This window comes from Kribbella sp. NPDC023972 (genome assembly GCF_040639075.1).
In the GTDB taxonomy this organism is placed as follows: domain Bacteria; phylum Actinomycetota; class Actinomycetes; order Propionibacteriales; family Kribbellaceae; genus Kribbella.
Window position 1 is genome coordinate 1 of record NZ_JBEZZH010000013.1, and the last position, 112,113, is coordinate 112,113.

General features: G+C 68.8%; 108 protein-coding genes (1 of these 108 only partly in view). 69 read left to right on the top strand and 39 right to left on the bottom strand.

Translation table 11 applies throughout. The features are described 5' to 3' along the window. Positions 1 to 689: 689 nt before the first annotated feature. Both AB0F43_RS34345 and serC read left to right on the top strand, forming a co-directional pair. Positions 690 to 1,553, top strand: a complete 864-nt coding sequence (locus AB0F43_RS34345; RefSeq protein ID WP_360486673.1) for a phytanoyl-CoA dioxygenase family protein — start codon at positions 690 to 692, stop codon at positions 1,551 to 1,553. Between the two features lie 529 nt (positions 1,554 to 2,082). Beyond that, positions 2,083 to 3,210: a phosphoserine transaminase gene (gene serC, locus AB0F43_RS34350; protein ID WP_360487196.1), complete on the top strand. Its 1,128-nt coding sequence runs from the start codon at positions 2,083 to 2,085 to the stop codon at positions 3,208 to 3,210. A gap of 421 nt (positions 3,211 to 3,631) precedes the next feature. Here the strand turns inward: serC and AB0F43_RS34355 are convergent, their stop codons facing one another. The 6 genes from AB0F43_RS34355 to AB0F43_RS34380 all read right to left on the bottom strand — a co-directional run bounded on the left by AB0F43_RS34355 (position 3,632) and on the right by AB0F43_RS34380 (position 9,964). Further along, on the bottom strand, positions 3,632 to 4,807 hold the full coding sequence (locus AB0F43_RS34355; RefSeq protein WP_360486676.1) for a hypothetical protein: 1,176 nt from the start codon (positions 4,805 to 4,807) through the stop codon (positions 3,632 to 3,634). Next, positions 4,807 to 6,066 carry an SAM-dependent methyltransferase gene (locus AB0F43_RS34360; protein WP_360486678.1) on the bottom strand — a complete coding sequence of 420 codons (1,260 nt, stop codon included), beginning with the start codon at positions 6,064 to 6,066 and terminating at the stop codon, positions 4,807 to 4,809. Before AB0F43_RS34360 ends, AB0F43_RS34355 begins: the two co-directional genes overlap by 1 nt. A 157-nt stretch (positions 6,067 to 6,223) precedes the next feature. Next, on the bottom strand, positions 6,224 to 6,589 hold the full coding sequence (locus AB0F43_RS34365; protein WP_360486680.1) for a hypothetical protein: 366 nt from the start codon (positions 6,587 to 6,589) through the stop codon (positions 6,224 to 6,226). A 114-nt stretch (positions 6,590 to 6,703) separates the two neighbouring features. Beyond that, positions 6,704 to 7,276: a hypothetical protein gene (locus AB0F43_RS34370; RefSeq protein WP_360486683.1), complete on the bottom strand. Its 573-nt coding sequence runs from the start codon at positions 7,274 to 7,276 to the stop codon at positions 6,704 to 6,706. Between the two features lie 27 nt (positions 7,277 to 7,303). Then, entirely contained in the window at positions 7,304 to 7,813 is a 510-nt protein-coding gene (locus tag AB0F43_RS34375) for a hypothetical protein (protein WP_360486686.1), read from the bottom strand. A 405-nt stretch (positions 7,814 to 8,218) separates the two neighbouring features. Then, complete coding sequence (locus tag AB0F43_RS34380) at positions 8,219 to 9,964, bottom strand: DapH/DapD/GlmU-related protein (RefSeq protein ID WP_360486689.1); 1,746 nt, start codon at positions 9,962 to 9,964, stop codon at positions 8,219 to 8,221. 86 nt (positions 9,965 to 10,050) lie between these two features. On the opposite strand from AB0F43_RS34380, the gene AB0F43_RS34385 reads away from it, so the two are divergent. The 6 genes from AB0F43_RS34385 (at position 10,051) to AB0F43_RS34410 (ending at position 15,999) form a co-directional block, all read left to right on the top strand. Then, entirely contained in the window at positions 10,051 to 11,127 is a 1,077-nt protein-coding gene (locus AB0F43_RS34385; protein ID WP_360486692.1) for a LacI family DNA-binding transcriptional regulator, read from the top strand. Between the two features lie 310 nt (positions 11,128 to 11,437). Further along, complete coding sequence (locus AB0F43_RS34390; protein ID WP_360486695.1) at positions 11,438 to 12,760, top strand: sugar ABC transporter substrate-binding protein; 1,323 nt, start codon at positions 11,438 to 11,440, stop codon at positions 12,758 to 12,760. 131 nt (positions 12,761 to 12,891) lie between these two features. Next, positions 12,892 to 13,860 carry a sugar ABC transporter permease gene (locus AB0F43_RS34395; protein WP_360486698.1) on the top strand — a complete coding sequence of 323 codons (969 nt, stop codon included), beginning with the start codon at positions 12,892 to 12,894 and terminating at the stop codon, positions 13,858 to 13,860. After that, positions 13,853 to 14,692 (top strand): carbohydrate ABC transporter permease, encoded by an 840-nt coding sequence (locus tag AB0F43_RS34400; protein WP_360486701.1) that lies wholly within the window; start codon positions 13,853 to 13,855, stop codon positions 14,690 to 14,692. The genes AB0F43_RS34395 and AB0F43_RS34400 overlap by 8 nt, the downstream gene beginning before the upstream one ends. Before the next feature lie 120 nt (positions 14,693 to 14,812). Then, positions 14,813 to 15,409, top strand: a complete 597-nt coding sequence (locus AB0F43_RS34405; RefSeq protein ID WP_360486704.1) for a TetR/AcrR family transcriptional regulator — start codon at positions 14,813 to 14,815, stop codon at positions 15,407 to 15,409. Continuing rightward, positions 15,406 to 15,999, top strand: coding sequence for a DUF2867 domain-containing protein (locus AB0F43_RS34410; RefSeq protein ID WP_360486707.1), 594 nt, complete (start codon positions 15,406 to 15,408; stop codon positions 15,997 to 15,999). The genes AB0F43_RS34405 and AB0F43_RS34410 overlap by 4 nt, the downstream gene beginning before the upstream one ends. Here the strand turns inward: AB0F43_RS34410 and thpR are convergent. Continuing rightward, on the bottom strand, positions 15,996 to 16,559 hold the full coding sequence (thpR, locus tag AB0F43_RS34415; RefSeq protein WP_360486710.1) for an RNA 2',3'-cyclic phosphodiesterase: 564 nt from the start codon (positions 16,557 to 16,559) through the stop codon (positions 15,996 to 15,998). The genes AB0F43_RS34410 and thpR overlap by 4 nt on opposite strands. 33 nt (positions 16,560 to 16,592) lie before the next feature. On the opposite strand from thpR, the gene AB0F43_RS34420 reads away from it, so the two are divergent. Beyond that, on the top strand, positions 16,593 to 18,047 hold the full coding sequence (locus tag AB0F43_RS34420; RefSeq protein ID WP_360486713.1) for an LLM class flavin-dependent oxidoreductase: 1,455 nt from the start codon (positions 16,593 to 16,595) through the stop codon (positions 18,045 to 18,047). On the opposite strand, the gene AB0F43_RS34425 is transcribed toward AB0F43_RS34420, so the two are convergent. Then, positions 18,030 to 19,433, bottom strand: a complete 1,404-nt coding sequence (locus tag AB0F43_RS34425; protein WP_360486716.1) for a mycothione reductase — start codon at positions 19,431 to 19,433, stop codon at positions 18,030 to 18,032. The two genes, AB0F43_RS34420 and AB0F43_RS34425, sit on opposite strands and share 18 nt — an antisense overlap. Before the next feature lie 80 nt (positions 19,434 to 19,513). On the opposite strand from AB0F43_RS34425, the gene AB0F43_RS34430 reads away from it, so the two are divergent. Then, complete coding sequence (locus AB0F43_RS34430; RefSeq protein WP_360486719.1) at positions 19,514 to 19,693, top strand: hypothetical protein; 180 nt, start codon at positions 19,514 to 19,516, stop codon at positions 19,691 to 19,693. A gap of 7 nt (positions 19,694 to 19,700) precedes the next feature. Here AB0F43_RS34430 and AB0F43_RS34435 read toward each other — a convergent pair whose 3' ends face one another. Continuing rightward, a complete protein-coding gene (locus AB0F43_RS34435; RefSeq protein ID WP_360486722.1) occupies positions 19,701 to 21,077 on the bottom strand; it encodes an MFS transporter in 1,377 nt (458 codons plus the stop codon). Then, positions 21,074 to 21,523, bottom strand: a complete 450-nt coding sequence (locus AB0F43_RS34440) for a MarR family transcriptional regulator (RefSeq protein WP_360486725.1) — start codon at positions 21,521 to 21,523, stop codon at positions 21,074 to 21,076. Before AB0F43_RS34440 ends, AB0F43_RS34435 begins: the two co-directional genes overlap by 4 nt. Positions 21,524 to 21,722: 199 nt before the next feature. On the opposite strand from AB0F43_RS34440, the gene AB0F43_RS34445 reads away from it, so the two are divergent. Beyond that, entirely contained in the window at positions 21,723 to 22,835 is a 1,113-nt protein-coding gene (locus AB0F43_RS34445; protein ID WP_360486728.1) for a hypothetical protein, read from the top strand. On the opposite strand, the gene AB0F43_RS34450 is transcribed toward AB0F43_RS34445, so the two are convergent. Further along, the gene (locus AB0F43_RS34450; RefSeq protein WP_360486730.1) at positions 22,796 to 24,268 is read right to left on the bottom strand and encodes an NCS2 family permease; all 1,473 of its coding nucleotides are present in this window, start codon (positions 24,266 to 24,268) and stop codon (positions 22,796 to 22,798) included. The two genes, AB0F43_RS34445 and AB0F43_RS34450, sit on opposite strands and share 40 nt — an antisense overlap. An 80-nt stretch (positions 24,269 to 24,348) precedes the next feature. Between AB0F43_RS34450 and AB0F43_RS34455 the strand changes: the two genes are divergently transcribed. After that, the gene (locus AB0F43_RS34455; RefSeq protein ID WP_360486733.1) at positions 24,349 to 24,660 is read left to right on the top strand and encodes a DUF2530 domain-containing protein; all 312 of its coding nucleotides are present in this window, start codon (positions 24,349 to 24,351) and stop codon (positions 24,658 to 24,660) included. A gap of 92 nt (positions 24,661 to 24,752) precedes the next feature. On the opposite strand, the gene AB0F43_RS34460 is transcribed toward AB0F43_RS34455, so the two are convergent. Both AB0F43_RS34460 and AB0F43_RS34465 read right to left on the bottom strand, forming a co-directional pair. Continuing rightward, positions 24,753 to 26,675, bottom strand: coding sequence for a hypothetical protein (locus tag AB0F43_RS34460; RefSeq protein ID WP_360486736.1), 1,923 nt, complete (start codon positions 26,673 to 26,675; stop codon positions 24,753 to 24,755). A gap of 119 nt (positions 26,676 to 26,794) precedes the next feature. Next, positions 26,795 to 27,637, bottom strand: coding sequence for a DUF3027 domain-containing protein (locus tag AB0F43_RS34465; protein ID WP_360486739.1), 843 nt, complete (start codon positions 27,635 to 27,637; stop codon positions 26,795 to 26,797). A gap of 84 nt (positions 27,638 to 27,721) precedes the next feature. Between AB0F43_RS34465 and AB0F43_RS34470 the strand changes: the two genes are divergently transcribed. Next, positions 27,722 to 29,551 (top strand): MFS transporter, encoded by a 1,830-nt coding sequence (locus tag AB0F43_RS34470; RefSeq protein WP_360486742.1) that lies wholly within the window; start codon positions 27,722 to 27,724, stop codon positions 29,549 to 29,551. A gap of 50 nt (positions 29,552 to 29,601) precedes the next feature. Here AB0F43_RS34470 and AB0F43_RS34475 read toward each other — a convergent pair whose 3' ends face one another. Beyond that, positions 29,602 to 31,143, bottom strand: coding sequence for an MFS transporter (locus AB0F43_RS34475; protein ID WP_360486745.1), 1,542 nt, complete (start codon positions 31,141 to 31,143; stop codon positions 29,602 to 29,604). A 98-nt stretch (positions 31,144 to 31,241) separates the two neighbouring features. Between AB0F43_RS34475 and AB0F43_RS34480 the strand changes: the two genes are divergently transcribed. After that, entirely contained in the window at positions 31,242 to 31,976 is a 735-nt protein-coding gene (locus AB0F43_RS34480) for a TetR/AcrR family transcriptional regulator (protein WP_360486748.1), read from the top strand. 18 nt (positions 31,977 to 31,994) lie between these two features. Here the strand turns inward: AB0F43_RS34480 and AB0F43_RS34485 are convergent, their stop codons facing one another. Both AB0F43_RS34485 and larE read right to left on the bottom strand, forming a co-directional pair. Beyond that, a complete protein-coding gene (locus tag AB0F43_RS34485) occupies positions 31,995 to 32,378 on the bottom strand; it encodes a cold-shock protein (RefSeq protein WP_360486751.1) in 384 nt (127 codons plus the stop codon). A 141-nt stretch (positions 32,379 to 32,519) separates the two neighbouring features. Beyond that, the gene (larE, locus tag AB0F43_RS34490) at positions 32,520 to 33,989 is read right to left on the bottom strand and encodes an ATP-dependent sacrificial sulfur transferase LarE (protein WP_360486754.1); all 1,470 of its coding nucleotides are present in this window, start codon (positions 33,987 to 33,989) and stop codon (positions 32,520 to 32,522) included. A gap of 113 nt (positions 33,990 to 34,102) precedes the next feature. Between larE and AB0F43_RS34495 the strand changes: the two genes are divergently transcribed. The 3 genes from AB0F43_RS34495 to AB0F43_RS34505 all read left to right on the top strand — a co-directional run bounded on the left by AB0F43_RS34495 (position 34,103) and on the right by AB0F43_RS34505 (position 36,761). Continuing rightward, positions 34,103 to 35,032, top strand: a complete 930-nt coding sequence (locus AB0F43_RS34495) for a TauD/TfdA family dioxygenase (protein ID WP_360486757.1) — start codon at positions 34,103 to 34,105, stop codon at positions 35,030 to 35,032. A 54-nt stretch (positions 35,033 to 35,086) separates the two neighbouring features. Continuing rightward, the gene (locus AB0F43_RS34500; protein ID WP_360486760.1) at positions 35,087 to 35,677 is read left to right on the top strand and encodes a TetR family transcriptional regulator; all 591 of its coding nucleotides are present in this window, start codon (positions 35,087 to 35,089) and stop codon (positions 35,675 to 35,677) included. A 118-nt stretch (positions 35,678 to 35,795) separates the two neighbouring features. After that, on the top strand, positions 35,796 to 36,761 hold the full coding sequence (locus AB0F43_RS34505; RefSeq protein WP_360486763.1) for a R2-like ligand-binding oxidase: 966 nt from the start codon (positions 35,796 to 35,798) through the stop codon (positions 36,759 to 36,761). A 2-nt stretch (positions 36,762 to 36,763) separates the two neighbouring features. Here the strand turns inward: AB0F43_RS34505 and AB0F43_RS34510 are convergent, their stop codons facing one another. Further along, a complete protein-coding gene (locus AB0F43_RS34510) occupies positions 36,764 to 38,395 on the bottom strand; it encodes an AMP-binding protein (protein ID WP_360486766.1) in 1,632 nt (543 codons plus the stop codon). 117 nt (positions 38,396 to 38,512) lie between these two features. On the opposite strand from AB0F43_RS34510, the gene AB0F43_RS34515 reads away from it, so the two are divergent. The 7 genes from AB0F43_RS34515 to AB0F43_RS34545 all read left to right on the top strand — a co-directional run bounded on the left by AB0F43_RS34515 (position 38,513) and on the right by AB0F43_RS34545 (position 43,548). Next, the gene (locus AB0F43_RS34515; RefSeq protein WP_360486769.1) at positions 38,513 to 39,142 is read left to right on the top strand and encodes a nucleotidyltransferase domain-containing protein; all 630 of its coding nucleotides are present in this window, start codon (positions 38,513 to 38,515) and stop codon (positions 39,140 to 39,142) included. After that, on the top strand, positions 39,142 to 39,519 hold the full coding sequence (locus AB0F43_RS34520; RefSeq protein ID WP_360486772.1) for a hypothetical protein: 378 nt from the start codon (positions 39,142 to 39,144) through the stop codon (positions 39,517 to 39,519). Before AB0F43_RS34515 ends, AB0F43_RS34520 begins: the two co-directional genes overlap by 1 nt. 60 nt (positions 39,520 to 39,579) lie before the next feature. Beyond that, positions 39,580 to 40,200: an SIMPL domain-containing protein gene (locus AB0F43_RS34525; RefSeq protein WP_360486775.1), complete on the top strand. Its 621-nt coding sequence runs from the start codon at positions 39,580 to 39,582 to the stop codon at positions 40,198 to 40,200. A 76-nt stretch (positions 40,201 to 40,276) separates the two neighbouring features. Then, positions 40,277 to 41,050, top strand: coding sequence for a hypothetical protein (locus AB0F43_RS34530; protein WP_360486778.1), 774 nt, complete (start codon positions 40,277 to 40,279; stop codon positions 41,048 to 41,050). Positions 41,051 to 41,084: 34 nt separating this feature from the next. Beyond that, positions 41,085 to 42,320 (top strand): Nramp family divalent metal transporter, encoded by a 1,236-nt coding sequence (locus AB0F43_RS34535; RefSeq protein WP_360486781.1) that lies wholly within the window; start codon positions 41,085 to 41,087, stop codon positions 42,318 to 42,320. A gap of 1 nt (position 42,321) precedes the next feature. Next, positions 42,322 to 43,107 (top strand): metallophosphoesterase, encoded by a 786-nt coding sequence (locus tag AB0F43_RS34540; RefSeq protein WP_360486784.1) that lies wholly within the window; start codon positions 42,322 to 42,324, stop codon positions 43,105 to 43,107. A gap of 69 nt (positions 43,108 to 43,176) precedes the next feature. Further along, positions 43,177 to 43,548: a DUF427 domain-containing protein gene (locus AB0F43_RS34545; RefSeq protein WP_360486787.1), complete on the top strand. Its 372-nt coding sequence runs from the start codon at positions 43,177 to 43,179 to the stop codon at positions 43,546 to 43,548. Here the strand turns inward: AB0F43_RS34545 and AB0F43_RS34550 are convergent. Next, positions 43,535 to 44,308: an alpha/beta hydrolase gene (locus AB0F43_RS34550; protein ID WP_360486789.1), complete on the bottom strand. Its 774-nt coding sequence runs from the start codon at positions 44,306 to 44,308 to the stop codon at positions 43,535 to 43,537. The two genes, AB0F43_RS34545 and AB0F43_RS34550, sit on opposite strands and share 14 nt — an antisense overlap. Positions 44,309 to 44,417: 109 nt before the next feature. Here AB0F43_RS34550 and AB0F43_RS34555 point away from each other — a divergent pair, with 109 nt between their 5' ends. Genes AB0F43_RS34555 through AB0F43_RS34565 form a run of 3 tightly spaced genes read left to right on the top strand, consistent with a single transcriptional unit; the run spans position 44,418 to position 49,210 of the window. After that, positions 44,418 to 45,200, top strand: a complete 783-nt coding sequence (locus tag AB0F43_RS34555) for a GNAT family N-acetyltransferase (RefSeq protein WP_360486792.1) — start codon at positions 44,418 to 44,420, stop codon at positions 45,198 to 45,200. A 38-nt stretch (positions 45,201 to 45,238) separates the two neighbouring features. Continuing rightward, the gene (locus tag AB0F43_RS34560; protein WP_360486795.1) at positions 45,239 to 47,524 is read left to right on the top strand and encodes a helicase C-terminal domain-containing protein; all 2,286 of its coding nucleotides are present in this window, start codon (positions 45,239 to 45,241) and stop codon (positions 47,522 to 47,524) included. Positions 47,525 to 47,569: 45 nt separating this feature from the next. Next, positions 47,570 to 49,210, top strand: a complete 1,641-nt coding sequence (locus AB0F43_RS34565) for a DNA repair helicase XPB (protein ID WP_360486798.1) — start codon at positions 47,570 to 47,572, stop codon at positions 49,208 to 49,210. A 55-nt stretch (positions 49,211 to 49,265) separates the two neighbouring features. Here the strand turns inward: AB0F43_RS34565 and AB0F43_RS34570 are convergent, their stop codons facing one another. From AB0F43_RS34570 to AB0F43_RS34580, 3 genes are read right to left on the bottom strand one after another with little or no spacing between them, the layout of a single operon-like run. After that, positions 49,266 to 49,979, bottom strand: a complete 714-nt coding sequence (locus AB0F43_RS34570) for a FadR/GntR family transcriptional regulator (RefSeq protein ID WP_360486801.1) — start codon at positions 49,977 to 49,979, stop codon at positions 49,266 to 49,268. 28 nt (positions 49,980 to 50,007) lie between these two features. Next, on the bottom strand, positions 50,008 to 50,946 hold the full coding sequence (locus AB0F43_RS34575) for a dihydrodipicolinate synthase family protein (protein WP_360486804.1): 939 nt from the start codon (positions 50,944 to 50,946) through the stop codon (positions 50,008 to 50,010). 14 nt (positions 50,947 to 50,960) lie between these two features. Continuing rightward, positions 50,961 to 52,034: a sialidase family protein gene (locus AB0F43_RS34580; protein ID WP_360486807.1), complete on the bottom strand. Its 1,074-nt coding sequence runs from the start codon at positions 52,032 to 52,034 to the stop codon at positions 50,961 to 50,963. Positions 52,035 to 52,081: 47 nt separating this feature from the next. Here AB0F43_RS34580 and AB0F43_RS34585 point away from each other — a divergent pair, with 47 nt between their 5' ends. The 5 genes from AB0F43_RS34585 to AB0F43_RS34605 all read left to right on the top strand — a co-directional run bounded on the left by AB0F43_RS34585 (position 52,082) and on the right by AB0F43_RS34605 (position 58,500). Then, on the top strand, positions 52,082 to 53,704 hold the full coding sequence (locus AB0F43_RS34585) for an ABC transporter substrate-binding protein (RefSeq protein WP_360486810.1): 1,623 nt from the start codon (positions 52,082 to 52,084) through the stop codon (positions 53,702 to 53,704). Continuing rightward, positions 53,705 to 54,646: an ABC transporter permease subunit gene (locus tag AB0F43_RS34590; RefSeq protein ID WP_360486813.1), complete on the top strand. Its 942-nt coding sequence runs from the start codon at positions 53,705 to 53,707 to the stop codon at positions 54,644 to 54,646. Continuing rightward, the gene (locus AB0F43_RS34595; RefSeq protein WP_360486816.1) at positions 54,643 to 55,530 is read left to right on the top strand and encodes a carbohydrate ABC transporter permease; all 888 of its coding nucleotides are present in this window, start codon (positions 54,643 to 54,645) and stop codon (positions 55,528 to 55,530) included. Before AB0F43_RS34590 ends, AB0F43_RS34595 begins: the two co-directional genes overlap by 4 nt. Before the next feature lie 123 nt (positions 55,531 to 55,653). Then, positions 55,654 to 56,448 (top strand): phosphatase PAP2 family protein, encoded by a 795-nt coding sequence (locus AB0F43_RS34600; RefSeq protein WP_360486819.1) that lies wholly within the window; start codon positions 55,654 to 55,656, stop codon positions 56,446 to 56,448. A 39-nt stretch (positions 56,449 to 56,487) separates the two neighbouring features. After that, the gene (locus AB0F43_RS34605) at positions 56,488 to 58,500 is read left to right on the top strand and encodes an AAA family ATPase (RefSeq protein ID WP_360486822.1); all 2,013 of its coding nucleotides are present in this window, start codon (positions 56,488 to 56,490) and stop codon (positions 58,498 to 58,500) included. Here AB0F43_RS34605 and AB0F43_RS34610 read toward each other — a convergent pair. Genes AB0F43_RS34610 through AB0F43_RS34620 form a run of 3 tightly spaced genes read right to left on the bottom strand, consistent with a single transcriptional unit; the run spans position 58,489 to position 62,965 of the window. After that, complete coding sequence (locus tag AB0F43_RS34610) at positions 58,489 to 59,400, bottom strand: hypothetical protein (RefSeq protein ID WP_360486825.1); 912 nt, start codon at positions 59,398 to 59,400, stop codon at positions 58,489 to 58,491. The two genes, AB0F43_RS34605 and AB0F43_RS34610, sit on opposite strands and share 12 nt — an antisense overlap. A 31-nt stretch (positions 59,401 to 59,431) precedes the next feature. After that, positions 59,432 to 61,720 carry an alpha-L-fucosidase gene (locus AB0F43_RS34615; RefSeq protein ID WP_360486828.1) on the bottom strand — a complete coding sequence of 763 codons (2,289 nt, stop codon included), beginning with the start codon at positions 61,718 to 61,720 and terminating at the stop codon, positions 59,432 to 59,434. A gap of 57 nt (positions 61,721 to 61,777) precedes the next feature. After that, positions 61,778 to 62,965 carry an MFS transporter gene (locus AB0F43_RS34620; RefSeq protein WP_360486831.1) on the bottom strand — a complete coding sequence of 396 codons (1,188 nt, stop codon included), beginning with the start codon at positions 62,963 to 62,965 and terminating at the stop codon, positions 61,778 to 61,780. Positions 62,966 to 63,053: 88 nt separating this feature from the next. Here AB0F43_RS34620 and AB0F43_RS34625 point away from each other — a divergent pair, with 88 nt between their 5' ends. After that, complete coding sequence (locus AB0F43_RS34625; protein ID WP_360486834.1) at positions 63,054 to 63,365, top strand: helix-turn-helix domain-containing protein; 312 nt, start codon at positions 63,054 to 63,056, stop codon at positions 63,363 to 63,365. Between the two features lie 135 nt (positions 63,366 to 63,500). Further along, positions 63,501 to 65,762 (top strand): PQQ-binding-like beta-propeller repeat protein, encoded by a 2,262-nt coding sequence (locus tag AB0F43_RS34630; RefSeq protein ID WP_360486837.1) that lies wholly within the window; start codon positions 63,501 to 63,503, stop codon positions 65,760 to 65,762. Here AB0F43_RS34630 and AB0F43_RS34635 read toward each other — a convergent pair. Further along, positions 65,746 to 66,630 (bottom strand): Gfo/Idh/MocA family oxidoreductase, encoded by an 885-nt coding sequence (locus AB0F43_RS34635; protein ID WP_360486840.1) that lies wholly within the window; start codon positions 66,628 to 66,630, stop codon positions 65,746 to 65,748. The genes AB0F43_RS34630 and AB0F43_RS34635 overlap by 17 nt on opposite strands. A gap of 224 nt (positions 66,631 to 66,854) precedes the next feature. On the opposite strand from AB0F43_RS34635, the gene AB0F43_RS34640 reads away from it, so the two are divergent. Together AB0F43_RS34640 and tuf are read left to right on the top strand one after the other, a co-directional pair. Further along, positions 66,855 to 69,236, top strand: a complete 2,382-nt coding sequence (locus AB0F43_RS34640) for a hypothetical protein (protein ID WP_360486843.1) — start codon at positions 66,855 to 66,857, stop codon at positions 69,234 to 69,236. Between the two features lie 342 nt (positions 69,237 to 69,578). Further along, on the top strand, positions 69,579 to 70,766 hold the full coding sequence (tuf, locus tag AB0F43_RS34645; RefSeq protein ID WP_360486846.1) for an elongation factor Tu: 1,188 nt from the start codon (positions 69,579 to 69,581) through the stop codon (positions 70,764 to 70,766). A gap of 39 nt (positions 70,767 to 70,805) precedes the next feature. On the opposite strand, the gene AB0F43_RS34650 is transcribed toward tuf, so the two are convergent. Then, complete coding sequence (locus AB0F43_RS34650; protein ID WP_360486849.1) at positions 70,806 to 71,063, bottom strand: DUF4031 domain-containing protein; 258 nt, start codon at positions 71,061 to 71,063, stop codon at positions 70,806 to 70,808. Beyond that, positions 71,060 to 71,773: a copper homeostasis protein CutC gene (locus AB0F43_RS34655; protein WP_360486852.1), complete on the bottom strand. Its 714-nt coding sequence runs from the start codon at positions 71,771 to 71,773 to the stop codon at positions 71,060 to 71,062. Before AB0F43_RS34655 ends, AB0F43_RS34650 begins: the two co-directional genes overlap by 4 nt. 226 nt (positions 71,774 to 71,999) lie before the next feature. Between AB0F43_RS34655 and AB0F43_RS34660 the strand changes: the two genes are divergently transcribed. The 6 genes from AB0F43_RS34660 (at position 72,000) to AB0F43_RS34685 (ending at position 76,569) form a co-directional block, all read left to right on the top strand. Further along, positions 72,000 to 73,034 (top strand): LacI family DNA-binding transcriptional regulator, encoded by a 1,035-nt coding sequence (locus AB0F43_RS34660; RefSeq protein WP_360486855.1) that lies wholly within the window; start codon positions 72,000 to 72,002, stop codon positions 73,032 to 73,034. Positions 73,035 to 73,148: 114 nt separating this feature from the next. Then, positions 73,149 to 73,373, top strand: coding sequence for a hypothetical protein (locus AB0F43_RS34665; protein WP_360486858.1), 225 nt, complete (start codon positions 73,149 to 73,151; stop codon positions 73,371 to 73,373). A gap of 268 nt (positions 73,374 to 73,641) precedes the next feature. Continuing rightward, entirely contained in the window at positions 73,642 to 73,986 is a 345-nt protein-coding gene (locus AB0F43_RS34670; RefSeq protein WP_360486861.1) for a hypothetical protein, read from the top strand. A 239-nt stretch (positions 73,987 to 74,225) separates the two neighbouring features. Beyond that, complete coding sequence (locus tag AB0F43_RS34675; RefSeq protein WP_360486864.1) at positions 74,226 to 74,594, top strand: hypothetical protein; 369 nt, start codon at positions 74,226 to 74,228, stop codon at positions 74,592 to 74,594. After that, on the top strand, positions 74,591 to 75,019 hold the full coding sequence (locus AB0F43_RS34680) for a hypothetical protein (protein WP_360486867.1): 429 nt from the start codon (positions 74,591 to 74,593) through the stop codon (positions 75,017 to 75,019). Before AB0F43_RS34675 ends, AB0F43_RS34680 begins: the two co-directional genes overlap by 4 nt. Continuing rightward, complete coding sequence (locus AB0F43_RS34685; RefSeq protein ID WP_360486870.1) at positions 75,016 to 76,569, top strand: multicopper oxidase domain-containing protein; 1,554 nt, start codon at positions 75,016 to 75,018, stop codon at positions 76,567 to 76,569. Before AB0F43_RS34680 ends, AB0F43_RS34685 begins: the two co-directional genes overlap by 4 nt. Here AB0F43_RS34685 and AB0F43_RS34690 read toward each other — a convergent pair. The 3 genes from AB0F43_RS34690 to AB0F43_RS34700 are packed head-to-tail and all read right to left on the bottom strand — an operon-like array spanning position 76,566 to position 77,660. Then, the gene (locus AB0F43_RS34690) at positions 76,566 to 76,898 is read right to left on the bottom strand and encodes a DUF998 domain-containing protein (RefSeq protein ID WP_360486873.1); all 333 of its coding nucleotides are present in this window, start codon (positions 76,896 to 76,898) and stop codon (positions 76,566 to 76,568) included. The two genes, AB0F43_RS34685 and AB0F43_RS34690, sit on opposite strands and share 4 nt — an antisense overlap. Positions 76,899 to 76,944: 46 nt before the next feature. After that, complete coding sequence (locus AB0F43_RS34695; RefSeq protein WP_360486879.1) at positions 76,945 to 77,436, bottom strand: Clp protease N-terminal domain-containing protein; 492 nt, start codon at positions 77,434 to 77,436, stop codon at positions 76,945 to 76,947. Beyond that, a complete protein-coding gene (locus AB0F43_RS34700; protein ID WP_360486882.1) occupies positions 77,436 to 77,660 on the bottom strand; it encodes a hypothetical protein in 225 nt (74 codons plus the stop codon). Before AB0F43_RS34700 ends, AB0F43_RS34695 begins: the two co-directional genes overlap by 1 nt. A 123-nt stretch (positions 77,661 to 77,783) precedes the next feature. Here AB0F43_RS34700 and AB0F43_RS34705 point away from each other — a divergent pair, with 123 nt between their 5' ends. Genes AB0F43_RS34705 through AB0F43_RS34725 form a run of 5 tightly spaced genes read left to right on the top strand, consistent with a single transcriptional unit; the run spans position 77,784 to position 79,819 of the window. Beyond that, positions 77,784 to 78,122 carry a metalloregulator ArsR/SmtB family transcription factor gene (locus AB0F43_RS34705; protein WP_360486885.1) on the top strand — a complete coding sequence of 113 codons (339 nt, stop codon included), beginning with the start codon at positions 77,784 to 77,786 and terminating at the stop codon, positions 78,120 to 78,122. A 22-nt stretch (positions 78,123 to 78,144) separates the two neighbouring features. Then, positions 78,145 to 78,615: an SRPBCC domain-containing protein gene (locus AB0F43_RS34710; protein WP_360486889.1), complete on the top strand. Its 471-nt coding sequence runs from the start codon at positions 78,145 to 78,147 to the stop codon at positions 78,613 to 78,615. A gap of 3 nt (positions 78,616 to 78,618) precedes the next feature. Continuing rightward, positions 78,619 to 79,245 (top strand): dihydrofolate reductase family protein, encoded by a 627-nt coding sequence (locus tag AB0F43_RS34715; protein ID WP_360486892.1) that lies wholly within the window; start codon positions 78,619 to 78,621, stop codon positions 79,243 to 79,245. Next, entirely contained in the window at positions 79,230 to 79,622 is a 393-nt protein-coding gene (locus AB0F43_RS34720; RefSeq protein WP_360486895.1) for a hypothetical protein, read from the top strand. Before AB0F43_RS34715 ends, AB0F43_RS34720 begins: the two co-directional genes overlap by 16 nt. Beyond that, entirely contained in the window at positions 79,619 to 79,819 is a 201-nt protein-coding gene (locus AB0F43_RS34725) for a dihydrofolate reductase family protein (protein ID WP_360486898.1), read from the top strand. The genes AB0F43_RS34720 and AB0F43_RS34725 overlap by 4 nt, the downstream gene beginning before the upstream one ends. Here AB0F43_RS34725 and AB0F43_RS34730 read toward each other — a convergent pair. After that, entirely contained in the window at positions 79,798 to 80,448 is a 651-nt protein-coding gene (locus AB0F43_RS34730) for a peptidyl-tRNA hydrolase (RefSeq protein ID WP_360486901.1), read from the bottom strand. The genes AB0F43_RS34725 and AB0F43_RS34730 overlap by 22 nt on opposite strands. Before the next feature lie 143 nt (positions 80,449 to 80,591). On the opposite strand from AB0F43_RS34730, the gene AB0F43_RS34735 reads away from it, so the two are divergent. From AB0F43_RS34735 to AB0F43_RS34795, 13 genes are all read left to right on the top strand, one after another. After that, entirely contained in the window at positions 80,592 to 81,383 is a 792-nt protein-coding gene (locus tag AB0F43_RS34735; RefSeq protein WP_360486904.1) for a thymidylate synthase, read from the top strand. 76 nt (positions 81,384 to 81,459) lie between these two features. Further along, the gene (locus tag AB0F43_RS34740) at positions 81,460 to 81,915 is read left to right on the top strand and encodes a dihydrofolate reductase (protein ID WP_360486907.1); all 456 of its coding nucleotides are present in this window, start codon (positions 81,460 to 81,462) and stop codon (positions 81,913 to 81,915) included. Between the two features lie 110 nt (positions 81,916 to 82,025). Continuing rightward, positions 82,026 to 83,312, top strand: coding sequence for a toxic anion resistance protein (locus AB0F43_RS34745; protein ID WP_360486910.1), 1,287 nt, complete (start codon positions 82,026 to 82,028; stop codon positions 83,310 to 83,312). A gap of 30 nt (positions 83,313 to 83,342) precedes the next feature. Further along, positions 83,343 to 83,924, top strand: a complete 582-nt coding sequence (locus AB0F43_RS34750; protein ID WP_360486913.1) for a hypothetical protein — start codon at positions 83,343 to 83,345, stop codon at positions 83,922 to 83,924. After that, on the top strand, positions 83,921 to 85,405 hold the full coding sequence (locus AB0F43_RS34755) for an AAA family ATPase (protein WP_360486916.1): 1,485 nt from the start codon (positions 83,921 to 83,923) through the stop codon (positions 85,403 to 85,405). The genes AB0F43_RS34750 and AB0F43_RS34755 overlap by 4 nt, the downstream gene beginning before the upstream one ends. Continuing rightward, complete coding sequence (locus AB0F43_RS34760; protein WP_360486918.1) at positions 85,402 to 86,724, top strand: hypothetical protein; 1,323 nt, start codon at positions 85,402 to 85,404, stop codon at positions 86,722 to 86,724. Before AB0F43_RS34755 ends, AB0F43_RS34760 begins: the two co-directional genes overlap by 4 nt. Next, positions 86,721 to 87,710: a glutamate ABC transporter substrate-binding protein gene (locus AB0F43_RS34765; protein WP_360486921.1), complete on the top strand. Its 990-nt coding sequence runs from the start codon at positions 86,721 to 86,723 to the stop codon at positions 87,708 to 87,710. The genes AB0F43_RS34760 and AB0F43_RS34765 overlap by 4 nt, the downstream gene beginning before the upstream one ends. 44 nt (positions 87,711 to 87,754) lie before the next feature. Continuing rightward, a complete protein-coding gene (locus AB0F43_RS34770; RefSeq protein WP_360486924.1) occupies positions 87,755 to 88,831 on the top strand; it encodes a hypothetical protein in 1,077 nt (358 codons plus the stop codon). Beyond that, positions 88,828 to 91,212 carry a tetratricopeptide repeat protein gene (locus AB0F43_RS34775; protein ID WP_360486927.1) on the top strand — a complete coding sequence of 795 codons (2,385 nt, stop codon included), beginning with the start codon at positions 88,828 to 88,830 and terminating at the stop codon, positions 91,210 to 91,212. Before AB0F43_RS34770 ends, AB0F43_RS34775 begins: the two co-directional genes overlap by 4 nt. Next, positions 91,209 to 92,249 carry a PP2C family serine/threonine-protein phosphatase gene (locus AB0F43_RS34780; RefSeq protein WP_360486930.1) on the top strand — a complete coding sequence of 347 codons (1,041 nt, stop codon included), beginning with the start codon at positions 91,209 to 91,211 and terminating at the stop codon, positions 92,247 to 92,249. The genes AB0F43_RS34775 and AB0F43_RS34780 overlap by 4 nt, the downstream gene beginning before the upstream one ends. Before the next feature lie 18 nt (positions 92,250 to 92,267). Next, entirely contained in the window at positions 92,268 to 93,545 is a 1,278-nt protein-coding gene (locus tag AB0F43_RS34785) for a VWA domain-containing protein (protein WP_360486933.1), read from the top strand. Beyond that, a complete protein-coding gene (locus tag AB0F43_RS34790) occupies positions 93,542 to 94,261 on the top strand; it encodes an FHA domain-containing protein (RefSeq protein WP_360486936.1) in 720 nt (239 codons plus the stop codon). Before AB0F43_RS34785 ends, AB0F43_RS34790 begins: the two co-directional genes overlap by 4 nt. A 46-nt stretch (positions 94,262 to 94,307) precedes the next feature. After that, positions 94,308 to 95,498, top strand: a complete 1,191-nt coding sequence (locus AB0F43_RS34795; RefSeq protein WP_360486939.1) for an epoxide hydrolase family protein — start codon at positions 94,308 to 94,310, stop codon at positions 95,496 to 95,498. On the opposite strand, the gene AB0F43_RS34800 is transcribed toward AB0F43_RS34795, so the two are convergent. Further along, positions 95,499 to 95,951 carry a hypothetical protein gene (locus AB0F43_RS34800; RefSeq protein WP_360486942.1) on the bottom strand — a complete coding sequence of 151 codons (453 nt, stop codon included), beginning with the start codon at positions 95,949 to 95,951 and terminating at the stop codon, positions 95,499 to 95,501. A gap of 123 nt (positions 95,952 to 96,074) precedes the next feature. After that, positions 96,075 to 97,013: a GNAT family N-acetyltransferase gene (locus AB0F43_RS34805; RefSeq protein ID WP_360486945.1), complete on the bottom strand. Its 939-nt coding sequence runs from the start codon at positions 97,011 to 97,013 to the stop codon at positions 96,075 to 96,077. Between the two features lie 388 nt (positions 97,014 to 97,401). Here AB0F43_RS34805 and AB0F43_RS34810 point away from each other — a divergent pair, with 388 nt between their 5' ends. Both AB0F43_RS34810 and AB0F43_RS34815 read left to right on the top strand, forming a co-directional pair. Beyond that, positions 97,402 to 98,388, top strand: coding sequence for a glycoside hydrolase family 6 protein (locus AB0F43_RS34810; RefSeq protein ID WP_360486948.1), 987 nt, complete (start codon positions 97,402 to 97,404; stop codon positions 98,386 to 98,388). Between the two features lie 83 nt (positions 98,389 to 98,471). Further along, positions 98,472 to 98,981: a putative immunity protein gene (locus AB0F43_RS34815; protein ID WP_360486951.1), complete on the top strand. Its 510-nt coding sequence runs from the start codon at positions 98,472 to 98,474 to the stop codon at positions 98,979 to 98,981. 1,103 nt (positions 98,982 to 100,084) lie between these two features. Here the strand turns inward: AB0F43_RS34815 and groL are convergent. Beyond that, on the bottom strand, positions 100,085 to 101,710 hold the full coding sequence (groL, locus tag AB0F43_RS34820; protein WP_360486954.1) for a chaperonin GroEL: 1,626 nt from the start codon (positions 101,708 to 101,710) through the stop codon (positions 100,085 to 100,087). Positions 101,711 to 101,943: 233 nt separating this feature from the next. Here groL and AB0F43_RS34825 point away from each other — a divergent pair, with 233 nt between their 5' ends. Beyond that, on the top strand, positions 101,944 to 102,507 hold the full coding sequence (locus AB0F43_RS34825; protein ID WP_360486957.1) for a GNAT family N-acetyltransferase: 564 nt from the start codon (positions 101,944 to 101,946) through the stop codon (positions 102,505 to 102,507). Between the two features lie 41 nt (positions 102,508 to 102,548). On the opposite strand, the gene AB0F43_RS34830 is transcribed toward AB0F43_RS34825, so the two are convergent. After that, entirely contained in the window at positions 102,549 to 102,884 is a 336-nt protein-coding gene (locus tag AB0F43_RS34830; protein ID WP_360486960.1) for an MmcQ/YjbR family DNA-binding protein, read from the bottom strand. 162 nt (positions 102,885 to 103,046) lie between these two features. Between AB0F43_RS34830 and AB0F43_RS34835 the strand changes: the two genes are divergently transcribed. Continuing rightward, positions 103,047 to 103,379 carry a PspC domain-containing protein gene (locus AB0F43_RS34835; RefSeq protein ID WP_360486963.1) on the top strand — a complete coding sequence of 111 codons (333 nt, stop codon included), beginning with the start codon at positions 103,047 to 103,049 and terminating at the stop codon, positions 103,377 to 103,379. Positions 103,380 to 103,395: 16 nt separating this feature from the next. Further along, a complete protein-coding gene (locus AB0F43_RS34840; RefSeq protein WP_360486966.1) occupies positions 103,396 to 104,115 on the top strand; it encodes a M48 family metallopeptidase in 720 nt (239 codons plus the stop codon). Here the strand turns inward: AB0F43_RS34840 and AB0F43_RS34845 are convergent. Beyond that, positions 104,057 to 105,022: a glycerophosphodiester phosphodiesterase gene (locus tag AB0F43_RS34845; protein ID WP_360486969.1), complete on the bottom strand. Its 966-nt coding sequence runs from the start codon at positions 105,020 to 105,022 to the stop codon at positions 104,057 to 104,059. The genes AB0F43_RS34840 and AB0F43_RS34845 overlap by 59 nt on opposite strands. A gap of 178 nt (positions 105,023 to 105,200) precedes the next feature. Here AB0F43_RS34845 and AB0F43_RS34850 point away from each other — a divergent pair, with 178 nt between their 5' ends. Together AB0F43_RS34850 and AB0F43_RS34855 are read left to right on the top strand one after the other, a co-directional pair. After that, complete coding sequence (locus AB0F43_RS34850) at positions 105,201 to 106,922, top strand: ABC transporter ATP-binding protein (protein ID WP_360486972.1); 1,722 nt, start codon at positions 105,201 to 105,203, stop codon at positions 106,920 to 106,922. Then, a complete protein-coding gene (locus AB0F43_RS34855) occupies positions 106,919 to 108,655 on the top strand; it encodes an ABC transporter ATP-binding protein (protein ID WP_360486975.1) in 1,737 nt (578 codons plus the stop codon). The genes AB0F43_RS34850 and AB0F43_RS34855 overlap by 4 nt, the downstream gene beginning before the upstream one ends. A gap of 155 nt (positions 108,656 to 108,810) precedes the next feature. Here the strand turns inward: AB0F43_RS34855 and AB0F43_RS34860 are convergent, their stop codons facing one another. The 3 genes from AB0F43_RS34860 to AB0F43_RS34870 form a co-directional block, all read right to left on the bottom strand. Further along, positions 108,811 to 109,365, bottom strand: a complete 555-nt coding sequence (locus AB0F43_RS34860) for an rRNA adenine N(6)-methyltransferase family protein (protein ID WP_360486977.1) — start codon at positions 109,363 to 109,365, stop codon at positions 108,811 to 108,813. A gap of 61 nt (positions 109,366 to 109,426) precedes the next feature. Next, the gene (locus AB0F43_RS34865; protein WP_360486980.1) at positions 109,427 to 110,605 is read right to left on the bottom strand and encodes a CapA family protein; all 1,179 of its coding nucleotides are present in this window, start codon (positions 110,603 to 110,605) and stop codon (positions 109,427 to 109,429) included. Between the two features lie 56 nt (positions 110,606 to 110,661). Further along, positions 110,662 to 110,940: a helix-turn-helix transcriptional regulator gene (locus AB0F43_RS34870; protein WP_360486982.1), complete on the bottom strand. Its 279-nt coding sequence runs from the start codon at positions 110,938 to 110,940 to the stop codon at positions 110,662 to 110,664. Positions 110,941 to 111,005: 65 nt separating this feature from the next. Between AB0F43_RS34870 and map the strand changes: the two genes are divergently transcribed. Together map and AB0F43_RS34880 are read left to right on the top strand one after the other, a co-directional pair. Then, positions 111,006 to 111,773 carry a type I methionyl aminopeptidase gene (map, locus tag AB0F43_RS34875; protein WP_360486985.1) on the top strand — a complete coding sequence of 256 codons (768 nt, stop codon included), beginning with the start codon at positions 111,006 to 111,008 and terminating at the stop codon, positions 111,771 to 111,773. A gap of 68 nt (positions 111,774 to 111,841) precedes the next feature. Next, positions 111,842 to 112,113, top strand: partial view of a hypothetical protein gene (locus AB0F43_RS34880; protein ID WP_360486988.1) — the 5' portion only. It continues 142 nt past the right edge of the window; the window shows 272 of its 414 coding nt (coding positions 1-272); its start codon is at positions 111,842 to 111,844; its stop codon lies beyond the right edge, outside the window.

A 112,113-nucleotide genomic window follows, 5' to 3' on the forward strand; every position in this document is an offset into this window, starting at 1 on the left:
GCCGTAATACACCTCGAGCTCCGCGGGCCTGGTGTCCTGGAGGGTGAGAGCCGGCTCCACCCCACCCACCTCAGCCCTGCCCCGCTCCACCCCACCCACCTCAGCCCTGCCCCGCTCCACCCCACCCACCTCAGCCCTGCCCCGCTCCACCCGGCGCTGCTCACCCCCAGTCCTCTCAGCGCCAGGACGTTCGGCGCCTGACTTTCCGCTGTCGGACCTTTTGACATCAGATCCTTCGACGCCAAACCTTTGGTCCCCCGAACCATCGTCTCCTTCGGCGTCTGAAGTTTCGACGTCGAAATGCATGCCGAAGACCAGCAGGCGGCGGCGTGGGTCGTGGGTGGCGCTGGGCGCATCGCCCGGAGCGAAGACTGCGCACACACCCGGGTGCAGCTCTCGGTCGTTGCCGTTGAGCTCCAGTCGTCCCCGCCCGTCGAGTACGCACCAAAGCAGGTAGTCCGGCAGCGGGCGCGACCTCCACGACCAGCTCGGTTCACACCGCCAGAACGTGGGGGCAGACAGCAGTCGCAGCGTCAGCGGTTCGCCGGCGGCGAGTCCATGCGTCAATAGTTCAACTCCTTGCGCCGATCTTCCGTGGCCCGATGGCAGCGACCGCTCGGAGAATGCGGTATCAGGAAACAGAGTAGAGCTATCCGGGAGTTGTGACCGGACTACCGCGGGAGTGGTGGATGAGCGTTTCGTACAAGGTCCAAGAGCAGTCGGCCGCGACGTACAAGGATGAGTTCGACAGCAACGGCTACACGCTGGTCCGCGGACTGTTCGGCACGGACGAGGCCGAGCGACTGCGGGACCACTACATGGAACTCCGGAAGCGTGGATCCAATCCCCACGACTTCGCCGGCCACACGAGCAACAGCCGGGATCCGTTGCGCAGGTACCCGCGGATGGCGCAGATGCACCGCTGGGACGACGTCTCGCTGCGCTGGTTGATCGACGCGCGCCTCGATGAGGTGATGACTGTGCTACTGGGCAGGTCGCCGTACGCGGTCCAGACGATGATCTACTTCAAGCCGCCGGGCTCCCGCGGGCAGGCGCTGCACCAGGACAACTTCTATCTGAAGGCCGAGCCCGGGACTTGCATCGCCGCCTGGATGGCACTCGACCGGGTGGACCGGGCGAACGGCTGCCTCGAGGTCGTCCCGGGGAGCCACCGCTGGCCGATCCTTTGCACCGAGAAGGCCGACACCAAGGTCAGCTTCACCGACATCACGGTCCCACTGCCGGAACCCGACGCCGCCGTACCGGTCGAGATGGAGCCTGGCGACGTGCTGTTCTTCCACGGCGCCCTAGTCCACGGCAGCGCGCCGAACGTCACCACCGACCGCTTCCGTCGCGCACTCATCGGCCACTACATCGAGGGCGAGGCCGAGCGCGTCGCCCAGTACTATCACCCCGCCCTCCGGATGGACGGCAGCCCGCTCGAACTGGAGGTCGCCGAAGGCGGCGGCGCCTGCGGCGAATGGGCCGACGGCCCCGACGGCCCAGTAGTACGAATGACCGGCACCGAGACTGTCACCCGCAAACACGAGTAACACCTCGCGACAACCTGCAGCACGAGCGCCCTGCAGACACCGGCGCGACCTCGTGCGCCCGGCCGCAGCTAATAGGTCGGCGGTGGTCCGCATACAGAAGCTATAGCTGGTGCCCGGCTTGCTGGGCGTACAGCGCGCTGTGGTGGGTGCGACATACAGCGCGCGGTGATGGGGGCGGCGTACGGTGCACCGCCGTCGTACGGTGCACCCGGGATTACGTACAGCGCGTACGGCTGGCGACGGGGACCGTGATCGGCATACGGCGGCAGTCGGAGGGGTGGTCGCGAAGTCCGCGTGGGCGGGGTGAGCGGGCATCCTCTGAGGCGACAGCATGGTCGGCGGCGTACACCCTCCGCGGCGGGCGGCGAGCGGCGACCTGGTGGGCGGGTGCGTCCGTCTGGTGCGCGGAGTGCGTGGGTGGGGTGGGGGTTGGGTGAGACCCGTGGGGGTGGGTTGTGGGGGGTGTGGGAGGATAGGGGGGCTGACAGCGTCGTCGGCGTAGGGAAGGCCAGACGACGAAGGGAAACCGCTGGTGACCAGCGACATTCAGATTCCTGCAGAGCTCAAGCCCGCCGACGGTCGCTTCGGGGCCGGTCCGTCGAAGGTGCGTCCGGAAGCTGTCGCCGCTCTCGCCACCGAGGGCGCCAAGCTGCTCGGTACGTCGCACCGCCAGGCGCCGGTCAAGAACCTCGTGGCACGGGTGCAGCAGGGCGTGGCTGACCTGTTCCAGCTGCCTGATGGATACCAGGTGGTGCTTGGCAACGGCGGTTCGACCGCGTTCTGGGACATCGCGACGTTTGGTCTGATCCGGGAGAAGAGCCAGCACCTGAGCTTCGGCGAGTTCTCCTCGAAGTTCGCCAAAGCCGCGCAACTGGCGCCGCATCTCGGCGAGCCGAGCATCGTCAAGTCCGACCCGGGCACGCGGCCGGTCGCGGTGGCCGAGGCCGGCGTGGATCTGTACGCCTGGCCGCACAACGAGACCTCGACCGGCGTGATGGCTCCGGTGAAGCGGGTCGAGGGTGCCGACGAGGGCGCACTGGTCGCGATCGACGCCACCTCGGGTGCGGGCGGCCTGCCGGTCGACATCAACGAGGTCGACGTGTACTACTTCGCGCCACAGAAGTGCTTCGCCTCCGACGGCGGCCTGTGGATCGCGGTGATGAGCCCGGCCGCGCTGGCTCGAGTCGAGGAGATCACCGCGAGCGGCCGGTGGATTCCGGCGTTCCTGGACCTGGCCACCGCGATCGACAACTCGAGCAAGCACCAGACGTACAACACGCCGTCGCTGGCGACGTTGTTCCTGATGGCGGAGCAGACCGACTGGATCAACAACCAGGGCGGCCTGGAGTGGAGCGTCGCGCGGACGACCGACTCGAGCACCCGGCTGTACACGTGGGCCGAGAAGTCCGAGTACGCCACGCCGTACGTCGAAGACCCGGACGCCCGCTCGCTCGTCATCGGAACCATCGACCTGGACGACTCGATCGACGCCGCGGCGGTCGCGAAGACGCTGCGGGCCAACGGGATCGTCGACACCGAGCCGTACCGCAAGCTGGGACGCAACCAGCTTCGCGTTGCCATGTTCCCCGCGGTCGACCCCGACGACGTCGAGAAGCTCACCCAAGCCATCGACTACGTCGTCGAGCGCCAGAAGTAGGTCTCTAACAATCCGTTAGTCCGAAGCAGCCGCTGGTCCCACCCGGGACCGGCGGCTGTTCGCGTTGGCCAACCGATTAGGTCCACTGGAGCAACTGCTGGGCGTGGTTAAGGCGGGGACGCCGTGGGCGAGTGACTGGGGGTTGGCCGTGCCGCGATCGACGTACGCGCCGGGTGGTAAGCGGGGACGGCGAGGCGCCGGGAAGGCGTGGCACAGGTCGCGGGGCGCGGGGTCAGCGGATCGGGTTGGGGCGATGCGCGGCAGGGGTGAGCCGAGCGACTGGGCTGGCCGCGGGGCGATCGGCGTACGCACTTGGGGTACGTCGGGACGGCGGAGTGTCGGCTGGGGAGCGGGGGGCGGGACGGGGAGGTGCTGGAGGTTGGTGGTTCTGGAGGTTGGGGTGTGGCGGCGGGGGACGGGGCTAGGTGCGGCGGTGGGGGGTCGGTGGGGATTGGCCGGTTAGGCGGGCGTTTTCGGCCATGCGGTCCAGGCGTTCGCGGCGGCCTGGGGGGAAGGTGATGATGGTGATGATCAGGGCGAAGGCGGCGGCGCCGATGAGGATCCAGCGGAGGTTGTGACTCTTCGCCGGTTCGTCGCTCGACTCGCTGGCTGTGCCGGGCTTGGGGGTTGCGGCGGCGGGTGGGGTCGCTCCGGCTTGCTTGGACGGGACCGGGACCTGGTAGACGACAGAGTCCGCACCCTCGATGCCGGCCAGGACCGTGTCACTCGTCTGGCCGACAGCGACCGACTCACCCTGAGCCGCGGAGACGGTGGCGCTCGCGAGCAGGGTCGGCGTTTCGCCCCAGGCGATGGTTGAGACGCCGGTGTTCGTCCGCAGTACCACTCGCTGTCCATCCGGGAGGAACGTGCCGTCGGTGAAGACGCCGGCCGGGGCGGGTGCGAGTTTGGTCAGCTTGTTCGTGCCCTGGCGGGAGGGGGACGGCGGTGCCGCATAGATCGCGCCGCCCTTCGTGGACTTCGTGACGATGAAGAGCTGGTTCGTACCGGGCTCTACCAGCAGAGTCTCGGCGTCGTGGGCGCCGTCCGGGTAGGTGAAGTCGTACCGGTGGTACGGCACATTGCCGGCGTCGCCCAGCTTGTCGGGCTCCGGGATCGTGTAGATCTCGATCATGTCCCGGGTGGCCTTGTTGTCGCCGATGTCGGCGATGTAGATCGTTCCATCGCGATCCACCCCCACCGCCTCGACGTCGCGGACCTCCGCCTTGAAGGTGAGCACCATCTGGACCTTGCCGGTGGTGTCGACGCCGAACACGCGAGCTCTGTCGCCGGAGTCGTTCACGGTCCAGTAGATGCCCTCGTACTTCTGGCTCTTCGCCAGGCCCGACGACTCGGCGATCCGCTCGTCGCGGATCGTGAACAGCTTCTTCACCCCTGGGGTCGGATCCGCGGCCGGCAGCAGCACTCCGGACTGCGACGACGATGCCGACCTGGCAGCGCGCGGGGCGGCGAGGGCGGCGGACGCCGACTGCGGCGACGCGGACTGGGGCGATGCGGCTGATGCTCCGGCCGGGACCGCCGTACCGGCCAGGCTGAAGAAGCCGGCCGCCAGCAGAGCGAGACCAGTCCGAACCCGCATCACGACACCACCTCATGGCTGTCCGTCAGGAGTAGCTCGGCCAGGCGGGGGGTCACTTGCCAGGCGGTGGTCAGGGATTTGTACTCGGCTTGGAGGTCGGGGGTGGGCTGGGCGCCGGTCCGGGCGGCGCGGAGGAGGAGGTTGCGGGGGGTGTGCTGACTGTCCACGAACTGCACGACCTCCACCCGGTATCCGACCTGTCGAAGTACCGCCGCCCGCAGGGTATCCGTCAGGACGTCGGCAAACCGCTCACGAACGATGCCATATCGCGTCATCAGCGCGTAAGGCGCCGGTGGTGTGACGCTCTTGAGCTGCTTTTGGATGTCGTGATGACAGCACGGAGCTGCGAGGACGAGCGGCGCCTCCCAGCCGACCGCCCGGGCGAGGGCGTCGTCGGTCGCGGTGTCGCAGGCGTGCAGCGCGAGTACGACGTCCGGGCGTACGTCGAGCTCCGCCGCCTGGATGGTCGCGTCGACGAAGCGCAGGTGGTCCTGCCAGCCGAGCGCCGTCACGACCCTGGTGTTGCGCTTGCGCGCCGCTGGGTTGTGGTCGATGCCGGTCATGCGTACGTCGTGCCCGGCCGCGGTCAGGAGGTGGTAGGCGGCCAGGGTGAGGTAGGCGTTGCCGCAGCCGAGGTCGACCACCTGGATCGGTCCGTCGGCCGCGATCCGGCCGGCGGCGATCGCCTCGTCCAGGGCCGGGGCGAGCAGCTTGCAGAACTCCTCGATCTGCTTGTACTTCGCCTGCCGGGACGGCTTCACCCGGCCGTGGTGATCGCTGATCCCGAGCTCGACCAGGAACGGCGCGGCTGGGTCGAGGACCCGCTGTTTCACGCGGTCGTGGCTGGTCTCCTGCTCTCGGGTGTCCGCCTCGCGGTGGAGTAGCTCCTTGCCCTTCTTGGTGTACCGCAGCCGCAGGGTCTCGGTCGTCGTCTCGACGTGCCACGTCCCGTACGGCAGCTCGAGTAGCTCGTCGACGGCCTTCTCCGCATCCGGTCCGGCGACGTTGCGGGTGTGGGCCTGGCGTTCGTCGTACTCGGTGATCTGGAGGTGGCGGAGGTTCTTGAGGTCGACGTACCGAAGCTCGATGCGTTGGTAGTGCGGTGGTTCCAGACCGCGGCGGCGGCCTGAGGCGACCGCACGGACAAGGCCGGTCGGGTCCAGCAGGGCGGCACGGATCACGTCGCGCACGCCGGACTCCGCTCCGGAACCGGCACCCGGTTCGCCGGAGCTCCGATCCGGATCCACGTCTGACTGCATCGCGCCATTGTCTCCGACCCCTCATCACGATCACAAAACGGTCTCGCCCAACCCCGCGGAGGGACCCACCCAACCGCCTCCCATGAGCTCCCGGCAGAAGTTGTCCGGGACCTGCCGCCCCAGCACTCTGAGTATCCGTCGGCGCCTGGTGGGGTGGTCATTCGAGGCGTTCGTCTTCTTTGAGGAGGCCTAGGGAGCGGAGGCGGGTGGCTATGCCGCCTGGTTGGCGGCCGAGGGTTTCCACCAGTTCGTCTTTGGTGGCTCCGTTGCGGTAGAGGTCGGTGAGGGTTTGCTCCTCCTCGGCGGACCAGACGCGGAAGGCGTTGGGGTGGTTCTTGCGGGCGGCCTTGATCTTGCGGGTCATGGAGCGGGTGTCCAGGAGCTCCAGCGATCGGATCCGCGCCTGGCGGTGGCGGCCGACCTCCTCGCCGTCGCGCCAGAACACCACTGCCCCGTCGTCGAAGGTCATCAGCTCGGCCGGTACGTCGCAGTAGTCGTCGTCCTCGAGCATCACTCGCAGCATGGGTCGTCCTCTCCGTTCGTCATACGAACCCGGCGCTTCCGGTCCGTTCTCGACAGAGAAGATGCCGCGATCCACGCTCTCCGCGACGACAAATTCGCAGGCTGTGGACAACCGCTAGACGGGATCCGACGGGTCCTCGGGGAACGGCGGACGGCTCGGATCCGGCGGCAGGCCCCACGTCTTGGCCTTCGCGGCCTCGGTTTCCTTGCGGCGCATCCGGTCGCGCTCGGCGCTCAGCAAGCCCAGCAGGACCAGGTCGAGCAGCATCCCGCCCACCGCCGCGAACTGCGTACCCGCGAACTGGAACACCTGCGTGACCAGCAACGACACCAGCACCGCCAGCTCGAACAACCGCACCGCACGAGCCCGGTTCCTCTTCCGCAGCTGCAGCCAACCACGCAGGGTGAAGGACGCCGACAGCAAGCTCCCCGCGGCCACACCGAGCACAGGGAAGTCCGTGAACAACCCGTCGTCGAACCGGATCGCGGCCGCGATGGCGGGCGCACCGATCGCTTGGACGACCAGTACGGCGACCGCGACCCGAGGCGCGAGTGGATGGGTCGCCAGCCGGTCGAACCCACGCCGCAGCGCCCGCCACGCGGCATCCACCGGAGCGGCGAGTTCCACCTCGTCAGCCGGGCAGGCGGCCAGTAGCTCACGGGCCTCATGCCGGCCAGGAACCTCCACGCTGACCTGGCGAAGCTGCTCCGAGGCCTACGCCAGCCGACGGCGGGAGAGCCCACCGGCGACACCTTCGACGGCATGGTCGACCACGTTGGCCAGCTGCTCGCGCTGATCGATCGGCCGGCGGGTGGTGAGGAACCGGGTGCCGAGCACGATCAGCACGAAGATGACGTACACGATCGCCGCGGCCGGTTGGTAGAAGTAGTTGTTGTCCGAGGTGACGAACTTCCCGACCTCGTCGATGAACAGCCCGAAGCCGACGCCACCGATCAGTGCTGCCGCGGGCCGTACGACGGGACCGACGTACGCGAGGAGCAGGGAGATCGCGACCAGCATCAGCAGGCCACCGGGCAGGACGTGGGCGATGTGCAGGCCTTTGCCGCCGATCTGCGGATAGCCGCTCAGCCCGAGGAACAGGCGGGTGATCAGGACCGTCGCCACACCGGACACCACGAAGGTGGTCAGGTGTTCGGCGGACCGTACGTTGCGGACCAGCCCCGCTCGCATCAGGTACGGCGACCGTGCTCCCGTGGTGCTCATGGGGCCTCCCGGCCCGGACTGAGGAGTGGAGGGAGCGAAGCGACTGGAGCGACGAGGGAAGGGCGGGAGCCAAAGCCCCATGACCGAGCCGGCGCCGGAGGCCCGGCCAAGAGCACTGTCATGCCGCAGAACGTTAGTCGCCGAAGTGTCAGCGGACGAGAGCGGCGACGACGACCATGGCGACCAGTGCGGCCAGTACGAGGGAGGTCACCAGTCGGCGGGTGCGGGGATCCACGTCGCCAGGCTAGTAGACCCCTCCTTCTCCCGAAGCACCCGAGTGGGTAGTTGTCTACCAGGAACGCCTGGGGTCGATCCGCCGTTGATGTCGAGTAACTGGGGCAATGGGCGGCGGCGCGAGAGCGAACGCAGCAGGTGATGGGTGGCGCGGGGGCGCTGACGGGTGGTTTAGCGAGGGCTGAGCAGGGGCTCGGGGCGGTGGACGCCGCGAGGGCGGTAGGCGAGGGCGTCGGACAGGTTCAGGTAGTCCGAGAGGAGCCAGATGATGGACAGCCACATCTCGGTGCCCTGCAGGCCGGGGATGGAGCGGTCGTCGGTGCCGTCCGGTGCGAAGGCGAAGCCCTGACCGTCGACCCAGCGATCCAGGATCCGGGTGAGCTGGTCCTCGGCCCACCGAACGCCGTCGGCACGGCGTACGTCGGTCTGCTTGCCGGCCAGCCAGAGCGGGTGGATCACGTCCAGGACGTTGCACGCGTTGTAGCCGTCACCGCTGAACGTCCGGCGGTCGTTGCTGTGGGCAAGCACTGTCTTGACCGCCTGTTCGGGGTACGGCAGCGGCAAGCCGAACTGTGCATACGTGCCGCGGGTCAGCCGATAGAAACCATTGACGACCTGCAACCATCCGTCGTCCGGATGCGGTCGACCCCACATCCCTGAAGCAGGATCAGCACGGGTGATGAGCCAGCCCATCAGCGTCTCCATCGGCCCGGATTCCCCGTGGTCCTTGAGGTTTCGGGCCAGAGCGGTGCCAAGGGCATCGATTCCCGAACCGGACGACCAGGCGCGCCTCGCCCAAGGCAAGTTGTCGAGCCGGCGCTCGAGCTCACCGGGTGCGAAGTCGATCCGAATCGGATGCTCGAAGCAACTGTCCAGCAGCTGCAACGCATACCCGGCACAGAGAACGTGGTAGCTGGCCGGCCCCTCGAGCACCGACAACTTCTCATCAGCAGCCGCGTCGAGGCCGGCGTCGGCGAGGTCGCCTGGTGAGACCAGACCGGTCTCCGGGTCCTGGCGAGCGCGGAGGCGCCGGACGAGGTCGTCGCGAGTATGCCCTTCAGGGGTACGACGAAGCAGCACGTCGGCGATCTCCACCGCGTCGCACCACGGCCGGATCGCAGGCTCGTGACCGAGTCCGGGCCGGTCGACGAACCGCTCGCCGTCCCAGCACCGCTGGAGTACGTCGTCAGCCTGCTCGCGAGCCTTGGCGGCAAAGGAGGCGAGACGATCGGCCAGATCGGTGGCGGGATCAGGCCGGCGCCTGGCATCAGCCGAGCTGACCGGATCAGGCCGGCGCGGGCCATCAGCCGAGCTGACCGGATCAGGCCGGCGCGGGCCATCACCGGAGCTGACCGGCTCCGGCTCGCGTGAGCGCAGTACGCGGGCCGGGTTGCCGGCGGCAATGGTGTTGGCGGGGACGTCCCTGGTGACCACGGCACCGGCGCCGATGATCGAGTGCGGGCCGATGGTGACGCCGTCCAGGACCGTGACGTTCGAGCCGATCCAGACGTCGTCACCGACGGTGATGCCGAGCGAGGTGTGCGGCTGGCGGAAGATCGGCTCGCCCGGCTCGGTCCCGTGGTTGAACGCGAGCAACGACGTGTGCGCGCCGATCCGGACCCCGTCGCCGATGGTGACGTTGCCGCGGACGGCCGAGAACGGGTTGATCGTGGTGTCCGATCCGAGTGTGACGCGCCCGGTCAGGTAGGCGTGCGCCGCGATGTACGACCGCTCCCCCATCCGGAGCTCGTCGCAGTACACCGCCGCCGACTCCGCGACGTACGCGTCGTCGGCCAGTGACAGCGAACCGCCGAGCCGCTGCTGCCGTTCGGCCTGGCGCCGGCGCTCCTCGTCGGAGGCGACGCGGGTGTACTCCCAGGGCAGGAAATCCAGGCGCAAAGGTTCGGCAGAGGTCATGGGAAAACGCTATCCAAACCTCGAGACCGCCGCTACCCCGAGAAACTCGCTGCTACCCTCTCGGCTGTGCGGGGTACCAGGCAGACATGACGACACCCGGATCCTTGGTCGGCGGAGACAGCGCCGATGACGGTCCGGCGAGCGGTGGCGGGCGCCGGCGAGTCACGATCAGCGATCTCGCACGCCACCTGCACATCTCCAAGGCCTCGGTCTCGTACGCGCTGAACGGCCGGGCCGGCGTCAGCGAGGAGACCCGGCAGCGGGTGCTCGACCTGGCAGAGGAGCTCGGCTTCCACCCGAACTCGGCCGCCGTCGCACTCTCGGCCAGCCGGACCCGGACCATCGGCATCGTGATCGCCCGCGATCCCGCGCTGATCTCGACCGAGGCGTTCTACATGCGCACGCTTGTCGGCATCGAGCAGTACCTGAACGAGGTCGACTCGTCACTGCTCCTTCGGCTGACCGGTGAGCATGGCGAGGATCTCGACGTACTGCGGCGATGGTCGCGGCAGGGGCGGGTCGACGGGTTCATCCTGTTCGACGAGCACGACGACGATCCGCGGATCACGCTGCTCCGGGAGCTCGGGATGCCGTGCGTGGTGGTCAGCTCCAATGACCCCGACGACGAGGTCGGGCGGCTGATCAGCTCGCCGGTCGAGACGGTCACGCTGCTGCTCGACCACCTGGCCGGGCTCGGGCACCGTGACGTCGCGCACATCAGCGGCCCGTTCACCTTCGTGCACGAGCAGCTGCGGGTGCGGATGCTGCGCGAGGAGGCCGAGCGGCGCGGGATGACGATCCGGCACGTCGAGGGCAGTTACCGGTACGACGACGGCGCCGAGCTGACCCGCCAGTTGCTGACCGGCCCGAAGCGGCCGACCGCGATCGTGCTCGGCAACGACCTGATGGCGGTGGCCGCGCTCCGGGTGGCGATGGACCTCGGCACCGACGTACCCGGTGAGGTGTCGATTCTCGCCTGGGACGACTCGCCGCTGTGCGAGCTGGCCCGGCCGGGCATCACCGCGGTCGACCAGAAGACGATGGAACGCGGCCGCGCCGCCGCCGACCTCCTGCTCCGGGTGGCGGCGGGTGAGACCGAGCTGCACGAAGAGGCGCCGGCCGGGGACCTGCGGGTCCGGGAGTCGTCCGGCCCGGCCCGCTGAGGCTGGCGGGGATATCCCCTCGACCGCAGGGTTCTCCGCGACGTACACGAGGGAAGCAGGCGCAAACCCAGGGGTTACCCCTCGAAGGCCGGACTGCGTCGCACGTTAGAACTCTATGAAGTCGAGTGGTTTCGGAGCGTGTCGGATTGCGCTTGCCCAGCAACCGGTGAAGGTTGGGGACGTCACGAGGTAGTAACGAAGCACTACCTACTGAACCGGTTAGGGTTTCGAAACTTAACCGGTTAGGCCACTATGGGGCCGATCCGCCTCCGCATGTCCGCGGGGGCTCGACGGGACGAGGGAGTCCGACGTGAGACTGCGTTCGCTTGTAGCCGCAGTAGCGGCGACCGCCCTGGGAATCAGCCTGGCCGCCTGCGGTGGCAGCGACTCGGGCGATTCCTCCGGCGGCAACTCGGGTGGAGACACCACGCTGACCTACTGGGCCAGCAACCAGGGCACCAGCCTGGACAACGACAAGGAGGTGCTGACCCCGGTCCTGCAGAAGTTCACCCAGGAGACCGGGATCAAGGTCAACCTCGAGGTGATCGGCTGGAACGATCTGCAGACCCGGATCCAGACCGCGATCACCTCCGGCCAGGCGCCGGACGTGGTCAACATCGGCAACACCTGGGCCGCGTCGCTGCAGGCGACCGACGCGTTCCTGCCGTTCGACAACGACGCGATGACCGCGATCGGCGGGAAGGACAAGTTCGTGCCGACGGCTCTGGCGACCGGCGGCAAGGAAGGCACCGACCCGACCTCGGTTCCGCTCTACGGTCTGGCCTACGGCCTGTACTACAACAAGGCGATGTTCGCCGCTGCCGGGCTGCAGCCGCCGAAGACCTGGGAAGAGATGGTCGCCGCGGCCAAGAAGCTGACCAACCCGGCGAAGAAGCAGTACGGGATGGCGCTGGCGGCCGGCAGCTACACCGAGAACGTGCACTTCGCCTTCATCAACGCCGCCCAGAACGGCGCCGACTGGTTCGACAAGGACGGGAAGCCGACCTTCACCGGTGACGGCCAGGTACAGGGCGTCCTGCGGTACCTCGACCTGATGCAGAAGGACAAGGTCGCCAACCCGTCGAACGCGCAGTACGACAACGGCACCAAGTCGGTGAACGACTTCGCCACCAAGAAGGTCGCGATGATCATCAACCAGAACAACGCCGACTCCTCGATCGCCGCCAACGGCATGAAGAGCAGCGAGTACGGCGTGGTCGCCTTCCCGGCGCCGCAGGCCGCGCCGAACCAGACCGCGAGCCACGTGGCCGGGATCAACCTGTCGATCTTCAAGAACACCAAGAACAAGGACGCGGCGCTGAAGTTCGTCAAGTACATGACCGACGCGCCGACCCAGACCGCGCTGGGCAAGCCGTTCGCCTCGCTGCCGGTGCTGAAGGACGCGAAGCCGGTCTTCACCGACAACGCCGAGGAGGCCGCGACGTTCCAGGACATCTACAACACCAAGTCCAAGCCGCTGCCGCTGGTGCCGGCCGAGGACCAGTACGAGAGCACCGTCGGCAAGGCGATGAACACGATGTTCGCCAAGATCGCCACCGGCGGGACGGTGACCGCCGACGAGGTGAAGGCGGCGCTGAAGACCGCCGAGGATCAAGTGGCCGCCAGCAGCTGACCGTACGCCGCTTGCGTCCGAAGAACTGGTGAGACGTCTCGCCAGTTCTTCGGACGCAACGTCCGTGTCAGGACGCAACGCGTCCGTGTCAGCCGACCCATCGCGATCCGAAGGACAGGAGGCGACAGAGGATGGCCGTCGCCACGACGGAAGCCCCGGCGAAAGCCGCCAAGACCATGCGGGGGCCGGAGCGCCGGCCCGGTCTGAGCCGGTGGCTCCCCTACCTGCTGCTGGCTCCGGCAGTGCTGCTGGAACTGCTCATCCACATCATCCCGATGCTGGTCGGGATCTGGATGAGCTTCGTCAAACTGACCAAGTTCTACATCGCGAACTGGTCCGCCGCGCCCTGGGCCGGGCTCGGCAACTACAAGGTTGTGGTGGACTTCGACAACGCCGTCGGTCAGGGGCTGCTGAAGTCCTTCGGCATCACCGTCGTCTTCTCGCTCGTCACGGTCGCGCTCTCCTGGGCGCTCGGGATGGCCGCGGCGGTCGCGCTGCAGCCGCCGTTCCGCGGCCGCAGCTGGGTCCGCACCCTGTTCCTGGTGCCTTACGCGTTACCGGCGTACGCCGGGATCCTGACCTGGAACTTCATGCTGCAGCGCGACACCGGCATCGTGAACCACATCCTGGTCGACAACCTCGGGCTCGCCTCGGACCGGCCGTTCTGGTTGATCGGCGGGAACGCGTTGGTAGCGCTGATCACGGTTGCGGTGTGGAAGCTGTGGACATTCGCGTTCCTCACCCTGATGGCCGGGTTGCAGAGCATCCCGCGCGACGTCTACGAGGCGGCGTCGGTGGACGGGGCCGGCAACCTGCGGCAGTGGCGCAACATCACGCTGCCGTCGCTGCGGCCGGTCAACCTGGTGCTCGTGCTGGTGCTGTTCCTGTGGACGTTCAGCGACTTCAACACCCCGTACGTGCTGTTCGGTACGGCGCAGCCGCCGGCGGGTGACCTGATCACGTTCCACATCTACAACGCGTCGTTCCTGACCTGGAACTTCGGCACCGGTGCGGCGATGTCCGTGCTGCTGCTGATCTTCCTGATGATCGTCACCGGCGCCTATCTGATCGTCACCGGAAGGAGGTCGCGTCGTGCGTGAGACCAGGGGCTTCAAGATCTACCGGGGTGTGGTCCTGGCCGTACTCGGCCTGTTTGTCCTGATCCCGCTGTACGTGATGATCACGTCGTCGCTGAAACCGCTGAAGGACGTGCAGGGTGCCTTCACCTGGTGGCCGTCGAGCCTGACCCTGGCGCCGTTCGTCGACATGTGGAAGACGGTGCCGCTGGCCCGGTACTTCGTGAACAGCACGATCGTCTCGGTGGTCGCGACGGTGTTCTCGGTCGCGATCGCGATCCTGGCCGCGTTCGCGGTGTCGCGGTTCCGGTTCCGCGGCCGGACCGTGTTCACCACCACGGTGCTGTCGACCCAGATGTTCCCCGGTGTGCTGTTCCTGCTGCCGCTGTTCCTGATCTTCGTGAACATCAACAACCAGTTCGGCCTGCAACTGGTCGGGACCCGGCTGGGCCTGATCATCACCTACCTGACGTTCAGCCTGCCGTTCTCGATCTGGATGCTGGCCGGGTACTTCGACAGCATCCCGCGGGAGCTGGACGAGGCCGCGCTGGTGGACGGGTGCGGACCGATGGGCGCACTCGCCCGGGTGGTGCTGCCCGCGGCCCGGCCGGGTGTCATCGCGGTCGCGATCTACTCGTTCATGACCGCGTGGGGTGAGGTGCTGTTCGCCTCGGTGATGACGACGGAGGCGAACCGGACGTTGTCGGTGGGTCTGCGCCAGTACTCCACCCAGACCAACATCTACTGGAACCAGATCATGGCCGCGGCGCTGGTCGTCAGCATCCCGGTCGTCATCGGCTTCCTGCTCGCTCAACGCCACTTCGTCGCCGGCGTCACCGCGGGCGCCGTCAAGTAGCCGACTCCATCGAAGGGGCCTCCCAGCCGGGAGGCCCCTTTGTGTTGCCGTCATCACGTTGCGCCCGGCCGGGCAACTTACATACATTCATGTACGTAGGTTTCAGCAGCAGGAGGAAGCATGCGTACGACGCAAGCCGAAAGACGAGCCCGGACCCGGGCGGCGATCCTCGAGTCGGCCGCCCGGGGACTGTCCCGGTACGGCTACGGCAACCTCAAGCTCGAACAGGTGGCAGCGGACGCCGGCTACACCCGCGGCGCTCTCTACCACCTGTTCAAGAACAAGGAGGACCTCACGCTCGCGGTTCGCGAATGGGTCATCGAGACCTGGGACCAGGAGGTCGGTGAGGCTGTGCGCGCGGAGTCCGACCCGGTGCCGGCTCTGCTGACGCTGGCGCGCCGGCATGCGGTGTTCTGCCGTCGTGACATCGCGCGGGTGGCGGTGGCGTTGCGGTTGGAGTTCTCCGGTCAGGACCATCCGGTCGGCAACCAGATCGAGGAGAACTACGAGCAGTTGGTGGCTTTGGTCGCCGGACTGGTCAAGGCTGGTCGCCGGACCGGGGCACTCCGGTCAGGGGCACCGGCCGGAGTTGTTGCGGGCGCATTCGTCGGTGCGCTCGAAGGCACAGTGATCGCGCTTGCCGGGCTGGTGCCGCATGACGAGCGGTATGCCGTTCGGGCGGTTGCTGGTGTGCTCGGGCTGGAAGGAGAACGATGAAACTTCCGAAGTCGGCGTACACCGATCCGCCGTGGCGGATGCACGAGATCGCCCCTGACTTCACCGTCGAGGACGTCTGGGCGCTGCCGACTCCCGGCGGGCCGGACGACTTTCCCAAGCTCCTGCGGTTGATGTCGGGTGGCGACACCAGCGACAACCCGTCATGGATCGCCCGGACGCTGTTCGCGATCCGGTGGAAGCTCGGTGAGTGGTTCGGCTGGGACGACCCCGACGCGAAGGTGGGAAAGCGGGTAGCTACCCTGCGCGACCGGCTTCCCGCCGATCTGCGGGAAGGCCCGGCCGGGCCGGAGTTCGAGCGGCTTCCGTTCAGCTCGGTCTTCCTGACCAAGGACGAGTTCGCCGCCGAGATGTCGAACAAGACCTGCCATGCCGTCATGCACCTGACCTGGGTGCCCGACGGCACCGGCGGCTATCGCGGCCAGATGGCCGTCCTGGTCAAACCGAACGGCCGCCTCGGCCGTCTCTACATGGCTGCGATCCTGCCGTTCCGGTATCTCTTCGTCTATCCGCCCCTGCTCAAGGGGATCGCCAAGGAGTGGGAAGCTCAGCCAGTTTCCGGAGGTGACTAGCCTAAGAAGTCCCATTCGCCCACTGTGGCGTAGGCGGAACTTCGGCCGGGGCCCTCGCCGAGGCGGGACTCGATCAGTCGCACGGTGGCCGCGGTCCAGGGCGGGCCGTCGTACGTGTCGAAGATCCGCACCCACTTGGTCACGTCCATCGGACGGCGCAGCCGGGCCAGGGTCACGTGCGGGGTGAACTTCCTGCCTTCCACGGTGACGCCGGCGCGGTTCGCCGCTGCCCGGGTCGTCATCGCCAGGTGCTTGAGCGACTCGGTCTCGTCGCGCACCCCGGCGTACAGCACCCGCGCGTCGGGGACGCCCGGGAAGGCTCCTGCTCCGGTGAGTTGCAGCTCGAACGGCTGCTGCCGCTTCGCGGCCCGCTCCAGCCGCTCGCCCAACTCTTCCGTCTTCCAGTCCGGCACTTCACCCAGGAAGGCCAGCGTGATGTGCCAGTGCTCGTCCGTGGCCCATCGGATGTCGTCATCCGGATGGTCCCGCCGCGGCTCCACGAACTCGCTCAGATCCTCCACTACTTCTACTGGTGGCACCACGGCCACGAACAATCGCATCCAGAAAGCGTAACTGTGCGCGAAACTGCTTTTGTGGATGAGCTGAAGTTGCCGTCGCCGTGTGTGGTGATCCTGGCCGGGCCGGGCGCCTCGGGGAAGTCGACGTGGGCAGCGGAGCGGTTCGCGGCGGACCTGATCGTGTCGAGTGACCGGCTGCGGGCGCTGGTGGGGGCCGGGGAGGACGACATCGCGGCCAGTGCGGACGCGTTCGCGTTGCTGGAAGAGGTCGTCCGGCAACGGATCGGGCGGCGATTGACGACGGTGATCGACACGCTCGGGCTCGATCGGGAGCGCCGGCTGCGCTGGCTGGCGTTGGCCCGGGACGCCGGAATGCCTTGTGTTGCGGTGGCTTTCGACACCCCGGCCGCCGAGTGCCGGCGACGGAACCGCTCGAGGCCGAAAAGTATTCCCGCGGACGCGCTGAGCAGTCAGCTCAAGTCCTGGACTGCGGTGAAGAAGGAGCTACCGACCGAGGGGTACGACGACGTGCTCGAGCCGGCGGTGGTTCGCGTCGTACCGTCGGCGTTCGTGGATGCCGGAGCGGCGGCGCTGCGGCAGGAGGAGGCGCCGGCGCGGTTGCGGTTCGGGCTGCAGTTGAGCAGCTACACGCACAAGGAAGGGCGGGCAGGGACTGCTGCCTGGGTCCGCGAGGTGGCCGGACGGGTTGAGGCGGCCGGTTTCGACGCGATCTACGTGATGGACCACTTCCGGCAGATTCCGCAGGTGGGGCGGGCCTGGGAGGACTTCCTGGAGAGCTGGACCACGCTGGGGTACCTGGCCGCGTGTACGTCGCGAGTGCGGCTGGGGACACTGGTCTCCGGGATCACGTACCGCAACGTCGCGCATCTCGGGAAGATCGCCGCGACTCTCGACGTACTGAGTGGAGGGCGTGCGGTCTGCGGGGTCGGGCTGGCGTGGTTCGAGCAGGAGCACAAGGCTTACGGGTGGACGTTCCCGCCGGTCGCCGAGCGGTACGCGCTGCTCGAGGACGCGCTGCAGCTCCTGCCAGTTTTATGGGGACCAGGCAACAAACCGTTCCACGGCGCGGTGCTCGACGTACCGGACACGACGTGTTACCCGCGACCGCTGCAGGAGCGTTTGCCCTTGCTGGTCGGCGGAAGCGGTCGCCGGACACTGCGTTTGGCCGCGAGGTACGCCGACGCCGTGAACGTCTTCGGTGATGTCGGGACCGTGCGCAAACATGCGGACTTTGTCCGCGAGCTGGGTCGCCCGGTCGAGCTCACGCATCTGTCCACAACCCTTGTGGGTAAGGATCATCGGGCTGTGGACGAACTGGTGTCTCGTCTGCGCCCGCGCAACCAGGATCCGGCCCGCTACGCCGCCTCCGTCAACGCCGGCACCGTCGCCGACCAGATCGGCCGCTTCCGCGAACTGTCCGAAGCCGGGGTCGCCGAGGTGATGATCAGCCTGCCCTCGCTCGACACAGTCGAGACTGTCGCCGAGGTGATCTCAGCTTTTCGCCGGTAGGTCCAGCTTGAGCAGGGCGTTCTCGATCAGCTCGGACATGGCGGGGTGGATCCAGTACTGGTCGCGGGCCATCAAGTAGGCGTCCAGGCCGAAGCTCATCGCCTGGATCACCGGCTGGATCACCGAGGAGGCCTGCGGGCCGATGATGTGGCAGCCGATGATCCGACCGGTCTCCGGATCGGCGAGGATCTTGGCGAAGCCGGTGGTGTCCTCCATCGCCCAGCCGTAGGCGATGTCGGCGTACTGCTGACGCCCCACGACATAAGGGATTCCGCGGTCCCGGGCCTGCTCCTCGGTGAGGCCGACGGCGGCGACCTGCGGTGAGCTGAAGACGGCGTGCGGGACGAAGCGGTGGTCGGACGTGATCCGGTCGGTGCCGTTGAGCAGGTTGTGCTTCACCACGCGTGCCTCATGGTTCGCGACATGCTTCAACTGGTGTGGTGAGGTGACGTCACCCAACGCGTAGATGCCGTCGACAGTGGTCTGCTGGTACTCGTCCACGACCACGCGTCCTTCGGCGTCCACCTCGACACCGGTGGCCTCCAGGTTCAGCGTGTCCGAGTTCGGCGTACGGCCGACCGCGACCAGGACCTCGTCGACCACGAGCTCGTCGACACCCTGCGGGCTGAGCATCTCGAGCGCGATCGAGCCGTCCTCGCGCCGCTTCGCACTGACGGTGTCGTGGTGCAGGCGTACGTCGTACTTCGCCTGGGCGATCTCGGTGAAGCGCTCGGCGATCTCGGTGTCCTCGTGCCGCATCAGCAGCCCCGACCGGGCGATCAGCGTGACCTCGACCCCGTACGACGAGAACACGTGCGCGAACTCGGCAGCGACGAACCCGCTGCCGATGATGCCGAGCCGGCGCGGCAGCTCATCGATCCGCATGATCGTGTTCGAGGTGTGGTATCCGACCTCATCCAGACCGGGGACGAACGGCACGATCGGCCGGCTGCCGGTCGCGAGCACGAACTGATCGGCGGTGAGCACACTGGTGCTGCCGTCCTTGCTGTCCACGGTCAGCTCCTTGACGCCGGTGAAGCGGCCGGTGCCGTCGTACACGGTGAGGTTGGCGTTGTCGGCGTGGTGATGCCGGTACTCCGAACCACCTGCGGCAATCGGGTCGATCCGGCCGAAGATCCGGTCCCGGACGGCCCGCCAGCGGACCCCGGTCAGCTCGGTGTCGACGCCGTACCGGGAGCTCACCGAGGGCACGGCGGCCAGGTCGGCGGTGTGCACGAACATCTTGGTCGGGATGCAACCCACGTTCAGGCAGGTCCCGCCGAAGGTGCCGCGCTCGACGATCGCCACCTTCCAGTCCGCGAACCGCCGGTTCACGATCGTGTTTCCCGAGCCGGTCCCGATGATCACCAAGTCGTAATGAGTCACACCCCATTCTGGACCCGTCGGTCCGGGATCATGGGGACGATGTCAGGCAGTGAGTTGGTGAGCAGCAACGGGACGCTCACGTGGGACGGTTTCGGGACGCTGCGGATTCGGTACGACGCCTCCGAAGCCGGACTGCGAAACTCACCAGATCGCTGCGCACGAGGCTGAGTGAGCGCACTGTTCCGGTCGAGGCCTCGCAGCGGATAGACGTCGACGTACTGTTCTTCGCCGCCCGGCTGCTGACCCGGATCCGCCCCTAGCCTCGGCCTAGGCGACTCTGGGTCCGCGGTCCTTTGAGGGCTCGACCGTCACGACGTCAGCGTTCCGTGGCTCGATCGTCACGGCTTCAGGCCGTGGAGCCGCGTCCACAGCGGCCTTCTCGCCGAGAAGCTCGGTCTGCGGGAGCACCTCGAGCCGTGGGCGCGGGAGCAGCCGGGGCCGGATGGACAAGCCGCGGCGGCGCGAGAAGTACAGCACCGAGCCGACCGTGCCGAGGACGGTCAGCCCACCGCCGACGATCAGCGACCAGCGGGGGCCGAAGGTCTGGCCGACCCAGCCGATCAGCGGCGACCCGATCGGCGTACCGCCCATCAGGACGGTCATGTAGAGCGCCATCACCCGGCCGCGCATGGTCGGCTCGATGCTCAGCTGCATGGTCGCGTTCGCCGCGGTGAGCATGGTCAGCGAGGTCAGGCCGACCAGCGGCAGCACCAGCGCATAGGTCAGGTACGTCGGCATCAGGCCGCTGACCAGTGCCATCACCCCGAAGGCCAGGGCCGCGCCGATCACCAGGCGCGCGCGGATCCGGACCCGGCGGGCGGCCAGCAGGGCGCCGGACAGCGAGCCGATCGCCAGAATCGAGCCGAGGATGCCGTACTCCCCCGCGCCCTTGTGGAACACCTGGGTCGCCATCAGCGCCGACGTCAGCTGGAAGTTCAGCCCGAACGTGCCGGCGAAGAACACGGTGACCAGCACCATCATCAGATCCGGCCGACGCCACAGGTAGCGCATCCCGTCGCGGATCATGCCCTTGTCCCGGGCCGCGACCTTCGGCGTGTGCAACTCGCCGACCCGCATCAACCGCAGCGACAGGATCACCGCGGCGTAGCTGAGGCCGTTGATCATGATCACCGGGCCGGTGCCGATCCAGTGGATCAGCAGACCGGCCAGCGCCGGGCCGAGCAGCCGCGCGGCGTTGAAGGAGGCGGAGTTCAGCCCGACCGCGTTGGCCAGCTCGTCCCGGCCGACCATCTCGACCACGAACGCCTGCCGGGCCGGGGCGTCGAACGCCGTACCGACACCGAACAGCAGGGCCAGCAGGTACACGTGCCAGGGCTCGACCAGGCCGGAGACGGTCAGCCCACCGAGCAGCAGGGCCACCGTGCCCATCGCGATCTGGGTGCAGGTCAGCACCCGGCGCTTCGGGAACCGGTCGGCGACCAGTCCGGCGTACGGACCGAGCAGAAGGGCGGGCAGGAACTGCAGTCCGGTCACGATGCCGAGCGCCGTACCGGAGTGGGTCAGCTCCAGGACCAGCCAGTCCTGGGCGACGCGCTGCATCCAGGTGCCGACGTTCGAGACGATCGCGCCGGAGGCGTAGAGACGGAAGTTACGGACTTTGAACGCGCGGAAGGTCGGACTCATGTGGCCGCCAGGCGTTCGAGAACAGGGGCTGCCTTGCGCAGGATGTCGCGCTCCTCGGGGGTCAGTTGCTTCAGTTTGGTCTGCAGCCACTCGTCGCGGCGCCGGCGGTTGGCCAAGATCAGGTCGTCCGCGGCGGCGGTCAGCTCGACCACGATCTGGCGCCGGTCGGTCGGATGGGGCCGGCGGGCGACCAGGCCCGCCTCCTCCATGTTCGACACGATCCGCGTCATCGACGGCGGCTTGACCTGCTCGTGCGCGGCCAGCTCGCCGATCGTCATCGCGTCGTGCTTGGCCAGCGCGCCGAGCACGCTGAGCTGGTTGGCGGTGAGGTCGTGACCGGGCTCACGCTGCCGCCGGAGCTGCCGGGACAGCCGGAGCGTTGACGACCTCAGGGCACTCGCCAGCCCGACGTCACTCTTCACCTGCTGGGCTACGACTTCGGGCATGTTCGTTAGCTTAACTCATTACCTTTGCTAAAGAAAACGCCTACCGCTCCGCCGGTATTCCCCCGATGAACGCCCGCCCCGGGCTCGAGGTTGCCCATTGAGCTGGGAGGTTGCCCACTCGGATTCTGAGTGGGCAACCCCCCATCCGAGGGGATGACCACCGCGGTTGGGGGTTGGCGACGTACTAGGGTTCGCCCCCATGGGGACACCTGCTGAGCTGGAGCGGTACGAACAGCGGTTCCGGCGGGCCGGGCTGCCGCTGCTGATCGAGGACCTTTCGCCGACGCACGACATCTTCACCCGGGCCACCCCGCTGCTGGTGCTGGTGTTCCTGGCCGAGATTCTCGGCGCCACCTCGCTGAACTGGCCGACCTGGAAGAACGTGCTGGCCGCGTTCATCGCGCTGGCGGTCCTGGTCGGCGGCTTCGGCGTACTCAACGGGCTCCGCGGCCGCCGGTTCTGGTCGCTGCCGACCCGCTTCGGCATCCCGGAACTGGCCGTGTTCGTACTGCTACCGGCCCTGCTTCCGGTGGTCAGCCAGGGCCAGTTCCGGCAGTTCTTCGGCGTTGCCTTCGGCAACCTGCTGCTCGTCGGCGTGGTGTACGTCGTGGTCGGCTACGGCTTGATCGCGACGATGTACTGGAGCCTGCGCCGGCTCGCGGGGGACCTGGCCGACTCGATCGCCAGCATGGTCCGGGCGCTGCCGCTGCTGCTGGTGTTCTCGCTGGTCCTGTTCATCAACACCGAGATGTGGCAGGTGTTCACCGGGATGCCGGTCGAGTTCATCCTGTTCTCGGTGGCCGCCTTCACCCTGCTCAGCACACTGTTCCTGATGGTGCGGCTGCCGAAGGAGCTGGACGCGATCGAGCGGGACGCCGACTCGGGCCCGCCGCTGCGCCGGCTGCAGCGGCTGAACCTCAGCGTCAGTCTGGTGATCCGGCAATGGGTGCAGACCCTGGTGGTCAGCAGCGGCGTCGGCCTGTTCTTCGTCGCCTTCGGCATGCTCGCGATCAACCGGCACATCTACGAGACCTGGGACATCGACCCGGGCGGCTGGGCGTACGACGTACAACTGCTCGGCCACCCGATGGTGATCAGCGCCGGCCTGGTGAAGGTCGCCGTCGGCATCGCGAACTTCACCGGCCTGTACTACTCGATCGCGCTGCTGACCGACTCGTCGTACCGCGAGGAGTTCCTCGACACCATCACCGCCGAGCTCCGCGACCTGTTCACCGCCCGCGCCGAGTACCTCCAGTTGCGCGCGGCCACGGCCTATGTGAGCCAGTCGCCGAGTGGGCCGATGGCGAAGTAGATGACGAACAGCAGCGAGACGACCCACATCAGCGGGTGGACCTGGCGGGCCTTGCCGCGGACGAGTTTGAGCACGACGTAGGAGACGAAGCCGGCGCCGATACCGGCCGTGATCGAGTACGTGAACGGCATCAGGATGATGGTCAGGAAGGCCGGGAACGCGACCTCGAGATCATCGAAGTCGATCCCCTTCACCTGCGTCATCATCAGGAACCCGACCAGGATCAGCGCGGGCGTGGCCGCCTCGTACGGCACCAGCGTGACCAGCGGCGCGACCACCATCGAGATCAGGAAGCAGATCCCGGTCACCACACTGGCCAGCCCGGTCCGGGCCCCCTCACCGACACCCGACGCGGATTCGATGTACGACGTGTTGCTCGACACCGACGCGGCGCCACCGGCGGCGGCCGCGAGTGAGTCGACGATCAGGATGCGCTGCGCGTTCGGCGGGTTGCCGTCGGCGTCGAGCAGCCCCGCCTCGGCGCCGATCGCGGTCATCGTGCCCATCGTGTCGAAGAAGTCGGCCAGCATCAGCGTGAAGATCAGCAGCAGCGCGGACACCACGCCGATCTTCTCGAACGACCCGAACAGGCTGAACTCACCGAGGGTGTCCAGGTTCGGCTTGTTGAACCAGTCGTCCGGCAGCTTCGGCACGCTCAGGCCCCAGCCGCCCGGGTTCTCGGTGGTCCGGGCGCCGATGTTCGCGATCGACTCGACCACGATCGCCAGGATGGTGGCGACCAGGATGCCGATCAGGATGGCGCCCTTCACCCGGAGCGCGTACAGCGTGATGATCAGGATCAGGCCGATCACGAACACCAGCACCGGCCAGCCGCGCAGGTTGCCGCCGACACCGAGCTCGACCGGCGGGCCTGTCAGCGCGGACGGACGCCGGACGAACCCCGCGTCGATCACCCCGATGAACGCGATGAACAGGCCGATCCCGACACTGATCGCCACCTTCAGCTGGACCGGGACCGCCTCGAAGACCGCTCTGCGGAACCCGGTCAGCACCAGGATCAAGATGATGAGGCCCTCCAGCACCACCAGGCCCATCGCGTCCGCCCAGGTCATCTTGGTCGCGATCGAGAACGCGACGAACGCGTTCAGGCCGAGACCGGTCGCCAGTGCGAGCGGGAAGTTCGCCACCAGGCCCATCAGGATGGTGACCACGCCGGCCACCAGTGCGGTGGCGACGGCGATCTTGGCGATCGACGCGGCCGGATCGGTCCCGCCGCCGACGAACTGGCCGGTGCTGTCCTTGACGGTGCCGATGATGAGCGGGTTCAGCACCACGATGTAGGCCATCGTGAAGAACGTGACCACACCGCCGCGGATCTCCCGGCTGACGGTGGAACCACGCTGGCTGATCTTGAAGAACGAGTCCATGAAGTTGGACCGGTCCCTGGCGGTGTCGGCTTGGGGCGAGCTCATGGCGGAATCGTGCCAGGTCTCACCCACAGGTTGCGAGCACTGACGAAAACCTGTGGAAAGTCGGGGACTAAGGTGGGGGCGTGGCAGACGAGCAGCCCGCGCAAAAGAAGCGCAACGACCCGACCAGCCAGCTGGCCCGCGGCGAGCTGGTGCACGCCGAGGTCAAGCCACTCGACCTGTCCGGCATCCCCAGCGTGATCACCGGGATCATCGCCTGGGCGGTCGCGTTCGTCGTCGTCCTGATCTTCCGCGGCGAGCTGAAGAAGGAAGGCCTCGAGTGGTGGCTGTGGGTCACCGTCGCCGGTGTCGGCCTCGGCCTGATCGGCCTCTGGTACTGCCGCCGCCGCTGGGCCGCCATCCAGGCCGGCCACCGCAGCGAAGTCGAAGACTAGGCGGTGTCTCAGCCGCGCCCGCCGCGCCCGACGCTGACCTGACCGTGGAGTCTCCGGGCGCGGTGGTTTACCGCGCCCGGTGAGCTGAGTGATCAGGGCTGGGAGCGCGGGCCATGCTCGGTGTCGACGTACAGGCCGTTCGGGTGGGCGGGGGTTGCGGCCCGGGTTGCGCGGGACCTCTCCCGAGCCTCGGTCTCGGCTTTGGTGACGTCCACGCCGGCGTCGCGGGCTCCCTTGGCGACGGCGTCGTACGCCTTGGCCGCCCAGGTGCGGGCCGCGTCGTACTGGTGGTTGCGCAGATTGGTCGCGGCCAGACCGAGGTAGACGTCGGCCAGGGTCAGGTCGTCGTACGCGCGGACCGCTCCAGGGGCGGCGAGTGCTTGGGCGGCGAGGTCGTTCGCGGCCTGGTTCAGTGCGGCGGTCCGGAACCGGTCCAGGTTGTCGTGGTCGAACTGGCTGAAGTCCCAGTTGAGGTCGATGTAGCTCATCATCGTGTTCGACTGGTCGCCGAGCCAGGCGAAGTACGTCGATCCGGTCGGGGCGAAGAGCTCACCGGTCGCGCCGTCGTAGCCGTCGTGCGGGTGCGCCAGGCCGATGTGGTGCCCGACCTCGTGGATGATCGTGGTGCTGAGCCCGTAGCCGGACTCGACCACGTCAGGTGAGGCGAAGTTGAACACGAAGCTCTGGGTGCCGTCGACGTAGTTGCTGTCGGCGAAGCCCAGTGCCGGGACGTCGACGCCCGGGCCGACCGCGTAGTTGAAGATCGGCAGCTCGTAGTCGACCTTGCCCTGGTCGTCCTGGGTCCGGGCGAGTTCGCGCTTGTTCTGCAGGTAGAAGTTCGCGAACGGCTCCAGCCCGGTCTCCGGGTAGCAGGACTTGTTGTTCAGGAACTCGTCGTAGCAGCGCTTGGCCTCACCGTCGAACGGCAGGTCCTGGTCGTCGTACGTCAGCTTGGTCTGCTTCAGCAGCTCACCCAGCTCGGCCTTGACCAGCGGCGGCTTGATGTACTCGCTGTTGGCATCGGTACCCGGCCAGCCCTCGTACGTGTTGCTGTCCAGGTCGATGGACTTGGCGGGACCGTCCACCGGCAGGTCCGCCGGGTACAGCGGCGAACTGGTGAAGAGGAGCTGCAGGGCGACGTAGCGGATCAGCTTGGCCAGGTCGCCGGGCAGCGCCGACGGTGCCCGGTACCCGCCGGCGGCGTACTCCCAGGCGGGTGGGATGCGATAGTCCGGTACGTCGTCGCCGTCGAGGTCCGCGTCGTCGACGTTCCAGCTGCCGGTCGACGCGTCGGGTCCGGCGGACAGGTCGTGGAACCAGATCCGGTGGGTGCTGCCGAGGCCGCTCTCCTCGTCCTTCGCGGTCGTGCCACCCCACGCGACGATCTTGCGGCTCTGCCGTTCGGTGCCGAAGTTGTAGCCGGTGTCCGGGTCCGGTTCGTCGGTCTTGGTGTAGACGTGGAACTTGAAGTCGGCGCGGTCGTGCCAGTTGATCAGGAAGACCGTGTTCCGGCGGGTGTCCACTCCGGCCGGCGGGTTCTTCGCCAGCCACTTCTCGACGCTCGGCGCGTCGATGTGGTGGTTGGCGGTGACGTCCAGCCGGTTCTTCTGCTGGTCGTTGTAGTCGGCCTGGAACGAACTGACCTGCGCCGGCTTGGCGAGCTTGGCCAGTTGACCGAAGAACCGGTCCTGGTACCGGCGGTCGGCGAACCGGATCCGGTAGTCGTAGCTGTAGCTGATCCCGATCCGCTCGTCGATCCCGGCCATCAGCCGGGTCATCACCTTCGGCTGGTAGCTCGTCGGCAGCCCCTGCCGGAACGCGGACACGTCGACGCGCTTCGGGTCGTAGCCCAGGAACACCACGTTGACCGGGACCCGCTCGGCCAGAGCCGGCCGGCCACCCGGATTCAGGTGCCGGAGCGGTGGCGGCGGGGCGCTACTGGCCGGCGTCGCCGCGACCAGTCCCCCCGCGATCACACTCACTATAACCGCACCGACCGCAACCAGCCGTCGCATCGACCCTCCAGGCCTCTCGAGCAGAGCGGCCTAGTGTCCCATTACTCGCTGCGAAAGGCGGTGCACTGACAGCAACCTGCCAGCGGCGGCAAGATCACCCGGCCGGCTGGTGGAAGAGGTCAGGCTTCGACTTCGTCGTCGGACTCGGGCTCGGCGGCGGCTTCCACCTCGGTCTGTACGGCGTCTGCTTCGGCGGCAGCCAGTTGCAGGTCGTCGTACCCGGTGGTGTCGAAGGCGTGTTCCGTGGAGGGCTGATCGGGGAGGTCGATGATGGCGTCGGAATGGGCGCCGCAGCCGTAGTCGTAGGCGACGACCCGGCCCTCGCCGGGAGCCATCTCGTTGGTGCAGACGCCGAACGCTTGGCCGAGGCTGTCGGCCAGGCGGATCCAGTAACCGCAGGCGTTGCACTTGTACGGGACGGCCTGGGCGATCGGCGCCGACGGACCGAAGTCACCGGCGTACCAGCGCTCGGCTGCTTCGCCCCGCCCGAACTGCGACAGCACGCGCTCGCGGCCGAGGCCGAGCTCCTCCACGACCGCCAGGACCTCGTCGTCCGCGCCGGTGTCGGTGAACCCGGGCTCGAGCCGCGGGTCGCCCGGGTGGGTCGGGAACAGGTCGCCGGGACGCAGGTCGCCCGGCTGGACCCGGTCGGACCACGGCACCCACTCCGGTGCGACGATCGCCTCGTCGCCGGGCAGCATGACCACCTCGTTGACGGTGACCGTCTTCGCGCGGGAGGCGCGGGTGAGCGTGACCGCCCAGCGCCAGCCGCGGTACCCGGGGTGGGTGGAGGCGAAGTAGTGCGTGACGAGGCGCTCGCCCTCGACCAGGTGACCGAGGTGCTCCCCGACCTGCGCGGCGCCGGCCTCGGCGATCGCGGCCTCGCGGGCGGGTTCGACCGCCGCGACACAGATGGCGTCGGCCTTGGCGCGAACCGGTTCCGGAGCTCTGACGGGAGTCACAATCGCCCATTCTCGCACGCCCGCGGGGATGTTCGGAACGCGCCGTGACTACGGTCTGTCCCCCGCAGCAGGCAGGATGGTTCCATGCACAGCCCAGACCCCGCGGACCAGAAGGCGACACCTGGTTCACCCGGCGCGCAACCGGCCGGCGGGACGCCTGGAAACAAGCACAGTGACAAGCGCGGCGACAAGTCGGCCGGGAAGAGCGCCGGCGAGCGGCTCAGCGGCGCCCGGGAGAGGTTCGGGACCGCGAGCAAGAAGGTCGGCCAGGCGTCGAAGGTGGGCGCCGGCGGGGTTGCGGCGGCTTCGCGGAGGACGGCCGTGGTCGGCGGGAAGGTGGGCCGGGCGACCGGCCGGCGGATCCGTGGGCTGACCAGCGCCCAGGGCGCCGGCGAGTCGGGGCTGTCCCGGCTGATCGAGCTGGGCGCGGTGAACGCGGCCGGTGACACCGCGTTCGCCGTGTCGCTGGCCGGGACGGTGTTCTTCGCCGTACCGACTGAACAGGCCCGGGACCGGGTCGCCCTGTTCCTGCTGCTGACGATGGCGCCGTTCGCGCTGATGGCGCCGCTGATCGGCCCGATCCTGGACCGGTTCCGGCACGGCCGCCGGTGGGCGATCGGTGCGACGCTCGGCCTGCGCGGCTTCCTCGTCTGGAGCCTGGCCGCCTCGATGACCGGCAGCGGTTCACCCTGGCTGTATCCCGCCGCACTGGGATGCCTGGTCGCGTCCAAGGCGTACGGCGTGACCCGGGCCTCCGCGGTACCGCGGCTGCTGCCGAAGGAGATCTCCCTCGTCACCGCGAACTCGCGGATCTCGCTGGCCGGGGTCGCGGGTGCGACCATCGGCGCGGGGATCGCGGGAGCGTTCGCGGCGATCGGGCCGGAGTGGTCGCTGCGCTGGGCCGCGCTCGTCTACACGGTCGGCCTGGTGCTGGCGATCCGGCTGCCCAGCAAGGTGGATTCGCCGGCCGGTGCGGAGATGACCGGTACGGCGGGCCGCGACGTGCGACGGCGGTCGATCACGGCGGCGGTGGCGCGCGGGATCCGGTGCAACCTCGGGCTGCGGTTCGTGTCCGGGTTCCTGACCATGTACCTGGCGTTCCTGTTGCGGGACAAACCGGTCAGCGGGATCGACGGCGCGCTCGCGGCGGGTGCGGTGATCGCGGCGGCCGGTCTCGGCAACAGCCTCGGCACCCTGGTCGGATCGTTGCTCAAGGCCCGTAAACCCGAGGCCGTGGTGCTGGTCGTGCTGCTCGCCGACGCCACGATCGCGATCCTGGTGGCGGTGTTCTACGGCTTCCCGATCCTGATCGCACTCGGCCTGATCGCCGGGTTGTGCAGCTCACTCGGGAAGCTGTCGCTGGACGCGATGATCCAGCGTGACGTGCCGGAGACCGTGCGTACGTCGGTGTTCGCCCGCTCGGAGACGGTGCTGCAACTGTCCTGGGTGATCGGCGGCGGCTGCGGGATCGTGCTGCCGCTGATCCCCCGCCTCGGCTTCGGGTTCCTGGCGGCGGTATTGCTGGTCGTCGTGTTCCTCGTCGTACGGATGAAGCCGTCCAGCCGGCCACCCGCGGGCCCACTCAAGCCGAAACCCAGTGGCGGCTCCCCCGCTCCTGAACCCGAACGCCCCGCGAGCACCAGCCGGACGATCCTGGCCACCAGCGTGGCCGAGCAACGCGCCAACCGCGAGCGCACCGGGCGCCGGTACGACGAGCCGACCGTAGAGCTGAAGTTCGACGACCAGCCCAAGGCCCAGCGCCCGGAGCAGCCGGCCGGCCGGTGGTGGAGCGGCCAGCCGGAGGACGACGAGGAGACCCGCCAGGAACAGGCCCCCTGGGCCGAGGAGCCGACCGTCGAACGCGACCGCGGCCTCTTCAACCGCCGCCGGGGCGGCGGCCGTCCACCTCGGTAGGTCGCTGGCGGGTTGTTTTACCCGGCAACGGCTCCACAGCCAGCCGGCGACTAAGCGACGGGCTGAGGGTCGGCGGTTTCGACTGGGGCTTCGGCAGGCGTGGTGCGGCGGAGGGTGAAGGTGGCTGCGACGGCTGTGGTCAGGAGCAGGAGGGCGCCGACGAGGGCCACGACGTTCATGCTGTGGGTGAAGGCGTGGCGGGCGGTGGCCAGCACGGTCGCGGCCACTTCGGCCGGTAGGTGGGCAGCCGCGGCGGTGGCGGCGGGGAGGCCTTCGCGGATGGGGGCCGCGGCGTCTGACGGGAGGTCGGCGCGATAGGCCGCCGTACCGATGGAGCCGAGGACGGCGATGCCGAGAGCGCCGCCGAACTCGCTGCAGGTCTCCATCACGGCGGAGGCCGAGCCGGCGCGTTCGGGGGCTACTGAGCCGACGACGGCCTCGGTGACCAGGGACATCACCATGACGAGACCGGCCGCGAGCAGTCCGGAGCCGACCAGGACGACCGCGAGCGGCGAGTCCGGATGCGCCTGGGTCAGAACGCCGTACCCGGAAGCCGCCAGGACAAAGGCGCCGCCGATCACGTACGCCCGGTCGACCTGCCGCGCCAGACTCGTGGCGAGCGGCGCGGCGCCGCCGACGAAGACCGTCGGAGCGAGTGCCCACAGGGCCGCCTTGAACGGGCTCAGGCCGAGCACGAGTTGCAGGTACTGCGTCATGAAGACGGCGTTCCCGACCAGTGCCAGCATGCCGATCGTGTTGGCCGCGAGCGAGCCGCTGAACGCCCGGCTGCGGAACATCCCGACCTCGATCATCGGGTACGCCGCTGTCCGCTGCCGCTGCACGAACAGCATCCCGAGCACCACCCCGGCCGCGATCGCCACCACCGGTAGCGCGGACAGCCCGTGCGCCGCGAGTTCCTTGATCCCCCAGATCACCGGCAGTACGGCGGCCAGCGACAACACCGAGCCGATCAGGTCGAACCGGCCCGCGTCTGGTGCCTTGAACTCCGGCAGCAGCATCGGCGCGAGCACGAGCAGCAGGACCATCGCGGGTGTGTTGATCAGGAACACCGAGCCCCACCAGAAGTGCTCCAGCAGGAACCCGCCGAGCACCGGGCCGAGCGAGATCCCACCCATCATCACCGCGCTCCAGAACGCGATCGCCTTGGACCGCTGGGCCGGGTCGTGGAACAGGTTCCGGATCAGCGCCAGCGTCGACGGCATCAGCGTCGCACCGCCGATGCCGAGGACCGCGCGGGCGGCGATGAGCTGCTCCGGGTTCTGCGCGTACGCCGCCGCGACCGACGCCAGCCCGAACGCGAACGCACCGAACAGCAGCAGCCGGCGCCGCCCGATCCGGTCGCCGAGTGAGCCCATCGTGATCAGCAACCCGGCCAGCACGAACCCGTAGATGTCGAAGATCCACAGCTGCTCGGTCGCCGACACGCCCAGGTCCGCGCTGATGAACGGGACCGCGAAGTAGAGCACCGAGACGTCCATCGAGACCAGCAGCAGCGGCAGCGCGAGCACGCCGAGCGCGATCCATTCCTTCCGGCCCGCTCGGTCCGCCGTACTCGTCACAACTGGTCTCATGACAACCTCTCGGATGATTGTGTGCGACGCACACTGTGTGCGCCGTACACAGACCATAGCCGACGACTGTCTATGCTGTAAACAGATAGACTGCGGCCATGGACGAGACGGACCTGCCCCGGGTGCTGCAGCGACTCTGGGGGATCGAGGGACCAGCCCGGCCGGGGCCGAAGCCCGCGTTCCACCTCAGCGACATCGGCCGCGCCGCGATCAAGCTGGCCGACACCGGCGGGCTGGCCGCGGTCTCGATGAGCAAAGTGGCGGCCGAGCTCGGCTTCACCACGATGTCGCTCTACCGGTACGTCGACGCCAAGGACGACCTGTACGTCGTCATGCTCGACTACGCGTTCGGCGAGCCGCCGGCACCGGATCCCGAGCAGGGCTGGCGGGAGCGCATCACCGCCTGGGCGGAGGCCTTCCGGGACGGCCTGCGCAAGCACCCGTGGATCCTGCAGATCCCGCTCACCGAGCCGCCGTTGTCACCCCACCAGCTGGCCTGGATGGAGTCGGCGTTGCAGGCGTTCGACGGTACGCCGCTCACGCCGCAGGACCGGCTCTCGTCGATGATCCTGGTGAACATCTACGTCCGGGGCACGGTCCAGCTGACCTCGAACCAGCTGGCCGGCGGGGACGAGGCCAAGGCGGCGGACCGGCTCTACAACCAGCGGCTGCGGATGCTCGCGACCCCGGACCGCTTCCCCACCATCGCGGCCGGGGTGAACCAGCCGGACGCGGTGGAGGATCTCGACGTGGACTTCGACGCCGGCGGATTCCACGACGGCCTGGACACCGTGCTCGACGGCATCCAGGCCCGGATCGATCGTAAGAGCTGACTGGCCGGCCGGATTGAGTCAGATGTCGAGCTTGTCGGCGACTCCGCGCAGAACCGTGGCGACCTGGCGGGCGGCCTTGTTGTCGGGGTGGCGGCCGCGGCGGTAGCCCTCGCCGAGGTTGTCCAGCAGCTTGATCAGGTCCTCGATGACGAGCTGCATCTCCTCCGGCTTCGGCCGCATCGCCTTCGCCACGGACGGCGGCGGGTCGATCAGCCGGACCTGCAGCGCCTGCTCACCGCGGCGTCCCTCGACGACACCGAACTCGACCTTCTGGCCTGGCTTGAGGTTGGTCACACCCGCGGGCAGCGCGTCGGAGCGGACGTAGACGTCCCCGCCCTCCTCCTTGCTGAGGAAGCCGAACCCCTTCTCGGAGTCATACCACTTGACCTTGCCAACGGGCACGGGAACCCCTCTATGTCATCAAGACAGTGCTGTCAATCATCGGAACAGGATGGGCGGGCAGCCCGATCGGCTACCCAGCGTACGTGAACCAGCGCCTCGGCGCCTCCGGGAATTACCTGCTCGTGCAGTGGCTGCGCATCATCATCGATACTTCTCCGGGTCCTTCAATCGTTCGTTCATCGACCCCGACCGGAAGCCGCGCGGATCGACCTGGGCCGCCGGGAATCCCTCGGCCACGACCGCGTCGACGAGCGCTTGCCCGTCGACCTGGTCCAGCAGCCGCTTGTCGATCTCGATACTCGCGGTCTCACCCAGGTCGCGGACCCGGACGTTCTGGACGCCGTACGCCGTGAGCCGTGAGCGGACCGCTTGCTCGGCCCGGTCGACCCGGGCCAGCAGGTTCGGCGTGATCCGGATGCCGTAGGCGATCCGGCTCGACAGGCAGGCGGCCGCGGGTTTGTCCGAGGTCTGCAGCCCCCAGCTCCTGGACGCCTCGCGGATCTGCGCCTTGGTCAGCCGCGCGTCCTTCAGCGGCGTGATCGCACCCCGCTCGAACGCGGCCCGGATCCCCGGCCGGAAACCGGCGATCGCGTCGTCGGCGTTCGTCCCGGTCGCGATCGCGGTGATGCCGAACTCGTCCGCGATCGGCTGCAACGTCTCGACCAGCTCGGCCTTGCAGAAGTAGCACCGGTCCCCCGCGTTGGCCTGGTACCCCTCCCGGTCCATCTCGTGCGTTGGCGGCGTGACGTGCCGGACGCCGATGCTGTCCGCGAAACGAGCCGCCGGCTCCAGCTCGGCCGCCGGCAGACTCGGCGACACCGCGGTCGCCGCGACCACGTTGGCCGGCCCGATCGCCCGCGCCGCGGCCGCCAGCAGGAACGCCGAGTCGGCCCCGCCGCTGAACGCGACGACCAGGCTCGGGTAGCCCGACAAACGTCGCATCAACGCTTCCAGCCGCTGCTCGAGCACGTACGCGTCCAGCCAGGCCGGGAACTCGGTCAGATCGTTCAGTACGACGTCAGCGCCGTACGCGCGCAGCTCGTCGGCGGTGAACGGACCGGTCGCCACGCTCACCGCGACCGCCCCGGCAGCACGCGCACCGTCGATGTCCGCGGTGTGGTCGCCGACGTAGATCGTCGCCTTGTGCTCCCGCAACGCGATGCCCTTCTCGGCACCGTGCAGATCGCCGACCGGCTCGTCCACGTCCAGCCCGAGGTGCTCAAGGTGCAGCACAACCGAGGGCGCGTACTTCGCCGAGACCACCATCGTCCGGCCGCGCAACGCTCGTACGGCGGCCAGGGACTCGGCCACACCGGGGAGCGGCAGGCTGCCCGTGATCGCGTGCGACGGGTAGTGCTCGCGGTACCGGGCGACCATCGCGTCGACCTGCTCCGGCGGGAACCAGTTCGCCATCTCCCAGGTCAGCGGCGGCCCGAGCCGGCTCACCACCAGGTCGGTGTCGATCGGTACGCCGGTCTCCGCGGCGAGCAGGTCCCAGACCGCCTGGATCCCCGGCCGGGAGTCGATCAGCGTCATGTCCAGGTCGAATCCGACCACGAGTTCCGGCACGTCGAAGGTGGCGGCGGAGGGCTGGATCTCGGCGGTTGACACGTCCCCAACCCTACGTGCTCCGCTCCGGCGCCGGGTCTCGCATCCCGAAACAGCCCATATGTCTACTAAATCAGTAGGAATATAGCTATTACCGACTACCCCAGGGAGCTCGAATGACCACTCAGCTGGAAGCACCCGAGATCACCGTCACCAAGGCCGGCGGCGCGATCGGCGCCGTGATCGGCAACGTCCGCCTCGGGGGCGACCTGCCGGAGCAGACCGTCGCCGCGATCCGGCGGGCACTGCTGGAACACAAGGTGATCTTCTTCCGCGAGCAGCACCACCTCGACGACGCCGGACAGCTCGCCTTCGCCAAGCTTCTCGGGACGCCGACTCTGGCGCACCCGACCTCGAAGAGCATCGAGGGGCAGGACCACGTGCTGCCGATCGACTCCGACTACGGCAGAGCGAACAGCTGGCACACCGACGTCACGTTCGTCGACCGGATCCCCGCGATCAGCCTGCTCCGCGCGGTCACGCTGCCGGCGTACGGCGGCGCGACCACGTGGGCCAACACCGCGACGGCGTACGCGAAGCTGCCCGTCGCACTGCAGGCCCTGGTGGACCGGCTGTGGGCCGTGCACAGCAACGTCTACGACTACGCCGGCCGGGTGGACGAGACCCGGATCGGGGGCGTGGACGTGAAGGTCGAGGAGCACCGCAAGCAGTTCGTCTCGAAGCTGTTCGAGACCGAGCACCCGGTGGTCCGCGTCCACCCCGAGACCGGCGAACGCTCGCTGGTCCTCGGTCATTTCGTCCGCCGTTTCGTCGGCTTCACCAGCGCCGAGACGACCGCGTTGTTCCAGTTGCTGCAGAACCGGATCACGAATCTCGACAACACCGTCCGCTGGCAGTGGCAGCCCGGCGACCTGGCGATCTGGGACAACCGGGCGACCCAGCACTACGGCGTCGCGGACTACGACGACCAGCCGCGCCGGCTGCACCGGATCACCCTGGCCGGCGACATCCCGGTCAGCGTCGACGGCGTCCGCAGCACACCCCGGACCGGCGACGCCGAGCACTTCTCCGCACTTGACAACTGAAGTCGCTGTGTTCGAGTCGTTGACATTTCGGATGCTTTTGTAAACCCTCGTCTCATGGACTCGTTCGCCGACCGGACCAAGCGCCGATTGCGTGACGAGCTGCTGGACGCGGCGTACGACGCGATGGTGGCGGGCGGGTACGACGGGCTGCGGATGAACGACGTGGCCCGTCGTACCGGCGTTTCCCGGCAGACCGTCTACAACGAGTTCGGTGACAAGTGGGGCGTGCTGCAGGCGGTCGCGGCACGCGAGACCGAGCGATTCCTGCTGGACGTGAACGCCGCGCTCGCCGAGCACTCCGACCCGATCGACGGCCTGCGGGCCGCGGTCGAGCGGGCGCTCACACTGGCCGGGGATAACCCGCTGGTGAAGGCGGCGCTGGGCCAGCCGGGATCCCACCAAGCCAGCCAACTGCTGACCACCCGGGGGCAGCAGGTGCTGGAGGTGGCCCACCTACGGCTGGGTGAGCACGTCAGGGAGCACTGGCCGGAGGTACCACCCGAGGACGCGACCAGCTGCGTCGACGTCGCCTTGCGCGTCGTCCTCAGCCACATCGTCACGCCAGGCCCTCCCCCGGCGGCGGTGGCGGCGCAGCTGGCCCGCGTCCTCAGCCCCTTTCTGTCCCAAGCCAGGAGGAACGCATGACGGTGCTCATGGCCGGGCCTCCGGCGCCGGCAGGGTCATGGGGCCCTGACTCCCGGCCTTCCCTCGTCACTCCAGTCGCTCCGCTCCCTCCGCTCCTCAGTCCAGGCCGGGAGGCCCCATGACCACGACGAATCCTCTTCATCGACAGGGTTTCAGCTCATTGCGGTCCGGCGGGCTCAACTGGGAGGCGCTGCCGTTGCGGCTGTTCGACAAGGGCAACCGGAAGTTCTGGAACCCGCGGGACATCGACTTCAGCCAGGACGCGAAGGACTGGCAGGAGCTCAGCGACAACGACAAGGACAACGCGTTGATGCTGTGCTCGCAGTTCATCGCCGGCGAGGAGGCGGTGACCGAGGACCTGCAGCCGTTCCTGCAGGCGATGGCGGCCGAGGGGCGGTTCGGCGACGAGATGTACCTGACCCAGTTCTGCTTCGAGGAGGCCAAGCACACCGCGGTCTTCCGGCTCTGGCTGGACGCGGTCGGCATCACCGAGGACCTGCACCACTACGTCGAGAACAACCCCGGCTACCGGGCGATCTTCTACGAAGCCCTGCCGGTCGCGCTCAAGTCACTCGCCGACGACCCGTCCCCGGCCAACCAGGTCCGCGCGAGTGTCACCTACAACCACGTGGTGGAAGGGACGCTGGCACTCACCGGCTACCACGCCTGGAACCTGCTCTGCACGTCCCGCGGCGTCCTGCCCGGCATGCAGGAGCTGATCCGCCGCATCGGTGACGACGAACGCCGGCACATGGCCTGGGGCACCTTCACCTGCCGCCGCCACGTCGCCGCGGACGCGTCGAACTGGAAGGTCGTCACCGACACGATGGAGGAGCTCCTCCCGCACGCGCTGACCCAGATCCAGTGGGCTCTCGACAACTCCCCGGAGATTCCACCGGAGATCAACCCGACCGCCTTGATGACGTACGCCGGCGACCGCGCGACCCGTCGGCTCGGCGCCATCGAGTCGGCGGTCGGCGCGGACGTCGCCGGGATCGACCTCGACTACTCACCCGAGAAACTCGAGGACGACTTCGGCGACGAGGACTCAGCCGCGCTGGCGGCGGTTCGCCAGTACGGCTGAGGTCAGGACAACCCCAATAGCTCGACCGACTTCTCCCGCATCTCGACCTTGCGGATCTTGCCGGTGACCGTCATCGGGAAGTCGTCGACGAGCAGGACGTAGCGCGGGATCTTGAAATGGGCCAGCTTGCCGGTGGCGAACTCCTTGATCGCGGCTGCGTCCACGGGGTCGGCGCCGGGTTTGAGCTTGATCCAGGCGCACAGCTCCTCGCCGTACCTGGCATCCGGTACGCCGACCACCTGGACGTCGGCGATGGACGGGTGGGTGTAGAGGAACTCCTCGATCTCACGCGGGTACACGTTCTCGCCGCCGCGGATCACCATGTCCTTGATCCGGCCGACGATGTTCACGTACCCGTCGTCGCGCATCACCGCCAGGTCGCCGGTGTGCATCCACCGCGCCTGGTCGATCGCCGCCGCGGTCTTCTCCGGCTCGTCCCAGTAGCCGAGCATCACGGAGTACCCACGGGTGCACAGCTCGCCGGGCTCACCCCTGGGTACGACGAGACCGGTCGCCGGATCGACAAGCTTCACCTCGACGTGTGGCATCACCCGGCCGACCGTCGACGTACGGCGGTCCAGGTCGTCGTCGCGACGGGTCTGCGTCGACACCGGCGACGTCTCGGTCATGCCGTAGCAGATCGCCACCTCGGCCATGTGCATGTCCGCGACGCACCGCTTCATCACCTCGATCGGGCACGGCGATCCCGCCATCACGCCCGTCCGCAGGCTGGTCAGGTCGTAGTCGGCGAAGTCCGGCAGCCCTAGCTCGGCGATGAACATGGTCGGTACGCCGTACAGCGCGGTGCAGCGCTCGTCCTGGACCGCCTTCAGGGTCGCGGCCGGCTCGAACGCCGGCCCGGGAATCACCATGCAGGCGCCGTGCGTCGTACAGCCGAGGTTGCCCATCACCATGCCGAAGCAGTGGTAGAACGGCACCGGGATGCAGAGCCGGTCGGCCTCGGTGAACGCGATCGTCTCGGTGACGAAGAAGCCGTTGTTGAGGATGTTGTGGTGGCTGAGGGTGGCGCCCTTGGGGAAGCCGGTGGTGCCGCTGGTGTACTGGATGTTGATCGGGTCGTCGAAGGCGAGCTCGGCCTCCCGGGCGTGCAACTCGTCCGTCGTGACGAGATCCGCGGCCGATCTGAGCTCGTCCCAGTCGCTGGTGGCGATGTAGACGGTCTCCTCCAGGGCCGGGCAGTCCTTGCGTACCTCGTCGACCATCGCGCGGTAGTCGCTGGTCTTGAACTCGGTCGCCGAGATCAGCAGGCGGACGCCGGACTGGTCCAGCGCGTAGGCCAGTTCGTGGGTCCGGTACGCCGGGTTGATATTCACCAGGATCGCGCCGATCAGAGCGGTCGCGTACTGCGTGATCGTCCACTCGGCGCAGTTCGGGGCCCAGATGCCGACCCGGTCCCCCTTCGCGATCCCGCGCCCCATCAGTCCGCGGGCGACGTGGTCGACCTCCTCGCCGAACCCGCCGTACGTCCAGCGCCTTCCGGTCTGCACCTCCACCATCGCCTCGCGATCGCGGTACTGCGCGACCGTGCGTCTGAGGTTCGCCCCGATCGTCTCCCCCAGCAACGGAACCTCAGACACCCCAGACGCATACGAAGGCACCCTCATGAGCCTCATCGTCACGCGCGCCCCCCACACGAGCAAGTGCACGCACGGCAGTAGGAAGGCGTGCGGGAGCTTTGTTCTGAAAAGTAGGCATATGGCTGTTATAGTGGACAAGCGGAGGTGGTCGGCATGCAGTTTCCCGAGCCGGTGTCGAGTGTGGTTCCAGGACTGCACGGCCGGGTGCTCGGTGTGCTTGCACGGACCGACAAGCCACTGACCGGGCGCGGGGTCACAAGTCTGCTCCGGACCTCGGCAAGTCCCAGTGGGGTCCAGAAGGTGCTCGACGACCTGGTCCGGAACGGCGTTGTCCACTCCGAGCCGGCCGGACGCGCGCGGCTCTACACGCTGAACCGAGAACACGTCGCCTATTCAGCCATCGAGACTCTGGCCCGGCTCAGGGAGTTGCTCCTCGAACGTCTCACAGCCGAGGCAGAGTCGTGGGAACTGCCGGCCAAGGCCGTGTGGTTGTTCGGTTCGACCGCTCGCGGCCAGGGCGGCAGCGACAGCGACCTGGACCTCCTGATCGTGCGTCCCGATGACGTCGACGAGTCCGATCCTCGCTGGCTCCAGCAGATCGACACCCTCACCCAACGCGCCACCCTCTGGTCCGGGAACGCTTGTCAGGTCGTCGAGTACAGCGCGCAGGAAGTCCGCGACCTCATCGACCGTGGCGAGCGCCTGGTCACCGAACTCCGCCGCGACGCCGTCCCGGTAGCCGGCACCTCACCCCACGACACCCTCACCCGAAAGGCCGGTTAGTGGCTGCCCTCGACGAAGCTCGAGCCCACCTGGCGAAGGCCCGCGAGTTCCTCGAAGCCGCCGAGCTGACCAACGACCTCGCCCTGTTCAACGCCGCCGCCTCGAACGCCGTGACCTCCGGTATCAACTCGAAGGACGCGATCTGCCTGGCGCTCACCGGGCGCACCAGGAAGTCCGACAACCACGCGGAAGCTGTTGCGGAGTTGAAGAACGCGGGCGCCGCTGGCAGGGACAGCAGTACGACGCTGTCCCGATTGCTGAAGCTGAAGTCGAAGTCGCAGTACCAGGCAGCTCCTGTCTCGCCGGCGGATGCCGCGAAGAGCATCGACTGGGCGACGCGGTTGCTGCAGTCCGCGCAGTCGGTCGCACCCGGCTAACCCGGGGACTGGTCGACGAGGTCACCACCGCGAACGCCTGCAACCTGTCAGACTGCGGGGATGGAGACCGGGGTGAGTGTGGTGGGGTTGGGGCAGGTTAGTGCGGCGCCGGATGTGTTGCGGGTGGCGTTCAGTGTTGAGCATGTGGCGCCGGATGTGGCTGCGGCTGTGGCGCAGGTGGGTGAACGGACGGACGCGGTCATCGCCGCGTTGCGCGCCCAGGGGATCGAGGCCGCCGACATCGCGACCTCCACCGTGAACGTGTACCAGGAGTACCGGGAGCACGGGAGGTCTCCGGGGTACCGCGGATCGCATCAGCTGACCGCGACGACGAAGGACCTGACCGGGTTCGGCCGGCTGCTCAACGCGGCGGTGGATGCCGGTGGCAACAGTCTCGGCCTGCAGGCGCTGGAGTTCGACATCGAGGACAAGACCGAGCTGCAGACCCGCGCCCGCGAGCTCGCGTTCCGCCAGGCCCGGGCCAAGGCCGAGGAGCTCGCCACCCTGGCCGGCTACTCGCTGGGGTCCGTCACGTCGATCGCCGAGAGCCACGGCCACGTCCCGTTCCGCGGCGAGGCCGCCGTCCCCCTCGCCAAGGGGGCCTTCGACTCCCAGGTCAACATCACCCCCGGCGACCAGAGCGTCCACGTGGCCCTCGAGGTGCATTTCTCCTGGGCCTGAATGTGGTCTAGTGCTGTATTCTGCCCGGAATGCGCCGGGAGGGTGAACGGCGCTTCGTTCCCGGGGAGGACCTCCGATGTCGTCGCAGCGACCCTTTGTCTCGGCCGTACTCACGGCCGGCCTCACGCTGATCCTGGTCGCCTGCGGCGGCGACGCCACACCCGAGAGCGCCTCGAGCCCGAGCAGCACACCATCGGCGTCACCGACACCGACGCCCACGCCGACCGCGAGCACCTCGACGCCCACCGCCGTACCCCCGGCGTCGAAGGCTCCGGCGCCGCGGACGAAGGCGACGCTGACCAAGGCGCTGCTGGCGCTGCAGGATCTGCCGGCCGGGTTCGCCATCGATCCCGATGCCGAGGGTGACGACGGCACCAAGCTGTCGTCGACGAACTCCAAGTGCGCCAAGCTGATCCAGTTGTTCAACGCGGACGCGTCCGCCGGAGCGAAGGTCGGCGTGAGCCGGGACTTCTCCGGCGGTCAGAGCGGTCCGTTCGTCGGCGAGACACTGGAGGCGATGCCGTCGGCCAAGGCGGCCACGGCGTACCTCGCCACAGTCAAGACGGCGGTCAAGCCCTGCCCCAAGGCCAGGCTCAGCATCGAGGGCGCCGGCAGCTCGACGGTTGCGATCACCGAGGTGGCCGCTCCCAAGGCCGGCACGAGCCCGGTCGCGGTCCGGTTCGCCGCGGCCAGTGGCCCGTTGGCGGGTCTCGAGGTGACGTTCGCCTTCACCGCTCTGGACGACGTGCTGCTGAGCATGGACTTCGACAGCTCCGACATCGAGGAGCCGATGCTGGCGGCGGCGGAGAAGGCGCAGAAGGTCCTCGGCACCTCCACTACTGGTACCTGACCTCCAGGGTTGCGCTGTCAGGGAGACTTCTCCCATGTACGCGCCGGCGCCGTTGAAGCGGCAGCTGAACCGGTCCGGGCTGATGCTGCTCGGACCGGCGTTCGTTGCGGCGGTGGCGTATGTGGATCCGGGCAACTTCGCGACCAACATCGCGGCCGGGGCGACGTACGGCTATCTGCTCTGCTGGGTGGTGGTCGGGGCGAACCTGATGGCCGTCCTGGTGCAGTATCTGGCCGCCAAGGCGAGTATCGCGACCGGCCGGACACTCCCTCAGCTCTGCCGGGACCACTTCAAGCGGTCCACATCGACCGGGTTGTGGGCCCAGGCCGAGCTGGTGGCGATCGCGACCGATCTGGCCGAGGTGGTCGGCGGTGCCATCGCGCTGAACCTGCTGTTCGGGATCCCGCTGCTGCTCGGCGGTCTGATCACCGGTGCGGTGTCGTTCGGGTTGCTGATCTACCAGTCGAGGCGCGGGCAGCGGCCGTTCGAGGCGGCGATCATCGGGCTGCTCGCGGTGGTGCTGGCCGGTTTCGTGGTGTCGACCGTGCAGGCGCAGCCGTCCGCGGCCGAGGTGGCGGGCGGCCTGGTGCCGCGGCTGGACGGGACGGCGTCGCTGGTGCTGGCGGCCGGCATGCTCGGCGCGACCGTGATGCCGCACGCGATCTGGCTGCACGGGGCACTGGTCACCGACCGGCACTGGAAGAGTCTGGGCTCTGCCGAAGGCAAGACGCGGGTACTACGGGCCACCAGGCTGGATGTGGCCGTCGCGATGGCGCTGGCCGGCGCGGTGAACCTCGCGATGGTGGTCGTCGCCGCGGCCGCGCTGAACGGCACTGGCGCCGACTCGCTCGACGCGGCGCACGAAGCGATCGGCGTTCGGCTCGGCGAGATGCCGGCCCTGCTGTTCGCGCTCGCCCTGCTGGCCAGTGGGTTCGCGTCCTCGTCGGTCGGTACGTACGCCGGTTCGGTGATCCTGGACGGCTTCTGGCGTCGGCACGTCCCGCTGGCGGTCCGACGGCTGATCACGTTGCTGCCGGCGCTGCTGATCCTTGCGATCGGCCTCGATCCGAGCCGGGCGCTGGTGGTTTCGCAGGTGGTACTGAGCTTCGGCATCCCGTGCGCGCTCTGGCCGCTGGTTCGATTGACCGCGTCCCGGCGCGTCATGGGTGACTTCGTCAACCGGTGGGCGACTACTCTCGCCGCATGCCTGGTAGCGACCGCCGTCTCGGTGCTGAACGTCGTACTGATCGTCCTCACCGTCCGGGGATGACATGACGCCTGTCTATGCGGTGAGCGATGTGCACGGCCATCCGGAGAAGTTGCAGGCATCACTCCAGGCGGCCGGGCTGACCGATGCCGATGGCAACTGGTCCGGCCAGGGCGCCCGGCTGTGGTTCCTCGGCGACTTCTTCGACCGCGGCCCGGACGGGATCGGCGTACTGCGCTTCGTCCGCAAGCTGATCGGCCAGGCGCCGGACGGGGACATCCAGGTGCTGCTCGGCAATCATGAGATCCTCGCGCTCGGGATGCGCAAGTTCTGTGACACCTTCGTCCCGCACGACGGCATCACCAGCCGCAGCTTCGAGCGGTCCTGGACGCTGAACGGCGGCCGGGACCGGGACCAGGAGCTGCTCACCGACGAGGAGGTCGAGTGGCTGCTCGACCGGCCGATGCTCGGGCTGGACGCGGGTCACCTGCTGATGCACTCCGACACGGCGGAGTACGTCGAATGGGGTGACACGATCGACCAGATCAACGCCGCGGCGAGCGCCGACCTGCACAGTGACGACATCGTGGTCTGGTGGGAGGTCTGGCGCCGGATGACGTCGCGGTACGCCTTCCGCGGTCCGAGCGGGTCGCGCGTCGCGTCCATCATGCTGGAACACCTCGGCGGTCAGCGCATCGTGCACGGCCACAGCATCATCGCCGACCAGCTCGGCATCGACCCGGCGTACCTCACCGACCCTCTCCTCTACGCCGACGGCCTCGTCCTCGGCATCGACGGCGGCGCCTTCGACGGCGGTCCTTGCCTGGTCGTGCAACTCGAACAGCTCTAGCGGGAATGCCGCCGCACCGTCTTCGGTTGTTGAAAAGTTGACGGTGAATCACGCCCCTTGGAGATGTTGATGGCGGAGAAGAAGCTTCCTGGTCCGGACCACCCGATCACGGTCGGGAAGAACCCGGACCGGGTGGTGGTGAAGGCCGGCGACCAGGTGATCGCGGACACGCGGGACGCGTTGTCACTGCAGGAGGCGAGCTATCCCGCGGTGCAGTACATCCCGCGCGCCGACGTCGACCTGACGCTGCTCGAGCGCACCGACCACCACACCTACTGCCCGTTCAAGGGCGACGCGTCGTACTACAGCGTCCTGCCCGCCGGGCCGGCCGGCGTGAACGCGGTGTGGACGTACGAGCAGCCGTACGACGCGGTCGCCGACATCCGCGACCACGTCGCCTTCTACCCGGACAAGGTCTCGATCGAGATCATCGCCGACTGAGAAACTCTCGTACCCTCGGCGCGAGGATCTCAGGCGGTACGACGTGATCGGCGCCGGCCAGCTCGCACAGTGACGCCGCCGGCAACTCCTTCACGATCCGGTGCGCCGCGTCGACCATGAACGGCGGGGACGCGGTCCCGGCGACGACGAGCGTCGGCTGCGTGATCTTGGCGAGCAGATCGACCGGCACTCGCCCACCGGGTGAGGCGTGGTCCATCACGGCGAAGTCGTACGCGAGAGTGTGTGCGAGCTCCGTCATACCCGGTGCGGCCGCCGTCTCCAGCGCGGCCTCGCGCGGCATGCCCGCGAGCATCAGGAACAACTCGACCGCCTCGCGCCGGCGGCCGGCAGCGAGCAGCTCGAGCACCTGAGCGCCCTCGTCCTCCGTGTCGACGTCGTCAGGCCCGTACGGCGGCTCGTGCAGCACCACGTGGGTGAATAGCAGCCCCGACCCCGCGGCCAGCGCGACGAGCGCCGCGCCCGAGGAGTGCCCGTAGACGGCCGCCGTACTCCCGACAGCCGTCAGCAGCGCGCCGATGTCGTCAACCTCGCGCATCGCGTCGTACGGCGTACTGTCGCCGCTGTCACCGCGACCGCGCCGGTCGTAGGTCACCACGTCGAAGTCGCCAGCCAACTCGTCCGCGAGCGGCCGCAGCGCGACCCGATCGCACAACGCGCCTGCGACCAGAATCAGCCCTGGGCCGCTGCCCTGCCGCTCGTACGCGATCGTCGTACCGTCAGCGGATGTCACCGTCTGCATGTCAGTCCTCCCGTGTCGTCGTCTCTGACGCCCGGAACGTCGGAGCCGGCGAGCGAACTTCGACATAATCCCTGGCGCCGGTCGGGCCGGGGTGATTCACTGCGTCGCGATGATCAGCAGAGTCGACGACTACCTCCACGCGGTCCCGCTGTCCGGGTCGGTGGCCGAGCAGGTCGGTCCGTTCACACTTTTCCGCAGTACGACGGCCTGGCCGTACTACGCCCGTCCGGTGCCAGGCGCCGGTAGCACCATCAAACCGGACGACATCGACGTAGCGCGCACACGGTGCGAGGAGCTCGGTATCCCGGTGAGCTTCGAGTGGGTCGCCGAGACCTGCCCGTCGCTCGGTCCGGCGGCCTCGGCGGCCGGGTTGACCGTGGTCGAGCACCCGTTGCTCGTCCTCGGGCGTGCCGACTTCCGGCCGGTGTCGGCGGAGGCGCGGTGCGAGATCCTCCCGGCGGACGCCGCCGTACTGCGGCAGGCCCGGGCGGTCGCGTCGCTCGCCTTCGGCGACCCGGGCACGGCGGTCGGCGAGGCCGGGCCGAAGGAGCGCGACGCGAAGGCGGCCGAGGTGCCGGACGACGTGCTCGAAGCGGTTCTCGACCGGGTCCGCCGCGGTGTCACGGTGTCCGCGGGCGCGTTCACCGACGACGGCATGGTCGCCAGCGGGCAACATCAGCCGGTCGGCGCGACCACCGAGATCGTCGGCGTCGGCACTCTGCCCTCCGTGCGCCGCCGAGGCCTGGCCGCCGCGGTAACGTCCAGCCTGGCCGAGCACGCCTTCGCCAACGGCGTCGACCTCATCCTGCTGTCGGCCGAGACCAACGCCGTCGCCGCCGTCTACGAACGCGTCGGCTTCCGCCGGATCGGGACAGCCGGAGCCGCGGAGTAGTTGGTGGTGGGTGGGGACAGGGCCGTACCGTTGTAGGGATGAGCACAACCGAGCCGAGCCGCCCACGTACCCTCGCCGAGGCGCTACGCACCTGGGACGACGCTGCCCTCGGCCGGTTGCTGCAGCAGCGTCCGGACCTGGCGATACCGATCCCCACCGACACCAGTCAACTGGCGGCCCGGGCGACGACGAACGCCTCCGCCGCGCGGGCGATCAACCGGCTCGACGAGTTCGGTGTCGACCTGCTGGAGGCGCTCTCGGCCCTGCCGGAGCCGGTGGACCTGGCAGCCTTGGCCGCGGGAGTCGCACAGCCTGTGGAGGTCGTCCGGCCCCGGGTCGTGGAGCTGCTCGAACTGGCGCTGGTCTGGGGCACCGAGGACGACCTCCGGCCCATCCGCGCAGTGCACGAACTACTCGGCCCGACACCCGCAGGGCTCGGTCCGGTCACGACCAGGCACTTCGGTGAGCTGGACAAGCTGATCGAAGAGGCGGGTCCGGACGCGCGTGCGGTCCTGGACAAGCTCACCTGGGGTCCGCCGACCGGATCGGTGGAGAAGGCCGAGCGTCCGGTGACCATCGCCTCGGCCCGTACGCCGGTCGAGCGGTTGCTCGCGCGCGGTCTCGTCGTACCGAAAGATGCGAACACCGTGGTGCTGCCGCGGCAGATCGGGTTGCACCTGCGTGGTGGGCGCGTGCTCGCGTCGACACGGCCAGTGCCACCGCCGTTGGACGGCAAGCAGATATCGGCCGCAATAGGCGACCGTGCCGCCGCCGGCGCAGCGCTCGATCTGGTGCGACTGGTCGACCGTGCGCTGGAACAGCTCGGCACCGAACCACCTCCGGTACTGCGCACCGGCGGCGTCGGCGTCCGTGACCTGCGCAACCTGGCCGGCAAGATCGGTGCGGAAGAGCAGACGACCGCGGCGGTGCTGGAGTTCGCGTACGCCGCTGGACTCGTCGCAGCGGTGGAGGTCGGCACCAGCGAGCTCTGGCTGCCGACAAGCGCGTACGACGATTGGCTGGAGCTGGACCTCGCACACCGGTGGGCGCAGCTCGTCATGGCGTGGTTCACCGGGCTCAGAGCGATCGGTCTGATCGGCAGACGGGATAGCGGCGGTGCGACGGCCGCGGCGCGCGAGCGGCTCATCAACGCGCTGGCGCCTGACCTGGAACGGCTGCTGGCCCCAGAGATCCGGGTGCTCGCCCTGCAAGCCTTGGCCGAAGCAGGAGCCGGTACGGCGCCTGCCACCGAGTCAGTGGTCACCTGGGTCGCCTGGCACCGGCCGCGACGTGGTGGTCAGTTCCGCGACGACCTGGTCGAGTGGACCATCACTGAGGCCGCACTACTCGGTCTGACTGGCCTTGGCGCCCTGGCGCAGCACGCGCGCCCCTTACTGGAGGCAGGGCCCACAGCCGACGATCTGGCCACGGCGATCAGACCTCTCGTCCCGGAGCCGGTTGCCGAGGTGCTGTTGCAAGCCGACCTCACAGCAGTCGCACCTGGCCCTCTGGTTCGCAGTGTGCAGGACGAGCTGTCCGCCATGGCCGACGTCGAGTCGCATGGTGGTGCAGGGGTCTACAGGTTCAGTGAGAGCTCAGTACGACGTGCCTTCGACCTAGGCCGGACCGCGGACCAGTTGCACAAGTGGCTGGCCGAGCACTCGCGTACTCCGGTCCCGCAGCCGCTGACGTACCTCATCGACGACGTCGCCCGGCGTCACGGCGTGCTCCGGCTTGGTACGGCGTCGACGTACCTGCGCTGTGATGACGAAGACGTGCTCACCCACCTGCTCAGCTCGAACCTCCCGGGCATCCGGTTCCGTCGGCTGGCTCCGACGGTCGTGGTGTCGCCGTCGCCGCCGGACATGGTGCTGAGTCGCCTGCGCGAGGCCGGTCTCGCACCGCTCGCGGAGACGTTCGACGGGGTCGTCCACGTGACCAGTGCGGCGACACGACGTGGTGAGACCCCGCGGCGCCGTACCAGCCGGGACTTCGTCGACAGCCCGCTCGACCTCACCGACGACCAGGTGAAGGCCGTGATCGAGAAGGTCCGGGCCGGCGACCGGATCGCCGCCGAGCGCCCGGCCGACGAGGGCCTGGCCGAGCCCACCGCGCCGGCAGAGACCATCAGCGTACTGGCGAACGCGGCCGAGGCGCACACCCGCACCTGGATCGCGTACGTCGACCACAACGGCACCGCCTCCGAACGTATCGTCGAACCGGTCCGCGTCGCCGACGGCTGGCTCACGGCGTACGACGAAGGCGCCGACCAACCCAGGACCTACGCGCTGCACCGCATTTCCACCGCCCGGGCCGTGGATTGATCGCCTCAGGCACAATGGAAGGTCGGGGCGACGATAGGAGCAGGCGTGACAGACGGTCCCTTGATCGTGCAGTCGGACAAAACTCTGTTGTTGGAGACCGCACATCCGGACTCTGGGGATTGCCGGAAGGCCATCGCTCCGTTCGCTGAGCTGGAGCGGGCGCCGGAGCATGTGCACACCTATCGGCTGACACCACTCGGCCTGTGGAACGCACGGGCTGCCGGTCACGACGCCGAGCAGGTCATCGACGTACTGCTGCGGTACAGCCGCTACCCCGTCCCGCACTCGCTCCTGGTCGACATCGCGGAGACGCTGGACCGCTATGGGCGGCTGCGGCTCGAGAAGCACCCACAGCACGGTCTGGTGCTCGTCACCACCGACCGACCGGTGCTGGAAGAGGTGCTGCGCAGCGCCAAGGTCAAGCCCATGCTCGGAGAGCGCATCGACGACGACACCGTGCTGGTGCACCCGTCGGAGCGCGGTCACCTCAAGCAGACCCTGCTCAAGCTCGGCTGGCCCGCGGAGGACCTGGCCGGGTACGTCGACGGAGAGACGCACAAGATCGAGCTCGTCCGCGAGGGCTGGGACCTCCGGCCGTACCAGCAGCAGGCGGCGGAGTCGTTCTGGCACGGCGGCTCAGGTGTCGTCGTACTGCCCTGTGGTGCCGGCAAGACGATCGTCGGCGCGGCCGCGATGGCACAGGCCTCCGCGACCACGCTGATCCTGGTCACGAACACCGTGTCCGCGCGGCAGTGGAAGGACGAGCTGATCCGCCGGACCAGCCTGACCGAGGACGAGATCGGCGAGTACTCCGGTGCCCGCAAGGAGATCCGTCCGGTGACGATCGCGACGTACCAGGTGATGACCACGCGCCGGAAGGGTGTCTACACGCACCTGGAGCTGTTCGACGCGCGGGACTGGGGCCTGATCGTGTACGACGAGGTGCACCTGCTGCCGGCGCCGATCTTCCGGATGACCGCCGACCTGCAGACCCGGCGGCGGATCGGCCTGACCGCGACCCTGGTCCGGGAGGACGGCCGCGAGGGTGACGTGTTCTCGCTGATCGGGCCGAAGCGGTACGACGCGCCGTGGAAGGACATCGAGGCCCAAGGCTGGATCGCGCCGGCCGACTGCATCGAGGTGCGGGTGGACCTGGAGCAGACCGAGCGGTTCGTGTACGCGACCGCCGAGCCCGAGGACCGCTACCGGCTGGCCGCGTCGACCCCGGCGAAGTCCCGGCTGGTACGACGGATCGCCGAGCACCACGCGGATGAGCCGCTGCTCGTGATCGGCCAGTACATCGACCAGCTGGACGAGCTCGGCGAACGACTGGAGTGCCCGGTGATCAAGGGCGAGACCACGGTCCGCGAACGGCAGCGGCTGTTCGACGCTTTCCGCCACGGCGAGCTCAAACGCCTGGTGGTCAGCAAGGTCGCCAACTTCTCCATCGACCTGCCCGAGGCGTCGGTCGCCATCCAGGTCTCCGGCACCTTCGGCTCCCGCCAGGAAGAAGCCCAGCGCCTGGGCCGCGTCCTCCGCCCCAAGGGCGACGGCCGGACCGCGAGGTTCTACTCGATCGTCGCCCGGGACACGGTGGACGCCGAGTTCGCCGCCCACCGCCAACGCTTCCTGGCCGAGCAGGGCTATGCCTACACGATCGTCGACGCGGAGAACCTATTCGCCTAGGCCGTGTCTGACGGTCCCGCGCCGTGCCGAGTGCCGCGCAGTAGGCGAGGGACCGTCAGGCACGGCCTAGCCGGGTGTGGATGCCGTTGAAGTGTTTCTTCATCGAGCGGGCGAAGGAATCGGGGTCCCCGGTCTGGAGCTTCTCCAGCAGGTCCCGGTGCCAGGCGGCCGCGTCGGCGGGTGAGTAGCGGGCGCCGGGGAGGCGGACGTCGACCTGAGAGAACGTCCGCCAGAAGACGCTGAGCAGGTCGATCACCAGCGCGTTGCCCAGCGGCTCATAGAGCGCCTGGTGGAAGGCCCAGTCCTCGTCCGGGAAGTACTCGCCGGCGGCCGCCTTCGCCTCCATCCGCTCGACGATCGGCTCCAGGGCGTCGTACCCGTGCTCGGTGAAGTATCCGACCACGTCCTCCGCCAGGCCGACCTCGATGGCCTGGCGGACCTCGAGGACGTTCTGGACGTCGCGGAGGTCGCCGGCCATCGACTGGGACATCCGGAAGGCGAGGCCGTCCTCGAGGGACTGCAGCGAGACCTCGCCGACGTACGTGCCGTAGCCGTGCCGGATCTCGATGATGCCGACCGCCTGCAACGCCTTCATCGCCTCGCGCAACGGATGCCGCCCGACGCCGAGCTGGGCCATCAGCTCCTGCTCGTTGGGCAGCGGGTCACCGGCCTTCAGCCCGCGCTCCAGGATGTACGACTTCATCTGGTCGCGAATGAAGGACTGGTTCCCCGCCGCACCCCGTGCCCGGCTCAACCCACCCGTTGTCACCGCCCGGCCTCCTCTTTGTAGGAACCGTTCAGTGTAGTCCGGCGCGTTCCAGCAGCGGGCGGATCGCCTCGATCTCGGCGTCGTCGAGCGGGATCGAGGGGTACGCCGTGACCGGGCAGGCGATCACGCCGAGCAGGTACAACCCGGCCTTGAACGCACCCAGCGCGGCCGAGCTCGCACCCATCCGGCTCCGATCCGCGACGTCGATGATCTCGAACAACCTGATCAGCCGGTCCTGCTCGGCCCGGGCCGCGCTCAGGTCCCCGGCCGCCACCGCGTCGAACAGCCGCACGTACCCGCCCGGATCCACATTCCCCAGCCCCGGTACGACGCCGTCGACGCCGAAGGCCAGCGACGAGTCGACGGTCACCTCGGACCCGGTCATGATCGCGAACCCGGACAACCCGGCGTCCCGCCGATCCAGCACCAGCCCACGCAGGCTCGCCTCCTGCCCGCTGGAGTCCTTCACTCCGGCGATGATCCCGCGCTGACCCAGCGAGATCATCAGCGCCGCCGGCAGCTTCACGCCGACCCGCGGCGGGATGTCGTACGCGTACAGCGGAGTCTCCCCGGCCAGTGAGGCCAGCCGGATGAAGTGCCTCTCGATCTCGGCCGGATGCGTAGCGGCGTAGAACGGCGCGGTCGCGACCAGGCCGTCCACCCCAGCCTTCAGCGCGGCGGACAGGTGCGCTCCGGCCCGCGCGGTCGACGTGTCGATGACACCGGCCAGCACCGGCACCTGACCTGCCACCTCAGCCACGGTGGTCTCCAGCACGACCTGCCGCTGTTCGTCGGTCAGGAACGTGCCTTCGCCGGAGGTGCCGAGCACGAAGACCCCGTCCACACCGCCGGTCAGCTGATGATCGATCAACCGGGCCAGCGATGCGGTGTCGACGTCGTACTCGGGCGTGAGCGGGGTGACGAGCGGCGGTACGACGCCGGTCAACTGGGCGGCGGTGTCGGTCAAGGGGTCTCCCAACGTCAAAGGGCGAATGTGGCGAAGCGGAGGGTCGCGAACGAGGACGTCTCACCGGCCTCGTAGAAGATCCCGACACGACCGTCGGGAAGCAGCACCAGATCGGAGTAGCCGGCCATCGCGTCGTGCACGACCAGCCCGGGCCGCCAGGACTGCCCGGAGTCCTCACTCACGAAGACGGTCAGCTCCCGGCGCACGACCGGATCAACCGGAGTCGACAGCAGCAGCCGGCCGTCCGGCAGCGCGAGCACACTCCCCTGGATCCCGGGCGCGGTGATCTCCGGGATCCCGGTGTACGGCGCATCAAGCGTCATACCGCCGTCCGAGGACCAGGCGTGTACCCGGGCCGGCCCGGTGCCCTGGTGGTTGCGGGCGTTGAAGTACAACCGCCCGTCCGGCAACTCGGCGACCGTGGTCTCGTTGGCGTTGATCTCCGGGCCGTCATTGCGATCGACGAAGCCCACCGACCAGGTGACCCCACCGTCATCGCTGACGATGCAGTGCCCGCCGTTCAAGCGGATCAGATCATCGACAGGCTCGTCAGGAACGACGGAGTGATTCGCCGGTACGACGAGACGCCCGCTGCTCAGCGCGATCCCGTGACACGGTCCGGTCGCGTACCAGCCCCAGTCGGAAGGCTTCACCTGCGCGGTGATCTCCACTGTCGGGCTCCACGACGCGCCATCATCCGCGGACCGCTGCACGAACACCCGCCGGCCGGACTCGGGATCCGTACGGCGGGCGAGCGACATCTCCACCGCATCGGCGCCGTTCTGCACCGTGATCAGGACGATGTCCCCACTGGAAGGGTCGATCACCGGCACCGGGTTCCCACACGTCTTGCCCGGCGCTGCCGACACAACCTGCAGTGGCAGCCAGGTCCGCCCACCGTCGAGCGATCGGCGCAGCACCACCTCGATCTCGCCGGCGTCGCCGGACCCGTGCAGCCGTCCCTCGCAGAAGGCGAGCACCAGCTCACCCCGCGCCAGGACGGACGGGATCCGGAACGTGTGGTAGCCGCTCCGGGCCGGATCGAAGACGACCTCGGCGATTTCCAGTGCGCCGACTCTTGAAGACATAGGACGTACTATGTCATGGTGTGGCCCTCCGATGGAAGTGAGGCCTCATGCCAGTCAGCAGAAGAACATTCCTCGGCGGCGGTCTGGCCGCCGCCGCTGTCGCGGTCACCGGTACGCCGCTGCTGGCCGGGTGTGCTTCGGACAAGAAGAACTCGGCCGCCGCGAACCTGGCGGTGAAGCTGCCGACGTACACGAAGTTCGGCGGGATCAAACCCGACCTGCCCGGCACCGACGTCGTCCTGAACGGCTTCCTGAAGTACCCGGCGAACCCGGTCCGCGCGATCACCGAGACACCCGGCGACGGCAAGCCGATCAGCTTCATGACCAACATCCCCGGCGCCATCCCGCCCGCGGCGGACAAGAACCAGTTCTGGCAGGCCGTGAACGACCGGCTCGGCTCCGAGCTGCAGATCAGCATGGCCTCGAACGACGAGTACAAGGACAAGTTCGCCACCCGGATCGCCGGCGGCGACCTGCCCGACATCCTGAACATCCCGGTCGACACCGTGCAGATCCCCGGCCTGGTGAAGGCCAAGTGCATGGACCTGACCGAGCACCTGTCCGGTGACGCGGTGAAGAAGTACCCGTTCCTGGCGAACATCCCGACCGAGTACTGGAAGGGTTGTGTCTTCAACGGCGCGATCTACGGCGTCCCGGTGCCGCGCGGGATGTCGCGGACGTCGCTGCCGCTCTACCGTGCGGACCTGCTTGCCGCCAAGGGCATCAAGGACCCGGCGCCGAAGAACTTCCAGGAGTTCTTCGACCTGGCCAAGGAGATGACCGCGCCCAAGCAGAACAAGTGGGCCTGGACCAGGGTGCCGCTGTCGACCATCCGGCAGATGCTCGCGATCCCGAACGTCTGGAAGGAGGACGGCGGCAAGTTCACCTCGATGTACGAGCACGAGGCGCAGCTCGAGGCGCTCGAGGCGGGCCGCAAGATGGTCGCGGCCGGCGTGATCAACCCGGACGCGTTCAACGACAAGGCCAGCGCCCGCAAGCAGTGGTTCAACGGCGGGATCGCGTCGTTCGACTACGACAGCTTCGTCGCCTGGAACCAGTACTACGCCGACAACACCGCTGGTGAGGCGTTCTCGGTGAACATGCTCGACGTCCCCGGTTTCGACTCCGGCCAGGGCGCACCGTGGATGGGGTCGGCGCTGAACAACGTCACCGCGTTCAGCAAGGACTCCAAGCACTCGGTGGAGACACTGCTGAAGATCGCCAACTGGATGGCCGCGCCGTTCGGCACCGAGGAGTACCTGTTCCGCAAGTACGGCGTCGCCGGCCGCCACTACTCGTTGCAGGGCACGGACCCGGTGCCGACCAAGACCGGCGTGGTGGAGACCGGTATCGGCCTGCAGTACATCAGCGACTCCGCGTTGGCGCTGTACTGGGCCGGCAAGCCCGACGTACCGCAGAAGCAGCACGCCATCCAGCAGAAGGTGGCCGACCGGCTCGTGTACGACGCGTCGTACGGGCTGTACTCCGACACGCAGTCGAAGAAGCAGACCCAGCTGGCCAAGACGATGACCGACCTGGAGAGCCAGATCGTGCAGGGCAAGAAGCCGGTGTCCGACTGGACCGCGGCGGTCCAGACCTGGAAGTCCTCGGGCGGCGACACGATGCGCTCCGAGCTCGAGAAGGCCTTCGCCGAGGCGGCAGGGAAGTAGATGCTCCAGCGATCCGCCAAGCAACAGCAGCAGCTCAGCCTGGGGCAGCGACTGCTCCGGGACAAGGTGCTGCTGCTGTTCGCGCTGCCCGGGACCGCGCTGATCATCGCGTTCCACTACGTGCCACTGCTGGGGAACGTGATCGCGTTCAAGGACTACCAGCCGTTCCTCGGCATCAGTGGTAGCGACTGGTCCGGCTGGGCCAACTTCGGGGTGATCTTCAACGGCGACCCGGCCTTCCTGCGGGCGCTGAAGAACACGCTGATCCTGACCAGCCTGCAGTCGATCTTCGTGTTCCCGGCGCCGATCCTGCTCGCCCTGCTGTTGAACTCGCTGTTCTCGGAGCGGATCAAGCGGATCGCGCAGAGCATCCTCTACCTGCCGCACTTCATGTCGTGGGTGATTGTGGTCGCGCTGTTCCAGCAGATGCTGGGCGGCAGCGGGTTGCTGAACAACTACCTGCGCTCGCACGACCTGAGCACGATCAACATCATCGGGAACAGTGAGTTGTTCCACGTGCTGCTGACGTCGCAGATCATCTGGAAGGACACCGGCTGGGCGACGATCCTGTTCCTGGCCGCGCTGTCACAGATCGACTCCCAGCTGTACGAGGCGGCCAGCGTCGACGGTGCGAGCCGGATGCGGCAGCTGTGGCACGTCACCCTCCCGGGGCTGCGCGGGATCATCATCCTGCTGTTCATCCTGCGGCTCGGCGACTCACTGACGGTCGGCTTCGAGCAGATCATCCTGCAACAGCAAGCGGTCGGCCGGGACGTGAGCGAAGTACTGGACACCTACGTCTACAACAACGGCGTGATCGGCGGTGCCTGGGGTGTGGCCGCCGCGGTCGGCCTGGTGAAGGGCTTGGTCGGCGTCGCCCTGGTGCTGGCCGCGAACAAGGTGGCGCACATCTTCGGCGAGCAGGGGGTGTACCAGCGATGACACGCAAGATCGTCAACGGCGTACCGATGCCGTCCTGGCCGATGCGGGTCTTCAAGGGCCTCGTCCTGCTGGTGTTCTGTGCGGCGGTGATCCTCCCGTTCGTCGGGGTGATCTCCACCAGCGTGGCGCCGAACAAGCAGATCAACGAGTCCGGCGGGCTGGTGCTGTTCCCGGACTCGGTCAGCTTCGCCGCCTACGAGTCGCTGTTCGCCGGCGGTGTGGTGACCCAGGCACTGTTCGTCAGCGTGTTCGTCACCGTGGTCGGTACGGTGCTCAGTCTCACCGTGTCCTGCCTGCTCGCGTACGCGCTGTCCCGGCCGTCGTTCGCGGCCGGGCGGCCGATCCTGCTGGTCATCCTGTTCAGCATGTTGTTCTCCCCCGGCATCATCCCGACGTACCTGGTGGTCAAGGGGGTCGGGCTGCTGGACAGCATCTGGGCGCTGATCGTGCCGACGATGGTCAGCGCGTTCAACGTGATCGTGCTGCGCGCGTTCTTCATGAACCTGCCGAACGAGATCACCGAGAGCGCCCGGATCGACGGTGCGGGCGAGCTGAAGATCTTCAGCTACATCGTGCTGCCGCTGTCCAAGGCGGTGCTGTCGGTGATCGGCCTGTTCTACGCGGTGGCGTACTGGAACGCGTTCTTCAGCGCCTTGCTGTACCTGAACGACAGCAAGCTGTGGCCGTTGCAGCTGGTGCTGCGAACGTACGTCATCAACGACACCCAACTGGGCAGTGCCGAGCTCGGCACGGAGCTGCTTCCGCCGCAGGCCTCGATCCAGATGGCGATCCTGGTGGTCTCGATCGTGCCGATCCTGATCATCTACCCGTTCCTGCAGCGTCACTTCGCCAAGGGCGTCCTGACCGGCGCCGTCAAGGGATGATCGCGGTGGCGTGACGAGGGTGTCACGAACGGTTGCCCTGAGCCCGCCCGGGGGTTGCCCAGGGCAAACGCCAGGGGTTCGCCTGGGCAAATCCTGAGGGAACGCCAGGTACCGTCGAAAGCTATGGGGACGCAGGCGCTCGAGCGGGTGGGGATCGGTGGGGAAGGCGAGCGGCGGGGCGAGAGGCCCGCGCCGGTCGTCTGGCGGGTGGTTCGGGAAGCGGTCCTGCTGGCGACGTTGTTCCTCGTCTACACCGCGGGCCGGCAGATCGCGGCGAAGCACACCGGCTCCGCGTTCGACCACGCCCGCGAGGTCCTCGCCGTGCAGAACTGGCTGAACCTGCCGGGCGAGGCCTCGATCCAGCAGGCGGCGCTGAAGCTTCCGCACCTGGTCGAAGGAGCGAATCTCTACTACGCCAGTGTCCACGCTCCGCTGACGGCCGCCGTCCTGCTCTGGCTGAGCATCTGGCGGCCGAGGGCGTACACGCACGTCCGCTGGACGATCGTCTCGTTGACCGCTCTGGCGCTGATCGGGCACATCGTGTTCCCGCTCGCCCCGCCGCGGATGATGCCCGGTTTCGTCGACACCGGGCTGCAGTTCGGCCAGTCCGTGTACGGACCGGAGCGGGCCGGCGGGGTGGCGAACCAGTTCGCCGCAATGCCCAGCCTGCACGTCGGCTGGGCCGCTCTGATCGCGCTGTCGATGATTCTGATCACCCGGTCGAGGTGGCGGTGGCTGTGGCTGCTCCACCCGGTCATCACGTTCGCGGTGGTCGTGGTGACGGCCAATCACTACTGGATGGACGGGATCGTCGCGCTGCTGCTGCTCGCGGTCAGCCTGCCGCTGCTGCTCCGCCCCGGCCTGCACGACGACCTGCGAGCGCGTAATTCGGTTTCCCCCCGGCGGGTGCTCAAGTAACGTAGCCGGGCTTCCCCACCCCTTTGCCGGAGGTCCGCTGTGCCCCCTGATACGTCCGACATCCTCCAGGCCGAGAAGGACTACCTGAAGACGTCGCGTGCCGCGCTCGCGGTGATGCGGGAGAAGACCGGCGCGCTGGAGATCCACAGCGCGGACCGGGTGAACACCGAGTTCCTGAAGGCCGCGATCTGGCGGCGGATGAAGGAGCTCGAGGACGACCCCGAGGTGCCGCTGTTCTTCGGCCGGCTGGACTACCTCGAGCCGACCACCGAGACGTTCCACATCGGCCGCCGGCACGTGAACGACGCGCAGGGCGAGCCGCTGGTGGTGGACTGGCGAGCGGACATCTCGGTGCCCTTCTACCGGGCCAGCCGGACCGAGCCGATGGGTGTCGGCATCCGGCGGCGGTTCGGGTTCACCCACGGCGAGATGACCGCCTTCGAGGACGAGGACCTGACGTCGGCCGCGCCGGCCGATCAGCACAGCGACATCCTGGACGCGGAGATCGAACGTCCCCGCTCCGGCCCGATGCGCGACATCGTGGCGACCATCCAGCCTGAGCAGGACGTGATCGTCCGGGCCGGCGTCGAGGACACCATCTGTGTCCAAGGCGCACCCGGGACCGGGAAGACCGCGGTCGGCCTGCACCGCGCGGCGTACCTGCTCTACGCCTACCGGGACCAGCTCAGCCGGGCCGGCGTGCTCGTGGTCGGGCCGAACGCCAGCTTCCTGCGCTACATCGGCGACGTGCTCCCCGCGCTGGGTGAGATCGAGGCGAAGCAGACAACGGTCGAGGAGCTGGTCGCGCGGGTCCGGGTCACCGGGCCGGGTCCTGCGGCAGTCGACGTACTGAAGGGCGATGCCCGGATGGCCGAGGTGCTGCACCGGGCCGTGTGGTCGCAGGTACAGCTGCCGAAGGAGGCCCTGGTCGTCCCGCGCGGATCGCACCGGTGGCGGGTTCCGGCGTACCAGACCGAGGAGCTGGTCAACGAGCTGCGGACCCGAGGCGTCCGGTACGGCGCCGGCCGGGCGATGCTGCCGCAGCGGCTGGCGCACGCCGTACTGCTGCGGATGGAGGCGGCGGGTGACTCGCCGGACGACCGAGTGCAGGACGCGGTCGCGCGGAGCCGCCCGGTCAAGCAGTACGCCGAGGCGCTCTGGCCGGCCGTGGACCCGGCGAAGCTGGTCTTCCGGCTCTTCACAGACCCCGAGCTGCTGGCCGAGCATGCGGACGGGATCCTGACGCCCGACGAGCAGGCGCTGCTGCTGTGGGACAAGGCGCCACGCTCGGCCAGTGCCGCGAAGTGGTCCGTCGCCGATGCCACTCTGATCGACGAGGTAGCCGATCTGGTCGACCGTACGCCGTCACTCGGGCACGTGGTTCTGGACGAGGCGCAGGACCTGTCCGCGATGCAGCTGCGCGCGGTCGGGCGCCGGTGCTCGACCGGCTCGATGACTGTCCTCGGCGACATCGCCCAGGGCACCACTCCGTGGGCGACACCGTCCTGGGACGAGGCACTCAAGCACCTGGGCAAGACCGGTGCCCACACCGAGGAGCTGACCGCGGGCTTCCGGGTGCCCGGTCAGGTGATCGAGTACGCCGCCCGCCTGCTGCCATCGATCGCCCCGCACCTCACTCCGCCCACCGCCGTACGACGTGCGCGCGGTGAGCTCACGATCACGCGCGTACCGGACAGCCTCGCCGCGGCTGTGTCGACCGTCGATGAGGTGTCGGCGCGCCCCGGCTCGATCGGACTGATCGTCCCGGACGCCCTGGTCGGACCGACTCGGAAAGCCCTGCAGGACAAGGGCATCGCGTTCTCGGTGCTGGGCGACGAGGACGACGTCGACGCGCACCTGGACGTCGTACCGGCCTCTCTGGCCAAGGGCCTCGAGTTCGACCATGTCGTGCTGGTCGAGCCCGCCGGCATCGTCGCGGGTGAGGCCGACGAGCGCACCGGCCTCCGCCGCCTCTACGTCTGCCTCACCCGCGCGGTCACGTCGCTGGCCGTCCTGCACAGCGAGGACCTGCCCGCGGTCCTACAGACCTGAACCTTGCGGCCGCCCGAGCGCACGCCAGGGTGGTACGGGCTTGCCCTCGATTCGGGCCCGAGCGCAGGCCAGCCGCCAGCGCCCGTACCCGACTGTCGCACGTACCCCGCGCAGCTGGTCGTCATCGGGCTTACCGTCGAGCACCCGGCCGGCAGCGGCGTACGCAGCCTTCGCCGCCTGTACGTCCGCCAGAGCGTCCGGATTGTCCGCGTGGCCGTCCAGCAGTACTTCCGCGGCATCCAGTTCGGCACCGAACGTGGTGACGTCGTCCCGCGCCTGCGCCCTGCGCTCCTCCAGGGTGACCGCCTCGTCCAGCACGGCGCCGGACGGCGCAGGACCCTCCGCCGTGTCCCGACGCGACCGCCACCACCACCAGCCCAGACCGGCAGCCACCAGCACGCCCACCGTGATCAGGAACGCCACGAGCCAGCCGGGCAGACCACTTGACGCCTTGGGTACGCCGAGCTGGTCCAGCACCCCGTTGAGCGTGCGGACCGGATCGGATCGGCCGTGCTTGCGCAGTTCCTCGGTCAGGACGGGGTCGATGGCGGTGTCGACCCCGACCGCACTCCCCCGCGTGACCAGATCGCCGAACACAACCAGGTAGATCCCGTCCGCCGCCTGCTTGTAGACGACGGTCTCCATGTACGCCTGCGCGGACATCTGCTTGTCCCGCCGGCCGTCGTCGAGCGACTCCGCCGGGAGCACGGCGATCCGGATGGCGGGGTCGTGGTCCTTGACCCGCTCGGCCAGCTTCGCGGCCTCCTTGTCCGGGACGACCGAGCTCTGCGACGGGTCGACGTACACGGGTGACGTCTTCCAGCCGTCGACAACCGTGTTGGGGTCGCTGGAGCCGGTCACCGGGGCGATGAGCAGCAGCAGCGCGGCCAGGAAACGCATGGCCGATAGCCTGCCCTAGACGAGGGCCTACTCAGAAAACGGACACTGTCGCGAGTCTCACCTTCGATCTGGACTGGGTGATCCGCACACGTAGCTCACTGGTCGTCACCGGGCCGTCAAGGGTCAGAATGCGACGCTGCCCAACCGCGCCGAAGGTCGCCACCTGCTGCCAACCGTCGGACGTCCGTACCTCGACCACACCGCTCTCGACCTGCTGACCGAATCGGATGTCCTCGCCGAGTGAGACCCGCCGGACGGTGACCGGCTCCGGCCAGCCCAGCGTGAGCGTGCCGGTGCCCGGGTTTCGCCAGGAGGTATCCGGGTTGCCGTCGATCGCCGCCCGCGGGCTCACGCCGTCACCGGCCGCGTGGGCTTCCCGAGCCAAGTCACAAGGCATGTCCGCGGCCAGTCTGGCTCGCCACTCGGCCAGTCTGGTCACATCACGATGGTCGAACCGGCCCTGGCGGTCAGGCGGGATGTTGAGCAGCAGCACCGAGTTCCGGCCGACTGACTTGTAGTAGATGTCGGTCAGCTGCTCGACCGATCGCGGCTCCTGCTCCGGGTGGTGGAACCAACCCTCCCGGATCGACACATCCGACTCGGCCGGCCACCAGGCCAGCTCGGTCGCACCGGCGTCCCGGCCGGCCAGCAACGCCTTGCGGCTGCCCTGGTCGCCAGCGGCGTACCCGAGGGCGTAGTCCGGCGAACCGTTCGGCTTCGTGATCGTCGGTACGACGCTGAACTCGTCCGGCCGCGCCAGGCCCGACTCGTTGCCGACCCAGCGCACATCCGGGCCGCTGACTGCGATCGTCGCCTGGGGCGCGAGCTCACGGATCAGCGTGTACCAGCTGGGAAAGTCGTACGCCTCCACCTTGTCCGGCGGGATCCGGCCCTGGGCACCGTCGAACCACACCTCGTCCACCGGCCCGTACTCGATCAGCAGCTCGTACAACTGATTGAGCATGTAGGCGCCATAGTCGGAGGCGGTCAGCGTGTACTGCGGCAGGTCGCGGCCGGCCCGGTCGTCGCCCGGCACCAGGGTCGGGATGGTCAGCGGGGTGTGCGCACTGCCGTTGGCGTAGACACCGTCGAGGTACTGGTTCTCGTCTGCCGGCGAGAGGTAGAACCCGACCTTCAGGCCGTACTTGCGCATCGACGTCACGAACGCCCGCACCACGTCACCCTTGCCGTCCTGCCACGAACTCGAGGCGACGCTGTGCTTGCTGTAGCGGGACGGGTACAGCAGGAAGCCGTCATGGTGCTTCACGGTGAGGATGGCGAGCTTGAAGCCGGAGTCACGCAGTGTCCGGGCCCATTGGTCGGTGTCGAGACCGGTCGGCTGGAAGAGGTCTGGATCCTCGTCGCCGTGACCCCACTCCAGCCCGGTGAAGGTGTTCACCCCGAAGTGCAGGAACGCTGTCTGTTCCATCCGCTGCCATGCGACCTGCCGGGCATCCGGCCGGATCGCCGAGGCCTTGGCCACCAGTGAGGTGACACACTCGCCTTCCGCGACGGGCATCGTCCGGGCCGCGCTGAGCTTGCCGACCACACACGGCAGCTCCCCGAGCGCCGGCCGGTAACGTCCGCCGGTATCGACCGAACCCTCGAACCCGACGGTGACCTTGGCGTTCGAGACCACCGGTTTGGCCAGCTGAAGATCTGCCGGGTTGAACGCACCGCTGAACGTCGCCAGCCGCACCTGACGGATTGCCCCGTGGAGACCGCGCTGCAGGGCGGATGGGTGGACCTCGTTGCCGAGCCCGATGTCCGCACCGGAGTCCGGAGGCCAGGTCGCGGCTCCCTCGGTGCTGACCGCGGCCAGCAACTGCTGCCCGTCCAGGAACGCGTGCAAGGTCGCTCCGCCAGTCGTCACCTCATAGGCGAGCGCCAGCACATGCTGCTCACCAACCGCCGGGACCGGAACGCTTTGCACGACGTCACGCCACTCGCCGCCGTTCTCGACGCTGAAGCCGTACTGCAGGTTGCCGCCGTTGTACCGGCCGAAGATCGCCCCGCCGATCGCCGTGATCGTGGCCAGACTTCCTTGGCCGGCGTCGGGGGTGAACACCGTCTCGATCAGGACCGACCGCTGGATGTCGCCGCCGCTGATCGCCGTACCCGGCTGGAAGCGAACACCGTCGGCCCCGCCGCCGAGGACGATGCCACGGGCCGGGTCGAGCGCCTCGGCACCCGATCGGCGGGCGACCGTACCGCCCATCACCTCACCGGTCGCGGCCGTGTAGGTGTCGCCGCTCGAGAACGAACCACCGAACGAGACGTTCAGCACCGTGGCGCGGGTTCGGGCACGTGAATTGTCCATTCACCGATCGGGCGGATCGCTGAAACCCTGTCGTCAGAGCCCAATCAGTGTCAAGGGTCAGTCCACGGCCGCGGCAAGGGCTTGCCCCTCTTCCTCCAGGTGCTCGACCAGCTGGAGTGCCGGATCGCGCCGCAGGGTCACGAGCAGGCCGAGCACGGCCACGTCGAGCACCGCGGCGACCAACGGCAGATAGGTGATTCCGGCGATCTGAATGACCAGACCGCCGACCACCGCGGACAGTCCGGCGCCCAGATAGATCGCGGACGCGTTCAGCGAGATCAGCAGACCACCACCGAGCTCGAGCAGCAGATTCTGGATCGGTGGGTTGAAGGCCCAGGTGAACATGCCCCAGAGGAACAGCGCGGCACCTGCACCGACCACGGTCGTCGCCGTCAGGTCCAGCGTCGCCACCATCACGATGCTGCCCACCAGGACGCCGTACAGAGTCCGCAGACTGCCGAAGCGGTCTGTCGCCCGGCCGCCGAGCAGATTGCCCAGGACGGCGCCCAGTCCGTACATGAGCAGCAAGATCCCCACCGCACTGCCACCGAGGTGCACAGTCTCCTTCAGCAGGGGCACCACGTAGATGTAGACGCTGAACGCGGCGAGGACTCCGAGCACCGACATCGCCAGCACTGTCTGCACCCGGCGATCCGTCACACCGGCGAACCGCTCGCGCAAGCTGACCACAGGCGGCGCGTCCACCTTCGGCAGGGCGGTGCGTTCAAAGATGGCGACCAGCACGGCGACAGCGGCGATCAGGGCGAAGACACCCTTGTAGCCGAGGGTGGGGCCCAACAGGGTGCCGGCCGGTACGCCGAGGACCAGGGCGAAGGTGAGACCACCGAACACGATGGCGACTGCTCTACCGCGCTCCTCCGGTGGCAGTAGGCCTGTCGCGAACAGAGTGGCCGCGGGCGTGTAGACGGCGGCGCCGAAGGCTGCCACGACCCGGCCGACGATCAGCACCGGGTAGTTGGTGGCTACGGCGGCGATCAGGTTGCCGAGCGCGGCGAGGACGAGTGCGGCGATCAGGAGGGTACGGCGCTCCCACCGGCCGGTCAGCGTGGACAGGATCGGCGCACCGACGGCGTACGCGAAGGAGAACGCGGTGGCGAGCTGGCCCGCGGCCGTCAGCGAGACGTGGAGCTCGGAGCTGACGTCGGGCAGCACGCCGGACACGACGTACGCGCTGGTGCCGACCGCGAACGCGCCGGCGCCGAGCAGGTAGATCCGTGCGGACATCGAGGACCTTCCGGACGAGGGTTACTAGTTCGATGGAGATCGTACTACGAAGATCATCGAACTTCGACCGGCGTCGTATCATGGACGCATGAGCAAGAAGATGCTCCCGCAGCCGGCGCGGGACGAGATCCGCGTCGAAGCGGTCCTGCAGGCCCTCGGCGAGCCGGTCCGGCTGCAGATCATCCGCGCACTGGCCGACGCCCCCGACGGCATCGCCTGCGGCGAGATCGAGCTCCCCGTCACCGCCTCCACCCGGGCCCACCATCTCCGCATCCTCCGCGAAGCCGGCGTCCTCACCACCCACACTGAGGGCACCCGCCGCATCAGCACCCTCCGCCGCCAGGACCTCGACACCCTCTACCCCGGCCTCCTCACCGGCATCCTCACCGCCCGCCAGTAGACGGCTGAGCTCCGCACCTCACTGGAGAGCGGGTCAGCCGAGTGCGAACGGGAAGGGGCAACTGCCTGGTAACCGCAAGGTCTCGGTGGGGAGATCGAGCGTTTGCTGTGCGGGTGTGGCTGGCAGACTGTTGCGGTGGTGGAGCAGCGTGCGAGGTGGGGCGAGCTGGTGCCCGGCTCGGACCAGCTTGCTGACGAGCTGGTCGCCCGGTACGTCGACCGCAACCGCCGCGCCTACCGCGACAACTACCTGGACGTCGTCCTCACCGCCCTCGACTCCCTCATCCAGCTCTCCACCGACCCGACCTCCGTCCGCCTGGCCGCCTGGTTCCACCGAGCCGTGCATGCCCCCGGCGGCACCCCGGTCGAGGACGCCGAGGCCTCCGCCCACCTGGCCCAGGAGCTTCTCCCGCAGTACGGCGTACCACCCATCCGCATCGCCGAAGTCGCCCGCCTGATCCGCCTCACCGGCGACCTCGCCGCACCCCCACCGGATGCCTACGCCCCACCCCGCCGCGATGCGAACGGCGACGTACTGCTCGACGCCGTCAACGCCATCCTCGCCTCGGACCCCAGCCGGTACGCCAACCACACCTCAGAGGTACGTCGTGACGCCGCCGACCGGAAGTCGGCACTCGAGCATCGGTACGACGAGGTCCGCGAACTACTCGACGGCCACCTGTACCGGACCCAGCTGGCCCGGCAACGCCTCGGCCCGGTCGCCCGACTCAACCTCGAGTCAGAGCTGAGCAGACTGGACAGTGAGCTCCCCGCGCCTTGGCGTGGTTGGCAGCAGGCCGCACTCACCGCGACCGCCACCTTCAGCGCGATCGCGTCCGCAGTGGTCGCCATCGCCGCGTCGGGCGCCTCGTGGCAGGTCCCAGCCCTGGACGATGAGGTCGGCTGGCCTCCCGTCGTACTGGCAGCTGCCGCGCTGCTCAGCGCACCTGTCCTGTTCCGATGCGCCCGCAGCGCCAGCCAACGCTCACTGCTTATCGCAGGCGCAGTAGTGGCCGCCGCAGTGACCGGACTGCTCGTCGCCTGGGCTCAAATGCCCAGAACCAACGCAGCCGTCGGCGTGGGCCTCCGAGTCCCGCTGCTCATCTCAGCCCTGCTCCTACTCCTCCTGGCCGGCTCAGCGGCACTGGTTGCCTCACTCCTACGTACGAGTGCCGCGCGTTTCCTCCCGTCGAGGAACCTCGGCCAGCAACTCGCGTGGCTGGTAGTGCCCGCAGTGGTGGCACTGGTCCTCCTGCTGATCATCCAGCCACTGGCACGCAACTACGTGCTGAGCTCCAACGAGCGCGTGGAGGACGCGGACCGTCCGGCCGGCAAGGCCACACCCTCCGTGCTCGACGGCAACGTCGCGTGGGTCAGTAAGTCGCTGCGCGGATCAGGAGCCGAGGATGCGATCGGCACCAGGTACGGCATCGCCATCGCCAGGCAGTCCGGCGTGGTGGAGATGCTGGACGCGGCCACCGGCGTACTGCGCTGGCGCTACAGCCGGTCCGACTCCGACGAGAAGCCGGACATCGCGGCGACCGGTAATGGCGACTACGTGCTCGCTCAGTTCGCCGACGTCGGCTACCTGCTGCTCGACGCGAACACCGGCGAGCGCAAGGCGGCCTGGCCGGGCCGTACCCGCGACCACCTCATCCAGCAGGCCGAACCGCTGCTGACCGGCGAACGTGTCGCGCGCGGCTCCGACAAGCTGCGCGGCGTCGACCCGGACGGCCACGCGCGGTGGACGTTCGAGCCGGGCCGGTGCACGGGGATCGGCGCAGTGGCGACCACCGACACCGTGGTCACCTTCCTCGGCCGCAGCTGCGGTGATGAGGATGACGAGATGGTCGGCCTCGACCTGAAGTCCGGCAAGAAGCTGTGGACCAAGAAGTCCGGCGACACCTACCGGCGGCCGATCGTCGTGGCCGGTCTGGTGGTCGTGGCCGAGCCCGGCGACGACTCCGACGTACCCCTTGCTCTCACCGCGCTCGATCCGCGGACCGGTGAGGCCAAGTGGCGGTGGCCGGTGCCGCGGACCTGGGCGTGCCGGACGCTTCTCAACGGGGCCGGCAAGTACTTGATCGTGGTCGACTGCCCGGTTTCCAGGAAGCTGGAGAACGGGAAGACGCTGGTCACCGCGATCGACGCCACCACCGGTCAGACGGCGTGGCAGACGACAGCACCGGTCAACCCACGGGCCAAGGTCACCGTCACCGCGGACGGCCGGGTGATCTCGCTGAGCCGCGGCTCGGACGCGTGCTGGGCCAACGTGATCAGCCGGACCGGCTTCCGCCAGGTCCGCCTCCCCACCGGCATCTCCTGCAGCCGCGACGCCCGAGCCATCGGCAACCTGGTCCTCACCTCAGGCTCCGACACCGTCATCGCGCTGCGTTGAGCTGTCCTTCCGCGGACGCCAGCAGCTCGACTACTCGGGCGCCGAACGCGACGTCGACCGGATGCGGCTCGCCGGACTCGGCCGCGGCGACCAGCTCCTGCACGGCCAGCGCGAACGACTCCACCGCGGGCGTCTCGCTCTGCGGGAGGATCGCCGTACCGGACTCTCCCCAGATGCCGGTCTCGAAGTTGCTGCCCTCCGGAGGCGCGAACAGCGACAGGCTCGCGGTACTGGTCGCACCTGACTCGTGCGCCACGACCAGGTGCACCAGATCGCCCTCACCGCCGACGGCCGTCACCCCGGTGATCGGACCGAGCATCGCGGTCAGGTTGGACAGCGCGTGCGGCCCGACGTCCCAGAGCGCACCACGCTGCTCCCGCCGCCAGGGCGAGTCCGTGAACGGGTTGCCCGGCGCATCGAGGGCGGCCAGCATCCGGGACCAGCCGCCCTTCCAGCCACCCTTGGCCCGCACGTCCGTGAAGAACCGCCGCATCGGCGGCTCGAACCGGTGCGTGAAGAACACCACCGACGCGACCCCCTCGTCCGCGACCTCGTCGGCCAGCGCCCGGGCATCCTCGAGCGAGTCCGCCACCGGCTTGTCCAGCAGCAGGTGCTTGCCCACCGCGGCGGCCTCGAGCGCCATCGACGCCTGCACCTTCGGCGGTACGGCGAACGCGAGCGCGTCGACCGACTCCAGTAACTCCGCGTAGTCGCCGTACGCGGAGACCTCCAGGTCGGCCGCGATCGCGGCGGTTCTCGCGGCGTCCCGGCCCCAGACGCCCACCAAGTCGGCGTCCGGCGCCGCGCGCAGGCCGGGCCCGTGCGTCAGCTTCGCCCACGGACCGGTGCCTACCAGGCCGAATCGCATCCGTCCTCCATCTCGTTGCCGGACCACCCCGATCGGCGTGACCCGGCCAATCGGTGTGCCCTGGCCCTCATGTGATCTGGACCGCAATTGCACGGGTGGGATTCGATGCCGGACGCACCCATCGTGCTGGTCAGGTGACGAGCCGATATCGCTTTGGCCACGAGACTATCCGGGAGCCCCGGTTCGGTCGGCCCAGGCTCCCACCGGGTGCGAGACTCCCAGCCATGGACCTGCGCGACCAGTGGAATCGCCTGCTGCCGCACGCGCAGCCGTTGGGCGAGGACCTGCTGGGTCGTTACGCAGAGCAACACCGCCACTATCACGACCAGCGGCACCTGACCGAGGTGCTGGCGACCATCGACGAACTGGCCGACGCCGCCGACGACGCCGATACGGTCCGGCTGGCCGCCTGGTTCCACGACGCGATCTACGATCCACAGGCCGACCCCGGTGAGAACGAGGAGCTCTCGGCCCAGCTGGCCGAGCTCGAGCTGGCCGCGTACGGCGTCGACGCCGAGCGGGTCGAGGAGATCGGCCGCCTGGTCCGCCTCACCGCCAAGCACGACTGCGAGCCGGACGACGCGAACGGCGCGGTCCTGTGCGACGCCGACCTACGCATCCTCGGCATGCCCACCGAGCGGTACGACGAGTACGCCGAAGGCATCCGGCAGGAGTACGCGCACATCGCCGACCGTGAGTTCGCCCGCGGCCGGATGTCGTTCCTGCAGGGCCTGGCCGAGACCCGGTTGTACGCGACCGCGAAGGGTCATGACGAGTGGGAACAGGCGGCCCGGGACAACATCGCCCGGGAGGTCGAGTCCTGGGTCCCTAAGGCGGCCCGGCCGATCGGCGGGCTGATCCCGATCGTCTACTTCGGCGCTGCCCTCGGTGCGGTCGTGGCCGCGTCGGTCCTGCTCGGACGTGGTCTCGGCGCTGCCCCGAAGTGGCCGGCCGCCCCAGACGAGGTCACCGGCTTCCCAGTCTGGGCACCCATCGCCGGTACGGCGTTGTCCGCCGGTCTGGCCTGTGCATGGTTTCGCCGGGCCCAGCCGCGGCTGGTGACCTACCCCGCTCTGGCCTTCGCCGTGGTCGGTGCGATCGCGGTCGGTCTCTGCTGGTGGCGCTGGCCCGCGGCACAACCAGGTGCGGCGATGTCCGAGCGGTGGCCGTACCTCCTGCTGGCGTCTGTCGCCATGGTCCTCGCCGGCGCGCTCCTGGCGTTGGCGAGACGCCTGCGGCTGGCACCGGCGTACGCACAGGCTCCCCCGCGGCTGCTGAGTCTCGGTGTGACCGTGGTGTGCGGGTCACTGCTCGCGTGGATCGTGGTGTCGGCCGGTGAGCCGTTCGTCCAGGCCCGGCTGGAGACAGCCAACACGGTCAGCACCACCACGACCACCAAGCCCGAACAGCAGCCGGTACAACTCGACGGAGCCCTCGCCTGGAGTCGCGAGGTGCCGGCCACCGGTGCCATCGCCGGTACGGCGGGCGGCGTCGCCGAGCTGCGCCCGGACGGCGTGGTCATGTCCGACGCGAACACCGGCCAGATCCGGTGGCGATACTCCCGCGCCGACGTCAACGACGCTGCCTCCAGCGGTTCCAAGGGCTTACTGGTCTCCAGTGACGGCCGTACCCTCGCCGCCCATCTCCCGTACGCCGGATCCCGCGCGCCGAGTGGCATCGACCTGCCGACGTACGCCGTACTCGATGCGGTGAGCGGGAAGGTGCTCACCGAGGTGCACACCGACGGCACGGCTCTCGCGGTGGACGCGAACCAGCTGCTGGTGTCCGAGGGCAACTACGTCGTGGCGCATGGTGTGAGCAGTCCGACACACTGGCGGACGCAACTGCGCTGCAACGTGACGCAAGGCGAGCTCATGGGTGACCAGGCCGTTGTCGTCGATGCATGTGGTGGCAACGGTGCCGTCGTACGCGGACTGGACCTGAAGAACGGCGACCAGCGGTGGGAGGTCGATCTGGGTACCCGGTTCGACGTGAGTGCGGAGCTGGACCCGGCCACGTGGGTCGGTGACCTCGTCGCCGTACCTGACACTCGTGAGGTCTCCGGCCTCATCTGGACCGGTGCTGCCGGTGGAACGCTCCACCAGTGGTCCGTCGACGTGGGTGAGGGCCGCATCATCTGGACGACGCCAGTGCCGGGCACACCGCGCCCGCGGCTCGGGTCGTCCTCGTGCGACTCGCAGCTCGCCGCCACCCGCGCGTCCCTGGTGATGATCACCTGCCGGAACGCCACCGACCCCGGGCAGCCCCAGACGTACGACGTCTCCGCGGTCAGCCCGGCGGACGGGACACCGCAGTGGCACCACCTGCTGGAAGTGCCGCCGAAGCTGCAGCAGCCGACGTACCCGCGGGACGGGTTCGGCCTGCTGCCGGACGGCCGTGTGGTCACGCTGATGCCGCAGACCAACGGGAGCTGTTCGCCGGTGATGATCGGCACCACCGGCATCCGGCCCCGCCCGATCCTGGCCGGCCCGACCGCCGAGTCGGTCGCCCAGTCCGAAGAGGTCACCTGCAACAAGCCGGCGGTCACGGTCGCCGGCGCCCGCCCCGTCTTCTCCGACGGCACCCGCCTCTTCGCCCTGAACTGACGCGTCCGCCGCCCGGGCAGGGCGTCGTACCCGATCGGGAATTCCGTTGCCTGGGGCAGCGTTACTGCCTACCGTGATGCGCATGTTCCGCGTGGTTCTCGAGCACAACCTGTCAGGCACCGGCCTGACGGGTGCTGCCGCGTGGGCGACGTCAGTCGATTCAGATCTCTTCACCGGCACGCACTGCGTTGCCGATGAGCGAGGGCGACCCTCTTCCTGCTGACCAGGACCCGCGGAGGAGGGTGGACCGCTCACCGGCCCCCTCCCGCGTGGTGACAGCGCTGCGGAAGGAGCCGGGGGTCCTGGCTCGATCGAATCTTCTGACACGCAAAGGAAACAGTCATGGCCAAGAGCCAGTTCGTGCGGACCAAGCCGCACCTCAACATCGGCACGATGGGTCACGTCGACCACGGCAAGACCACCCTCACCGCCGCGATCACCAAGGTGCTCGCCGAGCGCGACCCGTCCGTCAACCGGTTCGTCGCTTTCGACGGTATCGACCGGGCGCCGGAGGAGGTCGCGCGCGGGATCACCATCAACATCTCGCACGTCGAGTACGAGACCGCCACCCGGCACTACGCGCACGTCGACATGCCCGGGCACGCCGACTACGTGAAGAACATGATCACCGGCGCCGCCCAGGTGGACGCCGCGATCCTGGTCGTCTCGGCGCAGGACGGCGCCATGCCGCAGACGCGTGAGCACGTGCTGCTCGCGCGCCGGGTGGGCGTGCCGTACCTGGTGGTCGCGCTGAACAAGGCGGACACCGTCGACGACCCCGAGCTGCTCGACCTGGTCGAGCTGGAGGTCCGCGAACTCCTGTCGGAGTACGGCTTCCCGGGCGACGACGTCCCCGTCGTACGCGTCTCCGGACTGCGTGCGCTCGAGGGCGACCCGCAGTGGACCGCCGCAATCGGCGAGCTGCTGGACGCGGTCGACAACTACGTGCCGGTCCCGGACCGTGAGCTGGGCGAGCCGTTCCTGATGCCGATCGAGAACGTGCTCACCATCAGCGGCCGAGGCACCGTGGTCACCGGCGCGGTCGAGCGTGGTGCGCTGAAGCTCGGCGACGCGGTCGAGGTGGTCGGCCTGGGTCCGACCGTCACCAGTACGGCGATCGGCCTGGAGACGTTCGGGAAGTCGCTGGAGTCCGCGGAGGCGGGTGACAACGCGGCGGTGCTGCTGCGCGGCGTGAAGCGCGACGAGGTCCGTCGCGGCCAGGTGGTGGCGTTGCCGGGCAGCGTGCAACCGCACCGGAAGTTCCGGGCCCAGCTGCACGCCCTGTCCACCTCCGAAGGCGGCCGCCACAGCCCCTTCGGTTCGGACTACCGCCCGCAGTTCTACTTCCGTACGACGGACGTCGACGGCGGCATCGACCTCGGTGACACCGCCCTGGTCATGCCCGGCGACACCGTCGACCTCACGGTAGAACTGTCGAAGCCCATCGCCATGAACCCCGGCCTGGGCTTCGCCGTCCGCGAAGGCGGCCACACCGTGGCCGCCGGCACCGTGACAGAGCTGCTCGACTGAACAACGGCCCTCAGTTGCCTCAAGCAACTGAGGGCCGTTTCACCTGCCTTTGCGCTGGCGGAGGCCGGCGGCTATGAGACGGCGGACGAGTTCCCGGCTGGAGACTGGTACGGCGCCGGCGGCGATCAGGTCGTCGTACCTGTCGCTGGGGACGTCGTAGTGGTCGCGGTCGAAGCCGCGGGCCGGGATGCCTGCTGCTCGGGCGAAGGCGTGCAGTTCCTCGTACGACTCGTCGCTGACCAGGTGGGACCAGACTCTGTTCCAGGCGGGCCAGGCTGGTGGGTCGATCAGGATCACGCGTCAGCGTCCCGGTTGTCCTGGGCATCGAGCAGGTTGCGCCAGGCCCGGACGAAGCGCGAGTTCACGTACGCCTTCGTCCAGGAGCCGTCCTGACGCACCGACGAGCCGACATGGAAACGCCGTACGCCGCTCTGATACAGCCAGGGCACGTGCTCCGGCCGCAACGAGCCGCCCGCCATCATCACCGTCGCGACCGCCGGCTCGTCCTTGGCGAGCTTGCACAGGTCGTCCAGTCCGTGGGCGACCCCGAGCGCCGACCCGGCCGTCAGCACACAGTCCAGCCCCGGCAACGTCCGCAGGGCGCGCCAAGCCGACCGTTGCTCCAGTACGGCGTCAATCGCGCGGTGGAAGGTCCACGACGTACTAGGGAATGTGCTGGCCAGTGCGGCCACCGACTCGACGTCGACCTCGTTGTCCGGGGTCAGGAAGCCCAGCACGAACCCATCTGCTCCCGCCGACAGGTACGACTGCGCCATCGCGGTCAGGCGGTTGAGCTCAGCGCCGTTGGTGGTGAAGGAGTCCGACAGCCGCAGCATGACCCGTAGCGGCAGATCGGTCGAGCGCCGGATCGCACTCACTGTCGACACCGATGGCGACAACCCGTCGGCCTCCATCGACGCGCACAGCTCCAGCCGGTCCGCCCCGCCCTCTTGTGCCGCCTCCGCATCCGCCGGATGCAGCGCGATGACCTCCAGCAACGACCCCATGCCCGCCATCATCCCGCACCGGCCGGGGCCTCCGCGTCCGGTTCCGATCACTTTCCGGAGCACTGCTGCCACCAGGCGACAGCAATCTTCCGGAAACCACCGGTGCACCGAGGCGGAGGGAAGGTTCGGAAATAGGTGTTGCGCTGGCGAGGGGCTCTTCTGTATCGTTTTTCTAGAACGATCTAGAAGATCGATACAGAAGACACCAGGGAGAGGAGACGGGGACATGGGCGGAGTCACACTCAAGACCGTGGCGCAGGCCGTCGGGGTGTCCCCGTCGACCGTCTCCAACGCCTACAACAAACCCGACCAGCTGTCCGCCGCGCTGCGCGAGCGGATCCTGGCCACCGCCCAGGAGCTCGGCTACGCCGGCCCGGACGCGTCCGCCCGGGCGCTCCGCAGCGGCAAGGCCGGTGCGATCGGGGTGCTGTTCACCGACAAGCTGGCGTACGCGTTCTCGGATCCGTACGCGGTCGGCTTCCTGGCCGGCCTGTCCGAGGTCGCCGAGGAGTTCAGCACCAGCCTGCTGCTGATGCCGCTCAGCTCGGGCGACATCGTCGGCGGCAGCAACGCGGTCCAGCAGGCGGCCATCGACGCGGCGGCGATCTTCTGCGTGCCCGGCAACCACCCCGCGGTGGACATCCTGACGGCGCGCGGGATCCCGACGGTCTCGACCGACCGGGGTGACCACCCGGACCTGTGCTGGGTGGCGATCGACGAGGTCGAGGCGGCGGCCAAGCTGGGCCAGCACCTGACCCGGCTCGGGCACCGCGACATCGTCGTCCTGGTCGACAAGGCCGAGGCGAAGGACGGAGCGGTGGAGCTGTCCTTCGACGAGGTCGGCTGCAGCGACTGCGAGGCCCGGATCCAAGGTCTGGAGAAGGCCATGCCGGCCGCCCAGATGCGGATCGTCTCCGGCGGCTACAACTCCTTCGACTCCGGCCTCAAGGGCGCCGAGTACGTGCTCGACTCACAGGACCGGCCGACCGCGATAGTCGGGCTGAGCGACGTACAGGCCCTGGGCGCGATGGAAGCGATGAAGGTCCGCGGACTGACCCCAGGGCGGGATTTGACCGTGGCCGGATTCGACGACATCCCGGCGGCCGAGCCGGCCGGGCTGACCACGATCCGCCAGCCGATCAAGGACAAGGGCCGCAGGGTCGGCCGGATCCTGCTCGACCCGGCGACCACCGAACGCCAGGTGCTGATGCCGACCGAACTGGTCGTCCGCTCCAGCAGCGGCCCCGCACCGAAGCGCTGACAACCACAGAGAACACCTAGGACCCCATCGGGTTCCTGGGGCGATCAACCACGACCTCCGACGGCCGACCGGCCGCCGGCCGACCGAACACGCTCTCGGGAAGGGAGCAGAACCATGACGTACTTCATCGCCGGCAACACCGCTGTCGAGAACGCTCGCAACCTGGCGCAGTCGGCTCTTCCGAACGCACCCCAGCAGCCGTACGACGAGCCGGCCCCGCGCCGCACCATCGCGGTCCGGGCCCGGATCAGCGCCGTACTCCGAACCGCCGCCGAACGCGAACTCCGCCTGGCCGACCGCATCGACCCGCGCCCCAGCTGCTCCCCGACCGCCGGGTGACCCGTCCCCCACTCCCGCCACAAGGGTTGCCCTCGAGATTGCGGGTCACCACCGAGCAACCCCCCATCTGAGCGGGCAACCCCCAACCCCAGGCCGCAACCCCCGACCCGAGGGGTCATCCCCCGAGGTGGGGGGTTGCCGCCTCGGATAACCAGCGGGCAACCCTCCATCTCTGGGGGCAACCCCCCGACTCGAGTGGGCGAGCCTCGGGTCGGGCGGTGAGCCGGGAGTGGGGTTTTGTCGGTGGGGCGTGGCACTCTGATGGGCGATGACTGAGCCCGGGGTGTTGCTGACCGCCCGCGCCATGGTGCTGCACGACCTGGCCGCGCGGGGATTCGACGATGCGGTGATGGTGTCGGTGCTCGAGGACGCGGTGGCCGGCCGGCAGTGGTGGCTGGACCAGTGGCCGGACGGCGCCGAGCACATCGCCGGCCTGGTCGCGCAGGACGTCCAGGACCGGTTGGTCGACTCCGGCGTCCGCTGGCCGCGCTGCACCGCCTGCGACGACCTCAACGACCACGAGTTGCGGATCGAGCCCGAGCTCGGCCCCGACCCCCACTGGGTCTGCGAACGCGCCGGCATCTCCGTCGCCCCCCTCGGCCACCTCACCTAACCACCCCCGAACACACCGCCCCCGACCCCGTCCCTACGGCATCCCCGAGCGCACCGCTCCGTCAGGGTCCCGAGCACACCCCCGCTGCATCGGAGGGGCCGCCGTTCCGGAGCACAACCGAGCGCGGCTCGCCTGCATCAGACAGTCCGCCAGCCCCGAGCACCCCTGCACGCACCTAAGCACACCCAGGGAGATACCTGATTGCTCTACATGTAGCCAGGCTACTATTGTCTGTCTACATGAAGTCTCTTGCCGCGCTTCGCCTGGTCGCCGTGACGCACGCGATCGCGATCTGCCTGCAGCCGATCCTCGCGGGTGTCTACCTGAACGGCTCCGGCGATGCCCTGCGGATCCACGAACCGGTCGCAATGGCGGTCGGCACGATCGCCCTCATCCAGTTGCTGGTAGCAACGATCTGGTGGCGGTCCGGCGGCCGGCTCGCGGCCCCGCTGGTGTCACTGCTGGTGCTGGCCGGCGAAGGCAACCAGGTCAGCCTGGGCTACAGCGGTGACCTCGCCTTCCACCTCCCGCTCGGCATCGCCTTGGTGACGACAGCCGTCATCTTCGCCTTCTGGACCCTGCGACAGCGAGAGGAGGCGCGGGCATGACGACGACCGCAGTCATCCAGCCACGAGTACGACGACCGCGCGTATCACTGTGGTCGTTGCGGCTCGTCCTCCTGCTGCACGCCGGACTCGTAGTGGCGCAGCCGATCCTGGCCGGGTACTTCCTGTCCGGTGACGTCGACGCGATGAACGCGCACGGCCCGATCGGGTCGACGCTGTGGATGGTCTCGATGATCCAGTTCGTCGCCGCGGCCTGCTACTGGCTGGCCGGCGGCGGCCGCGTCTGGCCAATGCTGCTCACCGTCGTGCTGTTCTTCGCCGAGTTCGTCCAGTTGACCTTCGGCTACCTGCAGAACTTCGCCGTCCACGTCCCACTCGGTACGGCGATCGTCGTCACCGTCGTGTGGATGACCATCTGGTCCTTCCGTCCGGCTGCCCGCCGCAGCCGAAAGGACCCCACCCGATGAAGCCACAGCCGAACGGAGCTCGCCCGATGAAGATGTCCCGCCGCGGCTTCCTGGCCGTTGCCGGCGGCACCGGAGCCGCCCTCACCCTGACCGACTGCGGTCTTGATCCGTCGCCGTCACAGGCCGGAGAACTCCTCCGCAGCCAGGCCCCGCTGCCCGAGCCGTTCCAGGTCCCACTCCCCATCCCGCCTGTCAAGAAGCCGATCCGCACCGAGGCCGGCACCGACTACTACCGCGTCGTACAGAGCAAGGCGAGTCTGGAAATCCTCCCCGGCCTCAAGACCGAGATCCTTGGGTACGACGGCCTCCTGCCCGGCCCGACGTTCGACGTACGGAGTGGGCGGACCACTGTGGTCGAGCAGGTCAACCAGCTCGACGTACCGACCGCCGTACACCTGCACGGCGGTCACACCCCGGCCGCGAGTGACGGCTGGCCGCTGGACCTGCTCATGCCGCCCGGCGGCCACGAGGGCCATGGCGGTCACCACAACATGACCGGCGGCGACGTGAAGACGGGCAGTCGCGTGTACACGTATCCGAACACGCAGCGGGCCGCGACGCTCTGGTACCACGACCACCGGATGGACTACACCGCCCCACAGGTGTACCGCGGTCTGTTCGGCTTCCATCTCGTTCGGGACGACGAAGAGGACCGTTTGCCCTTGCCTGCCGGGGATCGGGAGATCCCGCTCGTCATCGCGGACCGCGCGTTCGCCGAGGACGGATCGTTCCTGTACCCCGCGGCGAAGGACCGGCCCGGCGTCGAGTCGGCGTACATGGAAGGTGTCATCGCGGACGTCACGCTGGTCAACGGTGCGCCGTGGCCGGTGCACGAGGTGGACGCGGTCCGCTACCGGTTCCGGATCCTCAACGCGGCCAACGCGCGTCGCTACGAGCTTGGCTTCGACAAGGGACCGGCGAAGTTCGTCCAGATCGGCAGCGACGGTGGACTGCTCGACGCACCCATCGAACACGACACCCTGGTGATCGCACCTGCCGAGCGCTTCGACGTGATCGTCGACTTCTCGCAGTACCAGCCCGGCGACGAGGTCACGCTGGTCAACAAGCTGGACAACAACGCGAACGTCCTGCGCTTCAAGGTCGCTCGCAAAGCCACTGACGAGAGCAGCATCCCGGCCAAGCTCTCGTCGTACGCCGTACTGCCGAAGCCGGCCGGCGTCGTCAGGCGGAAGTGGAAGTTCACCCGCGGCGACGCCGGTGGTCACAAGGGCTGGACGATCAACGGGAAGCCGTTCGATCCGGCCGTGATGCAGGCCCAGGTGAAACTGGACCAGTACGAGATCTGGACCTTCGTCACCGACGTCCACCACCCGGTGCACGTTCACCTCGCGCCGTTCCAGGTGCTGAGCCGCCGCGGCGGCGGCATCGGCGCGTACGACGCCGGCTGGAAGGACACGGTCGACATCCGGCCGGCGGAGGTGGTCGACGTACTGGTCAAGTTCACCGCTCACAAGGGCAAGTATCTGATCCACTGCCACAACCTCGAGCACGAGGACATGGCGATGATGGCCGGCTTCGAGACGGTTTAGGTACGACGCAACACGCGCAGCGCGAGCGCGAACATCCAGGCCCAGCCGATCGTCACGGCCAGCCGCTGGAAGACGCCGGCCCGCCAGAGGCCGACGGCGAAGGCGATCGTCAGCAGCCCGCAGATCAGGAAGTTGGCGGTTTGCACCCAGCCGTGATCGCCGAGCGCCAGTGAGCTGACCGGATGCCGCAGCGCGTCGTACCCGGAGCCCTTCAACGTGCCCTGGACCAGGAAGGTCACCACAAAGAGAGGTCCGGCCACCAGACCGCACGAGACCAGCCGCCTGGTCGTCAATCCACTCACCGCCGCAGTCGCCGCCGAACCAGACATCAGCGGACACCCCAGCCACGCACCAGCCGCACACCCCGCGCGCGCATCAGCGAGCGCCTTGGGCGAGGGCTTCGGTGGCGCGGGTGCGGAGGGCAACGCGGTCGACGCCGGCGGCCTGCAGGGCGCGGGCGACCCGGCCGTGGTCGGTGTCAAGGAGGCCGGCCAGGATGCGGACCGAACCGATCCGTGTGCCGCCGACCTTCGGGGGCACGTCCAGCGACCGCTTGAGCAGCAGTCGCACCGATTCGCCGATATGCGGATCGTGACTGTGATCCGGTGATGCCTGCGGCAACGAATCGACCCGGACCGCGATCCCCGCGACCGCCAGGCTCTGCTCCCACTCGCGATCCAGCGCCGCCCGGATCGCGTTCTCGGTCAACCCGGCATCGGCCAGCAGTCGCGCGGCCGGGTTGCCTTCCATCGCGGCCAGAGCGAGCAGAACGTGCTCGGCCTCGATCGTCCGGGAGCCGTCCCGGCGAGCGACCTCCCGCGCTCCACGCACCAGGATGGTGCGAACGTCCTTCGCGTCGGACGACATCAGCGCCTCCTCAGGGCGACACCCGCGGCGATCAGCCGCTTGGCGTGTTTCTTGTGAACGGCCTGCCGGGTGACCCCCAGCACCTCGGCCACGTCGGTCCAGCTCCAGCCGGCCCGCATCGCCTGCTCCACCTGGCTGTCCTCCAGCCGGTCGGCCAGCCGGCGCAGCGCCACCACCGCGGCCAGCCCGGCCCCGGGGTCCTCGGGATCCACCAACTCGGTCATATAAGCAACTTAGGTTGACAAAGCGAAAGCGTCAACCAAAGTTGCTTAACTCCGCTCTTGACGCCAGCCGAAGCGTCTCCGTATATTCAACATATCGGTTGATCAAGGAAGTGGTTGATAAAGATGGCAGTTGACGACGACCAGCTCGACCGGGCGTTCGCCGCCCTCGGCGACCCGGTCCGGCGAGCGATGATCGCGCGGCTGTCCCGCGGCCCGGCCACCGTCAACGAGCTGGCCGAACCGTTCCCGATCACCAAGCAGGCGGTGTCGCGGCACATCCAGGTGCTCGAGGCCGCCGGGCTGATCTCCCGGACCCGGGACGGCCAGCGCCGCCCGTGCCACCTGGAGCCGACCGTCCTCGAAGCGCTGACGAGCTGGATCGACGAGTACCGGCTGGAGACCGAACGCCGGTTCCGCCGGCTGGACGCCGTCCTCAAGACCGTGCAGGAGCAAGAGCAGTGACGACCGAGAAGGAGCAGGAGAAATGAACGCCACCATCATCAACACCCCCGCCGGCACCCCGTTCGTCGAGGTGATCCGCGAGTTCGACGCCACCCCGGCGCAGTTGTTCAAGGTCAGCACCGACCCCGACCTGGTCGCCCAGTGGCTCGGCCCGCGCGACGGCGGGATGACCGTGGAGACGTACGACGTCCGGCCCGGCGGCAGCTACCGCTACATCCACTTCGACGAGGCGGGTGAGTACCCGTTCCGCGGTGTCTTCCACACCGTCGACAAGGACAAGCTCATCATCCAGACGTTCGAGTGGGAGGGCGCTCCCGGCGAGGTCTGCCTGGAGAAGGCGACGTACGAGCCGACCGAGACCGGCGTCCGGCTGCACCAGCGCTCGGTGTTCCCGTCGGTGGAGACCCGCGACGCGTTCGTCGAGTACGGCATGGAGACCGGCATCCGCGACTCGATGGACCGGCTGGCCGAGCTGGTCGCAAAGGAGGGCTGACCGATGACCCAGGTCGTCGTCGACATCTCGGTCTCCCTGGACGGCTACGTCACCGGGCCCAACGTCGGCCTCGACAATGGGCTCGGCGACGGCGGCGAGGCCCTGCACGAGTGGGTCTTCAACGGCACCGCCGAGGACCGTAACGTGCTGGACGAGGCCTTCGAGTCCACCGGCGCGGTCATCCAGGGCCGGAACCTGTTCGACATCATCGACGGTCCGAACGGCTGGAACGACGAGATGGGGTACGGCGCCAAGCCGACCGGCGAGGTGAATCCGCCGATCTTCGTGGTGACCCACTCGGCCCCGGAGCGGACCCGGCTCGGCGACCGCTTCCGCTTCGTCACCGACGGCGTCGAGAGCGCGGTCGCCCAGGCCCGCGAGGCGGCCGGCGACAAGGAGGTCGTCGTGATGGGCGGCGGGCAGATCTGCCACCAGGTGCTCGCCGCCGGGCTGGCCGACGTACTGCGGCTGCACGTGGCGCCCGTCGTACTGGGCGACGGGACCCGGTTGTTCCCGGCCGGCGCGGCGCCGACCTACCCGCTGGACCTGGTCGGGACGGTCTCGACGCCGGCCGCGCAGCACCTCACCTATCGAGTCAAGAAGGAGAAGGTGTCATGGGCAACGTCATAGCCTCGGCCGTGGTGTCGCTGGACGGCTTCGTCGCGGACACCGAGGACGGTGTCGGACCGCTCTTCGACTGGTACGGCAACGGTCCGGTCGAGGTGTACGGCAGCGACCCGGGCCGCCCGTTCCACGTCAGCCAGGCGAGTGCCGACTACATCAACGCGACCTGGCCGAACGTCCGCTCCTGCGTGATCGGGCGGCGCCTGTTCGACATCACCAACGGCTGGAACGGCGTCCCCGCGGTCGGTGACCACGTCTTCGTGGTCACGCACGAACCGCCGGCCGACTGGCCGTTCCCGGACGCGCCGTTCACCTTCGTCGACGGGATCGAGGAAGCGATCGCGCAGGCCAAGAAGCACGCCGGTGACTCGACGTCACGGTGACTGGCGGCAACCTGACCGGCCAGGCCCTCGCGGCCGGCCTGGTCGACGAGATCTCCTACAACATCGCACCGGTCATCTTCGGCACCGGCGTGAAGTTCTTCGGCGACTACACCGCCGGCCAGGTCCTCCTGGACAACCCCAAGGTGGTCGAGGGCGACCGGGTCACCCACCTGCATTACCGGGTCAGCAAAGGGTGATCCGTGATGACGGTTCGGGAGCCTGGCGCCACCTCGGTGAAGCCGGCGTCCTGGACCACGGGCAGGCCGGTGGTCAGGAGGGTTTGCCAGTGCGTGGGGGTGGCGGTGCGGACGGCCAGCCTGAAGTCCGCAGTCGCCCATTCCTTCCGAGCCTGCACTGAGAGTGCGAGCCAGGCGAGGTGGGCGGCATGGCCGCACTGGGCCATCGCCTTACCGCTGGACATCGTCAGACCGGGGTTGATCCACAACACAGGTGCTTCCGGAGTGGACAGTTCGTCCTCCGGGTCCTCGAAGTCGGTGCCGGTCACCTGCAGCTTGGCGAGATCCTTCGGTACGGCGTCCAGCGGCACCGGCGGGAACACCCGGACCTCCGCGGTCGAGCCCCGCACCGTGATCCCCGGCAACGCCTCGGCGCGTCGCCATTCGGCCCCGCGCGCCCGGCGTACCACCTTCCGGATCCTGGCGTCCTGCCAGGCCAGCATCGCCTCGGCCCACTCCCCTTCGCCGGCCGACCGCTCGTCCGCCAGGATCGCGAGCACCGCCCGCGCCGCCGTCTCCAACGCATCCGTCTGCCCCGGCCGCGCGTTCTTCTCCACCCGCACGACCAGGGTCAGCACGTACTCATCCACGGCGTGAGTCTGCCAGGGCGGACCGCCAGGCCATCACAATGTCCGGCCTGCGTCCCGCGCCAGCGTGGCGGCGCGCAAGGAGTGCACTTGTGATGGCCTGGCGGTCCGCCGGCTTGTCGGCGGGCGGTGTTAGCGTGACCGGCATGCGGCAGTATCTGGATCTTCTTCGGCATGTGCTGGACCACGGGGTGCAGAAGGGCGACCGGACCGGGACGGGCACGCTGAGTGTCTTCGGATACCAGTCGCGTTACGACCTGCGCGCGGGTTTCCCGGCGGTGACGACGAAGAAGCTCCAACTTCGCTCGGTGGTCGGCGAGCTGATCTGGTTCCTGAGCGGCTCGACGAACGTGAAATGGCTGCACGAGAACAACATCGGCATCTGGGACGAGTGGGCCGACGCCGACGGTGAGCTCGGGCCGGTGTACGGCTACCAGTGGCGGTCCTGGCCGACGCCGGACGGGCGGCACGTGGACCAGATCGCCGGCGTGATCGAGTCGATCAAGAACACCCCCGACTCCCGCCGGCACATCGTGAACGCGTGGAACGTGGCGGAGCTCGACAACATGGCATTGCCGCCCTGCCACACGATGTTCCAGTTCTACGTCGCGGAGGGCCGGCTGTCCTGCCAGCTGTACCAGCGGTCCGCCGACATCTTCCTCGGGGTGCCGTTCAACATCGCGTCGTACGCGCTGCTGACTCACATGATCGCCCAGCAGACCGGGCTCGAGGTCGGCGACTTCGTCCACACCCTCGGCGACGCCCACATCTACCTCAACCACCTGGAGCAGGTGAAGCTGCAACTGACCCGGGAGCCCCGGCCGCTGCCGACGCTGAAGCTGGCCCCGCGCGACGCCATCGACGGCTACGAGATCGCGGACGTCGAGCTGCTCGGCTACGACCCGCATCCTTGGATCAAGGCGCCCATCGCCGTATGACCGAGCGAAGCGAGGGCATCATCAAGCACAGTGCGCCTCGTGTCTCATCCGCGCCCGGAGCGAAGCGAGGACGTGGATGAGCATCATTCTGATCGCCGCGGTCGGCGCCAATGGCGTGATCGGGCGGGACAACGACCTGCCCTGGCGGATCCGTGAGGACCTGCAGCGCTTCAAGCAACTGACCCTCGGCCACACGCTGGTGATGGGCCGCAAGACGTACGACTCGATCGGCCGCCCGCTGCCCGGCCGCCGTACCGTCGTCGTCACCCGGCAACCCGACTGGTCCGCAGACGGTGTCGAGGCCGTCCACACGCTCGAGGAAGCCCTCGAGTACGACGGCCACCTCTACGTGGCCGGCGGTGGCGAGATCTACCGCCAGGCCCTGCCGTACGCCGACCGCCTCGAACTCACCGAAGTAGCCCATTCCCCCGCTGGCGACGTCACCTTCCCCACCCTCACCCCCCAAGCCTGGACCGAAACCGCGCGGCACCCCCGCGACGGCTTCACCTTCGTCAGCTACCGGCGTAGCTAACAACGAGTACGCAACGGGGAAAGCCAGGGGGACCCGGAACCGCGTAGATTGTGTGCGCGTCACGGAGGTGACAGCGCATCTGCCGGGGGAAGCAGCGGAGGGGAACGACGATGACCGAGGCCGACAACACACCAGCGACGCCTGGAGCCGCCGCCGCGCAGCCGGCCGCGGCCGCGCAGCCGGCGGTGTCACCGCTGCAGCCGCCGACCGCGTCCGCGCCGGGGCTGATACTGACCGCGCCACCACCGTCACAGCCGGTCGCCGCAACGGCCGCGCCGACGATGGCGCCGGCGGTCGACCCGGCCGCGCTGCCGGGGCTGGACGCGAAGGTGGACACCTTCCTGTCCGCGCTGATGACGGCCGAGCCGCGCTCGCCGGAGTTCGCCGCCAAGGCCAGTGACGTCCGGAGCATGGGCGACGTCGACATCCGCGCCGCCGCGGAGAGCTCGAACCGGTTGCTGCAGTCGCCGGTCCGGGCGCTGCAGGATGGCGGCCTGTCCGAGGGTTCGACGGTCGGCAACACGTTGCTGGAGCTCCGCCGTACGGTCGAGGACCTGGACCCGAAGGAAGCCACCGGCCCGAAGAAGCTGCTCGGGATGATCCCGTTCGGGGACAAGATCGAGGACTACTTCCGCAAGTACCAGAGCGCGCAGAGCCACCTCGAGGGCATCCTGCACGCGCTGCGCAACGGCCAGGACGAGCTCGGCAAGGACAACGCCGCCCTCAACCTGGAGAAGCAGCAACTGTGGGACGCGATGACCCGGCTGAACCAGTACGTGTACGTCGCCGAGCGGCTCGACGCCCGGTTGTCCGCGGCCATCGCCGAACTGGAGGCGACCAACCCGGAAAAGGCGAAGGCGTTCCGCGAGGACGTGCTGTTCTACGTCCGGCAGAAGCACCAGGACCTGCTCACCCAGCTGGCCGTGTCGATCCAGAACTACCTGGCCATCGACATCGTGATCAAGAACAACATCGAGCTGATCAAGGGTGTCGACCGGGCGTCGACGACGACGGTCTCGGCCCTGCGTACGGCGGTCATCGTGGCGCAGGCCCTGGGCAACCAGAAGCTGGTGCTGGACCAGATCACCGCCCTGAACACGACCACCAGCGGGATGATCGAGCGGACCTCGGAGATGCTGCGGGACAACTCGGTCGCGATCCAGCAGCAGGCCGCGTCGGCGACGATCGGGCTGCCGCAGCTCCAGGCGGCGTTCGCGAACATCTACGCGACCATGGACGCGATCGACACGTTCAAAGTGGAGGCGCTGGACAACATGGCGGCCACCATCGGCACGCTGGAGACCGAGGTGACCAAGTCCCGCGCGTACCTGGACCGGGTCGCGCAGCAGGACCAGCGCGTCATCCACGGCAGCCTCGACCTCGACCTCGGTCGCTGACGCCCGGAGTGGCTGGGGGACGGGGACTGCATGGCGCTCGGTGACTTCTTCGCGCGGCTGGCCGGCCGCAAGGCGGAGCCCGAGCCTGCCCCGGTCCCCCGTCCGCCGACCACCGACGACCTGCTCGCGTCGCTCACCCGCGTCGAGCAGTTGGTTGCCGACGGCGCCGTACCGGCTGTGGTCGCGTCACGGGTGGCGCGGGTGGTCCGGACCGTGCGGGAGACGATCCCGCGGCTCGGCAACCTGGGCGGCAGCGCGCAGGCGTACTCGGTGATGGCGACCGCGACGGACTACCTGCCGGAGGCGATCGGTGGGTATCTGCGGCTGCCGCGGCAGTGGGCGGACACCCGGCCGGTCGACAAGGGCAAGACGTCGCTGATGATCCTGATCGATCAGTTGGACCTGTTGGGCTCCACGATGGACAAGGTGTTCGACGCGGTGAACCGGGCCGACGCGGCGGCGCTGATCGCGCACGGCCGATTCCTGCAGGAGAAGTTCGGTACCGGCTCGACCGGCGGCGGGCTGGCACTCGGCCCGACGGCCTCGACACCACCACCGGACACCGGACCGGCGGGACCACTGCAACCACCGACTGGACGAGGAGGGGCATGAGCGGCGAGGGGGGCAAGTCACTCCAGCAAGCTCTGTCGGAGCTGCTGGCGGTAGCTACTCGTGCCGGCATCCCGGACGACAGGGCTCGAGCCGAAGCGTTGTCATTGGCCGCTGCCTTGGCGGAGTCGGCTCCGGGCGCACCTGCCGATTGGGGCAAGGTCACCCCTGGTGCGACGACGCAGGACTTCTTCGATGCGGCTGTGCGCGGTCGCCGCTGGCGTGGTGCGCCGACTGCCGTGTTGTCCGAGCTGGTCGCACAGGGCTCGCCGGAGAAGGCTGCCTACGCGGAGGCCTTGGCTGAGGTCGCTTCGGCGGCCTGCACACTCGGCGAGCCGACGATGCGGGTGGTCGGCAACGCTTCGGTCGCCGCGGCGGCACAGCTGCAGGCCGCCGGCGCTCGCCCGTTGCAGGTTGGTACGACGCCTGTCGCGGAAGCCAAGCCCGCAGCTGCCGTTGCCGAGCAGCCGGAGGAGCCTGCTGAGCCGGCGAAGACGGTCGAAGAGCTGCTCGCTGAGTTGGACGCTCTGACTGGGCTGGCCAAGGTCAAGCGGGAGGTTCACCGGCAGGTCGCCGTACTCCGGGTGGAGAAGCTGCGGACCGAGGCCGGGCTGAAGAGTCCGACGATCACCCGGCACCTGGTGTTCGTTGGCAACCCGGGTACCGGCAAGACGACCGTGGCGCGGCTGGTGAGCGGGATCTACAAGGCACTCGGGCTGCTGTCCAAGGGCCAGCTGGTCGAGGTGGACCGTTCCGAGCTGGTGGCGGGGTATCTCGGCCAGACCGCGACGAAGACCGCCGACGTGGTCGCGTCCGCGGCGGGCGGGGTGCTGTTCATCGACGAGGCGTACAGCCTGACCGCGGGTACCTTCGGCGCCGACCAGTACGGCCGGGAGGCGGTCGACACGCTGGTCAAGGAGATGGAGGACCGGCGCGACGACCTGGTCGTGATCGTGGCCGGGTACCCCGAGCCGATGGCGGCGTTCATCGCGGCGAACCCGGGACTGGCCAGCCGGTTCCGGACCACGATCGGGTTCGACGACTACAGCGACGACGAGCTCACCGACATCCTCACCGGGCTCGCTGAAGGCGCCGACTACGAGCTGACCCCGGAGGCGCTGGCGAAGTTCCGGGAGATCCTCGCCGCGACGCCGCGGGACCGCTCGTTCGGCAACGGCCGGTTCGCCCGGAACGTGCTGGAGGCCGCGATCGGCCGGCACGCCTGGCGACTTCGCGACGTCACGGCACCCACCAAGGAGCAGCTGCGTCAGATCGTCGCCGCAGACCTCACCGACGAGCCCGAGACGAAGCCCGAGACCAAGCCCGAGACCAAGCCTGGGCCCGCCGCGGAGGTTGAGCCCGCGCCTGAGCCTGAGGTCGAGCCCGAGGCTGAGGTCGAGCCCGAGCCTGAGGTCGAGCCCGAGCCTGGGGCAGCAGACGGAAGCGTGCAGAAGGACCTGCCTGAGCAAGGAGACAAGGCGTGACCCAGACGCAGAGTGCGCCGCCCGCGACCTGGTCGCCGCCGGCCCAACAGTCCGCCCAGCCGGCGGTCCAGCAACCAGGAGCGCCGGCGGCGAGACGCGGCCCGATCGCGGTCTGGTTCGAGGGCACCCCGGGCCGGATGCGCGCGTTCCTGATCCTGGCCGCGGCGATGAGCGTCGTGTTCGGCCTGGCCGCCGCACAGGGCTTCCGGCAGTCCGACGGCGCGCTCACCCGCGCCGAGGCCAACGCCGCCCAGCTGGTCCGGATCCAGGCGATCCACACCAACCTGGTCAGCGCGAACGCCGACGCCACCAACGCCTTCCTGGTCGGCGGTCTCGAGCCGCCCGAGCAGCGCCAGCACTTCGTCGACTCGATGGCCGAGGCGGCCCGCCTGATCGCCGAGGCCGCGACCGCCCAGCCCGCCGACAAGGACGCGCTCGGCGCGCTCAACCAGACCCTGATCACGTACGACGGCCTGATCGAGCAGGCCCGGGCCAACAACCGCCAGGGCCTGCCGATCGGATCGCAGTACCTCAAGGACGCGAACGCCGTACTGCAGACCGACTCGCTCCCGCTGGTGAAGGCCTTGGTCCAGGCGAACGAGGAGCGCGTCGACACCGAGTTCGACGGGATCGGCCAGGGAACCATCTGGGTCCTCGTCGGCGGCCTGCTGACGCTCGTCGTCTTCGCCATCACCCTGCGCTGGCTGGCCCGCCGCACCCACCGCTACATCAACGTCCCCATCGCCGCCGGCGCCCTCCTCGTCCTCCTCACCACAATCGTCGGCGGCGCCGCGCTGTCCAGCGCCTCGGGCAAGGCCGCCGACACCCGTGGGAACGCCTACGACCAGACCCTGGCGTTGTCGAGGGCAAGAATCGCCGCGTACGACGCCCGCTCCAACGAAAGCCTCACCCTCATCGCCCGCGGCTCCGGCGACGCCTACGACAAGGCCTACAACACGTCGGCCGCGGTTGTCGCGAAGCAGTTGAGCGAACTCAACGACGCGGGCTTGCGATCGCAGTGGAACGACTACGACGAAGTCCACAAGTCGGTCCGGAGCGAGGACACGAAGGGCAACTGGGATGCGGCCGTCGCGCTGGCCGTCGGCAAGACGCCCGACGCGAACTCCGTGCTCGCGTTCCATGAGTTCGACAACAGCTCGAGCAGCCGGTTGAAGACGACCAGCGGCGACGTCAGCACCGAACTGATCGCCGCCCGCGACGGCCTGCCGCCGATCGGGTGGCTCGGCCTGCCGATCGGGATTGCGGCCGCGCTGCTGGTGGCCTGGGGCATCTCGCAGCGACTGGAGGAGTACCGATGAAGAAGCTGCTCGCCCCGATCGCCGCCTCGCTCGCGATCCTGCTCGCCGCCACCGCCTGCGGCTCCGGTGAGTACGCTGCGACCGAGATCCCGCCGAAGGTCCAGCCGAGCGAAGCACCGGCGGCACCACCTGCCACTCAGCCGGACTGCGGGAATGCGCTGGCGTCGTACGCCCCCGAGGGGACCATGCCGGCACCCGGCGCGATGCCGACCGGCACCTACATGGCCAAGATCCAGCAGCGCGGCCGGCTGATCGCGGGAGTGTCCGCGGACAGCCTGAACCTCGGCGCGCGGGACCCGGTCACCGGGCAGATCCAGGGCTTCGACATCGACATGATCTACGCGGTCGCGGACGCGATCTTCGGAAAGCCGGCGCCGGGTCAGCCGCACAAGGTCGAGCTGCGGGTCATCTCCAGCCCGCAGCGGATCCCGGTGCTGCAGAAGGAGCAGGTCGACATCGTCGCGCGGAACATGACGATCAACTGCTCCCGCTGGGCGCAGATCGCCTTCTCCGCCGAGTACTACCGCTCGGGCCAGAAGACGCTGGTGCCGATCGACTCGACGGCGAAGAGCCTGAAAGACCTGGACGGCAAGACGATCTGCGCCCCGGCCGGTTCGACCAGCCTGGACAACCTGAAGAAGGAGAACCCGCAGGCGGTGCCGATCACCGCCGACACCGACACCGGCTGTCTGGCGCTGTTCCAGTCGGGCAAGGCGTACGGCATCACCGGCGACGACACGGTGCTCGCCGGCGACGTCGCGCAGGACCCGTACGCCAAGGTTCTCGACGACAGAATCAGCAACGAGCCGTACGGCCTGGGCATGTCGCTGAAGCGCTCGGAGTTCGTGCGGTTCGTGAACCAGGTGCTCGACCAGATGAAGACCAGCGGCGCATGGATGATCTCGTACAACAAGTGGCTCAAGCCCGCCCTCGGGGAGCTGAAGGCTCCGCCGCCATCGGTCTACGGCCGGATCCCGGCGCAATGACAGTTCGTACGCCGACGGTGTCGGCCCCCTCGCCACCGGGGAGGATGGGGAGCAGCATTCCGGCTACGGAACTGCTGTCGTTCCTCGATGCGCTGGGGACGTGGCGGGATCGGCGGAAGGCTGAGCTGGAGGAGTTGGATCAGGCTGCGCTGCAGTCGCCGGACGCCGACGCGCTGAGTGCGGACGTCGTACTGAGTATGGCGGTCTGGAAGGCGGTCTCGGACCGCTATGAGCTGATCCTGGTCACCTGGGACTCCGGGCGGGTCGGGCCGGCCGAGACCGAGCGGATCTCCACCTTGATCTGGGGCGGTCTGGACACCGGAGGCGCGGGTGGTTCGCTCGCGGTTTCGTTGCCGGAGGCATGCAAGTTGTCGGACGCGCTGGCGTCCAGCCTGCGGGCCAAGCTCGCGCTGGAGCCGGGTGACGCCGACCTGGCCGCGCGGCTGCGACAGCTCCGGGCAGAGGTCGAGCGGATCAACGACCTGGTCAAGCAGGAGCCGGCGAACACCCGCAACGCGGCGATCGCCACGCACCACGATCTCGATCGCCGGGTCACGGATCTTGCCGAGCGCAACAAACGTGGCGCGGACATCGGCGGGCTGATCGGTCCGCTGGAGATCGACGCGGCCAAGACCGAACGGGACCTCATCGTCGGCGCCGCGACCCGCAAGGAACGTGCCGCCGACGTCGCACGGGCCCGGACGTTGCGCAGCGAACTGGAAGCACAAGGTATCGCGGTGCGGGCGATCGCCGACCGGGCCGTCGCCGCGGTCACACCGGCCCCGCGTCTCGCCGTACCGGATGTGACCGCGATCGGGCCGGTGCCGAACACCCCGGCCGAGCTGGCGAAGTACCTGACCCGGTTGGACGCCGTACGTCGCGCGCTGAGTCAGGCGCAGTCGGCGTACGGCTCGGCGCTGGATCGGCGCGACGAGCTTGCCGCCCGGCTGGACGCGTATCAGGTGAAGGCAGCAAGTGTTGCCCCAGGCAACGAGGATCTTGCCGAGTTGTACCGGCGTGGCCGTGCGGTGATCAAGTCCGAGCCAGTGGACCTGGCCCGGCTCGGCGCACTCGTCACGGCGTACCAGGCCTACCTGGAGAGCACGGGAGGGACCAGATGACGACGACCACCGCCTGTACGCAGCCTGGCTGCACGGGCACCATCATGGACGGGTACTGCGACGTCTGCGGCTCGCCCGCGGCGTCGTCCGGTACGGCGAGCCCGGCCCCGGCGACCGGCGCCTGCACGCAGCCCGGCTGCACCGGCACCTTCGCCGACGGGTACTGCGACGTCTGCGGCTCGCCCGCGCCCGATGGCTCCACGACCCCATCCGCCGTCACTGGCGCTCCGCCGGTGACCACGGACCTGGACCCGGACCCGATCAACACCCCGTCGACGGTGTCCCGCGCGTCCAACCGGCTCGCCTCGACACCACTCGGCTCCGCCCGGGCCGGCGCGGCCGGTTCCAAGCTGACCCGCCGGCTCGGTACGTCGTCCACCCGGTTGCGCGGTGCACGCCTCGGCGCCGGCCTGACCCACATACCGACGATCCCGGCGATCGACGCCAGCAAAGCGATCCTGGCCAACCCGATGGTCCCCGAGGACCGCCGGAACTGTCCCAACTGCGGCAACGCGGTCGGCCGGGCCCGTGGCGACCAGCCGGGCCGCACCGAGGGGTTCTGCCCCAAGTGCCGGAGCAAGTTCTCGTTCTCGCCCAAGCTGCACCCGGGTGACCTGGTCGGCGGCCAGTACGAGGTGGCCGGCTGCCTGGCGCACGGTGGTTTCGGCTGGATCTACCTGGCCCGGGACAAGAACGTCTCCGACCGCTGGGTGGTGCTGAAGGGCCTGCTCAACTCCGAGGACCCGGACGCGGTCGCGGCGGCGATCGCGGAGCAGCAGTTCCTGGCCCGGGTCGAGCACCCGCTGATCGTGGAGATCTACAACTTCGTCACCCACGAGGGCGCCGGCTACATCGTGATGGAGTACGTCGGCGGCACCTCGCTGAAGACGTTGCTCAAGCAGCGGATGGCCGCCAACAACGGCCAGTACGACGCGTTGCCGATCGACCAGGCGATCGCGTACATCCTGGAGATCCTGCCGGCCTTCTCCTACCTGCACGACCTGGGGCTGCTGTACTGCGACTTCAAGCCGGACAACATCATCCAGGTCGGTGATGCGGTCAAGCTGATCGACCTCGGCGGTGTCCGGCGGATCGACGACTTGGACTCGGCGATCTACGGCACGGTCGGCTTCCAGGCCCCCGAGGTAGCCGAGGTCGGCCCGTCCATCGCCTCCGACATCTACACGCTCGGCCGGACGCTGTGTGTGCTGGCGATGGAGTTCCGCGGCTACCAGTCGCGGTTCGTGGCGTCGCTGCCGCCGGTGAGCGACGTACCGCTGTTCCAGAAGTACGACTCGGTCTACCGGCTGCTCCTCAAGGCGTGTGCGAAGGACCCGGCGGACCGGTTCCAGACCGCCGACGAGTTCCGGGTGCAGCTGCTCGGAGTACTGCGGGAGGTCGTGGCCGACAAGCAGGGCACCAAGGCGGCGCAGCACTCCGCGTCGTCGCTGCTGTTCGGCACACCAGGTGACAAGACCGCCGGCCTGGGCGACAAGGCCGCTCCCTGGCAGCAACTGCCATCGCTGATGCAGGACGACAGCGACAAGATGGCCGGTTGGCTGAAGACCGTGAGCGTGCCGGACGCGTCCAAGCGGCTCGAGCTGCTCGTGGACGCTCCGGAGTCGTCTCCGCAGATCCTGTTGGAGATCGCCGAGGCCGCCCTCGAGGTGGGCGAGTACCGCTACGACATGGTCGACACGGCGGTCTCCGACCTGCTCGCCGCGGACCCGTGGGAGTGGCGCGCGGTGTGGATGGCCGGACTGGTCGCACTGGCCCGTGGCGACTCGCCCGGGGCCCAGTCGGCCTTCAACGCCGTCTACGGCCAGGTGCCGGGTGAACTCGCGCCGAAGCTCGCACTGGCAATCGCCTGTGAGCTCAGTGGTGAGTACGACGTTGCCGAGGGCCTCTACCTCACCTGCGCCCGTACTGATGCCAACTACATCGCACCGTCGGCCTTCGGGCTGGCTGCCATCCGCACCCTCCGCAACGACCTGGACGGCGCCATCGCGGCGCTCGACCTGGTGCCACGGACAAGCGGGGCGTACGTTCGGGCTCGTCGCCAACGAGCCGGTCTGCTGGCAGGATCGGGTCGTGGCCTTCCCGCGCTGGCCGATGCGATGGGCAGTATCGAGTCGCTGACCATCGACCCGGTCGACCGGGCCGAGCTGGCCGCGGACGTGTTCCGGACCGCGCTGGCGGAGGTCCAGCAGTCCGGTCCGCAGGAAGGACTGCGGATCGACGGACGGGAGGCGACCGAGCCGGCCCTGCGGGACGGGCTCGAGGCCACCTACCGTCAGCTGGCGGATCATGCGCAGAGCCGGCAGGAACGGATCGCCCTGGTGGACCTGGCCAACGAAGTTCGAGGATGGACGTTGCGATGACGAGTACGACCCAGACGGTCTGCCCCAGCTGTGGTGGCCCGGTGTCCGAGGCCGACCGCTTCTGTGAGGCCTGTGGGGCCGAGCTCAAGCCCACCGCGCCCAGCACACCGGCCCTGGACACGGACACCGAGCCGACGGTCGAGATCAACACCAGACCCGTGAGCCCGTGTCAGTCCTGTGGCGGTGTGGTCGGTGCCGACGGCTACTGCGAGACGTGCGGCACCAAAGCGGCCAAGCCACGCGACCACTTCGACGAGCAGCCGGCGCCCTGGGTGGCCGGCGTGTGTGACCGGGGCATCCGGCACAGCCGCAACGAGGACGCCATGGCCCTCGCGGCAGACGCGGAGCCGGCCAGCAGGGCTCTCCTGGTCGTCTGCGACGGTGTCAGCTCGTCACTCGACTCGGACGTCGCCAGTCTGGCCGCCGCCCGCGCGGCTCGCGACGTACTGGAGGCCGGTCACGCGCAGGGCATCGGCACCGAGTCGTCGCGCAGCGCTGCGATCGCGGCCCGGCTCAAGGCGGCTGCCGATGCGGCCAACGACGCCGTACTGGAGAACACGAGTCCGGACAGCCCGAATCCGGCGTCGTGCACGTTCGTTGCGACGGTCCTGGAGGACGGTCTGCTGGTGGCCGGTGTGGTCGGGGACAGTCGCGCGTACTGGTTCCCGGACAACGCCGAGGCCGTCGCACTGACCGTGGACGACTCGTGGGCCGCCGAGCTCATCTCGACCGGCATTCCGCGCGCGGAGGCCGAGTCCGGTCCGCACGCCCACGCGATCACCCGGTGGCTGGGCAAGGACGCGCCGGACCACACGCCGCGGACGACGACCGTCCAGGTGGCCGGGCCGGGGTGGATCCTGGTCTGCTCGGACGGACTGTGGAACTACTGCTCCGAGGCGGCACCGCTGGCCGACCTCGTACGTCAGACCGCTGCGGCGCACGATGGCGAGCCGTTGGCCACCGCGTCCGCCCTGGTCGACTGGGCCAACGCCCAGGGCGGCCAGGACAACATCACCGTCGCCCTGGCGCGGCTCTAACCGAAGGAAGGACGACAGATGGCCGATTTCACCGCCACCGTCTACCAGAACGAGTTCCTGCCCGACGGCGGAACCGACGTGCACGCCATCGTCACGGTGGACTGCAGCGGCGCCGGTGCGGCCGGGCAGTCCGGCAGCGGTGACGCGGGCGAGATCATCATCGTCGACACCTCCGGCTCGATGGGGGCCGACGGCGTCCGGGCCGCCGCGTACGCCGCGCAGACCGCGCTCGACCAGATCCTGGACGGGGTCTGGTTCGCGGTGATCTCCGGCAACGACCGGGCCCAGCTGGCCTTCCCGCCGTCCCCGGAGCCGGTGATGGTGCGGATGGACCAGTTCACCCGGCAGCAGGCCAAGGACGCGGTGTCCCGGTTCTACGCCGACGGCGGGACCGCGATGGGTACCTGGCTGCGGCTGGCGTCCCGGGTCTTCAAGACCGTCCCGTCGCTGACCCAGAAGCACGCCATCCTGCTCACCGACGGCGAGAACCAGCACGAGACGCCCGAGGTACTGACCCAGACGATCGAGGCCGTCACCGGCGAGTTCCAGTGCGACTGCCGCGGTGTCGGCGTCGCCTGGCAGGTCGACGAGGTACGCCGGATCGCCACCGCACTGCTCGGCACCGTCGACATCATCCCGGCGCCGGACCAGCTGGCCGCCGAGTTCTCCAAGCTGATCCAGAACGCGATGAGCCGGGGTGTCGCCCAGGCCGATCTCCGGGTCTGGGCGCCCCAGGGCGCGGAGGTCCTGTTCGTTCGCCAGGTCGCCCCGACGGTCGAGGACCTGACCTCGCGTCGTACGGCGGTCAACCCGCTGACCGGCTCGTATCCGACCGGCTCGTGGGGTGACGAGTCGCGGGACTACCACGTGGCGATTCGCCTGGCCGCCAAGGCGATCGGGCAGGAGCAGCTCGCCGCGCGCGTGCAGCTGGTGATCGGCGACGACGTGGTCGCCCAGGGCTTGGTCAAGGCGCTGTGGTCGGCGGACGAGGCCTTGACCACGCGGATCAGCCCCGAGGTCGCGCACTACACCGGGCAGACCGAGCTGGCCGAGGCGATCCAGGAAGGCCTGGCCGCGAAGGCCGCCGGCGACACCGCGACCGCGACCACCAAGCTCGGCCGCGCGGTCCAGCTGGCCGCCCAGACCGGTAACGAGGAGGCCACCACCCGGCTGCGCAAGGTGGTCGACATCGACGACCAGGAAACGGGTACGGTGCGGCTCAAGCGGACGGTCGAGAAAGCCGACGAGATGGCACTCGACACGGCCTCCACCAAGACCACCCGGGTGAAGAAATGACGACAGTCAGCTGTCCGAGCGGGCATCCGTCCGTCTCGACCGACTACTGCGACGTCTGCGGCCTGCCGATCGGCGCCGCGGCCACCCCGGCCGCGGCGTCCGTCCCGGCACCGGCGGTCGCGGCTCCCCCGCCGGCGCCCGCGACCCAGACCTGCCCGAACTGCTCGGAGCCGGCCACCGCGGACGCCTTGTTCTGCGAGAGCTGCGGCTACGACTTCACCACCGGCACCATGCCGCGACCGGCTTCGCCACTCGACCTGTCGGCCACCCCGCCGCCGGTGCCGCCGGCGCCCGTCGAGACCGCCGACTGGGTCGTCGAACGCTGGGTCGACCCCGACTGGTACGCCGTACAGCAGAGCGACGACCCGTGTCCGTCGCCCGGCCTGCCGGTGGTCATCCCGCTGACCGAGAAGAGTGTGCTGATCGGCCGTCCGTCCCGGAGCCGGAACATCCATCCGGAGATCGACTGCGGTGACGACACCGGCGTCAGCCGCCGCCAGGCTCAGCTCACCACCGACGGCACCCGCTGGTGGGTCGAGGATCTGCAGTCCTCCAACGGCACGTACGTCGCTCCGGCGTCCGGCCCGCTGCCGGAGGACCCGATCGTCCCGGGTCAGCGCCGGGAGCTGAACGCCGACGACCGTGTCTACGTCGGCGCCTGGACGCGTCTCGTCGTACGCAAAGCGACCCCGGAGGAAAAAGCCGGTCAGGCCTGAGCAATCGCGGAAGGAAGCTCGCCGCAATTGTTTCTAGCGTGAGGGCATGACGACGAACACAGACATCAGGCCCTTCCGGATCGAGATTCCGCAGGCGGAGGTGGACGACCTCAAGATGCGGCTGGCCGGCGCCCGCTGGCCGGCCACACCGTCGGTGGACGACTGGAGCCGTGGCGTTCCGGTCGGCTACCTGAAGGAGCTGGCGGCGTACTGGGCCGAGGGCTACGACTGGCGCGCCGCCGAGGCGGCGCTGAACGAGATCCCGCAGTTCGTCACCGAGATCAACGGGCAGCGGATCCACTTCTTCCACCAGCGGTCGGCGTCGCCGGACGCGTTGCCGCTGATCCTGACCCACGGGTGGCCGGGGTCGCCGGTGGAGTTCCAGCAGCTGATCGGCCGGCTGACGGACCCGGTGGCGTACGGCGATGACGCCGCCGACGCGTTCCACGTCGTCGTACCGTCGTTGCCCGGGTACGGGTTCTCGACGCCGCTCGGGCCGGGTGGGTTCAACCTGTTCGGGGTCGCGCAGATGTGGGCGGAGCTGATGAGCCGGCTCGGGTACGAGCGGTACGCCGCCCATGGGACGGATGTGGGGTCCGGGGTCGCCGGGATGCTGCCGATGGTCGATCCGGCTCGCGTGGCCGGCGCACATCTGGCCGGAGTGAGTGCGGGTACACCGTTCGGGGATCCGCTGCCGCTGGACGGGTTGTCGGAATCGGACCGGGCTCGCGCTGAGCGGTTCAACGCGCTGCTCGACGAGGGATTCGGCTACCTGGTGCTGCAGTCGACGCGGCCGCAGACGTTGGCGTACTCGCTGAACGATTCGCCCATCGGGCAGCTGGCCTGGATCGTGGAGAAGTTCGCCGAATGGACCGACCCGATCCACAAGCTGCCCGAGGAAGCGGTCGACCGCGATCAACTGCTGACCAACGTGAGCCTTTACTGGTTCACCGGGTCGGGCGCGTCATCGGCACATGCGGTGTACGAGGGGATGCAGGCCTGGAAGGCGTACGCCGCTCAGCAGGCCGAAGGTGGTTCCGAGGGATGGGGCGACGTGACCGGCCCGCCGACCGGGGTCGCGGTGTTCGGCGCCGAGATGGCGATCAGGAGCCTGGCGGACCCGGCCGGGAAGATGAGTCACTGGACCGAGTACGACCGCGGCGGTCATTTCGCCGCGATGGAGGTGCCGGACCTGCTGGCCGCCGACCTCCGGTTGTTCTTCGGTCCACTGCGCTGACTAGGCGCCGGGCTGGACCTTGGTCCAGCCCGGCATCGGCTTGAAGCACAGCCACTCGATGATCGTGGAGCCGACGATGATCGGGATCACCCACATCCACGGCTGCCGGGGTGCGCTGACCACCAGAATCGCTGTCCACACAGCGATCCAGCCACCGCCGTACCCGCGCAGCACCCCGCGGTACCAGAGCCCGCCGGGAGCCTCCGCGGCGCGCTGACCGAGATAGACGAACAGGTACGACGCGACCGAGATCGGCCAGAAGAACCACAGCCGGCCCCAGTCGTACGGGACCATCACGAGTGCGGTCAGGCAGACGATCGCGATCGTCCAGTGGTAGATCTCACCGGCCCAGTTGAGGCCACGCCGGCGCAAGGTGAGGACGATCGCCAGCGGGCCGAACAGGACCGCGAGCACACCCGCCGCGACATGCAGGATCAGAGCGATGTCACGCATCGCCGGTCCTCCCCCGACCCCGGCACCCGCCGGAGCTGTCTGACATGTCAATGGAGCATAGGGGCCGGAGCCGTTGCCGTCTCCCCCTCGGCGCGCCCGAGTTGGACGCACGGAGGGCCGGTGTCAGCTCGCCGGGACGTGCAGCACGAGGCGGACCGCGAAGGTCCGGTATCCGAGGCGATCGAAGCTGCGTGCCATCGGGACGTTGCCGAAGTCGGTGTCCGCCCGGATCTGCTCGGCGCCCGTCTCCGCGAGGATGTGAGTGATCTCGGCCAGCAGGTCATCGCTGTACCGGTGACCGCGGTACTCGGACAGCACGCCGAGGTACCCGACCACCGGACCACCCGCGTTGGCCGACGGGATCGCGAACCCAACCAGCTTCCCGTCTGTGCTTGCGTCGTACGCGAGCCGCCACCAGGACCGGTCGCCTGGCATTGACTGGTACATCTCCAGTTCCTCGCGAGCCGCGCCGTCGGCTCCGAGCCGGGCGACGGCGCGCGCGGTGGATGCGTCCAGACTGCCTTCGCTGACCCGGCGGAAGACGTCCACGAAGGCCTCGTCGTCGGCGGGCTCGAAACGCAGCCGAGTCGACCGCGGCGGCAGGCCGTACGCCGGCTTCCACTCGTAGCGCAGCCGCTCGGTGACGTCGGTCAGCCCGGCCGCCTCCGCCGCACGCTTGCGTGGCTCGAGCTCGGCAACCACGTCCGGCTGATCACGCCAGTCGTTGGCCAGGAAGAAGTGGTACTCCGGCGGCTCGACATCGGCCGGCAGTGACTTCAGGGTGTGCTCGATCAGCGCCGTCCAGACCGGCACCGGGTCCCCGTCGCCGGCGTAGTACAGCCCGTCGATGCTGAACGGGTGGTCCTGCTCGGCCGGCCCCCACCAGATGGCCAGTGCCAGGATCTTGCCGTCATCCTCGGCGACCCAGGTCCAGTCGTGCCGGTAGGTGCCATCGGCAACGAAATCACGGTACCGGTCGAGGGTGACGGTGTTGACCGACTGCCGCTCGATCAGGGCAAGGATGGTGTCGAGGTCGGCCTCGACGGTGGTGCGGATGTTCACGAATCCTCCAACAGGAGGCGCGCTCCACTCAGTGCGAGCTGTGCGAGCGGGTCGGGCGCGCCGGGAAACAAGTCGGTGTTCTCATCGGTCGCTCCTTCCGCTCCGGATCCTTCTCGCCGCCGCAGACATTAGGGCCTGCACGGGGTCATAGTCCACCGGTTATTCACAGCTGGGATGTGCCGGGGCTACCTCCTCCGGGCAGCCTCGCCCGCCCATGAGAACTGACGACCACTGTTCGTCCTTGTGCGCCGAGGTCGAAAACAGTTTACAGTCCCCACTCAATCGCAGTTAGATCTTTTCAAACGATCGCCTAACCGGTTAATGTCCCGGAGTACCGTCGTCGACACGTTGAGTGACCGCTACCGCCCCTCACGGAAGGATCTACTCGATGTCCACCCTGCGCAAGGCCACAATCGGCCTGCTCACCGTTGGACTGTTCACTCTCGGTGGCCAGCCTATGCCCGGACTGGCCGCCGAACCTGGACCGGCCGACGGCACGCCCACCGTGGCCGCCGGCAACCCGGTCCAGCTCACGAACGGTTTCTACGTCGACCCGAACTCGAACCCGGCCAAGTACGTCAAGCAGCACCCGGGCGAGACCGAGATCAAGACCAAGATCGCCGACAAGGCCGGTGGCCGCTGGTTCGGCAACTGGAGCGGCGACATCAAGGCGGCGGTGACGTCGTACACCACCGCGGCGGACCGGGCGAACAAGCTGCCGATCCTGGTCGCCTACAACATCCCGGGCCGCGACTGCGGTGGCCACTCCGGTGGTGGCGCCGGGTCGCCGGCGGCGTACCGGGACTGGATCGCCAAGTTCGCCGACGGGATCGGCAACCGGCCGGCCGTGGTCGTGATCGAGCCGGACGCGCTGGCCCAGCTTGATTGCATGCCTGAGAACCAGCGGCAGGTGCGGATCGACCTGCTGAAGTACGCCGTCAACCAGTTTGCGAGCAAGAACCCGAACACCTGGGCCTACATGGACGGCGGCAACTACAACTGGATCGCGGCCGGTGAGATGGCGCGGCGGCTGCGACTGGTCGACGTCGGCAAGATCCGCGGCTTCGCGCTGAACACCTCGAACTACTACACCACCCAGCAGTCGGTGACGAAGGGCAACGCGATCAAGAGTGCCCTCGGCGGCAGCAGCCAGTTCGTCGTCGACACCAGCCGCAACGGCAAGGGCTCGAACGGCGAGTGGTGCAACCCGCCCGGCCGCAAGCTCGGCGTCACCTCCCAGGTCGGCGGTGGCGCGGACATGCTGCTCTGGCTCAAGGTCCCCGGCGACTCCGACGGCGACTGCGGCATCGGCAAGGGCATCCCGGCCGGCACCTTCTCGGCCACGCTCGCCAAGCGGCTTATCTCCGGCACGTGACGATTTGAGACTTCTTCAGCACTGGCTGCCTGGCCGTGCTGTAGAAGTCTTCATCGGATGCTTCAACGATACGATTGAGGCTCGTGAAGCTGACCGATGAAGACCGTCGTCTTGTCACTTCGTGGGCCGCCGAATGTGCGGAGCGGGTGCTGCCGCTGTTCGAGGCGAAGGCACCCGCTGACACCCGTCCCCGCGACGCGATCGAAGCGGCCCGCGCCTACGCTCGCGGTGGCCGGCGGACAGCCCAGTTGCGATCGTGTGCCTGGGCGGCTCAGAAAGCCGCCGGCGAGGTCGGCGACCCGGCAGCCAAAGCCGCTGCCCGTGCCGCGGTCGCTGCCGCCGGGGCGCCATACATCCACGACCTGGAGTCCCCGCACCAGCTGAACCACATCCTCGGTCCGGCGGTCCTGATGGCCCAGGCCCGCGAACTGGCAGCCGCCGACACCGCCGCCGGCGACGAGGAAATCCGCTGGGCCATCGCCCACGCATCCCCATCCCTTCGCCAAGTCGTACGTCGCTGGCCTGCCCGCGACCCAAGCCCCACCCGCACAGGCACCCTCTACCACCGCCTCGACAACGCCCTCCGCCTCTGACCTCCGCGCAACGCCGGGCTGCTCCACTGCATGCGCGACGCCGGCGGCGGTCCGAACGAGCACGCAACCCGAGCAGCCCTTGACGAGGTGATCACTACCGCGGCCCAAGACCTCACTCCCCACCGGGTAGAGGCGAGCGCTTATGCGTGCTCCCGGAAAGCGGACTGTGGGGGCGCGGCTCCGGCTGCTTGATGATGCCGGTCGTGGTGGTGTGGGTCAAGGGCACCTTCGGCGTCCGCTTCGCGGATCGAACAAGTTCGACCCTTGACCCCCGCCACCACGACCAGGGAAGGACGCAGCTAGGCCGGAGCAGCTCACCCGAGTGGTCACGTGCCCCGACGTGGACACGGTGGGCCGGCCTGGGTACGCCGGATTCGCTGGCCCTGGATCGGTGAGGGCCTGCGGTGAGCTGCTCATCCGCGCCGAGGTCGACGACGGTCAGGGTGCCGACTCGCAGTCAGGCGGTGACGGTGTTCGATGGGTGGGCGATTTTGCCCGCATGCTGGTCACAACCAGACAGAACCCGGGCCTTGAACACCTTCTGGGGACCTGAGACAGGCCATAACATGTCCCCGGTCCCCAGAAGGTGTTCAAGCCTCCGCTGATCCCGCCTCGGATCCCGGGATGCGGACGAAACCGTTCATATGCCGCGCAAGCCCGCCAGCGGCGCAGGCGCGTCCCCCTGGCGGGTTATGTCACCGCTGGCGTGCTGCAACCCGTCAGCCACCACAGAACCTGCCAGCCAAGAACAACCCCCCGGCCGACACCCGACCGCACCGCAGCACATCGGGCCCCCGGTGTGCCCCCCGGGTCGTTGGCCTGACCGTCTCGCCTGGCCGTGCTGTCGGACTCCCCAACGCAAACGGTCCCGGCCAACCGCCGGAACCGCCTACCCCGCCCGTGCCGCCGGAACCGCCTGCCCCGCCCGTGCCGCCGGAGCTTCCTCACCCCACCGAACACAGAGCGGCCCTGAACCTGCCCGGACCACCATGCAGGGCTGGGCGCAGCCGAACCATCCGCAACCCCCCCCACCCAACAGAAAGCGGTCCCGGGCAAATGCCCGGGACCGCTTGTGGTGCTGTGTGCTGTCGGACTTCAGTGAATCAGAAGTCCATGCCGCCCATGTCGGGCGCGCCACCCGGAGCGGCCGCGGCCTTCTCCGGCTTGTCGGCGATGACGGCCTCGGTGGTGAGGAACAGGGCCGCGATCGACGCCGCGTTCTGCAGCGCCGAGCGGGTCACCTTGGCCGGGTCGATGATGCCGGTGGCGATCAGGTCGACGTACTCGCCGGTCGCGGCGTTCAGGCCGTGGCCGTTCTCGAGGTTGCGGACCTTCTCCACCACGACGCCGCCCTCGAGGCCGGCGTTCACGGCGATCTGCTTCAGCGGGGCCTCGACGGCGTGACGCACGATCTGCGCACCGGTCGCCTCGTCACCCTCGAGCTCCAGCTTCTCGAACGCCGCCACGGACGCCTGCAGCAGAGCCACGCCACCACCGGCGACGATGCCCTCCTCGACGGCCGCCTTCGCGTTGCGAACGGCGTCCTCGATGCGGTGCTTGCGCTCCTTCAGCTCGACCTCGGTGGCCGCGCCGACCTTGATCACCGCAACACCGCCGGCCAGCTTGGCCAGCCGCTCCTGCAGCTTCTCGCGGTCGTAGTCGGAGTCCGACTTCTCGATCTCGGCGCGGATCTGGTTGACCCGGCCGGCGATCTGGTCCGCGTCGCCCTCGCCCTCGACGATGGTCGTCTCGTCCTTGGTGACGACGATCTTGCGGGCCTGGCCGAGCAGCTCCAGGTCGACGGAGTCGAGCTTGAGGCCGACCTCCTCGGAGATCACCTCGCCGCCGGTGAGGACGGCGATGTCGACCAGCATGGCCTTGCGGCGATCACCGAAGCCCGGCGCCTTGACGGCGACGGCCTTGAAGGTGCCCTTGATCTTGTTGACAACCAGGGTGGCCAGGGCCTCGCCCTCGATGTCCTCGGCGATGATGGCCAGCGGCTTGCCGGTCTGCATCACCTTCTCCAGCACCGGGACCAGGTCCTTGATGCTGGAGATCTTGCTGTTCACGATCAGGATGTACGGGTCGTCGAGGACCGCTTCCATCCGCTCGGTGTCGGTCACGAAGTACGGCGAGATGTAGCCCTTGTCGAAGCGCATACCCTCGGTGAGCTCGAGCTCGAGGCCGAAGGTGTTGCTCTCCTCGACGGTGATGACGCCTTCCTTGCCGACCTTGTCCATCGCCTCGGCGATGATCTGGCCGACCTGGTTGTCGGCAGCAGAAATGGACGCGGTCGCCGCGATCTGCTCCCGGGTCTCCACCGGCTTGGCCAGCGACAGCAGCTGCTCGCTGATCGCCTCGGTCGCCTTCTCGATGCCCTTCTTCAGGCTCATCGGGTTGGCGCCGGCCGCGACGTTGCGCAGACCCTCGCGGACGAGAGCCTGGGCCAGCACGGTGGCGGTGGTGGTGCCGTCACCTGCGACGTCGTCGGTCTTCTTCGCAACTTCCTTGACGAGCTCGGCCCCGATCTTCTCGTACGGGTCCTCGAGCTCGATCTCCTTGGCGATGGAGACACCGTCGTTGGTGATCGTGGGGGCGCCCCACTTCTTCTCCAGGACGACGTTGCGGCCCTTCGGGCCAAGCGTCACCTTGACGGCGTCGGCGAGGGTGTTCATACCCCGCTCGAGGCCGCGGCGCGCCTCTTCATTGAAAGAAATCAGCTTGGGCATTCTCCGCGAGTCCTCCCGCGTCGAGTCTTTGTGGTTCAGCCGGCCGGGATGCCCGCGACGGACGGCACCGGCATCGCGGCGCTCACGTCCCGCCACGCTTCCGGCACCTCATCGAGGCCGTCTTCTGTCACACTCCGCAGGCACGAGCCTTATCACTCTCACCCGTGGAGTGCTAACCAAGTATTAGCACTCGCCCCCAACGAGTGCAAGCCAGCCCTCGCTACCGTAGGTCCATGGTGGACGTGCGAGCGGCCGGCCCGGACTCATGGGCCGACGTTGCCGCGGTGATGGGCAAGCGCGGCGACCCGGCGCGCTGCTTCTGTCAGTACTTCCGTCGGCGCGGGAAGGAGTGGGACACCGCGACCCGTGAGAGCAACCGCCGAGCCTTGCGTAACCAGGTCTGCCACGGTGACATTCCGCCCGGTGTCCTGGCGCACGACGACGGCGCACCGGTCGGCTGGTGCGCCGTCTCACCGCGTACGTCGTACCCGCGAGTGGTCGCCTCACCCAATTGGCGCACCGACCAGCCCGACGCCTGGGTGATCACGTGCTTCGTCGTACCCGTCGGCCACCGCCGCCAGGGCCTGGCCGGCGAGCTCGCGCTCGGCGCGGTCGACCTCGCCCAGTCGTACGGCGCTCAGACGGTGGAGGGCTGCGCGGTCGACACCTCGATCGCCGACCGCATGTCCTCAGCCGACCTCTACCGCGGCCCTCTCTCCGTCTTCCTCAGCGCCGGCTTCACCGAGGTCAGCCGGACCAACCCCCGCTGGGTCCTCGTCCGCAAGCAGCTCGGCTAGACCGTCGCGACGAGCCGTACCGGAACGAGGCTCGGGTCAGATCAAGCGTCCAGGCGGGCGATGAGGTACTTCGGGGCGGTCAGGCGCCAGGCCTCGGTGACGAGCTCGCGGAGCTCCTCGTCGTCGGCCGCGGCGATGTCGACGTCGAGCCAGGCGAAACGGCCGGACGCCCAGGACGGTGAGAACACCTCCGGGTCCTCGGCCACCAACGCCTCCTGCTCCTCCCGCAGCGACTTGAGCAGCAGCCTGGTCTCGTCCGCCGACAGGTACGCGAAGCTTTTGTTCCGCACCTTGAAGACCGGCTGCCCCGCCCAGCCCTCGTGTTCCTCCACCCCCGGCAGCCCGAGCACGACCTTCGTCAGTACGTCGACGTCCATCCCCCGACCGTAGGCGGCGCCACCGACAATCCTCGACCCCGGCCGGGCGAATCCTGCCGAAAGTCGTACGGGTCCCGGGATCAGGGATCCAGGGGTCGGATCAGGGGTGGGTCGGTACCGATCCTGATGTGGTGAGAGCCCCGCAGGCAGGACAGTAGAGACATGACGAACTCCAACGCACCGTTCTCCAACCTGTCCGGCAAGGTCCTCCGTCGTTCCCGCGACCAGCGGATGCTCACGGGTGTCTCCGGCGGCATCGCGGAGTACCTGAACATCGACGTGACCCTGGTCCGCCTCGGCATCGTCGGTCTCACCCTGCTCACCGGCGGCACCGCCCTGATCGGCTACGTGGTCGCCTGGATCGTGATCCCGGAGTCCGACGGCAAGGCCGTCTGGCAGAACGTCCAGCAGTCGGTGAACCAGCCCTCGACCCCCGAGGCCGACATCGCCTCCCGCATCTACGACGACACCAACAACAAGCCCCCGGCGGCGTGACCGACGCAGCAGCAGGGTGACCCGCTCCCACGAGCCCTCACCCTGCTGCCCGGGGCTGGCCCGCGTCGCCGCTTACCTGCTCTCCGCGATCCTCCTACTGGCGCCCTTGCTCGCGCTGGCGGCGGGCATCGCACTCTTGCTCTACTACAGACCTCTCTGGCTCAGCGCCCCGCTGGCGCTGGTCGCCTTTGGCGTAGTCCTCCTCTTCCGCCCACGCGCTCACAAGCTGCCTTCCGACGCACAGTTGGTCACACGTGAGCAGGCACCCGTCCTGTACGGCGTACTGGACCGCATCGCCGCCGCCGTCGGCACACCAACGATCCCGGCCGTCGTCGTCGACACCGAGCCCAACCTGTGGTTCGCCCGAGCTGGCTGGCGCTTCAGGCCCGTGATCGGCATCGGTCTGCCGCTGTGGGCCGGCCTGAGTCCCCAGGAACAGGTCGCGATCCTGGCGCACGAGCTCGGGCATGGCCGGAACGGTGACGCCCGGCACGGCTGGGTGATCGGTGGAGCGCAGTCGATCCTCGGCGAGCTGAGCCTGACGTTCTCGGAGCAGCCGCTGGATCGGTATCGGCAGGACCTCAGCTACGACGTCAACCCGCACGCGACCTCCGTCGGCTTCATCACCCAGGTGGTCAACGGCACGGTCGGTGGGCTGGTTCGTGGGTACGGCTGGCCTAGACCGTCAGAGCGGTCTTGCGGACTGCTGCGGTGGTCTGGTCGGGGTGGTCGGTGAAGACGCCCTCGATGCCCAAGGTGGCGAAGCGGGAGAGTTCGCTGGGGAAGTCGGTGCCGGTGGGCAGGAAGCGGCGTTCGGCGCGGAAGGTCCAGACCTGGACGGCGAGGCCGGCGTGGTGGGCTTGGTCGACCAGGCGGGTCGGCTCGCCCAGTGAGCCGTCGGGCAGGCGGGGAATGACCAGGTCCTTGTGCGGCGCCAGCACCTGGGCGTACGTCGAGACCTCGCGCAGGCCGGCCGGCTCGATCAGGTCCGCGAAGGTGCGGCCGTCGCCGGTCCGCAGGAAGTCGTTCGGCGCGCTCCGGGAGTCCACCAGCTGGACCAGCGGCACCCGCGTCATCACCGACAGCCGGCGCAGACTGGTCGGCTCGAACGACTGCACCATGATCTCGTCGCCGCGCAGCCCCAGCGTCAGGATCCGCTCGGTCAGCAGTTCCTCCAGCGGCAGCCCGACCCGGCGGAAGTACGCGGGATGCTTGATCTCGGGCAGTACGCCGATCGGCCGCCCGAGCCGGAGCGACTCCTGCCGGGCCAGCGCCACCACCTCGTCGAAGGTGGGGATCGTCTCCATCCCGTCGTACGCCGTGTTGCCCGCGCGCAGGCCGGGCATCCGCTCCCGCGCCCGCAGGCTGCGCAGCTCGGCGTAGGTGAAGTCCTCGACGAACCAGCCGGTCACCGCGGTCCCGTCGACGATCTTGGTGATCTTCCGGTCCGCGAAGACCGGGTGGTCCGCGACGTCCGTCGTACCGGAGATCTCGTTCTCGTGCCGGCAGACCAGGACGCCGTCGAGCGTGGCGACCAGGTCCGGTTCCAGGTAGTCGGCCCCTTGGGCCACGGCCAGGCGGTACGCCGCCGGCGTGTGTTCCGGGCGGTAGCCACTCGCTCCCCGATGCGCGATCACCAGCATGATCCCAGCACAGGCGGCGGACATGGCGCGGCGGGAACTCGTCGCCCAACGCAAGGTGAAGCTCTTTTGATGAGCGGGCAGACACCGCGGCGCCACGCACCCGCCACCAGCCGGCGCCGGCCAGACGCGATTAATTCGCATGCGGACTGTCGATGGCCACACCTAGCCTGAAGGAGCCATGAGACAACTTCCTCTCGCCGATCCCGGCGTCGCCGATCACCGCTCTCCGGCCCGTTATCTGCTCTGGGTCGCCCGCGGTCAGTCGCGCACGCTCGCCGGCGGGATGGCGTTCGGCATCCTGTGGATGGGCGCGCAGGCGTTCATCCCGGCGATCCTGGGCAAGGCGATCGACGAGGGCATCGCGGCGCGCGACGGCGACCGGCTGCTGGAGTGGACCGCGGTGCTGTTCGCGGTCGGTGTGGTGCAGGCGCTCGCCGGAATCATGCGGCACCGGTTCGCGGTGACGAACTGGCTGACCGCCGCCTACCGCACGGTGCAGGTGGTGACCCGGAAGTCGGCCGACCTCGGCGCGACCCTGCCGAAGCACCTGGCCACCGGCGAGGTGGTCAGCGTCGGCGCCGGCGACCTGGCCTACATCGGCAACCTGATGGAGATCTCGGCCCGGTTCACCGGCGCGATCATGGCCTTCGTCGTGGTCGCCTCGATCCTGCTCTCCACCTCGACCACGCTCGGCCTGGTGGTGCTGATCGGCGTCCCGGTGATGCTGTTCTGCCTCGGCCCGATGCTGCGGCCACTGCACCGGCGGCAGTTCGCGCAGCGCGAAGCGGTCGGCGAGCTGAACTCGCTCGGCTCCGACATCGTGGCCGGTCTGCGCGTGCTGCGCGGCATCGGCGGTGAAGAGTCCTTCTCCCGCCGGTACCGTCGTGAGTCGCAGCAGGTTCGGCAGGCCGGGGTTCGGGTCGCGCGGATCCAATCCGTGCTCGACGCCGCCCAGGTGCTGTTGCCTGGCGTCTTCGTCGTCCTCGTCGTCGGCATCGGTGCTCATTTCGCACTGCGCGGTGACCTCAGCGCCGGTTCACTCGTCGCCTTCTACGGATACGCGACGTTCCTTGTGCTGCCGCTGCGCACGGCGACCGAGTTCGCCAACCAGTTGATGCGCGGCCTGGTGGCGGCCCGCCGGGTGGTCCGCGTGCTTTCCTTGACGCCCGACATCGCCGACCCGGCGAACCCTGTGCGGCTGCCTGTCGGCGGTGACCTCGTCGACCCGGTCTCCGGCATTCGCGCCCGCGACGGACAGCTCACTGCGATCGTCTCGGCCGAGCCGGACACCTACAACGAGCTGGCCGACCGCCTGGGTCGGTACGACGACACCAGCGAGGTGCGGTACGGCGGAGTGACCCTGGCCAGCGCCAGTCGTGCGGACATCCGGGCACGGATCCTGGTGAGCGACACCGGTGCCCAGTTGTTCACCGGCACCCTGCGCCAGGAGCTCGACCCGGACAACCGCCGGACCGACGACGAACTGATGGCAGCGATGCGTACGGCGTCCGCCGAGGACGTGCTGGTCGCGCTGACCGACGGGCTCGACTCCGAGGTCGAGGAGAAGGGCCGATCGTTCTCGGGCGGGCAGCGGCAGCGGCTGGTGCTGGTCCGGGCGCTGCTGGCCGACCCGGCTGTGCTCGTGCTGGTCGAGCCGACGTCCGCGGTCGACGCGCACACCGAGGCGCGGATCGCGGACCGGTTGCGTGCCCACCGGGCCGGGCGGACCACCGTCGTACTGACCGCGAGCCCGCTGCTGCTGGACCGGGTCGACGAGGTGATCTTCGTCGCGGCCGGCCGAGTGGTTGCCACCGGCAAGCACCGCACGCTGCTCGAGACCGACCCGCACTACCGCCGAACAGTCACCCGCCAGACGGAAGAGGAGGAGGCCCTGACATGAGGCAGATCCTGCCCGTCGCGGGCCCAACCGAGATCCGTCGGCACGCGCGACGGCTGGCGCGGCGGCATCCGCGCGCACTGCTGGTGGCGTTGCTGCTGCACGGCCTGGCCGCGATCACCGGCCTGGCCGCGCCGCGACTGATCGGCGGCCTGGTCGAGGACGTACAGCACGGCACGACCGTTGCCAAGGTCAACCAGGTGATCCTGGTGATCGCGGTGTTCATTGTGGCCCAGTCGCTGCTGACGCGGTGGGCCCGGTTCAGGTCGTTCGCCCTCGGTGAGCAGGTGCTGGCCGAGGTGCGCGAGGACTTCGTCGACAACGCGCTCGCGCTGCCGATCGGCACCGTCGAGCGGGCCGGCACCGGCGACCTGTTGTCCCGCACGTCGCGTGACGTCGACACGCTGTCGCGGACTGTGCGGTTCGCCGTACCGGAGACGATCATCGCGTTCGTCACGGTGCTGTTCACGGTCGGCGCCACGCTGCTCGTCGGCGTCTGGGTGCTGGTGCCGCTACTCGCGATGACGCCGCTGCTCTGGCTGAGCACCAAGTGGTACCTGCGCCGCGCGAAGGACGGTTACCTGCGCGAGAACGCGGCGTACGCACAGATGACGAGCTCGCTGGCCGAGACGGTCGAGGGTGCCCGGACGGTCGAGGCCCTCCGGCGGTACGACGAGCGCGTCCGGCGTACCGACGCCGATATCCGCGGGTCCTACCTGGCCGAGCGGTACACGCTGTTCCTCCGGACCATCTACTTCCCGGTGGCCGAGGTCGGATACCTCGTGCCGGTGGTGGGGACGCTGGTGTTCGGCGGCTGGCTGCACATCAACGGGCACGTCTCGCTGGGCGCGGTCACGGCCGCCGTGCTGTACGTCAACCAGTTGATCGATCCGGTCGACCGGCTGCTCTCCTGGCTGGACGAGCTGCAGTCCGGTGGTGCCGCATTCGCGCGACTGCTCGGCATCAGCGACGTACAGGACGATCGGACGCCGTCCGGGCGGTCACCGGACGGTGAGCTGGTCGAGGCGCGGGACGTGCGGTTCTCGTACGTCGACGGCCGCGACGTGCTGCACGGGGTGGATCTGACCATCGAGCCGGGTGAGCGGGTCGCGATGGTCGGGCCGTCCGGCGCGGGCAAGTCGACGCTGGGGCGGCTGGTCGCTGGGATCCATCCGCCACGCACGGGTTCGGTGACGGTCGGCGGGGTCGGGATGACCGACCTGCCGCTGGACGAGCTGCGCAAGCAGGTTGCGCTGGTGACACAGGAGCACCACGTGTTCGTCGGCACCTTGCGGGACAACCTGTCGATGGCTCGGCCGGACGCCTCCGACCAGGAGCTGCTGGAGGCGCTCGCGGCGGTCGACGCACGCGAGTGGGCCGAGGCATTGCCGGATGGCCTGGATACGCGCGTCGGCTCCGGGCAGCTGGGGTTGTCGCCGGCGCAGGCGCAGCAATTGGCGCTGGCGCGTCTGGTGCTGGCCGACCCGCACACGCTGGTGCTGGACGAGGCGACGTCGCTCATCGACCCGCGCGCGGCGCGCCACATGGAGCGTTCGCTGGCCGCCGTACTGGAAGGCCGGACGGTGATCGCGATCGCCCACCGCCTCTACACCGCGCACGACGCCGACCGCGTCGCGGTGGTGGAGGACGGCCGCATCACCGAGTTGGGCAGCCACGACGAACTGGTCGCCCGCCAAGGCTCCTACGCCGCCCTCTGGAACAGCTGGCACGGCTAGGCCGTGTCTGGCAATTCCTCGCCTACTGCGCGGCACTCGGCACGGCATCTCGCCGCACCGAGCACCTGCTCGCGACGGCGCTGAATTACCAGGCGCGACCTAGTTGCCAACAGCAAGAACCCCCTGGCCTGACGGTCAGGGGGTTCTTGCTCTTCCTAGGATCGGGTACGGCGTTTCCGCAGTACGAGGACAGCTGAATCGACATGCGGCGGTGGGGTGAAAGCCTTTCGGGGAAGGCGAAGACCGATCGACAGGTCGTAGTGGTGCAACCACCGGTTCGCCCCGGGCGCGTCACCGCGGGACCACCGATTCGCCACCGCCCGCTGCAGCACGAGATCCGCCGACACCAGGCGAGAGCCAGGTGCCAGCAAGCGCTTCAGCAGTGCGGTGGAGATGTTGTACGGCGGACTCGACACCACCCGGAACGGCCGTGACGGCAACCGCAGATCGGCGGCATCGGCACGGACCACCGTCACCGGTGCGTCCGCGAACCGCCGGCGCAATCGGTCGGCACGACCAGGGTGGAGTTCAACGGCGACGACCTGGGCTCCGGCCCGGACCAGCGGTGCCGTCAGCGCACCGAGTCCGGCCCCGACGTCGAGGACGAGCTCACCGGGTTCGACCCCGGCCGCGTCCACGACCCGTTGGGCCCAACGACTATCGAGCGGATGCCATCCCCAGGCACCCCGCGCCTGCCCGGAGGCGGGCACGACGGACCATCACGAAGTACGTACTCATGCGCCCGACCCTAGCCCCGCGTACCGGACACCTTCAAAGCATTTTCGGCGTTGCCCCGAGTGACGTGACGGTTGCCGTCGTACGGCGTTCTGCCCGCTCCAGCCGGGTACGCCGAGCCGCCGCCAGTCCGGTCGTGGCGAGTTCACGCCGTACGTCGAGAACCCGAACGGGCAACGCGTCCGTCATCAGCAGCGGTGCGTACTCGGCCTCCGCGGTGGTCCATCGGTCGCCATCCCGCTGGAAGGTGAAGCGGACCAGGAGGCCTTCGGCCTTGGGGCTCGTGGGCTCGCGGTGCGCGGCCACCAGATTGCCGAGGCCGTACGCGACCCACTTCCCGTGGTGCTGCTCCATCGGCTGGACGACGTGGGCATGGTGCCCGAGCAGCAGATCGATGTTGCTGTCGGCAAGCAGTTGCGGTGCGACCGCGCGCTGCTGGGCGTTGAGTTTGCTCGAGTACTCGGTGCCCCAGTGACAGCTGACGACCACGATCTCGGCGCCGCGATCACGCGCCTTCTGTGCCATCGCCCTGATCGCCGGTACGTCGATCGTGCCGGCCCGCCAGGTCTCGCCGTCCGGGTACGGCAGGCCGTTGAAGCCGAAGGTGTAGCTGAGCAACGCGATCTTCACGCCGCGAACGTCGACGATCGTCGGAGTTTCCGCCTCTTCCGGCGTACGGGCCGTACCTGCGTGCCGCAGGGCTGCCTGCTCGAGCGTCTTCAGGGTTCGGTCGACGCCGGCGGCACCGCTGTCGAAGCTGTGATTGCTGGCGGTGGTACAGACGTCGTACCCGGTCTGCTTCAGCGCGCTCGCGATCTGCGGCGGCCCTTGGAAGAGCGGGTAGCCGCGGTACGGGCCGCCGATCGGAGCAAGCGGTGTCTCGAGATGGCAGACCGCGAGATCGGCCTCTTGGACGAGCGGCTTCACACTGCTCATCACCGGTGCGAAATCCCAGTCACCATCGCGGCCGTCGCGCGTTGCGGTGGTCCAGAGACGCTCGTGCAGCAGTACGTCGCCGGTCGCCACAAGGGTGATCCGATCGGGCTGATCCGCCTTGTTTTCCTCGGTCTTCTGGGTGCTCGCCGGGCCACTGCCGTTGCCGTTGCCCCGGTTGGAGCCGGTGTCCGCGGCGGTGTCTGCGATACAACCCGTCGTCGCGAGTACTCCCGCTCCGGCGAGCATCGCCCCCAGCACAGCCCGTCGTCGTACTGCCATCCCGCGCCCCCTTTGTTACTTGGGAGACGCCCCACTCAGCCGTTTGGTTCGTTGCGCTACGCGATCAGGTTGGAGTCGTCCTGTCGGGTCGGGTTGTCCTGGCAGGCTTCGACCAAGGTGTCGAGCGAGAGGTCGAGGGTCGCGGCGACGGCGGCGACGGTGAACAGCGCCGGGGTCGGGATGCGACCGGTCTCGATCTTGCGAAGGGTGTCCACGGAGACCCCGCAGGCCGCCGCCACCTCCACCATACTGCGCTCACCGCGCGCCTCCCGGAGCAGGCGGCCGAGCTGCCGGCCCCGCTCACGGTCCCAGCTGGACAGAGGTGGTCGGACCATGACCGTGATTATAGTACCGGTATAGTTATCCCGGGCGTGTGGCCATCGAGGGTCGAGGAGCGGGCATGGTCGAGTTGAAGACTCCGGCGGAGATCGAGCGGATGCGGGCCGCCGGCCGGGCGGTCGCCGCCGCACTGGCCGCGGTGAAGAAGGAAGCCGCGGTCGGCATGTCGTTGCGCGAGCTCGACGCGGTGGCGCGCGACGTACTGCGTTCGGCCGGTGCGGTTTCGCTGTTCGAGGGATACCAGCCGTCGTTCGCGACGAGCCCGTTCAGCGGTGTGATCTGTACGTCGGTCAACGACGCCGTCCTGCATGGCCTGCCCGGAGACCTCGAGCTCCAGGACGGTGACCTGCTGAACGTCGACTGTGGCGCCTCCGTCGACGGCTGGTGCGCGGACTCCGCGATCAGCTTCTGCGTCGGTACGCCGCGCGCCGAGGACCTGGACTTGATCGCGACCACCGAGAAGGCGCTCGCGGCCGGGATCGCCGAGGCCGTCCCCGGGAACCGGCTAGGCGACATCAGCGCCGCCATCGCCCGGGTCGGCGGCGCGGCCGGAGTCGGCACCAACCTCGACTTCGGCGGCCACGGCATCGGCCGGCGCATGCACGAGGACCCCCACATCCCCAACGCCGGCCGCCCCGGCCGCGGCCTCAAACTCCGCCCCGGCCACGTCTTCGCCATCGAGCCGTGGTTCTGGTCCGGCTCCACCAGCACCTACGTCATCGACGAAGACGGCTGGACCCTCCGCTCCGCCGACCGAACCCGAGGCGCCCACGCCGAACACACCGTAGCCATCACCGAATCCGGGCCCCAAATCCTCACCCTGCTGTAGTTCTCCCCCGCCTACCCCACGGCTGTCTGAGGCATAGCTCGGGCGGGTACCGGACTTGGATGGAGACCGTGAGTACTGTCGAGTCGGTTCGGCAGCTTCAGACGCGCGGTGGAAACACTCGGTACGTCGTGCGGGACGCGGAGGGGAACGAGTACACGACCTTCCGCGAGGCGATCGGTGACCAGGCATCCCGGCTGGAAGGTCAGCGCGCCCGGATCGAGTACCACACGGAGGAGCGCGGTCAGTACACGAACGTCTACCTCGACAAGATCGAGGCTGCGCCGGAGCGGGTTGCTACTGATCACGGCGACACCGACCCTGAAGAGGTGGCGTGGCGGAC

Excerpts from the sequence above, each read along its gene's own strand:
- AB0F43_RS34635 (WP_360486840.1), bottom strand. The coding sequence starts at position 66,630 with ATGCGATTCGGCCTGGTAGGCACCGGTCCGTGGGCGAAGCTGACGCAC.
- AB0F43_RS34745 (WP_360486910.1), top strand. The coding sequence starts at position 82,026 with ATGACCGAGGCCGACAACACACCAGCGACGCCTGGAGCCGCCGCCGCG.
- AB0F43_RS34810 (WP_360486948.1), top strand. The coding sequence starts at position 97,402 with ATGTCCACCCTGCGCAAGGCCACAATCGGCCTGCTCACCGTTGGACTG.
- AB0F43_RS34715 (WP_360486892.1), top strand. The coding sequence starts at position 78,619 with ATGACCCAGGTCGTCGTCGACATCTCGGTCTCCCTGGACGGCTACGTC.
- AB0F43_RS34555 (WP_360486792.1), top strand. The coding sequence starts at position 44,418 with ATGATCAGCAGAGTCGACGACTACCTCCACGCGGTCCCGCTGTCCGGG.
- AB0F43_RS34770 (WP_360486924.1), top strand. The coding sequence starts at position 87,755 with ATGGGGAGCAGCATTCCGGCTACGGAACTGCTGTCGTTCCTCGATGCG.
- AB0F43_RS34600 (WP_360486819.1), top strand. The coding sequence starts at position 55,654 with ATGGGGACGCAGGCGCTCGAGCGGGTGGGGATCGGTGGGGAAGGCGAG.
- AB0F43_RS34345 (WP_360486673.1), top strand. The coding sequence starts at position 690 with ATGAGCGTTTCGTACAAGGTCCAAGAGCAGTCGGCCGCGACGTACAAG.
- AB0F43_RS34535 (WP_360486781.1), top strand. The coding sequence starts at position 41,085 with ATGTACGCGCCGGCGCCGTTGAAGCGGCAGCTGAACCGGTCCGGGCTG.
- tuf (WP_360486846.1), top strand. The coding sequence starts at position 69,579 with ATGGCCAAGAGCCAGTTCGTGCGGACCAAGCCGCACCTCAACATCGGC.
- AB0F43_RS34800 (WP_360486942.1), bottom strand. The coding sequence starts at position 95,951 with ATGCGTGACATCGCTCTGATCCTGCATGTCGCGGCGGGTGTGCTCGCG.
- AB0F43_RS34850 (WP_360486972.1), top strand. The coding sequence starts at position 105,201 with ATGAGACAACTTCCTCTCGCCGATCCCGGCGTCGCCGATCACCGCTCT.
- AB0F43_RS34655 (WP_360486852.1), bottom strand. The coding sequence starts at position 71,773 with ATGGGGTCGTTGCTGGAGGTCATCGCGCTGCATCCGGCGGATGCGGAG.
- AB0F43_RS34385 (WP_360486692.1), top strand. The coding sequence starts at position 10,051 with ATGACGACACCCGGATCCTTGGTCGGCGGAGACAGCGCCGATGACGGT.
- AB0F43_RS34525 (WP_360486775.1), top strand. The coding sequence starts at position 39,580 with ATGGAGACCGGGGTGAGTGTGGTGGGGTTGGGGCAGGTTAGTGCGGCG.
- AB0F43_RS34530 (WP_360486778.1), top strand. The coding sequence starts at position 40,277 with ATGTCGTCGCAGCGACCCTTTGTCTCGGCCGTACTCACGGCCGGCCTC.
- AB0F43_RS34355 (WP_360486676.1), bottom strand. The coding sequence starts at position 4,807 with ATGCGGGTTCGGACTGGTCTCGCTCTGCTGGCGGCCGGCTTCTTCAGC.
- AB0F43_RS34680 (WP_360486867.1), top strand. The coding sequence starts at position 74,591 with ATGACGACGACCGCAGTCATCCAGCCACGAGTACGACGACCGCGCGTA.
- AB0F43_RS34590 (WP_360486813.1), top strand. The coding sequence starts at position 53,705 with ATGCTCCAGCGATCCGCCAAGCAACAGCAGCAGCTCAGCCTGGGGCAG.
- AB0F43_RS34685 (WP_360486870.1), top strand. The coding sequence starts at position 75,016 with ATGAAGCCACAGCCGAACGGAGCTCGCCCGATGAAGATGTCCCGCCGC.
- AB0F43_RS34695 (WP_360486879.1), bottom strand. The coding sequence starts at position 77,436 with ATGTCGTCCGACGCGAAGGACGTTCGCACCATCCTGGTGCGTGGAGCG.
- AB0F43_RS34870 (WP_360486982.1), bottom strand. The coding sequence starts at position 110,940 with ATGGTCCGACCACCTCTGTCCAGCTGGGACCGTGAGCGGGGCCGGCAG.
- AB0F43_RS34515 (WP_360486769.1), top strand. The coding sequence starts at position 38,513 with ATGCAGTTTCCCGAGCCGGTGTCGAGTGTGGTTCCAGGACTGCACGGC.
- AB0F43_RS34795 (WP_360486939.1), top strand. The coding sequence starts at position 94,308 with ATGACGACGAACACAGACATCAGGCCCTTCCGGATCGAGATTCCGCAG.
- AB0F43_RS34435 (WP_360486722.1), bottom strand. The coding sequence starts at position 21,077 with ATGAGTCCGACCTTCCGCGCGTTCAAAGTCCGTAACTTCCGTCTCTAC.
- AB0F43_RS34545 (WP_360486787.1), top strand. The coding sequence starts at position 43,177 with ATGGCGGAGAAGAAGCTTCCTGGTCCGGACCACCCGATCACGGTCGGG.
- AB0F43_RS34405 (WP_360486704.1), top strand. The coding sequence starts at position 14,813 with ATGCGTACGACGCAAGCCGAAAGACGAGCCCGGACCCGGGCGGCGATC.
- AB0F43_RS34450 (WP_360486730.1), bottom strand. The coding sequence starts at position 24,268 with ATGAGCTCGCCCCAAGCCGACACCGCCAGGGACCGGTCCAACTTCATG.
- AB0F43_RS34365 (WP_360486680.1), bottom strand. The coding sequence starts at position 6,589 with ATGCTGCGAGTGATGCTCGAGGACGACGACTACTGCGACGTACCGGCC.
- AB0F43_RS34780 (WP_360486930.1), top strand. The coding sequence starts at position 91,209 with ATGACGAGTACGACCCAGACGGTCTGCCCCAGCTGTGGTGGCCCGGTG.
- AB0F43_RS34480 (WP_360486748.1), top strand. The coding sequence starts at position 31,242 with ATGGACGAGACGGACCTGCCCCGGGTGCTGCAGCGACTCTGGGGGATC.
- AB0F43_RS34690 (WP_360486873.1), bottom strand. The coding sequence starts at position 76,898 with ATGTCTGGTTCGGCGGCGACTGCGGCGGTGAGTGGATTGACGACCAGG.
- AB0F43_RS34585 (WP_360486810.1), top strand. The coding sequence starts at position 52,082 with ATGCCAGTCAGCAGAAGAACATTCCTCGGCGGCGGTCTGGCCGCCGCC.
- AB0F43_RS34550 (WP_360486789.1), bottom strand. The coding sequence starts at position 44,308 with ATGCAGACGGTGACATCCGCTGACGGTACGACGATCGCGTACGAGCGG.
- AB0F43_RS34395 (WP_360486698.1), top strand. The coding sequence starts at position 12,892 with ATGGCCGTCGCCACGACGGAAGCCCCGGCGAAAGCCGCCAAGACCATG.
- AB0F43_RS34615 (WP_360486828.1), bottom strand. The coding sequence starts at position 61,720 with ATGGACAATTCACGTGCCCGAACCCGCGCCACGGTGCTGAACGTCTCG.
- AB0F43_RS34440 (WP_360486725.1), bottom strand. The coding sequence starts at position 21,523 with ATGCCCGAAGTCGTAGCCCAGCAGGTGAAGAGTGACGTCGGGCTGGCG.
- AB0F43_RS34375 (WP_360486686.1), bottom strand. The coding sequence starts at position 7,813 with ATGAGCACCACGGGAGCACGGTCGCCGTACCTGATGCGAGCGGGGCTG.
- AB0F43_RS34785 (WP_360486933.1), top strand. The coding sequence starts at position 92,268 with ATGGCCGATTTCACCGCCACCGTCTACCAGAACGAGTTCCTGCCCGAC.
- AB0F43_RS34580 (WP_360486807.1), bottom strand. The coding sequence starts at position 52,034 with ATGTCTTCAAGAGTCGGCGCACTGGAAATCGCCGAGGTCGTCTTCGAT.
- groL (WP_360486954.1), bottom strand. The coding sequence starts at position 101,710 with ATGCCCAAGCTGATTTCTTTCAATGAAGAGGCGCGCCGCGGCCTCGAG.
- AB0F43_RS34865 (WP_360486980.1), bottom strand. The coding sequence starts at position 110,605 with ATGGCAGTACGACGACGGGCTGTGCTGGGGGCGATGCTCGCCGGAGCG.
- AB0F43_RS34735 (WP_360486904.1), top strand. The coding sequence starts at position 80,592 with ATGCGGCAGTATCTGGATCTTCTTCGGCATGTGCTGGACCACGGGGTG.
- AB0F43_RS34740 (WP_360486907.1), top strand. The coding sequence starts at position 81,460 with ATGAGCATCATTCTGATCGCCGCGGTCGGCGCCAATGGCGTGATCGGG.
- AB0F43_RS34825 (WP_360486957.1), top strand. The coding sequence starts at position 101,944 with ATGGTGGACGTGCGAGCGGCCGGCCCGGACTCATGGGCCGACGTTGCC.
- AB0F43_RS34610 (WP_360486825.1), bottom strand. The coding sequence starts at position 59,400 with ATGCGTTTCCTGGCCGCGCTGCTGCTGCTCATCGCCCCGGTGACCGGC.
- AB0F43_RS34505 (WP_360486763.1), top strand. The coding sequence starts at position 35,796 with ATGACCACGACGAATCCTCTTCATCGACAGGGTTTCAGCTCATTGCGG.
- AB0F43_RS34560 (WP_360486795.1), top strand. The coding sequence starts at position 45,239 with ATGAGCACAACCGAGCCGAGCCGCCCACGTACCCTCGCCGAGGCGCTA.
- AB0F43_RS34830 (WP_360486960.1), bottom strand. The coding sequence starts at position 102,884 with ATGGACGTCGACGTACTGACGAAGGTCGTGCTCGGGCTGCCGGGGGTG.
- AB0F43_RS34380 (WP_360486689.1), bottom strand. The coding sequence starts at position 9,964 with ATGACCTCTGCCGAACCTTTGCGCCTGGATTTCCTGCCCTGGGAGTAC.
- AB0F43_RS34475 (WP_360486745.1), bottom strand. The coding sequence starts at position 31,143 with ATGAGACCAGTTGTGACGAGTACGGCGGACCGAGCGGGCCGGAAGGAA.
- AB0F43_RS34640 (WP_360486843.1), top strand. The coding sequence starts at position 66,855 with ATGGACCTGCGCGACCAGTGGAATCGCCTGCTGCCGCACGCGCAGCCG.
- AB0F43_RS34620 (WP_360486831.1), bottom strand. The coding sequence starts at position 62,965 with ATGTCCGCACGGATCTACCTGCTCGGCGCCGGCGCGTTCGCGGTCGGC.
- AB0F43_RS34595 (WP_360486816.1), top strand. The coding sequence starts at position 54,643 with ATGACACGCAAGATCGTCAACGGCGTACCGATGCCGTCCTGGCCGATG.
- AB0F43_RS34510 (WP_360486766.1), bottom strand. The coding sequence starts at position 38,395 with ATGAGGCTCATGAGGGTGCCTTCGTATGCGTCTGGGGTGTCTGAGGTT.
- AB0F43_RS34670 (WP_360486861.1), top strand. The coding sequence starts at position 73,642 with ATGACTGAGCCCGGGGTGTTGCTGACCGCCCGCGCCATGGTGCTGCAC.
- AB0F43_RS34700 (WP_360486882.1), bottom strand. The coding sequence starts at position 77,660 with ATGACCGAGTTGGTGGATCCCGAGGACCCCGGGGCCGGGCTGGCCGCG.
- AB0F43_RS34835 (WP_360486963.1), top strand. The coding sequence starts at position 103,047 with ATGACGAACTCCAACGCACCGTTCTCCAACCTGTCCGGCAAGGTCCTC.
- map (WP_360486985.1), top strand. The coding sequence starts at position 111,006 with ATGGTCGAGTTGAAGACTCCGGCGGAGATCGAGCGGATGCGGGCCGCC.
- AB0F43_RS34845 (WP_360486969.1), bottom strand. The coding sequence starts at position 105,022 with ATGCTGGTGATCGCGCATCGGGGAGCGAGTGGCTACCGCCCGGAACAC.
- AB0F43_RS34460 (WP_360486736.1), bottom strand. The coding sequence starts at position 26,675 with ATGCGACGGCTGGTTGCGGTCGGTGCGGTTATAGTGAGTGTGATCGCG.
- AB0F43_RS34705 (WP_360486885.1), top strand. The coding sequence starts at position 77,784 with ATGGCAGTTGACGACGACCAGCTCGACCGGGCGTTCGCCGCCCTCGGC.
- AB0F43_RS34665 (WP_360486858.1), top strand. The coding sequence starts at position 73,149 with ATGACGTACTTCATCGCCGGCAACACCGCTGTCGAGAACGCTCGCAAC.
- AB0F43_RS34855 (WP_360486975.1), top strand. The coding sequence starts at position 106,919 with ATGAGGCAGATCCTGCCCGTCGCGGGCCCAACCGAGATCCGTCGGCAC.
- AB0F43_RS34540 (WP_360486784.1), top strand. The coding sequence starts at position 42,322 with ATGACGCCTGTCTATGCGGTGAGCGATGTGCACGGCCATCCGGAGAAG.
- AB0F43_RS34470 (WP_360486742.1), top strand. The coding sequence starts at position 27,722 with ATGCACAGCCCAGACCCCGCGGACCAGAAGGCGACACCTGGTTCACCC.
- AB0F43_RS34755 (WP_360486916.1), top strand. The coding sequence starts at position 83,921 with ATGAGCGGCGAGGGGGGCAAGTCACTCCAGCAAGCTCTGTCGGAGCTG.
- thpR (WP_360486710.1), bottom strand. The coding sequence starts at position 16,559 with ATGCGATTGTTCGTGGCCGTGGTGCCACCAGTAGAAGTAGTGGAGGAT.
- AB0F43_RS34775 (WP_360486927.1), top strand. The coding sequence starts at position 88,828 with ATGACGACGACCACCGCCTGTACGCAGCCTGGCTGCACGGGCACCATC.
- AB0F43_RS34750 (WP_360486913.1), top strand. The coding sequence starts at position 83,343 with ATGGCGCTCGGTGACTTCTTCGCGCGGCTGGCCGGCCGCAAGGCGGAG.
- AB0F43_RS34790 (WP_360486936.1), top strand. The coding sequence starts at position 93,542 with ATGACGACAGTCAGCTGTCCGAGCGGGCATCCGTCCGTCTCGACCGAC.
- AB0F43_RS34500 (WP_360486760.1), top strand. The coding sequence starts at position 35,087 with ATGGACTCGTTCGCCGACCGGACCAAGCGCCGATTGCGTGACGAGCTG.
- AB0F43_RS34710 (WP_360486889.1), top strand. The coding sequence starts at position 78,145 with ATGAACGCCACCATCATCAACACCCCCGCCGGCACCCCGTTCGTCGAG.
- AB0F43_RS34625 (WP_360486834.1), top strand. The coding sequence starts at position 63,054 with ATGAGCAAGAAGATGCTCCCGCAGCCGGCGCGGGACGAGATCCGCGTC.
- AB0F43_RS34445 (WP_360486728.1), top strand. The coding sequence starts at position 21,723 with ATGGGGACACCTGCTGAGCTGGAGCGGTACGAACAGCGGTTCCGGCGG.
- AB0F43_RS34660 (WP_360486855.1), top strand. The coding sequence starts at position 72,000 with ATGGGCGGAGTCACACTCAAGACCGTGGCGCAGGCCGTCGGGGTGTCC.
- AB0F43_RS34675 (WP_360486864.1), top strand. The coding sequence starts at position 74,226 with ATGAAGTCTCTTGCCGCGCTTCGCCTGGTCGCCGTGACGCACGCGATC.
- AB0F43_RS34360 (WP_360486678.1), bottom strand. The coding sequence starts at position 6,066 with ATGCAGTCAGACGTGGATCCGGATCGGAGCTCCGGCGAACCGGGTGCC.
- AB0F43_RS34495 (WP_360486757.1), top strand. The coding sequence starts at position 34,103 with ATGACCACTCAGCTGGAAGCACCCGAGATCACCGTCACCAAGGCCGGC.
- AB0F43_RS34410 (WP_360486707.1), top strand. The coding sequence starts at position 15,406 with ATGAAACTTCCGAAGTCGGCGTACACCGATCCGCCGTGGCGGATGCAC.
- AB0F43_RS34765 (WP_360486921.1), top strand. The coding sequence starts at position 86,721 with ATGAAGAAGCTGCTCGCCCCGATCGCCGCCTCGCTCGCGATCCTGCTC.
- AB0F43_RS34720 (WP_360486895.1), top strand. The coding sequence starts at position 79,230 with ATGGGCAACGTCATAGCCTCGGCCGTGGTGTCGCTGGACGGCTTCGTC.